Here is a 115343-nt window from a genome sequence, read left to right on the forward strand (position 1 = left end):
CTATATCGAGCTTTCCGTAGCGCATTTTATGATAATCAAGTAAGTCATCAACTAGGTTTGCTAGGCGTTGTCCACTATTGATGATAATGTCTAATTGGTACTTATGATCGGCGGTTACTGGACCGTTTGCACCTGATATCAGTGCTTCAGCAATCCCTACCATGCCGTGAAGCGGGGTTCTCAGCTCATGAGATGTGGTTGCTAGAAACTCATCCTTAAGTCTGTTCGTAATTTGCAGCTCTTCATTTTGTTTCTGGATCAATTGAAGGTTTTTCTCAAGCTCTGTGTTTTGTTTTTCAATTAATAGTATTTTGTCACGAATTGAACGCTGCATGCGTTCGAAGCTAATTGCAAGCCGTCCAATTTCATCTTTTCTCTGAGTATTTACTATGTCTGTATCGAGATTTCCAGCTGATACCTTTTCAGCAGCCCAAGTTAATTTTAACAGGGGGGCCGTAATAAATTGAGAAAGATAATGGGATGCAAGAATCACCAGTACGATGGCAACTAGCATAGCCAAAATAAAGATGGTCTCGAGCTGATGAACGCGCGCGAAGGCTTCCTTTTCTGGAACTTCAACAATAATCGCCCAATTAATGCCGTTAAAAGAAATCGGGCTATAGGCTGCAATAATACTGTCACCTGACTTATTTATATAGGTGCCTACAGCTGTATCACCACTTAGAGCCTTGCCAACGACTTGATAGCTATTATCAATGTCTTGTTGTTGTATCGCTAGGGTCCTAGAAAGATGATCTTGACCCACAAGTAAGGTTCTCATCTCAGTAGTTTCATTGTGGTCGGTGATAAACTTGGTTATTGCGTTATTGGGTAAGCGGAACATAGCGTAGCTATGCAGATAACCCTGCTGAATAATAGGCGCGCCTAGCCAAGCAACTTGTTTGCTGCCCTCGACTTTGAAATCAGAGATGATAACGGGTGTGTACTCTTCATTGCTTTGACGCTCTCTGACTACTTCAGTCATGAGTTTTTGGAATGTGTGAGCAAGATGGGTATCTTTATGGCGTCCTGTGAGCAGGTTTGTACCAAAGTTGTCATATTTGAAAGTAGAATAAGTCACATTACCTTCCAAATCGACCAACAGAATATCATCAAAGTCAGAGCGTTTTAAAAGCTCAATATATGCCCTATGATAACGCTTATGAAGCAAACGATATCTCTCAGTACCGTTATACAAACTAGATTGAGGAAGGATGGACGTTTTTACTTGATCTCCTGAGCCTTTGATATAGCGCTGCTGTGCATATTCCCGAGCTTGCTCTATATCTAATCCTAAACTTCGAAAGGCGTTTACTAAACCATAAAAACGTCCACCACTGGCATAAGCTAATTCTGACCGGACAAAACCCATTACTTCAGATTGTTTAGCTGTCATATAATCTAACAGTTGCTGGTGCTTATTGTCGCGCACCGACACTAAATGCGACGTACTTTGCTCTTCAAGATCCTTACTGTGAGAGTGCAAAAAGAATAGTGCGACAAGAGTAAGAGGCGTAATACTCAGTATCATAAAGGCGAGCATCAGAGTGTGTTTTAGTCGCTTAAATCTTTGTTTTCTATATAACTTAAACATAAGCTTGGCTTAACTTTCCCTAGTGTAGGCTGGCATTTAAATGCTCAAGCAAAAACGTAAACTGCTTAGAATGACAAAATTAACGAGTTTTTTTACTTTGACAAGTAAGTTAGATGCAAAGCGTGGAATCAACCTGAATTTTTTGTCACAAGGCGGGTTTAAGCTCAATAGTCGAGTGGTATTGAGCTTATTATTTATTTTTTTGCGTGATAAATTGCAAATTTGTTGGTCTTATTTATCTTCTCACAATTACCAAATGCATCACTAATAATTGGTGGGTATTTGAGAAAACTATTCGCTACGATAAATAACTGGCCCTCTGCTGTTTGGTATTTTGGAGCTTGGGCAAGAAGAGATTCTGTCGCATTATAACTCGTCTCTAATCCAGAGTGAAAAGGTGGATTACTGATGATAAATTGGTAATCCTGGCTGGTATTAGAGTAAACATCAGAAGCAAAAACTCTTCCATTTAGGCCGTTGGCAGCTAATGTTGCTATGCTTGACTCTACTGCTAGTGCATTGATATCACACATTTCTAACTCTATGTCAGGATTCATACTTGCCATGACACAGCCAATCACACCGGCTCCGCAGCCAAAATCAAGTACCTTACCATTGAGGGTAGGTAGGCTGTCTAATAACAACTGGCTCCCTACATCAAATTGTCCATGACTAAATACACCGGGCAAACTTTTAATTACAAGCTGCTGATTTTTGTAGTTAACCGTATATTCTTTAAACCAGTCATTGAGAGAAAAGTGTGTTGGTGGTTGGGTACACTTTCCCCAATAAAAAGAACAGCGTCTTGCTGAATCAAACTTGCCAATGGAGCCAAAAGGCTTAAACATCTTTTCGGCACTTTTAATGCCAGAGCGATTTTCTCCAACGATAACAACTTCAGTATCAACGCCTAGTTTGCAAAGTAGCATAGTCAATAAAAACTCTGCTTCCTCTTTGGCTTTTGGCCAGTAAAGCAAAATCATATCGGCTTTGGTTTCTTTATCGAACTCTGAGCCAAATACAGTAGATAGCTGCTCATAAGGCTCAAGCTGGCGGTAATAACTGTAGTTAGTAGTAAAAACAGTGACGGACTCACAGTATTTCGTAAGTTCTATCGGAAACAAATCTTCTAGCTCACCAGCAACAATAAGGTTTTTACCTGCGAAATAGTCGAGTTGTCTCTGTGCAATTTGGCTCGGGGCGATATAGGCAGACATAATAGGCTCTGGAAAAAAAAGATGGGGGATTTTCTCACAATCCCCCTCATTCTTGAAGCCTACTCTTTACTGAACTTAGTTCTGATCTTGTTCGTCGAGGAACTCTTTGAACTCTTCTTCATAAATATTAAACAGCACCATTGTGATAGCAAAGATTAGCGGTCCGTATATAAGTCCTATTAATCCAAACAAATGAAGCCCTCCGAGCAAGGAGAAAAAAATCATTAATGTGTTCATTCCTGCGCTGCCTTGCATCAAAAATGGTCTGAGTAAGTTATCGATAGAACCAACCACAGCAATACTCCATATTGTCAGGAATATTCCCCATGTTGTATCACCGGTTAAAAATAGGTAAATAGCCGCAGGTATCCAAATTAATGCGGTACCTACCACAGGGATAAATGAAGCGAATCCCATCATGGTTCCCCAGAAAAGACCTTGAAAGCCAGCTAGCCACATACCTATGCCTCCGGCAAAGCCTTGTGCAATCGCAGTTAGAAAAGATCCCATCACGGCTGACTTTGATACTTTTTCTACTTCTTCAAGTAGTTTGTCTTCTTGGCTTCTAGACAGTGGGAGGATATGACGTATCGCTGCAATAATTGTGTCGTGGTCACGAAGCAAGAAAAATAACACAAATAGCATTAAAAAGAAGTTGAGCAGAAAACTGGTGGCATCACCAAGGATCTTGGCGCTAATTCCTACTAAATTGGTGCCAAATGATGTTGCAAACTGAGCGATTTTTTGACCAACTTCTTGTGGTTTAATTTCGTCAAATGGGAGGTAAGTATTGATTATAGATAGAACTTTTACTATCCATGGGTGCTCAAATAAGGCCTGAATACCACCTTGTGTAACCCACTGATACACATTCTGTGAAAAAGTAGAACCTTGTTGAACAATTGCGGCAAAAACAAACAGAAGTGGTAAGACAATGATAACAGAGAGTAGCGTGCAAGAAAGCAATGAGGCTAAGTTTCTATGACTGCCCAAGCGTGTTTCGATCTTATCATGAATGGGAAACATCAAAAGCGATATGATGAAGGCCATGACAATTGAGTTTATATAGGGTTCCACCAACAAGAAGCAGGCGAAACCTGCAGCGAGAAGAGCAACCACGATCACCCAATGGCTGGATGTGATTTTTAATTTTCCTGACACGTTTGCGATCCAATTATTCACTTAGATGTAGGTATAATGGCCATAATCTGCTGAATCTTCAACGTAAAACCAAAGTGTTATATCTAGAGGGGAGTTTAATGGGGTGTTGTAATGAGGAAAAATCTTGCTGTAATAATGTTCAAGCCAAGCGAAAAATACCTTGGTTTTGGTTAATGGTTAGCTTGCTGAGTGTACTGGTTATTCTCTATTGGAACTAATATCAATTAGGAACCACCTAAAACTTTGGTGATCCCTAATTGGTGGAAGGTTATCAGACTTGGTTCGCTAAAAGGGCAAAACAGCGGTCGGCAGCTTCTAGTGTTGCGTCAATTTCTTTGCTTCCATGAGCTAGCGAAGTAAAGCTGGCTTCAAATGCTGAAGGAGCAAGGTAGACACCGTGCTCAAGCATTAAATGGAAGAAGCGTTTAAATCGCTCGATGTCACATTTAGCAACGTCTTCATAGCATGTGACTTGTGTTTGCTCTGTGAAGAAAAAGCCAAACATTCCGCCCACTTGATTGACTACAAGAGGAATTCCATGCTGTTCTGCCAGTGACTTAAAGCCCATGGCGAGCTGTTGTGTTCTAGTTGCTAAAGTTTGCTCGTTACCGTCTTCTTTGAGTAGATTCAGGCATGCATACCCGGCGGCCATTGCAATTGGATTTCCTGATAGAGTGCCAGCCTGATAAACAGGGCCTGTTGGTGCGATATGCTGCATTATTTCTTTTTTACCACCAAAGGCACCCACAGGCATGCCGCCACCAATGACTTTTCCTAATGTTGTTATATCAGGGGTTATCTTGTAGTAACCCTGAGCTCCGCCTAAAGCAACCCGAAAGCCTGTCATAACTTCATCAAAGATAAGTAGAGCACCTTCTTGATCACAGATTTCACGCAGTCCCTCATGGAACCCTTTAACAGGTGGAATACAGTTCATGTTTCCAGCCACTGGCTCGACAATAATACAGGCTATATCGCCTTTGTTTGCTGCAAAAAGCTCACGTACAGAATCTAAATCGTTGAAGGTTGCAGTTAGGGTATGCTTAGCGAAATCTGCGGGTACACCTGGTGAACTTGGCTGACCAAGAGTAAGCGCGCCAGATCCTGCTTTTACTAGTAAGCTATCAGCGTGGCCATGGTAACAGCCTTCAAACTTAACAATTTTATCTCGTCCGGTGTAACCACGGGCTAGGCGAATTGCACTCATCGTTGCTTCAGTGCCTGAGCTTACCATACGAACTTGTTCCATAGATGGAACTAACTCGGATACTAGCTCTGCCATTTTTATTTCCATTTCCGTTGGAGCACCAAAGCTAAGGCCTCTTTGAGCAGCGTCAATCACAGCTTCACGCACGACGGCATGATTATGCCCAAGGATCATAGGTCCCCAAGAACCTACGTAATCGATATACGCTTTTCCATCAGCATCAAAAATTAACGGACCGTCAGCTCGCTCGACAAAAATAGGTGCTCCACCTACACCATTAAAAGCACGCACAGGAGAATTAACCCCTCCGGGAATCGTTTGTTGGGCTTTCTCGTAAAGCTCTGCTGATTTGGTCATGGATATACCCTCATTTTGATTACTTCGGACCAATTTAGGCGCACATTGTACATGGTCACCTTTATACATGAAACATTTTGCAGTCTGATGTGTGTGTTTTTTCGGCATTAAGGCAGTGACTTAACGAAAAAAAATCGACATGGATGGTGAATACTTGAACGGATAACTCAGGTATTAGATAATAGGGAGATTAGAATATGAATGATGTATCCGATACTGAGCAGGCTATTGGATCGAAATGTGAGAGAGGTCATCGTGAGTGAAGTCAATATTCCACTAACTTTTTCAGATGCTGCCGCCAAACGGGTGGGAGTGTTAATTGCTGAAGAAGAAAACCCAAATCTCAAGCTGCGTGTCTATATTACCGGTGGTGGTTGTAGTGGCTTTCAATACGGCTTTACATTCGATGAGAATGTAAACGAGGGTGACACGACGATAGTGAATAGTGGTGTCACTTTAGTTGTTGACCCCATGAGTTTACAATACTTAGTTGGCGGTGAAGTTGATTATACAGAAGGGCTTGAAGGCTCACGCTTTTTTGTGAGTAACCCCAATGCAACAACGACGTGTGGTTGCGGCGCTTCGTTTAGCGTGTGAAAACTTAACAAGCCGCGCATTGTCGCGGCTGTTATTAATCTGCATTCCCGCTCATTCACCTTTTAAACCTTAGATACCCGCCTTATTTAATTTTAGAATGTCACAAACTCTCACTGCCTAAAGTTAATAACTGAGACCTTGACTAAATTACTGGTTACGCGTGTTTTATTTTTGATTGGTTCATTTATATCCTGAGTTGATAAAACTTGATGTGTATACTCGGCAAAGGATTGTTATGAGCAGACTGTCATTCTTCCAACTTCTTTCTACAAGACCCTATATTTTGTCACTGGCTATTATTTTTGCTCTATCGGTTTGGTTGGGGCTAGGGACTCTTATTGCTGAAGAAAATACTATGCCGAATACTGTAAGTGATATGCCTAAAGCAAAGGTTAGCTTTCAGACATACACGGCTCAAAAAATTCAAAAGTCGATAGATTTATATGGAAGAACTGCACCTGATAAGCAAGCCAAATTGGGCGCGGAAATAGCGGGTAAGATTGTAGAACTGGCGGTGAGTAAAGGAGATGCTGTCAATAAAGGGCAAGTGATTGCCCACATCGATAAAGGTGATTTGGACATTCAGGTAGAACGAGCCAGTGCATTACTTATCGTCAGGGAAAAGGAGTACAAGGCAGTTCAATCATTAAAAAACAAAGGATTACAAGGAGAAGTTGCTTTTAGTAAGGCTCAAGCAGATCTAATCGAAGCAAAAGCAGGTCTGCGTAATGCAAAAATTGCACTCGCAAATACAGCGGTTAAAGCGCCATTTAGCGGCGTTATTGAGCGCTTATACATAGAGCTTGGTGATTTTGTTGGTGTTGGCGATCCAGTTGCGACCTTAATTGACCTTCGCCAAATAGTCATAGAAGCCGATGTGAGTGAGCGACATATTCAAGATCTGACGCTCCAGCAACCCGCCTGGATAACCTTTATTGATGGCCACAAAATTGAAGGTAAAGTCAGCTATATTTCCAGAGTTTCATCCCCTGAGACTAATACTTTTCCAATCGAAATTCTTTTGCCCAATCCTCAACAAAAAATCCCTGCCGGAGTGAGTGCTGAAGTTGAATTAAATCTTCGCGAGCAGTTGGCGATTAAAGTGACACCAGCAATGCTTGCACTGGATGAATCTGGCAATCTAGGGGTAAAAGCTTTGAATCGTGATCAGGTTAATTTTATCCCGATTAAACTAGTCAAAGCTGAACAAGACGGTGTTTGGCTTACGGGGTTGGGGGAGCAAGTAAGTATCATTACTACTGGCCAAGGTTTTGTGCGGCATGGCGATACGGTTATTGCTGTTGAGCAAAACAAGTGAGGATAAGTTATGTATGCCTTAATTGATGCTGCACTATCTAGAGTCAGAACAATGCTAGTTTTACTGGCTTTTATTTTGGTTGCTGGGGTGTCGACTTATTTTACTGTGCCTAAAGAATCTAGCCCAGATATCACAATCCCTATCATTTATGTTTCGGTTGGCCACCAAGGTATTTCTCCAACTGATTCAGAGCGACTGCTCGTTCGGCCAATTGAGCAGGAACTTCGCTCCATAGAAGGGGTGAAAGAAATGACGTCTACAGCCTCTGAAGGGCACGCTTCAGTGATGCTTGAATTTAGTGTTGGGATTGATTTGAATAAAGCCATGGCTGATGTTCGTGAAGCTGTCGATTTAGCCAAGCCGAGACTACCTGAAGATAGTGATGAACCGACAGTAAATGAAGTCACTTTTGCGTCTCAAGAGCCAGCACTGACGGTTGTGCTTTATGGTGGGGTCCCAGAGAGAACCGTAGTAAAAATTGCTCGCCAGTTGAGGGACAAGCTCGAAAGTTTTCGTCAAGTTCTTGAAGTAGATATCGCTGGAGACAGAGAGGATATCGTTGAAATCATCGTTGATCCGTTATTGATGGAAAGTTATGGCCTCGATCAAGCCGATATCTATAATTTGATCGCTTTAAATAATCGTGTCGTCGCGGCAGGCTTTGTTGATACAGGCTATGGTCGATTCTCGGTCAAAGTGCCTTCGGTATTCGATTCGATCAAAGATGTATTAGAGTTGCCAGTTAAAGTTGATGGCAAGCAGGTGATTACGTTTGGAGATGTTGCAAAGGTTAGGCGGGCTTTTCGAGACCCTGAAAGTTATGCGCGTTTAGATGGACAATCAGCAATCGTTCTGGATGTAAAGAAACGTGCGGGTGAAAACATCATTGAAACCGTCGCTCTCATCAAGCAAGTACTTATGGAAGCGCAGAAGTATCAAGAGTGGCCAAATAACCTGCAGGTCAAATATACTTGGGATCAGTCTAAAGATGTCAAAATGATGCTTAATGATCTGCAGAATAATATTTTGTCTGCCATTATTCTTGTCGTCGTTGTGATCATAGCAATTCTTGGCGTCCGCACTGCATTTCTTGTCGGTGTATCAATTCCTGGTTCTTTTTTAACTGGTTTGCTGGTTCTGGCTGTGTTCGGTTTAACAATTAATATTGTTGTATTGTTCTCATTGATCATGGCGGTCGGCATGCTTGTTGATGGTGCAATTGTAGTGACTGAATATGCAGATAGGAGAATGCAAGAAGGACTAGGCCGAAGAGAAGCATATCGAGAAGCGGCCAAACGTATGGCATGGCCTATTACTGCTTCAACTTCGACTACTTTGGCAGCTTTTGCACCATTACTTTTCTGGCCTAATATCACAGGCGAATTTATGCAGTATCTTCCCCTTACTTTGATTGCTACCTTGTCGGCATCATTGGCGATGGCGCTCTTGTTTGTGCCTGTTATGGGGAGTTTATTTGGTAAACCTCAACAGGCCACGGAGCGTCAAGGTGAAATAATGCTTGCGCTTGATCATGGGGACTTTTCCAAAGCCAAAGGGTTAACCAAACACTATTACCAAATTTTAAATGTTGCACTTAACTACCCACTTAGAATTCTAATCAGCGCTATTTTACTAGCAATTCTTGTTGGCTGGGCGTATGCAAAATCAGGCCTAGGCGCAGAGTTTTTTCCAGAGGTGGATCCGCCGTTTTTTACTGTCAAAGTGCGCTCTCATGGTGACTTATCACTGGATGAAAAAGATGTGATCATGCGAGATATTGAATCAGTGATGCTTGGCCATCAAGAGTTTGAAAGTGTGTATACCAAAACAGGAGGGGATGACGAGCTAGGTCAGATTCAAATTACTCCTGTTGATTGGCAATATAGACGCAAAATAAAAACAATTATCGAAGAGTTGAAACGCTCAACAGACCAATATGCTGGTGTTGAGATTGAATACAAATTTCCTGATGCAGGTCCACCAGTAGAGCATGATTTAGTTATTGAACTTTCTTCTCGAATACACGATCAACTTGATGTTGGAGCCAACTTAGTTCGTCATTGGGCTGATGGATATCCAGGCTTTACTAATATCAGTGATACTTCGAGTAAAGGGGGAATTGATTGGCAGATAGACATACGCCGAGATGATGCATCTCGTTTTCTTGCCGATGCGACTTTGGTCGGAAATACTGTCCAGTTTGTAACGAATGGACTTAAATTAGGTGACTACTTACCAGATGATGCGACTGAGGAAGTCGATATCCTTGTCCGCTACCCAGAAGAGAAGAGAGATATTGGTCGTTTTGATCAGTTGAGAGTTAAGACAGCAGCGGGCATGGTACCAATTACTAACTTTGCCAATATCATTCCTAGTCCAAAGCAAGATACAATTCGCCGCATTGATGGCAGCCGAGTGATTAACGTTTTCGCAGATATGAAAGAGGGGTATAACCTCACACTTGAACTGCCAAAGATTGAGCATGCATTAGCCCAGTTGTCACTGCCCGATGGCGTCGAGTTTAAAATACGTGGTCAGAATGAAGAGCAGGAGAACTCGTCAGCATTTCTACAGAAAGCTTTTATGATAGCTTTGGTTGCAATGGCACTTATTCTGTTAACTCAGTTCAACAGTTTTTATCAAGCATTTTTAATTCTCAGTGCGGTATTGTTCTCAACGGTTGGTGTATTGGTTGGTCTGTTAATTTTCCAAAAGCCTTTTGGTGTCATTATGTCTGGGATAGGTGTTATTGCGCTGGCTGGTATTGTCGTTAATAACAACATTGTTTTGATTGATACTTACAATCAGCTAATTCAACGTGGTGTTGAAAAGCGTGATGCTATTTTACGCACTGGTGTGCAACGTTTGAGGCCTGTTTTGTTGACCACGGTAACTACTATTCTTGGTCTACTGCCTATGGTCTTGGAAATGAATATTGATCTGATTAATCAAAAAATAGAGTTTGGTGCTCCTAGTACTCAGTGGTGGTCACAGCTTGCGACAGCAGTGGCTGGGGGACTAGCATTTGCAACATTACTAACATTGATTCTTACTCCCTGCCTTTTGATGTTGAGCCGAGAAAGCAAAATAAACACTTATGTTCAAGAGAGTGCTCTAACTTCCCCGAAGTTAGACGATTAACTTCGAGGAAGAGAAGTTAGTCTATTGAGTGGCGAGCAACTGACCATAGCGGTTGAGTTTATCTAATCTCAGCTTAGCATTAGCGATAAAAGTCGTTTTATCTTTTCCTCTGAGGGATTTAGCTTGTGGTAATTTTACGGTTCTCGGGTTTTTGTGAACACCATGTACCAAAAATTCATAATGAAGGTGTGGGCCCGTTACTCGGCCTGTACCTCCAAGTGTCCCTATTGTTTGGCCTTGCTTAACTCTTTGTCCTGTTTTTACTTTACGTTTAGTTAGGTGAAGATATTTGGTAACGTAAGTATTGCTATGTCTGATGAAAACGTAGTTGCCGTTAAATTTGTTGTAGCTGGATTTTTGTACAACGCCATCTCCAGCGGCCCAGATAGGAGTGCCCACTGGTGCCACATAATCTGTTCCTCTATGTGCTTTAACTCTGCCAGTTACAGGGTGAAGTCGGCGAGGATTAAAATTTGAAGAAACGCGACGAAAATCTACCGGTGAGCGCAAAAATGCTTTTCGCATTGCTCGACCATTTTCATCATAGTAGTTGCCATCTTTATCGTTCAAAATAGCTTTAAAGGTATCCCCTTGATTGGTAAAAATGGCGGCAATGATTTTGCCTTGGCCAACAACTTCACCCTCAACAATTTTGTCTTGGTAGAGAATTTCAAAATGGTCGCCTTTTCGAATATCGAGCGCAAAGTCTATATCCCAGCCAAATATACCTGCTAATTCCATAATTTGGTTGGCAGTTAGCCCAGCACCAACTCCCGCGTTCCAGAAGTTTGAGGCAATGTCAGCTTCAGCATAATTATATTGATAGTGAACTTCTTTTTTCTCTAGCTTGGAGGTAAATCCTGTTGTGGAGCGTGTGATCAAAAAAGTTTCATAGGCACTGATTTTACGAGAGATTTGTACAAGTTGGCTGTCGACGTCAAAGCCAAATAAGAAGGTATCCCCAGGGCGTATGCGAGTCAGCTGCCTTTTTATGTCTTTATTGGTTGTTGTGAGCTCATGTAGCAGCCGAGCAGATAATCCAGCTCTTTGGAAAAGGAGAGCCATGGTATCACCAGAACCTACGGTGTGTTTTTCCCAGCGTAATGCTGCACTTTTATTGTCTGAGTCAAAAACCGTTAATGATCGATTATCTATATCAATTGGATAGTATTCTCCGAGCTGATAGAGCTTTTTCTCAGAGCTTAAATCTCGGGGTGAAGGGAGCAGTAGCGCAATGATAATTAATGCACCAAATAAAACAATAAACGCTCTGTGTATAGCTGGGAGCTGGTTGAAAATAGACAGCATCTTAGTGTTCGTTCTAAAAAATCAGTAAATATAGTTACCTGTTTAGTCTAACTGGTTTCAAAAATCCTCGCTATTCAAGTAATATGGTAAATTACTAAATTTTTGCCAAATCTGTGGGAGTGAACAAGAATGGCGAGTATTGAAGCTGCACTGGCCGAGATTAAGCGCGGTGTTGAAGAGCTGATTCCTGAAGAAGAGCTGATAGCAAAGCTAAAAGAGAAGCGTCCTCTACGTATCAAGTTAGGCGCTGATCCTACGGCTCCGGATATTCACCTTGGTCATACGGTTATTTTCAATAAGCTGCGTTTGTTCCAAGAGCTAGGTCATGATGTTACGTTCCTTATTGGAGACTTCACGGCCATGGTAGGTGACCCTACAGGTAAGAACACCACACGACCACCTTTGAGTCGTGAAGATGTTGTTCGTAATGCTGAGACGTACAAGGAGCAAGTGTTTAAAATCCTTGATCCAGCTAAAACTAAGGTGCAGTTCAACTCTGAATGGTTATCTGAGCTTGGTGCTGAAGGTATGATTCGTTTGGCTGCTAATCAGACTGTTGCACGAATGCTGGAGCGTGATGATTTCAAAAAACGCTATGCAGGTGGTCAACCTATTGCTATCCACGAGTTTATGTATCCTCTTCTTCAAGGATGGGATTCGGTTGCAATGGAAACGGATGTTGAACTAGGGGGAACCGATCAGAAGTTTAACTTGCTGATGGGGCGTGAACTGCAAAAAGCAAATGGGCAAAAACCACAGGTTGTGTTGATGATGCCGCTTCTTGTCGGCCTTGATGGTGAGAAGAAAATGTCTAAATCTGCCAATAACTATATTGGTATTAGTGAATCACCGAGCGAGATGTTCGGTAAGATCATGTCTATATCGGATGACTTGATGTGGAGCTACTATGATTTACTGTCTTTCCGTCCGCTGGAGCAAATCGCTCAGTTCAAGGCAAGTATTGCTCAAGGTGAGAACCCTCGTAATATAAAAGTGTTACTTGCCAAAGAAATCATTGCGCGTTTCCACAGCGAAGCGGAAGCGGATGCTGCCGAGCAAGAATTTGTTAATCGATTTGCTAAAAATCAAATTCCAGATGAAATGCCAGAATTTACATTTGATGCGGGGCTGCCTGTAAGTAATTTGTTAAAAGAAGCTGGTTTATGTGCCTCTACTTCTGAAGCTATGCGAATGGTTAAACAAGGCGCAGCAAAAATAGACAGTGAAAAAGTCTCAGACGCTAAGCACACTCCTCTTGCTGGAACCTACGTTTTTCAGGTCGGTAAGCGTAAGTTTGCTCGAATCAAGATAAGCTAATCAATGTAATTAAAAAAGCGTCTTAATGGCGCTTTTTTAATAAGCTTTGTTAGCACTGGGGTATTTACGCAGAATTAACTGTAGTAAATCGTATTTTTTGTTATCATCCGATCGCCGTCAGTTTTGATGGTTTATTTGGAGACTTTTATGAACAACATCGACCATCCCCCTAGTATGGAGGGAGAAAAATAAACCTGCATCGGTGTTGACTATTTGCGTCTCTGCCATGTGGTAGAGAACCTCTTTTCCCAAGTACTTCTCAAATTTTTCTCCTTCCTTTCTAGAGTTTAAGTTCCTACTAGCTAATGATATGTAGTGTCATAGCTTGGTGGCTTGATGGTCGTTACCTATTGCCAGTCGGGAGATTCGCCATGAAGGTAATGAACAACATATATATTAAAAACAACGCTTATTTTTCTGAGCAGGAAATTGGTGCGGCTCGTAATGCTTTTTTGCAGTACGAACAAGATCAGCAAGTGGATCTGCTATCTGTTATGCCTATTGAAGAAGCTATAGCCATTTTGCGCTACTGCTCGCTTGGTTATGTACAGCAATTAATTGCCCTGCTAGAGAACAAAGGTGAAGATAAATTGGCACGCCATTATGCTCACCGGTTGGGCTTTATTCATTCCGAGGCAGAAACCACGGGCAGTTATTTGAGAACCTCAGTACTGGGGCATGTGAAACAGCGTATTGGTTGGATTATATCCTTAGCCTTACTTGGTATCGTGTCAGGGCTCATTATTGCTCAATATGAAGACACTTTGAGTCAGCTCGTTTTATTAGCGGTTTATATGCCTGTGATTGCGGCGGCAGGAGGTAATACCGGAACTCAGGCTGCGACCTTAGTAATAAGAGCATTAGCAACAGGGGAGCTTAGAAAGCGCCAATGGCTTGCGGTTTTTTGGAAAGAGAGTCGTGTTGCTGTTTGCTTGGCGATTGCGATTGCTACAGTGATTGTTGCTCGTGTGATGCTATTTAGTGGCCATGCTTCGACAGGAGGCTTTCCGCTCAGTGGTATTGCTACTGCAATAGCCATCGCATTGTTTATTCAAGTGATTTTATCGACGGTTTTGGGGGGGCTGCTACCCATATTAGCGAGAATGTGCAAACTGGACCCAGCCGTTCTTGTCAGCCCAGTATTAGCATCGATTGTTGATATCTCAGGTATGTGGATTTTCTTTAATGTTGTTAATCATTTTTTAGGTCTTACCTGACTAAACTTGACGACATCTTTATAGAAAGCCTCTTCAAATTGGGTAATTGGAGCGACGGTTGGAGGACTGTCGCTTTTCTTCTTTTCAGGAAAGTAGTCGGAGACAAACTGTACAAACAATGTAGAAGGTTTGCCTGAATTGTCTAAGCCAAAACCTGCCATGTTATGACTGCCATATAAGGAGCCACTTTTGGCTATGATTTGCCCTTTTACCGGGTCTTTGCGCATGCTACGTCTATATTTTAGCGTTCCAGACTCTCCAGAACTTGGCATTAATTCGATCATGTTGAGACTTTCATCGTTTAGCCATATATGACGTAGAATTTGAGCCATGGTTTTGCTCGAAAAGCGGTTGTTGCGTGAGAGTCCAGATCCATCAGCCATAGGTACATCGCGTAAATCTATTCCTGTGTGTGCAAAAATGATTTGCTTGATGGCTTTGGTTCCATTATTGAAACTACCCGGTTGAATATAGAATTTAGCACCTAAGGTTTTGGTGAGGTTATCGGCAATCAAATTGTCTGACTCGACGATCATAGTCCCTAAAAAGTGCGAAAGTGGCAATGAGTAGTGAGTTGCAAGTAGAGAGATTGTCTTAGAGCTCTCTTTAGGTACTCCTATCTTTATTGAGCCAGAAAAGGAGATGTTCATTTGACTTAGCAAGTTGTTTAGCATCCGCTGCGCATATAGCCCAGGATCCTGGACTGCAAACTTAAGTGGTAAAGGTTTGTTACGTTTTATCAAGCAGCCTTGTAGCTGGTAATGATTGTTAGGAGATGTGAGTAGTTCGAGATTACACTGAGTGCTTTCTTGATGATCTTTTGAAACACTTAATGCCTGTGTTGTGACATAAACTGGGAAATGCTCAGGCACATAGACTCTAGTTCGTCCATCATCCTGACTGTATATTGATGCTTGGACACAATTTCCATCGAGTGTAATTGCCGTTGCTGGAGCGCTATAGCAAACACCTAGGATATCCCATGGCCAGCCCACAGCGCGATCATAGCCAGTAAATGCACTATCATCCAGCCAGATATTGCCTTCAATATTCGTTAGTCCATTTCTTTTTGCAACGAGCAATAGCTGTTTTAAATCTTCGGTGGTTAAGGTGGGGTCTCCAGAAAAGCGGATAGTGAGATCTTTACCTATTTTTTCAAGTCTTGTTTCGTAGCGAAAATCATCACCAAGCTCCAACTTGGCCGCTAATGCAGTTACTAGTTTTAGAGTGCTGGCTGGTGGAAAGTAGACATCTGTATTTTGTGTATCAAGGATGGTTTTTTGTTGGTTGAGAGACTCAATGAGAAGACTAGCTTGTGTCCCTTTTGGAAGTTGTTCGGTAGTGCTATTAGCGAGAGTAGACGAAGAGATACAACAAATAAATAAAGCCAACAACAAGTTAGAGGTTTGCATAGAATTACGTCACATGACTTAGAAGATGAAAAACCAGTATAACCAGTAAAAAATACGCCCGCTAGAAGCGGGCGTGATTAGACTGTAATATTTAGTCGTAAATTAGAAGTCGTAACGTAGGCCAAGTGCTACTTCGTCTTCTGCATCTGCTTTAGTGATACCTTGTGTTGCATCTTCATCAAGTAGGTTGAAGTTGTATGAGATGTAACCGCGGAAGTTAGGCTTGAAGTAGTATGTTGCATCGACTGCTACGTTGTCAGCTTCGTCTTTTTTCGTACCAGACTTATCGCTTTCTAGGTAGTTGTATGTAGTCGTAAAGACAGTTTTGCCTACAGTATAAGCAGCAGCAAATTCATAGCCAGTCAGATCTGTGGTATCGCTTTCACCAACAATTTGATCTTCGCCATCAACGAAAGTACCCGCGAAATAAAGGTCATTGATAGTGTAAGATGCCGCTAGCATATACTGAGTGCGATCGAGCAGCTTTCCTGTCGGCTTATTGTCGCTGTCCACTTCTACCTCATTACCATCAGCATAGCCAGCACCTAGCTTAAGACCTGTCTCGCCGATTGCATAAGTTGCAGATAGTGAGTAGCCATCAGCATCATTATCAGTGTAGCCATTATTTCCGTCTGCTGAGCTATCAGCAAAACGGTAGCTGCCTTTTAGGCCTAGGTTATTGAATTGACCTTTGTATGAGACCATGTTGTCTGAGCGATCTGCGATAGCAATTTTGTATGCAGCAGAGTTACCGTGATAAGCCATGATATCGGTAAAGTCAGTGATTACGCCAAGTGCACCATCGTTTTTACCATAAGTCACTTCACCAAATGCACCACCAATACCACCGTATAGGTAACGGTTGGTAAGATCTGAGTCTCCACTGTCGGTAGATTGACCATTTTCGTTAGTGGTAAATTCGCCTTCGTAGAAACCAATGCCGTATAGGCCATCTGTAATTTTTGCTTTACCTAGGAAATTCAAACGTACACGAGAGTTATCTTCCGCTTTACCATCTTTTAGAGCTAGACGAGCTTCTGCACGGCCACCTAGTTCGATAGAGTTACCGTCTTGGTTGTATATTTCTGCTGCATTTGCACCAGTAGTAACAGCGGCAGCCGAAACGGCTAGAGCGATCAGAGTTTTGTTCATCTTATTGGTCCTAATTTACTGTCCATACATATTTTTTGAAAGAGTTGACCCTTTCCGTTTTCTTCCGTTCTATGGTTCTGACTGCATAGGTTGGTAAGCAAGCTTAAGCACGCAACTAGAGCCATAGAGGTCTTGCTGGCTTTTGTTTTAACGCCAAAGTTCCACTCTGAGTTAGTAAAAAGATATAAATATGAATTTTGTACGCCGTTTTATTTTTGGTAAAAAATACTCAAGTTCATGTTTTTTAATGGTAAAAATAGTTTTTCAATATGGTTTTTACTTATGAGGTTGTTTAGTTTTTTTTATGCTTGAAGGGTGCATCTAAAGAGCTTTAAACTGCGGATTTAGTTCACAAAATTATTTTATTTATAAGGCTAGGAATCCTAGAGATGAATTCAGGTGATTTAGTCGTGAACTTTGTTTACACTAGAGGAAAAATAGCCAAGTAATTCTCTACCCAGTCTATCCGATTGGGTGGTTTCGTTTTGTCCAAAGATAGCTTTGGCAATGAGGTAAAACATGGAAAAAGTCCCAATGACAGTCCGCGGTGAACAAATGCTGCGTAAAGAATTAGACCGCTTACTCAAGCTTCGCCCTCAAATATCTGAAGCTATTGCAGAAGCACGCGAACTCGGTGATCTTAAGGAAAACGCAGAATATCATGCTGCTCGTGAAGAACAGGGTATCTGTGAAGCTCAGATTAGAGATATCGAGTATAAGTTATCTGTTGCTCAGGTGATTGATGTGTCGAAAATAGATAACACAGGAAAGGTTATCTTTGGTTCGACTGTAACTGTCATCGATTGCGATACCGAGGATGAAAAAACTTATCAGATTGTTGGTGATGATGAGGCTGATATCAAAGCGGGTCGTATCTCTGTAAGCTCCCCCATTGCTCGAGGCCTGATCGGTAAAATGGAAGGCGACGAAGTAGTGATATCCACTCCTGGCGGTGATCGTGACTTTGAAATTGATAGTGTAGAATATCGATAGTTTTTCGGTCGCTTATACTCACTGTGTTCTTTTGAATTTATTCGATATTCAGTAGATATGAAAAAGGTCGCTTAATGCGACCTTTTTGATGTTTTGCATAATATTATGCGTCATTATTTGCGTGGTAATTCAATTTTACGCTCTTCGCTTTGTTTGTAGAGCACAAGAGTTTTACCTATCACCTGTACATTTTCAGCACCTGTTTCACGCACAATAGCTTCAACAATCAGGTTTTTCGTTTCACGATCTTCGCTGGCTATCTTAACTTTTATCAGTTCATGATGATTAAGAGCGATCTCGATTTCCGCCAGAACAGCTTCAGTAAGTCCATTTGCGCCCATAAGCACAACGGGTTTTAAACCATGTGCTAGGCCTTTAAGGTGCTGCTTTTGTTTTGTGCTTAAGTTCATTACGCGGCCAATTTTCTTTACTATAAGGGTTGAAAAATACCATTTTAACGCCATCTATCCCTGAAGACTATAATTTATTGGCTATTGTGGCCCTTTGTTTAATTAGGATTTGGATGAGCAAACAAAAACATTCAGCCAGTTCAGGACGTTGGCTGAAAGAGCATTTTGACGACAAATTCGCCAATGAAGCTCGCAAGAAGGGCTATCGTTCTCGTGCTTACTTTAAGATCGAAGAAATCCAAAATAAGGATAAGCTTCTCAAACCGGGAATGGTCGTCGTTGATTTAGGGGCTGCTCCCGGTGGATGGTCTCAATATGCTGCTAAGCTAGTAGGTGATGAGGGGAAAATTATCGCGTGTGATTTGCTTCCCATGGACCCAATTGCAGGGGTGAGTTTCCTTCAAGGGGACTTTCGAGAAGACACTGTATTGGAAGCTTTGTTAGATAAAATTCAACCATCTATGGTGAATGTTGTTATGTCTGATATGGCTCCTAACATTGCGGGTAATAACTCTGTTGATCAGCCCAGAGCCATGTATTTAGTTGAATTGGCTTTAGATATGTGTCGACAAGTTCTAGCCCCAAATGGTAGTTTTGTTGTGAAAGTATTTCAGGGCGAAGGTTTCGATCAATACGTTAAAGATGTTCGCGAGATGTTTAAAGTCGTGAAAATCCGCAAACCTGATTCTTCTAGGGCTCGTTCCCGAGAAGTGTTTATTGTAGCCACTGGTTACAAAGGTTAACTATTTGCTTTATAAAGCACAGGTTAACACTGTAGCTACAGTTTACAAACTGTAGTACCCTACCTTTAATTACAATTATTTATCGCGAGGCTTACACCTTGAGTGATATGGCAAAAAATTTAATTCTATGGCTTGTAATCGCTGTCGTGTTGATGTCGGTTTTCCAGAGCTTTGGCCCGGGAGATAGCAGTGGCAGAGCAGTTGATTACACCACGTTTGTAAAAGAAGTTGGCCAAGGCCAGATTCAAGATGCGACTTTCAAAGGTGAAGAAATTACGTTCACTCGTCGCGGTGGTGGTTCGCGTTATGTGACCTATATGCCTGTGTATGACCAAAAACTTCTGGATGATATGATTAACCAGAATGTGAAGGTACAAGGGACACCACCAGAAGAGCAAAGCTTGCTAGGGACCATCTTTATTTCTTGGTTCCCGATGATCTTGTTAATTGGTGTGTGGATATTCTTCATGCGCCAAATGCAAGGTGGTGGCGGTAAAGGCGCTATGTCATTTGGTAAGAGTAAAGCTCGAATGATGAGCGAAGAACAGATTAAAACCACATTTGGAGATGTGGCTGGATGTGATGAAGCGAAAGAAGATGTCAAAGAATTAGTTGATTATCTTCGTGATCCAAGTCGATTCCAGAAACTAGGTGGTAAAATCCCTACTGGTGTATTGATGGTTGGTCCTCCAGGTACGGGTAAAACTTTGCTTGCTAAAGCCATCGCGGGCGAAGCTAAAGTACCTTTTTTCACTATTTCTGGTTCTGACTTCGTTGAAATGTTCGTTGGTGTCGGTGCTTCGCGTGTCCGTGACATGTTTGAACAGGCAAAGAAAGCAGCCCCATGTATCATCTTTATCGATGAAATTGATGCAGTTGGCCGCCAACGCGGTGCAGGTGTCGGTGGTGGACATGATGAGCGTGAGCAAACATTGAACCAAATGCTGGTAGAAATGGATGGTTTTGAAGGCAATGAAGGAATTATCGTCATTGCGGCAACAAACAGGCCAGATGTCCTAGATCCAGCTTTACTTCGCCCAGGTCGATTTGATCGACAAGTTGTCGTTGGTTTACCAGATGTACGTGGCCGTGAACAGATTCTTAAAGTTCATATGCGTAAAGTTCCACTGGCAGGAGATGTTGAGCCTTCTCTAATTGCACGTGGTACACCGGGCTTCTCTGGGGCTGATCTTGCTAACTTAGTTAACGAAGCTGCCTTATTCGCCGCTCGCGGTAATAAGCGTAATGTTTCTATGGTTGAGTTTGAGTTGGCTAAAGATAAAATTATGATGGGGGCGGAGCGCCGTTCCATGGTGATGTCTGAGGAGACTAAAGAGTCAACAGCGTATCACGAGGCAGGTCATGCCATTGTTGGCCGACTAGTTCCTGAGCATGATCCTGTATATAAAGTTTCGATTATTCCACGCGGCCGTGCTCTTGGGGTGACTATGTACCTTCCAGAGCAAGATCGAGTGAGTATGTCTCGTCAGCACCTTGAGTCTATGGTCTCAAGTCTATATGGCGGTAGGTTAGCTGAAGAGCTTATTTACGGGGCAGAAAAAGTATCGACTGGTGCTTCAAATGATATTGAACGTGCTACGGATATAGCTCGTAAGATGGTCACTCAGTGGGGATTCTCTGACAAACTCGGTCCTCTTCTTTATGCAGAAGAAGAAGGAGAAGTATTCCTTGGACGCAGTGTTACTCAGACCAAGCATATGTCAGATGATACAGCGAAGCTCATTGATGATGAAATACGTAAAATTATCGACCGAAACTATGCTCGTGCTAAGCAGATCCTCGAAGACAACATGGACATTATGCATTCCATGAAAGATGCGTTGATGAAATATGAAACTATCGATGCAGGTCAGATTGATGATTTGATGGAGCGCAAAGCGGATATTAGAGAACCTGCGGGTTGGGGGGACAACTCCGATAAGCCAGCGGCTAAAGACTCAGTCCAAGATGAGCCTAAACCAGAATCAAATCAAGAAGAAATGACTTCTTCAGCAGAGGCTGTTGAAGAGCAAGTTTCTGAAAAAAAAGACACTGAATAAACAAAAGTAGCTAAATAAACCCCGAGTGACTCGGGGTTTTTGTATTTTTATGATAATTAAATCAAATAATAAATTGTTAGACTTATCGGTACCTCATGTAATGGGTATCCTGAATGTGACGCCTGACTCTTTTTCTGATGGGGGTAAATATAACTCACTTGAGCTTGCTATTCAGCAAGCGAAGAAAATGATAGAAGCGGGTGTTAGTATTATTGACATTGGTGGTGAGTCCACAAGACCTGGCGCTCCAGATGTTGATCTACAAGAAGAACTCGCGCGAGTGATCCCGGTTATTAAGGCTATTCGTTCACAGTTTGATGTGTGGATTTCCATTGATACCAGTAAAGCGGAAGTTATGCGTCAAGCTGTAGAAGCTGGAGCAGATATGATTAATGATGTTCGCGCTTTACAAGAGCCTGGCGCATTAGAAGTTGCAGCGGCATCTGGTGTGGCAATATGTTTAATGCATATGCAAGGTCAGCCACGCACAATGCAGGTTAATCCTCAATATCAAAACTTGCTCCAAGATATAGCTAAGTTTTTGCAGCAACGTGTACAAGCTTGTCAGGAGATGGGAATTAATAGAAACCAGCTAGTACTGGATCCTGGTTTTGGCTTTGGCAAGACTCTTGAACATAACTACCATATATTGGCGAATCTTGAAAACCTTCATCAACTTGGCTTCCCTATTCTTGCAGGTATGTCGCGCAAATCTATGCTGTTTAAACCGCTTGATAGATCTCCTGCAGAATGTGTTGCAGCGAGTATCAGTTGTGCGGCCATCGCCGCGATGAAAGGTGCCCAAATTATTCGAGTTCACGATTTTGAGCAAACGCTTGATGCGATGAAGATTGTCTCAATGGTGAAAGCCAATATTAGTTTAGAGTGTGGAAAGGAATAAATATGTCTGAGAAAAGACGTTATTTTGGTACTGATGGTGTTCGTGGCCATGTTGGACAGTATCCAATTACCCCTGATTTTGTGTTGAAGCTGGGCTGGGCTGCTGGAAGAGTCTTAGCTAAACAAGGAACGAAAAAAGTTATCATCGGCAAAGATACGAGGATATCCGGTTATATGCTTGAATCTGCTCTTGAAGCAGGCCTTGCGGCTGCTGGGTTAAATGCGACTTTAACTGGGCCTATGCCAACGCCTGCTGTTGCCTATTTAACACAGACCTTTCGCGCGGAAGCAGGAATAGTCATTTCAGCATCACATAATCCTTATCATGATAACGGGATTAAGTTTTTTTCTTCCGAAGGGACTAAGCTCCCAGATGATATTGAGCTTGCGATTGAAGCTGAACTGGACAAAGACATTGAGTGCGTAGAGTCAGCTTTACTGGGCAAAGCTGCGCGCCTCAATGATGCTGCGGGCCGCTATATTGAATTTTGTAAGAGTACTTATCCTTCAGATTTAAGTCTTTCAGGATTAAAAATAGTCGTAGATTGCGCACATGGAGCCACTTATCATATTGCTCCTTCTGTTTTTACTGAGCTAGGTGCGGAAGTTGTGGCTATGGGTGTTGAACCCAATGGCACCAATATTAACCATCAAGTCGGAGCAACAGATGTGAATGCTCTTCAAAAAAGAGTTGTCGATGAGCAAGCCGACTTGGGGTTAGCATTTGATGGGGATGGAGACCGACTTATTATGGTCGATCACCTCGGTAATAAAGTCGATGGTGATCAAATCGCTTATATTATTGCTCGAGATGCGATGCGCCGTGGAGAGCTAAAAGGTGGAGTTGTTGGTACTCTGATGACTAACCTAGGGATGGAAAATGGTCTCAAAGAGCTAGGTATTCCTTTTGTGCGTGCAGCTGTTGGTGATAGGTATGTCATGGAGCAGTTGTTGGAAAAAGACTGGAAAATCGGTGCTGAAAATTCCGGTCACATTATATTGCTTGATAAAGTCACAACTGGAGACGCAATTGTCGCTGCATTGCAAGTACTGGCTTCGGTTGTTGGAAATGAAATGTCCCTTGAGCAACTAACCCAAGGAATGACCTTGTACCCCCAAGTATTAGAGAATGTCCGTTTTTCTGGTGACTCTAATCCTATGGAATCGATAGAAGTGAAGTCATCGGTTGAAGAAGTAGAGGCTGAGCTTGGTAGTAAAGGGAGAGTTCTTTTACGTAAATCGGGTACTGAACCTTTGATTCGAGTTATGGTTGAAGGAGAAGATGCTGCTTTAGTTCAAGCCTCCGCACTTAAAATAGCGGAAGCAGTTAAAGCAAGCTTTTAGAACTGTGGCCCTTTAGCTAAGGGCCAATATTTTTCGAATTGCCGCAAATTGTTATAATAAATTGCGGCTCTCTTCTAGTGAGTTTTACATCGAGTCTATGCTGAACAACCAACATATGTATTTGCATGAAATGGGCATTCAAGCTTATGAAATGCAAGATATTGATTTGCTAAAGGGATATAAAGCAAAACCTGTAAGTTTACCAGAAACATGCAAGCTTTTATTTGTGTCAGACAAGTATCCTACAGGGGATGATGTGGAGTTGTTTGAAAAGGTCTTGCGCAGTATGGATCTTACCCTAGCAGAAGCACGACATATTTACCCACAATATATTAGCCTTGTATCAAGTCAAAGTCAGGCTTGGATCTGGTTTGCCGGATGTCAGATAGAGCCAAGAATTCAAGCTAAAGTGTTGAGCTCACCAAGCTTATCTAGTGTTAAGGGCAACTCTCGATATAGGCGGGATTTATGGCAACAAATTTGTGAGAATCGATAATAACTTATGTCTCTAACTGTTTTTCCCCTAAAGCATGCGCACCTCAAAGAAGTTTTTGCTATTGAAACACAAGCTCACAGCCACCCATGGTCTTTTAGTCTGATTGAAGCCATTAATGGGCGAGGTGCTTGCCATCGAGTTTTGATCGGTGAAGATGAAAAGGTCATTGGGTATTTTTATGCTCAGAATATTCTCGGTGAGGTTACTTTACTTAATATTGCAGTAAAGCCAGAACTTCATGGGCAAGGCTATGGCAAATTTCTGATAGAGTCATTTGTAGAGATGTGCGCGAGCGACAAGGCAGAGAGTGCATGGTTAGAAGTCAGGTCGAGTAATCATAAAGCTTATCGCTTATATGAAGCCGCAGGGTTTAATGAGGTGGATAGAAGAAAGGATTACTACCCCAAGAATAACGGCAGAGAAGATGCCATTATCATGAGTTACCTTTTCTTCTAAACTTTATTTGTGCACTACTTTGGCAATTGAAGACCCTTCAATTGGATAGAAGTTGGCTTCGAACCGAGAAGGCAGCTCCGACGCAGGTAAGGGTTTGTCAAAAATATAGCCTTGGAACTGGTCACAGCCTAAATCTCTCAAAATATTGAGTTCTTCTACTTCTTCTACACCTTCAGCAATGACCTCTAAGTTCAATCTTTGAGCTGTCATTATGATGGTATCTACTATCGCCTGATCGCTTTCGTCTAAGTGAACTTGGGTGACAAATGAACGGTCAATTTTGAGTACATCAGCGGCTAAATGTTTTAAGTATCTGAGTGATGAGTATCCAGTACCGAAGTCATCAATGGAAATTTTGAGGTTGAATTCTTTCAACTTACTCATTTTCTCTATCGCGTCTTCTACATTTTCAAGCAGTAGATTCTCCGTAATTTCGAGTTCTATGTGATCACCGTTAACGCCTGCCTGAGCGAGTGCATCATGAATGTATTCTACGAAACTATTCTGTCCAAACTGAAGTGGGCTGATATTGATGGCGAGTCGTTTAAAGGTGTCAGGTAACACCCCTTGTTTGAGCCAGACGGAATATTGGTGTAAAGCTTGTTCAATAATCCAGTTACCAATTTGTAATATTTGCCCTGTCTCCTCCGCAATGGGCATAAATACGCCAGGAGGGAGTAGACCTTTTTCCGGGTGATTCCAGCGGATAAGAGCTTCGACACCTACGATTTGCTGTTTACCACTCACTTGTGGTTGATAATAAAGTTCCAGCTGGCCTTTATTGATCGCTTCATGGAGACCTTTCTCTATCTCTAGGAAGGATTCTACCTGAGCTTGCATTTCAGGCTCGTAGAACATGTACTTATTTCTTCCCGCCACTTTTGCGCGGTATAACGCGGTATCAGCTTGACGCAATACATCGATATTCGTGCTATTCACTGAGGGGAATACAGATATACCCACACTGGTCGTACAATAAAGCAAGTGATCATCTATTGAGTATGGGTTTGAGATTAATGCGAGTAGCTGCTGAGCTGTTTCATGTGCTTTATCTGGATGTATAGAAGGCATAAGAATGGCGAACTCATCACCACCTATCCGCGCGGCTGTATAATCATCTTCAAGCCATGCTTCCATGCGTTTCGCTATTGCTTTTATCAAGTGGTCGCCGATAGTGTGTCCCAACGAATCGTTAATGGTTTTAAATCTGTCCAAATCAAGATAAAAAAGAACCCCAGCAGTATTATCTTTTTGCGCTTTTTCAATTACCTCTTCAAGTGTTTGAAGCAATAAACTTCTGTTCGCTAGGCCAGTCAGTGAATCGTAGTAGGCTAATTGATTAAGCTTAGCTTCTGCCGCTTCTCTATCTTTCCATAAATTGTGGAAAGTGGTTGCCAATTGTCCTAGTTCATCATCTCGATGAAGATTTGGCATTGAGACTTCTGTTTCTTTGTTTTGTAGCGATCTAACCCACTCGATAAGTGTCACCAGTGGCTTTGAGAGTTTTTGATAAAAAAACAGCAGTAGAATCGTTGTAAGTAGAATGTTTCTAAACAGATCGAATAACAGTATTTGACTTGTTTTGGCGATAAAATTCTTGGCGATGTTAGCCCCATTGACGGAAAAGCTTAGCATACCTACTACAACATGAGAGTTGGGTTGGTGAAGTTCTGTTTCATAAATAGGTGTATTTGGAGTGAGGTAATGTGAAAGCGCTTCGGTGAATGAGCTTTCCATCGCAACGTTTCTTTCTTGCTCGGTCAGCACGTCGCCAAAGTCGTCAACGATAGCAACCTGATAGATCGCACTATCCATCAGTAAGCTTGAGGCGACTTGCTCGGCCAGCAACTGATTCAAATGGTAAGCAGCTTGACTGGCATTGCTGTAGTTTTGCAATAGCTTGAATTGGTAGTGCTCTTCTATCCGCTTATGCTCCTGATGGAGGTCGACCAGAATTTGGTACAGGCTAAAAATAATCCCCAGTATCACAGATACTAGGAAAACGGTTTTTGCTTGTCGGAATGCTAATGAATTTATTCTTTTGCTCGCAGGCATAATCGTAACTGGTTCCTTCTACTCCTTTAGTTATAGACCAAATTTATTGATATTTTAATTTGTAGTGCATTTCAAGCAGAATTATTTGTCTTGGTTGCTCCTAAAGCCAATATAAGCGAAAATACCGCGCATACAGAATTAATAAGCTAGTGAAGAAATCATGACGTGCTCTGATGTGTACTAGCGCCAGAAATTTAAGAAGAATCTTTGATGTCAAATTCAGCATTTTTAGGCGAAGTTTCCAAACGTAGGACGTTCGCTATTATTTCCCACCCCGATGCGGGTAAAACTACGATTACGGAGAAGGTACTGCTGTTTGGACGTGCAATTCAAACCGCTGGTACGGTAAAAGGAAGAGGCTCAGCTCAACACGCCAAATCAGATTGGATGGAGATGGAAAAAGAGCGTGGTATTTCGGTGACCACCTCAGTTATGCAGTTTCCTTACAATGATTGTCTTGTTAATTTGTTAGATACGCCGGGGCACGAAGACTTCTCAGAAGATACTTATCGGACTTTGACTGCGGTTGACTCATGCTTAATGGTGATCGATGCAGCCAAAGGTGTCGAAGACCGTACGCGCAAGTTAATGGAAGTCACTCGTCTGCGTGATACGCCGATTGTGACTTTTATGAATAAACTTGACCGCGATATTCGTGATCCTATGGAGCTGCTGGATGAAGTTGAAAGCGAACTGAATATTGCCTGTGCCCCTATTACCTGGCCAATTGGTTGCGGAAAAGAATTTAAAGGTGTTTACCATATACATCGCAATGAAACGATTCTTTATGCGACGGGCCAAGGGCATACGATTCAAGACATGCGCATTGTTAAAGGCTTGGACAACCCAGAACTTGATGAAGCGGTCGGAGGTGAACTTGCAGAGCAATTGCGCGAAGAGCTTGAGCTGGTGATAGGCGCGTGCCCTGAGTTTGATCAAGAGCTTTTCCTTGCCGGAGAACTCACTCCTGTCTATTTTGGTACAGCGTTAGGTAACTTTGGTGTTGACCATATGCTTGATGGTTTGACTAAGTGGGCTCCGGCTCCGATGCCACGTCAGGCGAATGAACGTCAAGTGGAAGCGAGTGAAGATAAGTTCTCAGGTTTTGTATTTAAAATCCAAGCGAACATGGATCCTAAACACAGAGATAGAATTGCTTTCATGCGCATCGTGTCAGGAACTTATAAGCAGGGCATGAAGATGAATCATGTCCGCCTTGGTAAGCAAATCAATATATCTGATGCTGTGACTTTTATGGCGGGAGATCGCTCAAGGGCCGAGGATGCGTGCGCTGGAGATATTATAGGTTTGCACAACCACGGGACCATCCAAATTGGTGATACCTTTACCCAAGGAGAAGCCCTAAAGTTTTCCGGGATCCCTAATTTTGCACCAGAGCTTTTTCGTCGTATTCGTCTCAAAGATCCACTCAAGCAGAAACAGTTATTGAAAGGTTTAGTCCAGCTTTCAGAAGAAGGTGCGGTACAAGTATTTCGTCCACTACAAAATAATGATCTTATTGTAGGTGCGGTAGGTGTGCTCCAGTTTGATGTAGTCGTTGCTCGATTAAAAGCTGAATATAACGTAGAGGCTATTTATGAGAGTGTTAACGTAGCAACGGCGCGCTGGGTAGAGTGTGCAGATGGTAAAAAGCTTGATGAGTTCCAGCGTAAGAACCAAGTCAACTTAGCACTTGATGGCGGCGATAATCTTACTTACATCGCTCCGACTATGGTTAACCTCAACTTAGCAAAAGAGCGTTTCCCTGACGTCGATTTCAGAGCAACTCGTGAGCACTGATCACCTCAATACTTGAACTTAGTTATGATAAAGGGCTAGCACTTAATGACTAGCCCTTTATTATGTCTATGATAATTATTTTTTCTTCTTAGTAGTTTTCTTCTTATTTTTGGACTGCGCGGATTTTTTGTCGTCCTTTTTCTTTTTCTTGAATACAGGTTTTTTATGCTTTGGACGAAGCTCTTTAATAAACCGCTCTTTAATCTCTTCTTTTACGTAACGAGCAACACGCTCCATCATAGGTTGATCATGTGCTTCGATAAGTGAGATAGCATTGCCTTTTTTTCCTGCACGGGCAGTACGGCCAATTCGATGCAGATATACGTCAGCACTGCGAGGCATATCATAGTTGATGACATGGCTTATATCGGGTAAATCAATGCCGCGAGCTGCGACATCTGTTGCAATAAGTATGTTAACAGTCCCATCCCTAAAACGTGAAATCGCATTATTGCGCCTATCTTGTGGCATTTCACCTTGAATCCAAGCGCAAGGGATCTGTTCCCTTTCTAGCTCTGAACGCAGTTCTGCCAACCGATCGCGAGTTTTCACAAAGATAATGGTGCGTTCAGCTTGTTCTGTAAGTATATTTTTGAGTAGGGCAAGCTTATGAGCTAAGTCATCCGCTCTGTGATACCACTGAGAGATTTTTTTTCTCTCTCTGCGTGAAGGCTCTGCATCGATATGAGCGGGCTCTTTTAATAGGTCAGCGGTGAAACCTTCTACCCCTTTTCCTTCCAAGGTTGCTGAGAATAGGAGAGTTTGTTTACGCCAGCGGCATTCTGACGATAGACGATCAACCGTCGGTCCAAAGCCCATATCGAGCATACGATCAGCTTCGTCCAAAATTAGCCATTCTATTGCTCGGCAGTCAAAGCGTTCAGCCTCAATATATTCTATAAGTCTGCCCGGAGTCGCAACCACAATATCTTGTGTTGTTGAGAGAATATCTGCGTGCTCTTGGTACTGGACGCCACCGGTAATGGTAAAAATGTTCAAGTTGGTATGTTTGGCTAAGGCTCTCGCTTGCTCGGCTACCTGCATGGCCAATTCTCGTGTCGGCGTTAGGATTAATATACGAGCAGGGCCTGGCTTTCTGCGCGGAAAGTCTTGCAGATATTGCAGTGCTGGAAGAGCAAAAGCGGCTGTCTTACCAGTACCTGTAGGGGCTGATGCGAGAATATCTTTGCCATCCAAGGCTTGTGGAATAGATTCAGCCTGAATTTGAGTTGGGCGGCTATAGCCCATTTCTTCTATTGCGTTGAGCAGGTTTGGATCGAGCTCTAGATCAGCAAAACTTTTGATCACTCTGGTATCTCCACAAGCAGGTAAGTGAGAACAATAAAATTGAGGACACGTATTATAGAGGCTTCGGTGATAAGGATCACACCTTAATTTTCACATCTTGAGGTAAAAGTCTTTGGTCAAAGCGATAAAGTCTTCTGTATAGGCGTTATTTTTCTGAATAATAATCTGCTGACATGTCAGCTCGACTTCATATGGGGTGAGTTGTATCAACAGCCTATTGGTGGATTTTTTATCCGTAGGTCTAACTTCACACAATTTGGTTAGATACCAACCAAGGTTTTCGGCCTGTTTAATAAATGTTCTTCCTTCTGCTTCTGGAAGAACAAAACATGCTTTACCATCTTCGGTAATCACATTAAGCGTTTTTTTCAAAAGTACTTCATGTTCTAGTGTTAGAGTGTGCCTTGCTATTGCTCGTGCTTTTATCTGAGAGGTTTCTCCGCTATTAAAATAAGGAGGATTACAGATAACAGTGTCATATTTATGTTTAAATGAAAAAGTCGAAACGTCACCAGGCAGCAAGCAAATACGAGTATGCCAAGGAGATACTAAAAAGTTACTTTTGGCGATTAGACAAGCTTGTGCATCAATTTCAATCGCATCAATAAAGCAATTGTGATTCCTTTGGGCACACATTAAAGCGAGCAATCCGGTCCCTGTGCCTATGTCTAAAATTTTTTTTGACTGGCTAATGTCACTCCAAGCGCCCAATAAGACGCCATCTGTACTGACTGGCATACCTGCGTGCCCACCCTTCACTTTAAATTGTTTGAAGGCAAAACTTTTGCTTCCGGTATCACTTTTTTTCATTGTTTACAGCCATAAATAAAGGAGCTTTTGTTTCGGGTTTGTTTAAAATTTGTATTTATTGTGTTAAGTTTGTTTTTGTGTGTGAGTGAAATTATTATCTTATTTTCATTTGAATCCTAGTCAATAATTCTATCAATTGACCTTTTCTATAAATTTATATGGTGTTCTTTAAGCTAGGGTTGCGGATAAGAGAGTGTTTCGTCATTATTCGCCTCCAAATTTATAGACTGAGTCGCCTGTTTGGATAGCTCAGCATACACAACATCAATCTCAGATAGTTAAAGGGTCTCTTGTGAATCAGACTTTAAAATTAACAGATATTATCGCGTTAGGCTTTATGCTTTTCGCTTTCTTCTTAGGCGCTGGCAATATTATTTTCCCTCCACTGGCAGGTCAGTTAGCCGGTGAAAATATGATGCCTGCAATGATAGGTTTTCTCGTAACTGCAGTAGGTCTTCCTCTAATTACAATCGTTGCTATTGCGGTATCTGGTGGCTCATGGGAGCACCTTACTAAAGATTTACCTAAACGTTCTGCAACCTTAATGGCCGTATTAATTTTTATCATTATTGGCCCAGCTTTTGCGGTACCTAGAACTGGGCTGGTTGCTTATGAGATGGCAATTAAGCCACTTTTTGTAGAAACAACAGATGCGCATCTTGCGCTCTTTTCTGTGCTGTTTTTTACCATCGCAATGTTTTTTGCGTGGTCTCAGGGTAAATTAATTGATGTGATAGGTAAGGTTTTAACACCAGCCTTATTTATCGGACTGATTATTCTGGCATTTGCGGTGTTTTATGATCCTCAAGGTTCAATGCTATTTGCTCAAGATGAATACTTAAGCCATCCATTGCAAAAAGGTTTTCTTGATGGTTACAACACCATGGACACCTTTGGCTCGCTGATGTTTGGTGTTTTGATTGTTGATGCGCTTCGTAAAAAAGGCATTACTGAACAAAAAGCAACGGCTCGATATCTCATCAGTGCCGCTTGTATAGCAGCCGTTGGACTGGCTTTTGTTTATATTTCGCTTTTCTATTTGGGAGCAACGAGTTCTGCGGTTGCATCTGGTGCCGACAATGGTGGTGTGATCCTTAGCTTGTATGTTCAGTCTCTGTTCGGTTCATACGGTCAAACTGTGTTGTCAGTTATCGTATTGCTTGCCTGTTTGACAACCGCGATAGGCCTTATTTCTGCCTGTGCAGACTACTTTAGTTCTTTGACTTCGATATCTTACAAAAACTGGGTCATCATAATCGGCGTGGCTTGTGCTGTGGTCGCAAATGTTGGCTTGTCCCAGTTGATTTCATTGTCAGTACCTGTGCTTTTCGCTCTTTATCCGGTGGCGATTGCTCTTGTAGGGCTTACATTTATTCGCAAGTTTTTACCGAACCCTAAGTTAGCTTATAGAGTAGTGCTTAGTGTATCTCTTATTTTTGCATTGATTGATGCAGCAAAAGTGGCTGGTGTTGATGTGTCTGCTCTAAGCATCCTACCTATGTTTGATATCGGTATGGGCTGGTTACTTCCAACTCTTGCTGCCATGGTGTGCATGTCCTTCATTGGTAAATCAGAGCAACCTAGCTTAAACAAAGAAGCAGCATAACCTCGTTATCTATATAGGTTCACATCCCTCTGCTTGGCCTAGTTCATCAGAGGGATTTTTGTATCCAGATTCGTGATTCACTTCTAAAAAAAATCTGTATCTTCATCACACTTTTCAGTACAATCTTTCGGTTAAATTCTACTCATAAATGTTGAGCAAACATGTTTGAAATCAATCCAATTAAAAATCGCCTTAAGGACGTGTCTGAGCGCACGAATGTCCTGAGGGGGTACCTTTGACTATGACGCTAAACAAGAGCGTTTAGAAGAAGTCAACGCAGAACTAGAACAACCGGATGTGTGGAACGAACCTGAACGTGCACAAGCGCTGGGTAAAGAACGTTCTGCTCTAGAAGCAGTTGTGGCAACGATTGACCAACTTGAGCAAGGTGTTGAGGACGTTGATGGTCTTCTTGAGCTAGCGGTTGAGGAAGAAGATCAAGAAACTTTCGATGAGATTGAACCAGAGCTTGCAGAACTTGAAGCTAAGCTCGAAAAGCTGGAATTTCGTCGTATGTTCTCTGGCGATCATGATGAATCAGACTGTTATATTGACTTACAGTCAGGTTCTGGTGGTACAGAAGCGCAAGATTGGACCTCGATGATGCTGCGCATGTACTTGCGTTGGGCTGAAGCTAAAGGCTTTAAGACTGAAGTAATTGAAGTCTCTGAAGGTGAAGTTGCTGGTCTTAAAGGTGCAACGGTCAAAATCTCCGGTGAGTATGCTTACGGTTGGCTACGTACTGAAACAGGTGTTCATCGCTTGGTTCGTAAATCGCCATTTGACTCTAGTGGCCGTCGTCACACATCGTTTGCTTCTGCGTTTATCTACCCAGAGATTGATGACAACATCGACATCGACATTAATCCTTCTGATCTGCGTATTGACGTATATCGTGCGTCAGGTGCGGGTGGTCAGCACGTCAACACGACGGAATCTGCGGTACGTATTACGCACGTTCCAACCAATACAGTGGTTCAGTGTCAGAATGATCGTTCTCAGCACAAGAACAAAGATCAGGCGATGAAACAGCTTCGTGCGAAGTTATTTGAATTAGAGATTCAAAAGCAAAATGCTGAGAAGCAAGCCAATGAAGATGCGAAGTCAGACATAGGTTGGGGTAGTCAGATTCGTTCATACGTACTGGATGACTCACGCATCAAAGATTTGCGTACTAGCGTTGAAAATCGCAACACTCAAGCGGTTCTTGATGGCGACCTAGACAAATTTATCGAAGCTAGCCTGAAATCAGGTCTGTAAGCTTTTCACCGAAAAACTATTTTCATAAAGAAAGACAGGATACATCAAAATGACTGATGCTGTTCAAAACGACAATGTACAAGAAGAGAATAAGCTGATTGCTGAGCGCCGTGCGAAACTGGATCACATCCGTCAGAACTGCAAAGCAAACGGCCACCCAAATGACTTTCGTCGTGAGCACCTAGCTGGCGATCTACAAGCGGAATTCGGTGAAAAGACGAAGGAAGAGCTAGAAGAGCTAAACCATGTTGTGGCGATCGCTGGTCGTGTCATGGCTAAACGTGGTCCATTCTTAGCGATTCAAGAAACCTCTGGTCGTATCCAAGCCTACGCTGCAAAAGATGTTCAAAAAGAGCTGAAAGAGAAGTACCAAGGCTTAGATATCGGTGACATCATAGGTGTGAAAGGTGCGCTTCACAAATCGGGTAAAGGCGACCTATATGTGAACATGGAGTCTTACGAGTTGCTAACGAAAGCACTTCGTCCACTTCCAGAGAAATTCCATGGTTTGACTGACCAAGAGATGCGTTACCGTCAGCGCTACGTGGACTTGATTGTTAATGAAGACTCTCGTCAAGCGTTTATTGTTCGTTCAAAGCTAGTATCATCTATTCGCAACTTCATGAGTGCGAAAGGTTATCTAGAAGTTGAAACGCCTATGATGCACGTTATCCCAGGTGGTGCAACGGCGCGCCCATTTATTACTCACCACAACGCACTTGACATCGACATGTACCTACGTGTTGCTCCAGAACTTTACCTGAAACGTCTAGTAGTCGGTGGTTTTGACCGAGTGTTTGAGATCAACCGTAACTTCCGCAACGAAGGTCTATCGCCACGTCACAATCCAGAATTCACAATGATGGAATTCTACCAAGCATACTCTGACTACAAAGACCTAATGGATCTGACCGAAGAGATGCTAAGTACAGTGGCAATGGACGTTCTGGGTTCAACGTCTATGCCCTACGGCGATGAAACCGTTGAGTTTGGTGGTAAGTACGCTCGTATGAGTATGTTTGAAGCAATCAAACATTACAACCCAGAGCACGCTGAGATCCAAGCGCTAACAGAACAAGATCTTACTGACCGTGACAAGATGGTTGCTATCGCAAAATCGGTACACGTGGAAGTCGAAACATTTTGGACATGCGGTCAGCTTTTAGAAGAGATCTTTGGTGAGACTGCTGAACCTCAGCTAATTCAACCAACCTTCATCACTGGTTACCCAGCGGATATTTCTCCTCTTGCTCGTCGCAGCGATGACAACCCATTCTTCACTGACCGTTTCGAGTTCTTCATCGGTGGGCGTGAAGTCGCGAATGGTTTCTCAGAGCTTAACGACGCTGAAGATCAGGATGCTCGCTTTAAAGCACAGGTTGATGCTAAAGATGCTGGTGATGATGAGGCTATGTACTATGACGCAGATTATATTACCGCTTTAGAACACGGTTTACCACCAACGGCAGGGCAAGGCATAGGTATTGATCGCCTCGCTATGCTGTTTACCAATACACATACAATTCGGGATGTCATTTTGTTCCCTGCTATGCGTCCACAATCGCAGTAAACTTAATCGATAGATCTGAATAATCTAGTTTATAAGGCCGCTATATGTTGGCCTTTTTTATTGTTTGGCGCTTCTGTGCTGAGTAAAAAGTTGTTCTACTTCGTGCTTTGGGTAGGGGTGGAAAAAGTGAAAGCCTTGGATAGAATGGCAATTTAAGTTCGATACTAGTGCTGCTTGTTGCTTTGTTTCAACTCCTTCTGCTACTACATTGAGGTTTAGAGATTGACCGAGGTTGATGATATTTTCTACTACTGTAATTTGCTTTGGTATATTGTTGATATCTTTTATAAAAGCTCGGTCTATCTTTAGCTCATCAACCGGAAAGCGTGCCAGATAGGACAATGAAGAATAACCAGTACCAAAGTCGTCGATAGACAAAGTAAACCCCAATTTTTTGATGGCATTTAGCATTTTCAGTGTGTGTACGCTGTTACTCATGACGGTACTTTCTGTTAGCTCAAAAGTAATACAGCTAGGGTTAATTCCAGTGTGCAGTAGAAGCTTCTCTATATTTGTTATCAGGTTTGGATTACAAAACTGTTCGGCAGAAAGGTTGACAGCAATTTGGCCAGGCAAGATATCTTGCTCCTCCCACTGCTTTACAGCATTGAATACTTCCTGCATTACAATTTGACCTAGATTCTCAATCAACCCTGAGCGTTCCGCTACAGGTATAAAGGAGCTCGGACTTATATAGCCTTCGATGGGGTGTTTCCAGCGCAGTAAAGCCTCTGCACCGTTAATACCATAGCTTTGGGCGTTAACTTTAGGTTGGTACCACACTTCTAGGCCATTTTGTTTTAAAGCCTTTTCTAATTCAATTTCTAACCAAAGCCGCATGCGAGCGTTTTTGTTGATTGTTTTGCTGAACTTAATTAAGCGGTTTCTACCCCGCTCCTTGGCCTCATACATAGCGGTATCGGCATTTTGGATCAAAAGCTGTGCATTAGTACCATCTTTTGGATATCTGGCGCTGCCAATAGAGCAAGATAACCCTTTACTGAAGTGATGCAAATCAAAGGGCTTGTTCATTAGCGAAATAATACGTTTGGCCCAAATATCAGCTGCATGCGGGGTGTTAGGTTTAGTAATTATAATGCCAAACTCATCACTGCCTAAGTACCCGACTTTAGCCTGGCTAGGCAAAAGTTCAATAAGGCGAGATGAAACTTCAGCCAGCACTTTGTCACCAATATTGCGCCCTAAAGAATCATTAATGCTTTTGAAGTTATCAATATCAAGGTAGAGAATTAGCAGTGAAACTTCATCATAAACAAGTTGGTTAAGGTTTTGGATGAATTCGAGCCGAGTTAGAGCATCACTGTGCAGGAAGTTTAAAGTGGCATGCGGAGATGAACGATCCGAAGTTATTCTTTTCAACCAGTATTGTAGTTGTTGCGACAGCATCAAGGATGTTACCGACTCTCCCGAGAGTAATACAGAGTATAGATACTGCTATATAGGTCAGACTATAACTGCGATGTTTATTTGATTAAGAGGATTGAAAATAGAGGTTCATTAGCAAACTGTAGAAATTACACCATGACCATATTTCAAATATATGTCTTTATCTACAAATTAACGGATTGCTACCTCGGTTAACAAGATCTTGCTCCTTGAGATGTCTCTTTATATGTCGATTTTGGGACATTCAATCCAGTTATTTTTGTTTTCTGGCCAAATACTGATCAAATTTTTTTGTAAATAACATCTGGGTATGGGGTGGCTTGTAGGAGAACTGAAGTGAATTATGGCGTAATGAAAAGTGTTTCACTCGTTGCAAACTTTTTTGATTCGTGTGGCGCTTCGTGGTGATTGAGGGGTACAATTAAACACACATAATAGAGAGGTAGTTAATGCTTATTCGAACAGAAGCACCGGCAGATATCCTGACCGTTGATAAATTAATTAAATCAGCTTTTGACACAGAATCTGAAGCTAACCTTGTAATGAAGCTTAGAGAAAATGGTCATAGAACCTTATCACTTGTTGTAAGTAATGATGAGGGTGAAATTATAGGTTATGTGATGTTTAGCCCTGTGACATTAGATGGTGAAGACTTGAATTGGCAAGGGCTTGCTCCATTGGCTATTCAAAAAGAATACCGATGCCAAGGGCTGGCTGCTGAACTTGTTAAAGAGGGCTTAGCTTCTCTCAAAGAGTTTGGCTATCCCGTGTGTGTTGTGCTAGGAGACCCAAACTATTATTCACGTTTCGGGTTTGAAGCAAGTGAGAAATATGGTTTTTCGTGTCAGTGGGATGTTCCTAGTGGTGCATTTCAAGTATTAGAGCTTAGCGACAATGAATTTGCTAATCGCTCAGGAATTATTGAATACAGTTCTGAGTTTTCAGAACTTTAAGTCATATCTAGGTTCGAAGAATAAGAAATGCTCTGTTTGTCCTTTTTTTGAACGCTTAGTGCCTTTAAAGTCATTTTTTTTTAAATTCTTCTTGTCAGCGTAATCACCTTTCGTTAGTATTGCTCGGCCTTCAATAAGGGGGCGCTAGCCTTGTTCAGAAAGTGATTTCGAGCGGCGCTGGCTCAACAATTTGGAACATAGGTGGAAGCAATGTTTACAGTTCTACTTGTGATTTACCTGTTGGCAGCGATTGGTGTAATCGGACTCGTGTTGATTCAACAAGGTAAAGGCGCAGATATGGGAGCCTCATTCGGTGCAGGCGCATCAAACACAGTGTTTGGCGCAAGCGGCTCAGGAAACTTCCTAACCCGAATGACTGCAATTTTTGCAACAGTATTTTTTGCACTCAGCTTAACGCTAGGTAATATGTCAACACACAAAACTGAATCTCAGTGGGTTGACCCGAATCAAGGTCAAGTTATTCAGCAGGCTGATGATGCCGCGAGTGAAGTTCCAGCACCAACAGGTGATGAAATTCCTCAATAAGCTAAAGATTTAGCTGCCGAGATGGTGAAATTGGTAGACACGCTAGCATGAGGTGCTAGTGCCTTAGGTGTGAGGGTTCGAGTCCCTCTCTCGGCACCATTTTTTACAAACTTGTAAAACAACTTAGAGAGCGTATAATGCTCGACAAGTCGGACGCGGGGTGGAGCAGCTTGGTAGCTCGTCGGGCTCATAACCCGAAGGTCGTCGGTTCAAATCCGGCCCCCGCAACCAATCCTTTTGGAGTGGGCAAGTTTGCACAGTAGCGACTAAGTTGCTGTGGTTAGGCAATACTTATTGTCTAGCATATAAGGGTCCAGCATAAAAAACCCCGACTAATCGGGGTTTTTTGTTATCTAAATATCCGAGTTTGGGATAGTTAGAAGTTGCTTGGAATTTAAATTGGGCTATAAGCCCTTTTTTTGTTTCTGGAGTGGTTTAAATGACTGGTTTAGAAAGACAACTTACTGAAATGCTTGAAGCTCCAGTTGTGGCATTAGGCTATGAGTTAGTTGGATTAGAGTTTATTCGCGCAGGCGAACACTCAACGTTACGTATCTTTATTGACCATGAAAATGGCATTACAGTGGATGATTGTGCAGAAGTAAGTCGTCAGGTCAGCGCAGTTATGGACGTCGAAGATCCAATCACAGTGGCTTACAACCTCGAAGTGTCTTCTCCAGGTTTAGAGAGACCACTTTTCAAAGCAGCACATTATGAACAATTTATTGGTCACGAGGTCAGCATTGTTTTGAAAATGGCTGTGGGTAATCGTCGTAAGTGGAAAGGTACTATCCATTCTGTCGATGGTGAAACAGTCGCAGTTAATATTGACGGCAATGAAGAAGAGTTTGCTTTGAGCAATATTTCAAAAGCTAACCTGATCCCTAAATTTTAATCAAGGTCTTAGAGGCTATTTAAAATGAGTAAAGAAATTTTAGCGGTAGCAGAAGCGGTATCGAATGAAAAAGGGGTACCTCGTGAACGTATTTTTGAAGCGCTAGAGATCGCTTTAGCGACATCGACTAAGAAAAAGCACGAAATTGAGATTGATGTACGTGTAGAGATTGACCGTAAAACAGGCGAATTTGATACATTCCGCCGTTGGCTTGTGGTTGAAGAAGTAGAAAATCCAACTAAGGAAATTTCTCTAGAAGCGGCTCAGTATGAAGACGACTCAATTGAACTTGGTGCTTTTGTAGAAGATGAGATCGAGTCAGTTACTTTTGATCGAATCACTACTCAAACCGCAAAGCAAGTTATTGTACAGAAAGTACGTGAAGCAGAGCGTGCACAAATTGTAGAACAGTTCATTGATAATGAGGGTGAGCTGGTAACTGGTGTGGTTAAAAAGGTTAACCGAGACACCATTATTCTTGATTTGGGCAATAATGCTGAAGCGGTAATCCTGCGTGATGACCAACTTCCGCGCGAGAACCATCGTCCAGGTGACCGTGTTCGTGGATTATTGTACCGTGTAGCACCAGATGCCCGTGGCTTTCAGCTATTTATTACTCGCTCAAAGCCAGAAATGCTTGCAGAGCTTTTCCGAGTTGAAGTACCGGAAATTGCTGAAGAGATTATCGAGCTTAAAGGTGCTGCTCGCGATCCTGGCTCTCGTGCAAAGATTGCGGTTAAGACCAATGATAAACGCATCGACCCAGTGGGAGCCTGTGTAGGTATGCGTGGTGCTCGTGTTCAAGCCGTATCAGGCGAGCTTGGTGGAGAGCGCATCGATATCGTGCTTTGGGACGATAATCCAGCACAATTCGTTATCAATGCAATGGCACCTGCAGATGTTGCTTCGATCATTGTTGATGAAGACGCTCATGCTATGGACATTGCCGTTGAAGCCGATAACTTGGCACAAGCGATTGGTCGTAACGGTCAGAATGTACGTTTGGCATCTCAGCTTACTGGTTGGGAACTGAATGTGATGACAGTTGAAGACCTGCATAAGAAACACACAGAAGAGTCTCAGGCAGCGATTGAGAACTTCATGAAGTACCTCGATATTGAAGAAGACTTTGCTCAATTACTGGTTGAAGAGGGTTTCTCTTCACTGGAAGAAGTAGCTTATGTTCCAGTCAACGAGTTGTTGGAAGTTGATGGTTTGGATGAGGACTTGGTTGAAGAACTGCGTAATCGAGCTAAAGATGCTCTGACTACCTTGGCTCTTGCCCAAGAGGAATCTTTTGATGGTTTAGAGCCAGCTGAAGACTTGCTAGCGTTAGAAGGTTTAGAGCGTGAGCTTGCTTTCAAACTTGCAGCAAAAGGAGTGGTGACACTTGAAGATCTTGCTGACCAAGGTATTGACGATCTCGAAGGTGTAGAAGGTCTTACCGAAGAACGTGCTGGTGAGCTTATCATGGCAGCACGTAATATTTGTTGGTTCGGTGAAGAAGAATAATTTCAGCAAGGAGGAAGCGCATGACACAAATTACTGTTAAAGCTCTGAGTGAAGAGATCGGCACACCAGTTGATCGCTTATTGGAGCAACTTGCTGATGCTGGTATGGCAAAGGCAAGCGCAGACCAGGTGAGTGAAGAAGAAAAACAAAAGCTTCTTACCCACCTTAAAAAAGAGCATGGTGACACTTCTGGCGAAGCCGAACCGACTCGTTTGACTCTACAAAGAAAAACTCGCAGCACCCTTAGTGTGAATGCAGGTGGAGGCAAGAGTAAAGATGTTCAAATCGAAGTTCGCAAGAAACGAACTTATGTGAAGCGCAGCATTATCGAAGACGACGCAAATCGCGAAGCTGAGGAAGCAGCAAAGCGTGAAGCCGAAGAGCTTGCGAAGCGTGAGGCTGAAGAAGCAGCAAAACGTGAAGCTGCAGAGAAAGCAAAGCGCGAGGCTGAAGAAAAAGCGAAACGAGAAGCGGATGCAAAACGTGAAGCTGAAGAAAAAGCCAAACGCGTACAAGCTGATAAGGCTAAAAAAGACATGAATGCAAAAAGTGCCGAATTGACCGCGCAAGCGAAAAAAGAAGCAGACGATCTAAAACGTCGTCAAGAAGAAGAAGCTCAGCGTAAAGCAGAGCAAGAAGCGGCAAAATTAGTCGAAGAAGCTCGTAAACTTGCTGAAGAAAATGAAGCACGTTGGAGCGAAGAAGAACAAAAGAAAAAAGAACTGGAAAATTCTGATTACCATGTGACAACCTCGTCTTACGCACGTGAAGCTGAAGATGCTGCTGACCGTCGTGAAGAGGGTGGCCGTCGTAAGAAGAAGAAAAAAGCTTCTGGTTCTAGTAATGAAGAACAAAGCCGTAATAGTCGCAGCCCACGTGGCGGCAAAGGTCGTAATAAAGGTAAACTGGCTAAACCTGCTTCAATGCAGCAGGGCTTTGATAAAACAGCGACTGTTGCCAAAGCGGATGTTGTTATCGGTGAGACGATTGTTGTTTCTGAGCTGGCAAGCAAGATGTCAGTGAAAGGCACTGAAGTCATCAAAGTGATGATGAAAATGGGTGCGATGGCAACGATTAACCAAGTGATTGACCAAGAAACTGCACAGCTTGTTGCAGAAGAAATGGGCCATAAAGTTATTCTTCGCAAAGAGAATGAACTGGAAGAAGCCGTTCTATCTGATCGTGATAGCAACGCAGAAGCGGTTCCTCGTGCTCCTGTTGTCACTATTATGGGTCACGTAGACCATGGTAAAACGTCAACACTTGACTATATCCGTAAGGCTCACGTTGCTTCAGGTGAAGCTGGTGGTATTACACAGCATATTGGTGCGTACCACGTTGAAACTGACAACGGTATGATTACTTTCCTTGATACTCCTGGACACGCAGCGTTTACTGCAATGCGTGCTCGTGGTGCTCAAGCGACTGATATCGTTGTACTTGTTGTGGCAGCAGATGATGGCGTGATGCCGCAAACTATCGAAGCGATTCAGCACGCTAAAGCTGCTGGTGTACCTTTGATTGTTGCTGTTAACAAGATTGATAAAGAAGACGCTAACCCAGACAATGTTAAGAATGAGCTTTCTCAGTATGACGTGATCCCTGAAGAGTGGGGTGGTGAGAACATGTTTGTTCACATCTCGGCTAAACAGGGCACTAATATTGAAGGCTTGCTTGAAACTATCTTGCTTCAGTCAGAAGTTCTTGAACTGACAGCTGTAGAAGAAGGCATGGCTTCTGGTGTTGTTGTTGAATCTCGCTTGGATAAAGGACGTGGCCCAGTTGCAACGGTTCTTGTACAGTCTGGTACTTTGAACAAAGGTGATATCCTTCTTTGTGGTCAAGAATATGGCCGTGTTCGTGCAATGCGCGATGAAAATGGTCAAGAGATCTTTACAGCTGGTCCTTCTATTCCAGTCGAGATCATCGGCTTGTCTGGTGTTCCTGCATCAGGTGATGAAGCAACGGTTGTACGTGATGAACGTAAAGCTCGTGAAGTTGCAAACTACCGTCAAGGTAAATTCCGTGATGTTAAACTCGCTCGCCAGCAGAAAGCTAAGCTTGAGAATATGTTCTCTAATATGGCGGCAGGTGAAGTTGCTGAACTTAATGTTGTGCTTAAAGCGGACGTTCAAGGCTCTGTCGAAGCTATTGCTGACTCACTGCTGAAACTTTCTACTGATGAAGTGAAGGTCAACATCGTTGGTTCTGGTGTTGGTGGAATCACTGAAACTGACGCAGTGTTAGCGGCTGCTTCTAACGCAATTATTCTTGGCTTTAACGTGCGTGCCGATGCAACAGCACGTCGCGCAGTGGAAACTGAAAACCTAGACTTGCGTTACTACTCAATCATTTATCAATTGATTGATGAAGTGAAACAGGCTATGGGTGGTATGTTAGCGCCTGAATTTAAGCAAGAAATCATTGGTCTTGCTGAAGTACGTGATGTGTTTAAGTCGCCTAAGCTTGGTGCGATTGCTGGCTGTATGGTGACTGAGGGGCTTATCAAGCGTAACAACCCAATCCGTGTTCTACGTGATAATGTTGTTATTTACGAAGGCGAACTTGAATCACTTCGTCGCTTTAAAGATGATGTTCAAGAAGTTAAGAGCGGCTACGAATGTGGTATCGGCGTTAAGAACTATAATGATGTTCGCGTTGGTGACCAAATTGAAGTATTCGAAATCGTTGAAGTAAAACGTACTCTTGATTAATTGACTAAAAAGCTTTGAAAAATAAGCGGTAATTGGTTGTTGAATACGCCATGGGGGGCTGGTTATAACCATCCCCCCATTCTTTCTAATAAGAGAAAAGATATGTCAAAAGAATTTAGCCGTACGCAGCGTGTTGCACAGCAGCTGCAAAAAGAATTGGCGATGATCTTACAAAGAGAAATCCGTGATTCACGTTTAGGCATGGTTACGATTTCTGATGTTGAAGTATCACGAGATCTTGCCTACGCAAAAGTATTTGTCACCTTCTTGTGTGTTGGTGAGCAAACACCTGAAACGTGCTTGACAGCATTGCGTGAGCATGAGGTTCATATTCGTATGATGCTGGGTAAACGTATTCGCTTACGTTTAACACCAGAAATTCGTTTCCACTATGATAATACGCTTGTCGAGGGTATGCGTATGTCAAACTTGGTCAGCGAAGTCATTAGTGAAGACAAACGCAAGCAGAAAGATGCAGGTCGTGAAGATAGTAATCCAGAAGAGGGGACGGCTTAATGGGTCGTTGTCGTAAAGGCCGGCCAATCAATGGTGTCGTCCTTTTGGATAAACCTACTGGCATTTCATCTAATGACGCACTGCAGAAAGTAAAGCGTATCTATTTTGCAGAAAAAGCCGGTCATACGGGAGCTCTGGATCCTCTGGCAACGGGTATGTTACCTATTTGCTTGGGCGAGGCGACTAAGTTTTCTCAGTTTTTGCTCGATTCTGATAAACGTTATCGAGTGATTGCCAAGCTTGGTCAACGGACAGATACTTCAGATTCAGACGGTGAGGTTGTCGAAACTCGCCCTGTTAATGTTTCTCATGAGACATTAGAAGCCTGCATTGATAAGTTTCGTGGTGAATCCGATCAAATTCCTTCGATGTTTTCAGCATTAAAATATCAAGGTAAGCCACTATACGAATATGCACGACAAGGTATAGAAGTACCGCGTGAAGCTCGTAAAATAAAGGTATACGAAATTCTTCTTCATCGCTTTGAAGGTAGTGAAGTTGAAATGGAAGTGCACTGTTCGAAAGGCACTTATATTCGCACTATAGTTGATGATCTTGGTGAGATGCTTGGCTGTGGCGCGCACGTTACTATGCTTCGTCGAACGGGTGTTGCTAATTATCCATACGACAAAATGGTGACACTAGAGCAGCTTAATGAGCTGCTGGATCAAGCGCATCGTGACGAAGTGGCTCCCAAAGAGCTTCTCGATCCTTTGCTTTTGCCTATGGATACGGCAGTGGAAGATTTGCCTGAGGTGAATCTGAACGCTGAATTGACCGACTTAGTCCAGCACGGTATGCCTGTTCAGGTTTTTGGTGTACCTGACGCTCCAGCTCTGCGAATGACATCGGGTGAAGAACGCACTTTTATCGGTGTTGCTGAGCTTAATGATGATGGCAAGGTTGCGCCCAAAAGATTGGTCGTATTTCGTGATGAAGTGAACTAGTTCATAGTAGAATATCTAGGCCGAAGCTAGAATGCTTCGGCTTTTTTATGTCTAATTTATTGAATGAGTTTCTCTGCTTGAAGCTGTTTTCTTAGCTGCTCTGCTCGCTTTCTGTTTACGCCAAAGTCTGAATAACCTATTCGTGACTCTGAGCGCACGAGTAAAGCATTACCGTCTATTCGTAACTCCAAGTCATCGACAAAACGCATGATCTTTGACGTGCACTCGATACGTAAATAATCGTCTCTCTTTTCAGCAAGTTTTGCTCCGGGCAATTCTAGGGCGGCTTGCTCAATCGCATTGATATTGGCTTGCTCTGTCAAAATGAAGGGTTCTATATTGTGCTCATTTCTGGAGTCTTGCGTAGATACACAATTAGGTTTATCACCGCAAGGTAGTAAGGTTCTGTCAGTCATTGTTTGAACTCCTTGGCTACAAGCCGAAATCATCAGTAGTGATAAAGTCAAAAAGACGGCTCTTATCATTCGAATTATCCTAGCTAGATAAGGTTTTAGTCATGACTATAAAAAAGGGTTGACGCAAATTGGTCAACCCTTTTTATACGTTTATGCCAAGTTATACATCGAGGTAATCAAGGATGCCTTGCGCAGCTTTTCGGCCTTCATCTATAGCAGTGACTACAAGATCAGAGCCTCGCACAACATCACCGCCTGCAAAAATCTTTTCATTTGTGGTTTGATATTGAAACTCTTGGTCTTTAGAGGCTTTGATACGCCCCCATTGATCAAGCTCGACCTCAAAGGGGGTTAACCAATCCATCTTATGTGGCTGAAAACCAAAAGCCATGATAACGGCGTCTGCAGGCAATATATGCTCAGAGCCTTCAATAGGTTCTGGTCTGCGTCGCCCTGCATCATCTGCGATGCCCAGCTGCGTTTTTACCACTCTAACCCCAGAAACTTTACCAGAAGCATCAACCTCTATACCAAGAGGCTGAAGATTAAATTGGAATTTAACGCCTTCTTCTTTGGCATTTTTAACTTCGCGTCTTGAGCCTGGCATGTTTTGTTCATCTCGCCGATAGGCACAAGTGACATTCGATGCTCCTTGTCTGATGGATGTACGGACGCAATCCATCGCAGTATCACCACCTCCGAGCACGACTACTTTCTTTCCTGCCATATCGATAAAAGATGGGCTGCTCTCAAACTCCATCACTTTGTAAGTGTTAGAAATTAGGAAAGGCAGCGCGTCGTATACCCCTTGAGCTTCTTCATTATCAAGACTGGCTCGCATACTTTTATAGGTACCAACACCGAGAAAAACGGCATCATAATCAGCCAGTAATTGCTCCATTTTGATGTCTTGCCCAACCTCTAAATTAAGGTGAAACTCAACACCCATGTCAGAAAAAATTTGGCGGCGATTTTCCATCACGCCTTTTTCCAGCTTAAAAGAAGGTATACCAAAGGTGAGTAAGCCCCCTATCTCTGGATAGCGGTCAAATACCACAGGCTTTACACCATTACGAACCAGGATGTCGGCAGCGGCAAGTCCCGCAGGTCCAGCGCCAATGATAGCCACTTTTTTATCTGTCCATTCGACTTGTGACATATCAGGCTTCCAACCCATTTCAAATGCCTTGTCGGTAATATACTTTTCGATATTTCCTATTGTGACCGCGCCAAAATCATCATTTAGGGTGCAAGAACCTTCGCACAGGCGGTCTTGTGGGCATACTCGGCCACAAACTTCTGGTAAACTATTGGTTTGATGTGATAGCTCCGCGGCTTCAATAATTCGCCCTTCATTGGCAAGTTTTAACCACTGCGGTATGTAATTGTGTACTGGACACTTCCATTCGCAATAAGGGTTACCGCAATCTAAGCATCGATCTGCTTGTGCTGTTGCTTGCTGTTTTGTGAAAGGTTCATAGATTTCTACGAACTCTATTTTTCTCACTTTCAGCGATTTTTTTGCAGGATCTACACGGTTTACGTCAATAAATTGGTATACGTTCTGGCTCATGATTCAGACATCCTCCTTGATTACTGTGCTTGAACGCGCAGCTCTGCTGCACTGCGACTTTGATGACCGAGCAAGGTGCGAAGATCCGCTGCTTTAGGTTTAACTAAATAAAATTTAGGGATCCATTCATCAAAGTTGGCCAGAATATCTTCAGCGTGTGTAGAGGCTGTTTCTTCTAAGTGCTCTGCGATAAGGCCACGCAGATGTTCTTGGTGTATGTAGAGGTCTGATAGAGACAATGCTTCAACCGACTCATTATTGACTCGACCGGTAAAATCTTGGTTTTGGTCTAAAACGTACGCGAATCCACCAGTCATCCCTGCACCAAAGTTGACGCCTGTGGCACCTAATATGGCAACTATACCGCCCGTCATATACTCACAGGCGTTGTCACCGGCACCTTCAACCACAGTTATGGTTCCTGAATTACGCACACCGAATCGCTCTCCAGCTTTGCCAGCAGCGAACAGTTTACCTCCTGTTGCCCCATACAGGCAGGTATTGCCAATAATGGTTGCTTCGTTAGAGCGAAATGCACTACCAAGGTGCGGTTTGATAACTAATTTACCTCCAGCCATCCCTTTTCCAACATAGTCATTAGCATCCCCGGTGAGATACTGCTCGACGCCTCCAGCATTCCAAACACCAAAAGATTGCCCAGCGGTACCTTCTAGGTGAAGCTTAATAGGAGAGGCGGCCATTCCTTGGTTACCATAGCGTTTTGCGATTTCACCAGAAATACGAGCGCCAATTGAGCGGTCAGTATTAATGACGTTATAGAAAAAACTTGCCGATTGACGCTTTTCAATCGAGGTGGCTGCATCATCTAGAATTTTCTGATTGAGATCGCCTTTATCAAACGGTGTATTGGGCTCTGTCCAAAATAGTGGATGTTTATCAGGTGAAACTGGCGCCTCTAAAATATGAGTTAAATCTAGCTTAGACTGCTTGGCTGATAAGCCTTCCACCGCTTGCAAGAGGTCGGTTCGGCCAATAAGGTCAGTTAGTTTCTCTACGCCTAATTCAGCCAGTAGTGTGCGCACTTCATCAGCAAGGCCGACGAAGTAATTCATTACTTGTTCTGGCAATCCTTTAAAGAACTCTTTACGTAGGGTCTCATCTTGAGTAGCAACGCCTGTCGCGCAATTGTTTAAGTGGCATATCCGCAGGAATTTACAACCCATAGCGACCATTGGAGCAGTACCAAAACCAAAACTTTCGGCACCTAATATGGCTGCTTTTACCACATCCAGACCTGTTTTCAAGCCACCATCGACCTGAAGACGAATTTTATGCCTTAGTCCATTTGCCACTAGTGCTTGCTGAGTTTCTGCCAGTCCCAGCTCCCAGGGGCAGCCAGCATACTTTACTGAAGTCAAAGGACTAGCCGCTGTTCCCCCATCGTATCCTGAGATGGTGATAAGGTCGGCATAAGCCTTTGCCACTCCAGTCGCTATAGTGCCTACACCAGGTTCACTGACCAATTTGACAGAAACCAGTGCTTTAGGGTTAACCTGTTTCAAATCAAAGATTAATTGAGCAAGATCCTCAATCGAATAAATATCATGATGTGGAGGAGGAGATATCAGCGTCACGCCTTGTACTGAGTACCGAAGTTTCGCTATCTCTGCGGTCACTTTATGCCCAGGAAGTTGTCCCCCTTCCCCAGGCTTTGCTCCTTGAGCTACCTTTATTTGCAGTACATCAGCATTAGTTAGGTAATGTGGCGTTACTCCAAATCGCCCTGAGGCAATTTGTTTAATACGAGAGTTACGCTCAGTGCCAAAACGACGCGGATCCTCACCACCTTCGCCTGAATTTGAGTATCCGCCTAGGCGATTCATTGCTGCGGCTAAAGCTTCATGAGCTTCAGGGCTTAGAGCACCAATTGACATAGCGGCCGAATCAAAGCGCTTAAAAAGCTCGTTACTTGGCTCTATCCGATCAAGTGGTAGTGGTGCATCGGACTTTCTGAGCGTCATCAAGTCTCTTAGAGTGGCCACGGGTCTAAGATTGACTTGTTGGGAGAAACTTTCATAATCTCCAGTGCTTCCTGAACGTACTGCTTGCTGCAGAGTACTAACTACATCGGGGTTATAAGCGTGGTATTCACCACCGTGAACGTATTTAAGTAAGCCACCATGGTCAATCTCTTTTCGCTTTGCCCATGCTCTTTTTGACAAGTTGAATAAATCTTGTTGGAAGTCTGCAAAGCTTGCACCTTGGATGCGAGTCGTGACGCCCTCAAAACACAGGTCTACGATATCAGAGCTGATGCCAACCGCTTCGAATAATTGAGAACAGCGATACGAAGCAACCGTCGAAATTCCCATTTTCGACATGATTTTATATAGCCCTTTATTGATCCCGTATTGGTAGTTTTGCATCACATCGCGATAATTTTTCTGCAATACACCATCATCAATTAGCTTGCCTAAGGATTCATAGGCTAGATATGGGTATATAGCGGTCGCGCCAAAGCCGAGCAGAACTGCGAACTGGTGCGGGTCTCTCGCTGTTGCGGTTTCAACAAGTATATTGGCATCGCAGCGAAGGCTTTCTGCTATCAATCTACGCTGAACGGCTCCTACAGCCATGGCAGCTGGAATAGGAATCTTTCCTTTTGTTATCGCTCTGTCTGATAGTACAACTAATACAGTACCAGCTTTTACACACTTAACGGCTTGTTCGCACAAGTCTTCAATTGCTTGTTTGAGGTCTTTGCTATCAGGGTCGTAATTAATATCGATCACTGTATTGCGGTAATGCTCATCGGAAAGCTTAAGTAGTTGCTGCATATCTGAGTGAAGCAATACAGGGGACTCAAAAGTGACTCTGTGAGCATGCCCGTCGGTTTCGCAAAACACATTCATCTCTTGGCCTACACTGGTTGCCAAAGACATAACATGCTTTTCACGCAATGGATCGATCGGTGGATTAGTGACCTGAGCAAATTTCTGTCTAAAATAGTCAGTGACCAAGCGCTCTTTTGAAGACAGTACTGCCATTGGGGTGTCATCCCCCATGGATCCTACTGCTTCTTGGCCCATATCACCAAGAATTCTCAGTACTTGATCGACTTCCTCATTGCTCATAGCAAATTGTTTTTGGTAAGTCTTGAGAAGAAGATTATCGAATTGACGTTGACCAACTTGGTTATCAGGTAGCTTAGAAAATGGAGTGAGTTTATGGACGTTATTATCCATCCATTCTTTATAAGGGTGACGGCTTTTTAAATCATTGTCGATATCACTAGATTGCCAGAGCTTTCCATGACGGGTATCGACGACAAATAACTCGCCGGGACCGACTCGACCTTTTTCAGCAACTTCATCAGGTGCGTAATCCCAAATTCCTACTTCTGATGCCAAAGTAATAAGTTGGTCTTTGGTTATCACATAGCGTGCAGGACGTAAGCCATTACGATCAAGGTTGCAAGCTGCATAGCGGCCATCGGATAGAACTATGCCAGCTGGCCCATCCCAAGGCTCCATATGCTTGGAGTTAAAGTCGTAAAATGCACGTAAATCAGGGTCCATATCAGGATGATTTTGCCAAGCAGGTGGAACCAGCATTCGCATGGCACGAAACACATCCATACCTCCCGCCAAAAATAGGTCGAGCATATTATCTAAACTGGATGAGTCCGATCCTGTTTCATTAACAAATGGCGCAGCAGTTTGTAAGTCAGGCAGTAAAGGGGAGGCGAATTTATATGCACGAGCTCGAGCCCATTGTCGGTTGCCTTCAATGGTATTTATTTCACCATTATGGGCAAGATAACGGAATGGTTGAGCAAGGGGCCACCTTGGTTGGGTATTGGTTGAAAAACGCTGATGGAATAAACAAATAGCTGATTCCATACGTAAATCAGCAAGATCGAGATAAAATCGTGGCAAATCAGCCGGCATGCACAGCCCTTTGTAGACCAATACCTGGGTAGATAAGCTGCATATATAAAAATCTTTATCGTTAGTTATTTGCTTTTCTATACGTCTGCGGGCGATATAAAGGCGACGCTCGATGTCGCGTTCACGCCAGCCTGCGGGAGCTGATATAAAGACTTGTTGAATGTTAGGCAAGGATTCATGAGCAATTGGCCCAAGAACATCAGGGTTGGTTGGAACTTCTCTCCAGCCTGCGATAGATAAGGTTTCTTGGGTTAGCTCTTTATTGATAATGTCCTTCGATGACTGAGCTTTTATAGGGTCTTGACTGAAGAACACCATGCCGATGGCGTATTGTTTACCAAGCTTAAAACTATTTTCTTCGGCAATAAGGCGCAGATAAGAATCAGGCTTTTGCAGCAGTAAGCCGCATCCATCACCCGTTTTACCATCTGCTGCAATACCGCCGCGGTGGGTCATACGATCAAGCGCTGAAATGGCAGTACGAACCAGTTTGTGGCTTGGGTTCCCCTCCATATGTGCGATTAAACCAAATCCACAGTTGTCTTTTTCAAGGCTTGGGTCATATAAAGCCATTGCAATTCTCCCTTTGCTTCTCTGTCTTCCAGACAGTGTTGCCCACATAATGAAATTTAATGCTGGCGATTTTTTATGCATCTATAGGGTATTAACCTACATAAAAATGTATATTAAACCTCTTATTATTTTTTTCATTATGATGAAATCATTTTCATCTATTCCAACAACCTAAATCTTATGATGTGAAAGGTCAAGCTTTTGATTAAATGTAGCTCTAAAGGCTTATTTCGTGGAGACTTACCTTTAAATTTCTTTATTTTCAGCATCTTACGTTTTTAATTGTTACATTTTCGCAACAATTTAATTTAAAAGGAATTAAAAAACATTAGAACAATATACTGACTTAAAGATAAATTTTGGAAGGATTGAGTAGTTATTCGTCTTATTGCTAGAACCATTCATTATTATTTAACCAAATGCCCCCTTGCTAGGTAAAAAAGGGGAGTGAAGTAGAGAAAAATCAGCAGTCAACTGATATTTTTTGTAGTCTTATATAAGTGGTAGTTGAAGGTAGAGAAATACGAATGGAGCAGGTGTTTTACTGGTTGTGGGATACGTCTCATGGGCATGGTCTTGACCTCGTAGTGATTCTATTCTTTATTCTATTGTCGGTTGCGCTTTATTCCCGCGTTCAAAAACACATTGAACTTTTAGTCCAAGACGCCCCATCGGCTCTTATTCTAGTTGAAGCAAAGTCAGGTAAGCTTTTGCTTTCCAATAAGAATGCGATGCAGTTACTGGGTATTCGTCGCGTTGGTAAATCATTTTTATTTCCCGATTCTGTTTCTCGAGATTTCTTAATGTCAACCGTGGGGCTTTTTGCTGGAGAAGGCTTTAAGTGTTTTCCTATTGAGTGGAAGGTTTCCAAAAACAATCGAATTAAAGTTGAGATTAGTGGGCGAAGAACCATATACCGAGGTCGTATTGCTTGGCTACTCTATCTCTCATCTCATCAGGCCTCACATGCAGAGATGGTGCGTGAAATAGAGTCACTATCAGTAGTACGCAGTGCTTTAGATAACCTGTCTGAGCTCGTGTTTATCAAAAATAATGAAGGTGAGCTTATATCGACGAACAAAGCCTTTGAGCGTTTTTGGGGAGAGCGCCAGCTCGAGGGGTGTGCTGATATCAAAGGGGTCGTTAAAGGTCGAGCCAATAAACGTCGGTGGACGACAGATGAAGAGGGACGCAGTTGTTTATTGGAAACCTATCAAAATATTTTGATTTCTTCGTCTGGTGAAAAAATAGGCACCATTGGAATTAGTCACGACGTTACGGATTGGCATAATGTGCAGAAGAGTCTGCGTGATGAAATGGATAGACGTCGAGATACTGAGGTCGCGCTCGCACAGCGTGACACCATTTTGCAAAACATACTTGAATCTAGCCCAGATGCCATAGGTATTTTTAATGAAAACATGGTATATCAAGCTTGTAACAAGCCCTTTATTAGAGCGTTAGGAATTTCAGATGTTAATGAATTAATCGGCAAGCGTCTTCAAGATATTATACCTAATGAGGTATATAGCCGTTTATCAGAAACGGATCAGAAAGTGCTGTATGAAGGAAAATCACTGCGTTACATTGATCAGTTGGTTGACAGTAAAGGGAACTTCACTTGGTATGATGTAGTGAAATCTCCTTTTCGTGATCCTGCCTCAGGTACGAACGGTGTATTAATCATGGCTAGAGATGTTTCTGAACGTTATCTAGCGGCGCAAAAACTTGAAGAGGCTAATCAAGAGTTGGAGCGCCTTAGTCTAGTCGATAGCTTAACTCAAATAGGTAATCGACGCTTCTTTGATGAGCAACTGACGACTTTGTGGTCCTTGCATACTCGAGAGCAAAAACCTTTAGCTGTTATGTTATGTGATATTGATTATTTTAAGGGATTTAATGATCATTATGGCCACCAAGCTGGAGATGATGCGCTAGTTAAGGTTGCTGAAGCTTTTAACTCAGTGTTGCACCGTGGTAGTGATTGTGTTGCTCGTTACGGTGGTGAAGAGTTCGCATTTATCTTGCCCAACTCTACTTCTGAAGGTGCTTATCAAGTCGCAGAAACCATTCATTTGCAAGTGAGGCAGTTGAAGCTCGAACATAGCGCTTCAAAAGTTTGCCCAATTCTTACCGTCAGTATAGGTATTGCAAGCATAGTTCCTGAACCATCTGACAAAAGTGAAGACATAGTAGCACTTGCTGATAGCGCTTTGTATCAGGCCAAAGCTAACGGCCGAAATCAAACTTGTGTTCATCACACATCCGAAAACTAGAGTAACTTAAGTATCATAATTCTTAGCCGTGTGAGGTCAAAAAAGGTAAAATTTCACTATCTTTTTGCACGGAGCGCCCAATGAAGCCTATAAAAAACCTCGCTCAGTATTATGTCGATCTTCTAGTAAAGCTCGGTATTTTGCGTTTTTCTATTCTTCTCGCATTAGCGATCGTGGCTTTGGCCGTGGTTGTTCAAGTTGGTATCACATTGGTTCTTAGTGGGCGTGTCGATGATATTGATATTGTCCGATCAGTGTTTTTTGGGCTCTTAATTACTCCTTGGGCTGTCTACTTTTTGTCTGTTGTGGTTGATCAGCTTGAGGAGTCGAGACAAAGACTGTCTAAGCTGGTTTCTAAACTGCGAGATATGCGTTCACGGGATCAAGACTTAAACCATAAGCTTCATCAAAATATCTCTAAATTGAATCTTGAAATAGAAGAAAGAATTAAGGCTGAAGAAGCGAGAGAAGAAGCGATGAAAGATCTCGAAAATGAGGTCTACCAAAGAGAGCGTACTCAGTTAGAGCTGGCTGAAAGAACGGCACTTTTGCGCTCTTTTATTGACGCTTCACCTGATCTTATTTACTACCGTAATGCTGATGGCGTATTTTCTGGGTGCAACCGTGCCATGGAAGAGCTTACTGGCAAAAAAGAGAACCAGTTGGTCGGCCTGACTCCATGGGATGTATATCGCAAAGAAGTCGCTCAACAGATTGTTGATACGGACCAAAAAGTTTTTTCTGATAATAAGGCTTTAACTTACGAGCAATGGCTGGAGTACCCTGATGGCCGTAAGAGTTTTTTTGAACTGCGCAAGGTCCCTTTTTATAGCAAAGATGGACGCCATTTAGGTTTAGTTGGGTTTGGGCGTGATATTACAGAACGTAAACGGCATCAAGAGTCACTAGAAAAAGCGAGCCGAGATAAGACAACTTTTATTTCAACGATTAGTCATGAATTGCGTACACCACTCAACGGAATAGTTGGGCTAAGTCGTATGTTGCTTGATACCAAACTTAATGATGAGCAGCGTCATCAAATGCAAACCATTAATGTCAGCGCAATAACTTTGGGGAACATATTTAACGATATCATTGATATGGATAAATTCGATCGCCGTAAGCTTGAACTGTTTCCTGCCAGCTTAAATTTTGAAGAATTTGTCGCAGAAATGGAAAGTATCTCAGCTTTAATGGCTTCACAGAAAAATCTGCGCTTTGACTTAGAGCGTCTAACTGAATTGCCTACTGCTATTGAAGTTGATGCCACTCGACTTAGACAAGTCCTATGGAATTTGATTAGTAACGCAATGAAGTTCACCAAAGAAGGTGGCGTTGTCATGACGGTAGAAGCTGAAATTAGAGACGCTCTAGCGAATATAACGATTGAAGTGGAAGATAGCGGAGTTGGCATTCCAGAATCTGAAGTAGATAAAATTTTTGCTATGTATTACCAAGTAAAGTCGGGTAAAGATAACCTTCATGCTGTGGGCACAGGTATTGGTTTGGCTGTTTCTAAGCAGCTAATCAAGATGATGGGAGGAGATATTAGTGTTAGTAGTGAAGAAGGGTTTGGTAGCACCTTCACTGTCACACTTAGTGCCCCGCTATCCGTTACTAGCGAAATTTCAGAATATTCTGAAATTGTCCAAACAGACTTAAATATCTTCATGGTAGAGGATATTGAACTTAATGTTACCGTCGCTCGCTCATTGTTTGAAAGTATGGGGCATGAGGTTACAGTTGCAATGACAGGCCAAGATGCCATTGATATGTTTGATCCCGAGCTTTATGACCTTGTTTTTCTGGATATTCAACTTCCTGATATGACAGGGTTTGATGTGGCCAGTTTTTATCGCCAAACTTATAAAGACTTACCGCCTCTAATAGCTTTAACGGCTAATGTACTCAAGAATAAAGATGAATACTTACAAAACGGCATGGATGAAGCGATAAGTAAACCTTTGTCGGTTAAAGCAGTACAGGAAGTCATCGCCCAATTTACTTCTAATGATATACAAGAGCCTTTGCAGTCTATCAAGTCTCAAAATCTAGGCGAGAAGAGTGAGCTGTACCATAAAGTTTTAGACCTAGATATGCTTGAGTCTTATGTCGATATTGTTGGTACAAAGCCCGTTATCGAGAGCATTACTATGTTTGAAAACATGATGCCTGATTATATAAAAGTGCTTGATTCTAATATGACAGCAAAAGATCAGCAGGGTATTGTTGAGGAAGCTCATAAGATTAAAGGAGCTGCAGGTTCTATAGGTTTAAAACATATTCAGCTCGTGGCTCAAAAAGCACAATCGCCAGAACGACCTGCATGGTGGAAAAATATTGATGATTGGGTCGAAGAGATAAAAAATGAATATCAGAGTGATATTGCGACGTTAAGAGAATGGCTTGATCAACGAGATTGAGTAGAGAAGGATGAAACGTATTTCATCCTTCTATTTTGATTACTATTAACTTTTGGCTTTTTTGCTCGCCACTTTTAGCCCTGCATTGATATCAAGAATATCCTGTTCATTCAGTGTTCCTACCGCTTCACGCAGTTGAAGAACACTTAATATGTAGTCGTAGCGGGCATTTGAGAGGTTTTTATTCGCATCGTACAAATTTCTTGTTGAGTCTAAAACATCAACAATGGTACGAGTTCCCACGTCAAACCCTGCTTCAGTTGCTTCTAAGGCTGATTTAGCCGAAACCACGGTCTGCTCATAGGCGCGCAGTGCACCGATAGAGGCATTAATGTTGTTATTAAAAGCTCGTACATCTTTGACGACACTTCGATAAGACGCTTCAAGATCTTGGCTTGCGGCTACAAAATCAAACTCAGCTTGTTTGGTTAACGATGACGTTGCGCCGCCACTATAGATTGGCACAGAGAGATTGAGTCCGATGTTAAAATTGTCGGATTCAAAATCTTGGCCTGCAATATCACTGTTCTTTTGTTCTGCAAGCGTATAGCCGCCATCTAACGTAAGTGAAGGAAGGTGGCCAGAGCTTTGCAATGAAATATTGTCTTTGGCAATATCTTTAGTAATACGAGATGAGAGTAGAGTTAAATTCTTTTGCTCTGCCTCTTTTAGTAGGCTGTCGACAGGTGTTTTGGTTTTGGTTGCTGAAAAACGCTCAATATCTAGGATATTGAGGTTTGAATGTTCAACGCCAGTTATCTCACGTAGGCCTTCATAGCTGTTGATTAGCGAATTTTCAGCTAAGACTTCATCTGCGAGAACAGAATCATATTGAGCTTGGGCGTCATGAACATCAGTGATTGCTGATAAACCAACTTCAAAACGCTGTTTTGTTTGCTCTAGTTGGCGGCCAACGGCAGCTTTTTCTGCTTGGACAAACTCTAAGTTATCTTGAGCTCTTAGCACGTCAAAATAGGCGGTAGAGACTCTAAGAATGAGTGATTGCTGTGCAGCGGCATAGGCGGCATCCGCTTTACGAGCGGATTTTTCTGCTGTATCTAAAGTTATCCAGCTTGAGCGCTTATAAAGCTCCTGTGAGAAGCCTAGAGTCGCGTTCCACACATCGGAATCGTTGCCATTATCATTTTGACCTGAAAAAGGTGGATTTTTCTCACCACGATTAATGTCATAAGATGCGGTTAGATTGATTTGAGGAAGTAAGGTTGCACGGCTCGAATTAATTGCTTCAAAAGCCGAATCTTTTGAGGCTTTTGCACTTAGTAGAGTAGGATCGTTTGTGGTTGCTTGATTATAAATTTCCGTTAGTGTGTCTGCGAAAGCATTCGCGCTTAGGCTGCCTAGTGCTGCACTTATCACCAGTGGAAGCAGTTTTCTCATCGGTTTTATCCCTGCCAAAATATGAAAAAGGTAACTCGTCGAGAGTTTACCTCAACTTTGATGCAAATTTACGCAAATTTTTGTAAATTTTTACACTTAGTTATCTAAAAAACCTCATTGGAAAGCTGTCGAATTTAACTCAGAATATAAAATTTGCATAAAAAGTTTATCTAGACCCTTGGAAGTTAAGCTTTTGTCTGAGTAAACTATAAAATTAACTTATGAGGTAGCTAATGTCACACAGTGAAGAGCAACAGCACGAATTTACTTCCCAAGATGTAGAGATACTCTCAAAAGAAACTGTGTTCTCGGGTTTCTTTAATATGGTGAAATATCGTTTTAGACACAAGTTGTTTAATGGTGGCTGGAGTGAAGTCATTGAGCGAGAAATGTTTGAAAGAGGTAATGCCGCTGCTGTACTTCCATATGATCCTATTACGGATAGAGTGGTTTTGGTTGAACAAATTCGAGTTGGAGCCTTGACTCATGCTAACCCATGGCAGTTTGAAATTGTGGCTGGTATTATTGATAAAGATGAAAGTTCTGAAAGTGTTGCTCGCCGTGAAGCAATCGAGGAAGCTAATGTTTCTATTGATGATCTTATGAAAGTAACTTCATATTACCCATCTTCAGGAGGGTGCTCTGAGAGGTTAGATGTGTACATTGGCAAGGTTGATGCATCAAACGCAAGTGGCATTCATGGTTTAGACTATGAAGGAGAGGACATTAAAGTTCATGTCGTAAACCGAGAGGCTGCTTATCAATGGGTAGTCGAAGGTAAGTTTGAAAATGGTGCTTCTATCATTGCGTTGCAATGGTTGCAGTTGAATTACCAGTCCGTAAGAGAGCAATGGCAAATTTAGCAGTAAAAAAAACGTATCATGTAGATTTGGCAGATCTGATGCGAACATATGAAACCAATTATGCCAAGTTAAATGCTTTGTTGCCAAACAAGGCTAAGGTGGGTGATGTGCGTTGTTACCAAGCTGCCCATATGACTTACCAAATTCAAGTGGCAGAAATCACAAAGTACACAACTTTGGTTGATATTTGTCAAAGCGATGATATTCCAGTGTTTCCTTTGCCAAAAATGTCTGTCAGGCTTTACCATGATGCTCGAGTAGCAGAGGTTTGCGAGTGTGCACATCTGAAACGAGTGAGAGCACGTTACGATTACCCCAATGATAAAATGGTTCAACAAGACGAAAAATTACAGCGCAACCGCTTTTTAGGGGATTGGTTATCTTTTTGTTTAAGGCATGGTATTAGTCGAACGCCACTCAATATTTAGGTTCTTATTTTGAAAGTAACATCTAGTTCTGTGGATGGAAGCATCAGGCTGCTTCAAATTACAGATACTCATCTGTTTGAAGCCGATGATGGTAGTCTTCTTAGTGTTAACACGAGTGATAGCTTTGACGCTGTCGTTAATGCGATCGCTGAACAAAATATCAATTATGAAGCCATTGTCGCTACTGGAGATATTTCACAAGATCATAGTGCAGTATCTTACCAGCGTTTTGAAGCAGGCATTTCCAAACTCAACAAGATTTGCTTTTGGTTACCCGGCAACCACGACTTTAGGCCCAGTATGGATTCTGTCCTTCCATCGCCACAGATCCAATACCTCGAACACCTCCTACTTGGTGATCACTGGCAAATGATAGTATTAGATTCTCAAGTGGTCGGTGTACCACATGGGCGTCTTAGCGAAGAGCAATTATCAATGCTTGAAGATAAGTTAAACCTATACTCTGATCGTTATACCTTGGTTTTATTGCACCATCACCCTGTCCCCATCGGCAGTGCTTGGCTGGATCAGCATTCGCTCAAAGAGTCAGAAACTTTTTGGAAAGTGATAGAAAACCATTCCAACGTAAAGGCGGTATTGTGTGGCCATGTACATCAAGATATGGATAGATATCGAGATGATGTCAGAGTAATGGCGACGCCATCGACATGTGTGCAATTTAAACCGCTCAGTGATGATTTTGCTGTTGATAATCAATCTCCTGGTTGGCGTGAACTTGTGTTAAATCCAAATGGAAATTTGACTACAGAAGTTAAGCGTTTGTCTGTGGGTAGCTTCTTGCCTGATTTTAACTCTTCTGGCTATTAATTTTCACTGCGTTATTATTTTCACAGGATACATGATGAAACCTTCTTTACTCTTATATATCCATGGTTTTAACAGCTCTCCTTTATCACAAAAAGCGACCTTGATGAGAGAATACTGTGCATTACACAGGCCTGATATTAAAGTTGTGGTTCCTCAGCTTCCATGTTTTCCTCAACAAGCAGCGGATTGCCTACTGACAATCGTTGAACAATATAAAGATGATTATCGTATTGGACTTGTCGGTAGCTCTCTTGGTGGATATCTCTCAGTGTGGCTGAATGCTCGTTTTGGTTATAGAGCTGTGGTTGTAAACCCTGCGGTAAGGCCCTATGAATTGCTAAAAGATTATCTGGGGGAGCAAGAAAATCCATATACAGGTCAGCACTATGTTCTATCTGACATTCATATTGATGAACTAAAATCTTTAGATATAGCGAGCATCGATAACCCTGAGCAATTCTGGCTTTTGCAACAAACTCATGACGAGGTACTTGACTTTCGTCAAGCTGTTGAGAGGTTTTCAATGGCTAAGCAGACTGTAGAAGAGGGGGGAAATCACAGTTTTGTCAGTTTTGAACGCCATCTAGAACCAATCATCGAATTCCTTCAGCTATAGTTTTCATTGAGGGAAAAGTCATAAATTTAGTGGTTAGTTAATTATCTCACTTGACATAGGTCCTTCTCTTCCAGACTATGTTTCTCCTGTACTGAGCTGGATACAAAACAATGAGAGTTTGATCGTTTTTATAGTCTATATGCAACTTAATTGACCATAAAAGCTGATTAGCTCAGTTATTCATTATTTTCTACAAACGATATTCCGTATTATGACTGAACAATATAATGCTGGAGCCATTGAGGTTCTTAATGGCTTGGAGCCGGTAAAACGCCGACCCGGGATGTATACGGATACTGCGCGGCCTAATCATTTAGGGCAAGAAGTCATCGATAACAGTGTCGATGAAGCGCTAGCCGGACACGCTTCCAAGGTTCAAGTAATTTTGCATGCCGACCAATCTCTCGAAGTGATCGATGATGGACGGGGTATGCCTGTTGATATTCATCCAGAAGAAAAAGTATCTGGGGTCGAACTTATATTATGTAAGCTTCATGCTGGTGGTAAGTTCTCAAACAAAAACTACCAATTCTCCGGAGGCTTACACGGAGTCGGTATTTCAGTAGTCAATGCTTTATCAAAGCGTGTCGAAGTCACTGTGAGAAGAGATGGGCAAGTGTATGAAATTGCATTTGAACACGGTGATAAAGTTTCCGATCTGACAGTAACAGGGACATGTGGTCGACGCAATAAGGGTACGAGTGTTCACTTCTGGCCTGATGCAAAGTATTTCGACTCAGCCAATTTTTCCGTTGCTCGTTTGGTGAATAACCTTCGAGCTAAAGCGGTATTATGCCCTGGACTTGAAATTACCTTCACAGATAAGGTAAATGGCAATGAACACAAATGGTTATATGAAGATGGTTTAAAAGATTATCTTGCTGAGGGTGTCAAAGGTTATACCGTATTGCCTGAAGCGCCTTTTACTGGCGAATTCTCAGCTGAAACTGAAGCGGCTACTTGGGCTGTTATTTGGCAGCCAGAAGGCGGCGAAATGATCACCGAAAGCTACGTTAACTTGATTCCAACTGCGCAGGGAGGTACTCATGTTAATGGTTTACGTCAAGGTTTACTTGATGCAATGCGAGAGTTTTGTGAGTTTCGAAACCTTTTACCACGAGGCGTTAAATTAACAGGGGATGATGTATTTGACCGCTGTTCTTATGTGTTATCGGTTAAGATGCAAGACCCGCAGTTTGCTGGTCAAACTAAAGAGCGTCTTTCATCCCGCCAGACCGCTGCTTTTGTATCGGGTGTTGTAAAAGATGCGTTCAGTTTATGGCTAAACGAAAAGCCTCAATTAGCTGAACAGCTAGCAGAAGTATGTATTGCTAATGCTCACCGTCGTATGCGCGCGAGTAAAAAAGTCGTACGTAAGAAAGTTGCATCGGGGCCTGCATTACCGGGTAAATTGACTGACTGCTCATTGCAAGATTTAAGTCGTACTGAAATTTTCTTTGTCGAAGGAGACTCGGCTGGTGGTTCGGCTAAGCAGGCCCGGGATAGAGAGTTCCAAGCGGTTATGCCACTTAGAGGGAAGATCCTTAATACTTGGGAAGTTTCTGCTGACCAAGTGCTTGCCTCTCAGGAGGTACATGATATATCCGTTGCGCTAGGAATTGACCCTGATAGTGAGAATCTTGAAGGTTTGCGGTATGGCAAAATTTGTATTTTAGCGGATGCCGATTCTGATGGTTTACATATCGCGACCTTACTCTGTGCCTTATTTACCCGTCACTTTAGATCCTTAGTCGAGGCTGGACATATTTATGTCGCTATGCCGCCACTTTATCGTATTGATTGCGGTAAGGAGGTTTTCTACGCCTTGGATGATGACGAAAAAGAGGGGGTTTTAGAACGCCTATCGAAAAAGAAAGCCAAGATTAACGTGCAGCGATTTAAGGGGCTTGGCGAAATGAATCCATTGCAATTACGTGAAACGACAATGGATCCAAATACCCGACGTCTTGTTCAATTAACGATTGACGATTCAGAAGCGACGATAGAAATGATGGATATGTTGCTTGGTAAGAAACGGGCAGATGATCGCCGTTCTTGGTTGCAAAATAACGGTGATTTGGCAGAGGTTTAACGAATGTCGACAGAAATTACATATGATGGCGTTGAACAGCTGCCAATGCGCAAGTTCACTGAAGACGCTTACTTAAATTATTCTATGTACGTCATCATGGACAGAGCCTTGCCTTATATTGGTGACGGTTTAAAGCCTGTTCAGAGACGTATCATTTATGCTATGTCTGAACTTGGGCTTTCTGCTGCCGCAAAGTATAAGAAATCTGCTCGCACTGTTGGTGATGTGTTAGGTAAATATCACCCTCATGGTGATTCAGCATGTTATGAAGCCATGGTCTTAATGGCTCAGCCATTCTCTTATCGTTATCCATTGGTCGATGGGCAAGGGAACTGGGGTGCACCAGATGACCCTAAATCATTTGCAGCTATGCGTTATACCGAAGCAAAACTGTCTAAGTTTGCTGAAGTTTTGCTAGGTGAGTTAGGACAAGGAACGGTTGAGTGGCAACCAAACTTTGATGGCACAATGAAAGAGCCACAAATGTTGCCAGCACGCTTGCCACATATCTTGCTTAATGGGGTAACGGGTATCGCAGTTGGTATGGCGACCGATATTCCTCCTCACAACGTAAGAGAGGTAGCAGATGCAGCAATTCATTTGATCGACAGCCCTAAATCAGAGCTGTCTGACATAATGAATTTTGTTCAAGGCCCAGACTATCCTACTGAAGCTGAAATCATTTCCCCTAGAGCTGATTTAGAGAAGATCTATCGTACAGGGCGCGGTAGTATTAAAATGCGCGCAGTTTGGCATAAAGATGGTGGAGAGATAGTCATTACTTCTTTGCCTCATCAAGTCTCAGGTGCAAAGTTACTTGAACAGATCGCCAATCAAATGAGGGCAAAGAAATTGCCCATGGTTGATGATTTGCGAGACGAGTCCGATCATGAAAACCCCACTCGTATTGTGATAGTTCCTCGCTCTAATCGAATTGATTGTGAACAGTTAATGGATCACTTGTTTGCTTCAACGGATCTAGAGAAAAACTTCCGTGTGAACCTTAACATGATTGGTCTTGATAACCGTCCTCAAGTCAAAGGGTTAGTACAGATTCTTACCGAGTGGATTGAGTATCGCCGCACGACAGTTCGTCGTCGTTTGCAATATCGTCTCGATAAAGTTCTTGCTCGATTGCATATCTTAGAAGGTTTGTTGGTTGCTTACCTTAACTTGGACGAAGTGATAGAGATCATTCGTACTGAAGACGATCCTAAAGCTGTATTGATGGCAAGGTTTGGCATCACTGACATTCAAGCTGATGCGATTTTGGATACCAAACTTCGTCACCTTGCCAAATTGGAAGAAATGAAAATTCGTGGTGAGCAAGAAGAGCTTGAGAAAGAAAGGGAAAAACTTGAGCTACTGCTGGGTTCAGAGCGTCGTCTAAACACATTGATCAAAAAAGAAATTAAAGCCGATGCGGAAAAGTATGGTGATGATCGCCGCTCGCCACTTGTTGAACGTTCTGAAGCGAAAGCATTGACAGAGCGTGATCTTGTGCCAAGTGAGCCAATCACAGTTGTCCTCTCGGACAAGGGATGGATCCGTCATGCTAAAGGCCACGATGTTGACCCAGAGGGGCTGAACTATAAGTCGGGTGATAAATATCTTGCTCATGCAAGGGGCAAAAGTAGCCAGCAGTCTGTGTTCCTTGGTAGTGATGGCCGAAGCTACTCGCTTGAGTCGCACTCTCTTCCATCTGCACGTAGCCAAGGAGAGCCAATTACAGGCCGACTGAATATTAATGCCGGGACAAGTATTCGTCATGTCGTCATGGGCGAAGAAGAACAGCTATGGCTAGTTGGCTCAGATGCTGGTTATGGCTTTGTTTGTAAGGGAACTGATTTACTGTCTAAAAATCGCAGCGGTAAAGCCTTGGTGACCTTGCCACAAAACTCTGAAGTTATGGTGCCACACAGCATAAGTAATTTAGATCACGATGAAATTCTTGCGATCACAAATCAGGGACGGATGTTGTTATTCCCAATAAAAGATTTACCCCAATTGGGTAAAGGCAAGGGTAATAAGATCATTAATATTCCTGCTGCAAAAGCAAAAGAGCGGGAGGAGTTAGTGTCTCATTTGATTGCATTACCTCAAGGAGCTTCGATAACCCTGTATGCAGGTAAACGCAAACTCGGCTTGAAACCCTCTGATCTGGATAACTTCCGAGGGGAACGTGGTCGACGAGGAAGTTTATTACCAAGAGGTTTGCAGAGAGTCACGCGAATCGAGGTTGAAACCTCCGAGCCACAAGAAAGCGAATAGAATGAAAACCCCCATGGAGTCATGGGGGGTTTTTAATAGATTAGATTTCTCTCGTGTCTTCGGCAATGGTTACTTTTATTGTTTGTTCCTCACCTTTTCTTAGGATGAGCACATCTACAACGGTCCCAGGCCTGAGTTCAGTTACAATGTCCATGACACTTTGTCGACCATTAATTTTGTTGCCGTCAATTTTAAGAATAATGTCTTGTGGTTCAAACCCAGCCTCTTCCCCTGGGCCGTTGGGATCGACACCAAGTACGACAATTCCTCCCATATGCTCATTGCCTAAAAGGCGAGAAGTAACAGAAGTAATATCTTGTCCATCAATTCCAATGTAACCTCGAATTACTCGGCCATCAGCAATGATCTTTTGCATAATTTTGTTGGCTAATGCGTAGGGGATAGCAAAGGAAATACCGTAGGTTTCAAGTTCGGTAGCCTGTTGAAAAGAAGCAGTATTGATACCGACTAACTCTCCTCTGGTATTAACTAAAGCTCCTCCAGAGTTACCATCGTTGATTGCCGCATCGGTTTGGATAAATGCCTGGCGTCCTCCGGTACTGATTGATGATCGCCCGGTAGCGGAAATGATACCAAAGGTTGTTGTTTGACCTAAGTTATATGGGTTGCCAATTGCCAATACCACATCCCCAACGGTCGGTGAGTATTCAAGGTTTAATGGAATAACAGGCAAGTTGTTACCTTCTACACGTAGTATGGCAATATCTGTATGTTTGTCGGTACCCACTAGCTGGGCGAATGCGACTCGACCGTCTTGTAATGCAACAACCACTTGATCAGCCTGTGCCACTACATGGTAGTTAGTAATTATGTAGCCTTTATGGCTGACAATCACACCAGAACCTAGGCTCTGAGTTTGCAACTTTGAACGGTTACCTTCAGAATATTTCCTACTATAGATGTTCACCACCGCCGGAGCTGCTTTTCGAACAGCACTATTAAAAGAAATTTCTTGAGCCGATGTAATGCTATCTTTACCACTGAAATCATCATGAAGAATATTGCTTCTGAGGGATGGAATCGCTAACAGCAGTAAAAGTGCTGTTGCCAAGCCTAGCCCAATTGAACGCAACAGGAAATGCAGCATAGCCTCGCCACCACCCTATAATTGAGACAAGTGGCGAAAGAATAGCATTAGATGAGAGAATAATAAAAGGATGGCAGAAGATACTACCATCCTTTGACACAAAGAATAGCTATCTCTAGCGCACAACAAGGTAAATTGTACGTTCTCCTCGTTGAATATTGAGAGCTAGTACACCTGGTTGTTTATCAAGTACTTTTCTAAATTCAGCTATGTTCTTAACGCGTTTACGATTAACACCAATTATGATGTCGCCCTTCTGAAGTTGATAAGTTGCAGCTTGTGAGCCTTTTTCTACAGAAGCAACTTTAACTCCTTGAACAGAATCACTTGAGGTTGTGTTGGTCAACTCTGCGCCAGATAATCCTTCGTGAAGTTTATCTGCTGATGCTTTCATGTTTTGCTGTTCACCTAAGGTGACGTCATAATCCTCTTTCTTTCCATCACGAATTATACCAAGTGAGACTTTTTTACCTGCACCCAAAGTCGCCACTTTCGCTCGTAATTCGCTGAATGAGTTAATGTCTTTGCCGTTTACAGATACAATAACATCGCCAGCTTTTAGTCCAGCTTTATCGGCAGCACTGTCTGGTACCACCTGACTAACAAAAGCCCCTTTGCTTGATTCATAGCCTAAAGCATCCGCGAGTTCAGATGTAATTTCTCCTCCTTGAACACCCAACATGCCCCGTTTAACTTCGCCAAATTCTAGAATTTGATCGGTTAGGTTGGTCATCATATTAGAGGGGATCGCAAAACCAATACCGACGTTACCACCGCTAGGGCCCAAAATAGCCGTATTGATACCAATCAGCTCACCTTGCAAGTTAACCAAGGCTCCACCTGAGTTTCCGCTATTAATGGCAGCGTCTGTTTGAATAAAGTTTTCGAAGTTTTCGATATTAAGTCCACTACGTCCAAGAGCAGAAACAATCCCTGAGGTAACGGTCTGACCCAAACCGAAAGGGTTACCTATAGCAACAGCAAAATCACCGACTCGTAAAGAGTCTGAATCTGCAATCTTAATTTCCGTTAAGTTTTGCGCTTTTTCAAGTTTTAGAAGCGCAACATCAGACATTTTATCGCCGCCGACGAGTTCTGCGTCGTATTCTCTGCCATCATGGAGTTTGACGCGAATTTTTTCCGCTCCATTGATGACGTGATAGTTAGTGACAACATAAGCCTTATCTGCATTAATGATCACACCAGAACCTAACCCTCTAAATGGGCGTTCTTGCAGTTGTTCTGTTGGGAATTCTGGCCCAAAAAAGAAACGGAATTGCTCGGGAATACGCTGCTTAGCAACTTGAGTGCCTTCAACAGCAATGCTGACGACAGCTGGTGTTACTTCTTCCAGCATAGGGGCAAGACTGGGTAACTGCTGACCAGAAACGACAAGAGGAAGAGCTGCTGTTGCTGGTGTTGGGGTGATGAGTGAACTTAAGCTTAAGGAAAGAACGGATAAAGCAAGCAAAGGTTTTTTCATCTGATAACTCCTAGTTTTAGTTAAGGCCTGTGACTTAATATTTGTGTAAAAAATAAGAAATCAAACGACACTTACGGGAATTATGACTAAAAAACCTTTACAAAGTTCACTGTGGGTAGCTTGAACTTATGATGCTTCAGCCGCTATGGCCTGATCTGCGCTGAGTTGCTGTTTTTTTTCTTCCTTGAGTAGGCCCGTTGAACCTGAGGCATAATCTTTAGGTGCCTCACTTATGATGGAAGCTGTTTTTTCATTGGGTGCTTTTGTTGAAGCATCCGATTGCTCAGCTACCTTCTTACTAAACGGATTATCCTGTTCTGGAAGGCTAGGCAGTAACTCAGAAGATGTCTTAGCCATATGCTGGTATAGTTTGGTGTATTCTTTGCCTAAAGAATCCAACATATCAGCTGTTTGAGCAAAGTGGTCTGTGAGATCTTGTTTTTGTTGCTCAAGTTCGAACTTTGCACTTTCTAAATCTTTTTGGATGGTTTTTTGTTTTTTGTATCCCGGAGTAGTAATGCGCGAGATGATGATGCCTAAAACCGTACCAATAAGCAAACCTACGAGGGCGTAAATCCAAAGCATATTCGCTCCTTATCATTGTTATTTAACATGTTTTTCACCGAACGGTTACACATGCTCAGTGACATGTTACTATGAGAGGCCAAGACGATAAAGAAAAATGCGTGTGCACTGCCTAGCAGTTTGTCTTCTTTTAAAGCATTTGAGTAAAGTAATGACACCATTAGATATCTATACCCAAGACATTAAAAAACATGGGTTCCAGCAAGATGAAGCGCAGCTCAAGGCTGTTCAATCCTTAGACAAGCTTTTTCATGATTTTGTTCGCTATGTGGACAGCTCAGTAGTGAAAGAGACCGGATGGAAACGTTGGTTTAGTAAAGCTAACCCCCAGCCAGTAGTCCCTAAGGGACTGTATTTTTGGGGAGGTGTAGGACGTGGGAAAACGTATTTAATGGACACATTTTACGAAGCTTTACCCTGCGAAAAAAAGATGCGTGTCCATTTCCATCGCTTCATGTACCGAGTTCATGATGAGTTGAATTCTCTGGGGGATGTCAATGATCCGTTGGAACTTGTTGCAGATAAATTTAAATCTGAAGCGGATATTATTTGTTTTGATGAGTTTTTTGTATCGGACATCACAGATGCCATGATACTTGGTACTTTATTTCAGGCATTATTCCGACGTGGAGTTGTATTGGTAGCAACCTCTAATATTCCTCCTCAAGATCTTTATCGAAATGGTTTGCAACGAGCTCGCTTTTTACCCGCTATTGAACTCATTCAAAAAAATTGTCAGATACTCAATGTAGATAGTGGAATTGACTATCGTCTTAGAACCTTGGAGCAAGCTGAGATTTATCACTTCCCTCTTGATGAACAAGCAGGTATTAATCTTTGCCGCTACTTCGAGCAATTAGTCGGAGAGAATAAACAAGGAGAGACATGCATAGAAGTCAACCATCGTCAGATAGACATAATTAATTCTTATGAGGGTGTACTTCATGCAACCTTTGAGCAACTTTGCCAATCTGCGAGAAGCCAAAACGATTACATCGAGCTTTCACGACTCTACAATACAGTGCTGCTCGCAGATGTGAAGCAAATGGGACGGTTGAGTGATGATGCTGCACGACGCTTTATTGCATTAGTCGATGAATTTTACGAACGTAATGTTAAATTAATCATCTCAGCTGAAGTTGCTATGGAAGATTTATATACCCAAGGTCAATTGGAATTTGAATTTCAACGCTGTCAGTCACGTTTGATAGAAATGCAAAGCCATGATTACCTAGCGAAAGAGCATTTAGCATAAAGGAGTGAAGGTATTTGCTCTGGCAAGAAAAAAAATCGACTTTTTTGCTGAAAAGAGGTGATTTTTTCAACTGACTTCTCTATAATCCTGCGACCCACCGTTACTGCAGACCAAGTCCTAACGGATTTAGGGTCGAGAGTGCCAACCACTCGAAGGGGTGATGACTGGGCTCTTAGTCAGTGGGAGCAATGCTCCTTAAGTGTAAATTTTAATTAACGGGTTATTATTAGCATGAAAACTTTCGTTGCTAAACCAGAAACTGTAAAACGCGACTGGTACGTTGTAGACGCTGAAGGTAAAACTCTTGGTCGTCTAGCAAGTGAAATTGCATCTCGCCTACGTGGCAAACATAAAGCTGAATACACTCCACACGTTGACACTGGTGATTACATCATCGTTGTAAATGCGGAGAAAGTTACTGTAACAGGTAACAAGGCTAAAGGTAAGATCTACCACCGTCACACTGAGTTCCCTGGCGGCCTAAAATCAATCAGCTTCGAGAAGCTTATTGATCGCAAGCCAGAGATGGCGCTTGATCTAGCAGTTAAAGGTATGCTACCACGTGGTCCTCTAGGCCGTGCTATGTACCGTAAGCTGAAAGTTTACGCTGGTGCTGAGCACAACCATGTTGCTCAACAACCACAAGTACTAGACATCTAATCGGGGATTTCGAAAATGGCAGAGAATCAATACTACGGCACTGGCCGTCGCAAAAGCTCAGCTGCACGTGTTTTCATTAAACCAGGCAGCGGCAACATCGTAATCAACAAGCGTGGTCTTGATGAGTACTTCGGTCGTCCAACTTCTCGTATGGTTGTTAAGCAGCCTCTAGAGCTAGTTGAACTAACTGAAAAACTAGATCTATATGTTACTGTTAAAGGTGGCGGTATTTCTGGTCAAGCTGGTGCTATCCGTCACGGTATCACTCGCGCTCTAATGGAATACGATGAGTCTCTACGTCCAACTCTACGTGCAGCGGGTTACGTAACTCGTGATGCTCGTTGTGTTGAGCGTAAGAAAGTTGGTCTACGTAAAGCACGTCGTCGTCCACAGTTCTCCAAGCGTTAATCTTTCGTCAAAGATTATTCCCGGTGTATTCATCGGAACTTGGTACCCAAAGCCTGGCATTTTGTCAGGCTTTTTGTTTTCTAGTCATAAATACCTCTCTTTATATCCACCTCGATAACTTATTTTCTGCTAATCTTTCTTTTGTGAGCGAACGGGCTATTTACTTGACGCTTGTTGCAAAAAGGTACCTTTATCTTGTCAAAAAGTAGGGTTTTAATTATCATTTGCCGTCAAATACATACAACTAGATTCGTATTTTTTAGCCATGCTCTGTAATAGGAATAATAATAATCCAAAAGGAGCAACTGGGAGAATGTTTGGATGAGCAATGCGCCTTTAAATAACGGTCGCAGACGTTTCTTGACCGCTACAACTGCCGTTGTAGGGGGTCTCGGAGCTGCTGCTGTCGCCGTTCCTTTTATTAAATCTTGGAACCCAAGTGAGAAAGCAAAAGCTGCGGGTGCCCCTGTCGAAGTTGAAATCGGTAAGCTTGAAGAAGGGCAAATGGTTCGTGTCGAGTGGCGTGGTAAGCCCGTTTGGGTTGTTCGCCGAGCGCAGTCTATTGTTGACGGGCTAAAGAGTATCGATGGTCAACTTCGTGACCCATCATCGGGAGAAGAGCAGCAACCTAGTTATGCACAGAATGCTTATCGCTCCATCAAACCTGAGTACTTTGTTGCAGTGGGCATATGCACGCATTTAGGCTGTTCACCAACTTATTTACCGGACACTTTTAGTGAACAAGTCCAAGGTGTGAAGTCAGGATTCTTTTGCCCATGTCACGGCTCTAAATTTGATATGGCGGGGCGTGTTTTCCAAGGAGTGCCAGCTCCTTTGAATCTTGTTGTTCCGAAACATATGTATCTCACGGATACCAGAATTATTATCGGTGTTGATGAAGAAGGAGAAGCATGATGCAAGCTCTACTTGATTGGGTGGAAAAACGCATACCAGCGATGAATGCGTATAAAAAGCACCTCTCTGAATACCCGATGCCAAAAAACTTTAACTTCTGGTATCTATTTGGTTCATTGGCAATGTTGGTTCTGGTCAACCAACTTTTGACAGGTATCTGGCTAACGATGAACTATGAGCCATCTGGCGATGGTGCATTCGCTTCTATTGAATACATCATGCGTGATGTTGATTATGGCTGGTTGCTACGCTACATGCATTCAACGGGTGCCTCTGCGTTCTTTGTGGTTGTTTATCTGCATATGTTCCGTGGTTTGATCTATGGTTCCTACCAAAAGCCACGTGAACTGCTGTGGATCTTTGGTATGTTGATCTTCCTTGTATTGATGGCAGAAGCCTTTATGGGATACCTATTGCCTTGGGGGCAGATGTCGTATTGGGGAGCTCAGGTAATCATCTCTTTGTTTGGCGCGATTCCTGTGATTGGCGACGATCTGACGCTTTGGATTCGTGGTGACTATGTTATTTCGGGTGCAACGCTAAACCGTTTCTTCGCACTGCATGTGATTGCTCTGCCGATTGTGTTGTTGCTTCTTATTGTTTTACATGTTCTAGCTTTACACGAAGTAGGTTCGAATAACCCTGATGGTATTGAAACCAAATTGCCGAAAGGCACCATGGGTGATGATTATAAAACTCAGTTTAAATTCCACAATGATTACACGAAGAAATATGACATCATTGATAGCATCCCATTCCACCCATATGGAACGGTGAAAGACTTAATTGGGGTTGCCGGGTTCTTGTTTTTGTTCTGTTATGTGCTGTTCTTCAACCCTGAAATGGGAGGCTACTTTCTAGAGCCACCTAACTTTGAAGCTGCAAACCCTCTCAAAACACCAGAGCATATTGCCCCTGTTTGGTACTTTACACCTTTTTATGCCATCTTACGTGCTGTGCCAGACAAACTTATCGGTGTTATTGCCATGGGAGCATCCATTGCAGTGCTATTCGTTTTGCCTTGGTTAGACCGCTGTAGAGTTCGTTCTTATCGCTATCGTAGTAAGTTCCATTTATTCAATATCATCCAGTTTACAATCAGCTTTATTGCCTTGGGTATACTCGGTGCGCTTCCTGCGACCCCGACATACACTTTGCTAGCGCAGATTTTCAGCGTAGCTTACTTCATGTTCTTCGTATTGCTGTACTTCTACAGTAAGAATGAAGCGACTAAGCCACTACCAGAAAGGGTGAACTTCAAATGAAAAAATGGATTGTAACTTTATTTGCAATGCTGCCCTCTCTCGCGATAGCAGCAGGGGCTAATGTGCCTTTGGACAAGGCGAATAATGATTTGAGTGATCAAGCCTCGTTACAAAATGGTGCTAAGTTGTTTATGAACTACTGTTTTGGTTGCCACTCATCTCAGTATCAACGTTACGAGCGTGTAGCAAGAGATATAGGTATCCCAGTTGAACTACTTAAAGAAAACCTGATCTTTGATCCTAATGCTAAAGTTGGCGATCTTATGGAAAATGCTATTCCAGATAAGGCTGCGGCAAAATGGTTTGGAGCAACCCCTCCTGATCTAACCTTAGTCGCTCGTGTTCGTGGTGTTGACTGGTTATACACTTACCTTCGTTCATTTTATGAAGACCCTTCTAGGCCGTTTGGTGTCAATAATATAGTCTTCCCGAGTGTAGGTATGCCTCATGTATTAGAAGAGCTGCAAGGAATTCCTCGCCCTATTTATGAAACTAAAGTTGTTGATGGCCAAGAGCACAAAGTGGTTGTGGGCACTGAAAGTAATGGCAAAGGAGAACTTAATCAGGAAGAATATGATGACGCAGTTCGTGATCTGGTTAACTTCCTTGAATACTCTGGAGATCCGGTTAAATTAGAGCGTCATGCATTAGGGTGGTGGGTGATGGCCTTCTTGGTCATTTTCACCATTGTTGTCGTCTTGCTGAAGAAAGAATATTGGCGCGATGTCCATTAATTGTGCTAATATGCGGTGCTAATTCCAAATTTTATTGTTGATAATGGAGGCTTAGCCTCCATTATTTTTTATATCTGTATGTGTGCTGGAGGGCTCCATGGCTGTAGCTGCCAATAAACGTTCTGTGATGACTCTATTTTCAAGTGCATCTGATATGTATAGCCATCAGGTCCGTATCGTCCTGGCTGAAAAAGGTGTAAGTGTTGAAGTTGAATTAGTCGATGAAGCAAACCTTCCTGCTGAATTGATTGAACTAAACCCTTATAAATCAGTACCCACTCTAGTTGATCGAGAGCTAGCGCTATACGACTCAAAAATCATCATGGAATACTTAGATGAGCGATTTCCTCATCCACCATTGATGCCTGTTTATCCTGTTGCGAGAGGAAACAGTCGTTTGATGATTTACCGTATTGAGAAAAACTGGTATTCACTGGCAGATAAAATTGCTAGTGGTAATGCTGACGAAGCCGAAAATGCTCGTAATAAGTTGCGTAACGATCTACTGACTCTGGGGCCAGTTTTTGCTGAGTTTGAATATTTTATGAGTGAAGAGTTCAGCTTAATTGATTGTTATCTTGTTCCTCTGTTGTGGCGTTTACCTCAGTTAGGTATTGATCTCATCGGACCAGGCTCAAAAGAACTGAAAGTTTATATGAATCGTGTATTTGAACGTGATTCATTCTTAGCGTCTCTAACTGAAGCTGAGCGTGAAATGCGCCTGAGTCGCTAATTCTAACTAGGAAGCGAAATGGACATAGCAAACATGACGCCACGTCGACCATATATGCTAAGAGCATTTTATGATTGGTTAGTTGATAATGACTTGACCCCTCACCTAGTGGTTGCTGCTACCCTACCCGGAGTTCGTGTACCCACGGAGTTTATTCAAGATGGACAAATTATTTTGAATATCGCTCCTCGAGCAGTTGGTGATCTAGAATTGGGTAACGAGGCTATTACGTTCAATGCTCGCTTCTCTGGTCGCCCACATAGTGTGATTGTTCCTCTGTATGCAGTTCAAGCTATATATGCACGTGAAAACGGTGCTGGGACTATGTTTGAGCCAGAGGATGCTTATGACGATGAGGTAGTGGGACTTGATGAAGATTCGTTGTCAACTGAAGAGCATGATGGTGAAGGTTCAGGTCTTTCATTGGCGACAGAGGTTACTGATGACCCGACTCCTGATGATGAGCCTCCCAGACCTAAAGGGCGTCCAAGCCTTCGAGTAGTAAAATAATAAAAAAGCAGCGTAAGCTGCTTTTTTATTAGTTGTTAGTTTTAAATGCTTTGATTACTTGTTGTACACCGGAAACATTTCTAGCCACATCGACAGCAACGTCTGCTTGTTCTGGTGTGAGATAGCCAAGTAAAAAGACTTCTTTATCTTCAGTAATAACTTTTACTTTGACGCCATTAAGTTTTTCATTGGTAAGCAAGGCTGACTTTACTTTAGTTGTTATCCAACTGTCATGGCTAATCTGGCCAATAGACAGAGGCTCTTTTATCCGAACTTGATTGTGTATTTTCTTTACATCTTTTATCTTTTGAGCTTTAGAAATGAAGCTATTAAGAAGCTCAGAGTTACTTGCTTGGCCTATCAAAACAACGGTACCATCATAAGAACTGGCTGAAATTCTTACTTGATGCTGAAAAGGAGCTTTATTGGCGATGCCAGCAACCTCAAATTCGATATTGTTGTCATCCCAAATTTCTTGTGTAGTGCGAGTGTCTGTGACTATGTTGGCCGTCGTTGCTGCACCAGCGACAAAGAGGCCTGCACAGCCTGTAGTGCCGATTAGGGCGCTTATGAGTAATGCGCTTAAATACTTCATGAGTTATTCATCGTGAGCCGGAAATAGAACTTGATCGATAAGATCGCACAAGCAGTGAAGCGTCACCATATGCACTTCGTGAATTCTGGCTGTTCTGTGAGATGGAATCCTAATTTCGACATCATTATCACCTAATAGTCCGGCCATTTCACCACCATCTTTACCAGTAAAAGCAATGATCGTCATGTCACGGGTCACGGCAGCTTCCATCGCCTTGATGATGTTTTTGCTATTTCCGCTGGTTGATATTGCCAAAAGGATATCACCGGCCTGCCCAAATGCTCGGACTTGTTTTGAGAAGATTTCTTCGTAGTGGTAGTCGTTAGCGACGGCAGTGAGAGTGGTATTATCTGCCGTTAGAGCCATAGCAGGCAAGCTGGGGCGTTCAGTTTCAAATCGGTTGAGCAGGCAAGACACAAATTGCTGGGCATTGGAAGAAGAGCCTCCATTGCCACAACATAATATTTTATTGCCATTGAGTAAGCTAGCAACCATTGCTTGTGCTGCGTGAGTGATAGCATCAGGCAATGCTTCTGCTGCTGCAATTTGAATCTGAATACTTTCTGTAAAGCTATCTTTAATGCTGTCTAGCATTGATTATCCTTGAGTTATTGCGTTTTTTATCCATTCGATTTGCTGGCCGTGTTGGTGAATGGCTATAAGGTCAAATCGAAAGTCAGTAGTATGAACCGATTTACCCTGTTTCATCAACCATACATTGGCCGCTTTGATGAGTTTGAGCACTTTACTCTGGTTTACTGTTTCTGCTGCATGGCCAAAATATTGACTTGAGCGATAGCGCACTTCAACAAACACTATGCTAGGGCCATCTAGCATTATAAGATCGAGTTCACCTCCCTTTACATGGAAGTTCTTTTCGATACTAGTTAGCCCTTTGCCAATCAGAAACCGCTCAGCCAAAGCTTCATAATGTTCACCACTCTGGCGTTTACTCAGCTTGTCCATATTCAGCCCAACTGATTTCACGTTGCACTACACAACCTGAACTGAGGCTCAGTAATCCAGTATTGCCTTGCAGAGTATATCCATCAACCACTTTCATTTGCGGAAGTTGTTCCATTAATAAATATGCGTCCATACCAAGAGCTTGTAATCGCTTTTCTGAGTTTGAATCTTTGGGCCAAAGCTGATCCATTTGTGCTTCAAGTGTCTCATTAGGCTGAACAAGTAGTGGGATATCGCTGTACATTACCCCAGACAAATCTTCATATTGTTGGCGCCCGCTGTTACTGCGTGAATTAGAAAATAGCTTGGGTGGTACAGTGTCAGGGTTAACCGCAACCTCAATAAAAGGTTTGATTAAGGTAAGTTCAGCATTTCCAGCAACAATATAGACAGCGTCTATGTCACGTCTACTGCGAGGCTGGGTTTTGAGAGGGATGTTAAGCAGTGATTCCATTTGTGCGATATGCTGCTGGCTTTCCTGCAAACCAAATACTTTGTTGATGTCTTTTTGAAGCTGACGTTTATCTCCAAACAGATTCACCGCAACGTGATTATTACTGTGTTTTTTCCATTCTTGCTCAAAGGCTTCGACAACGCGCGTACCTAGGCTTCCCTGAGGCGCCAAAATCAGTGGGTAGCGGTAACCTTGTGAATATAAATGTTTTGCTGCCTGTGAAACCTCTTGCTCAGGAGAAAGAGCTAGATAACAAGTGTTATTCCCAGGCTCCAAGTTATCGGGAATGTTGAGTGCAAGTGTAGGTACAGGCTGTGAGAAACTAGATTGGGCTTGGGTGAGCTTGTCTATGTTGCTTTTGATCAATGGCCCCACTACAAAGTCGATACGCTTCTCTACCAGGGTTTGTTCTAGCTGTTCAACCGTAGTGTTATTGGTGTCAATAATGGTCAGGCTGGCATTTTCATCACGCTGGGTATCGTTCATCATCTCTAAAATGAAGCCGTCACGGATCAATTGTGCCTGTTTAGAAAACTTGCCTGATAGTGGTAGCAGTAGAGCAGTGTTTACAGGCTTAGTGACTTCTAGATTGAGAAGATCAATAATTCCTGACGGAGTATATAGCGCGGCAGGGTGGTTAGGGTTCTCTTCGAGCCATTTCTCAAGGGTATTCTTCAACTGAGAAAGGTTAGCAGATAAGGTTTTTGTATAGATACTTAATTGCAACCAACCATCTAAAACTTCTTCATCACGGTTAGCGGTAAACTCTGTGATCTGATATTGATTATATTGACTTAAGTTGTCCCAAATGTTCTGAGATATACCTTTTTGTTGCGCAGGTTGTGCGTATTTAGCCGAGGCAACCAGCTCCCGAGCAGCTTCAAAATACTTGGCCTGCTGGTTGAATAATTGAGCTCTAACTTGGTGATAGGCTTGCCACTGTACATCGGCTAACTTCCACGAAGCATTAAAGTTTAAGTTTTTTAAGGCTTCATCATAGTGAGCTTGTTTAATTAATAATTCTGTACGTGCTAGTTGCCACTCTGCTTGCTGCATGTGAGAAAGGTCTTGCCTAGCTAAGCGGCGGATGAGTAAATCACTTTGAGTGTAATCATTGGATTTTATCGCAGCTTTCAGTGCCATGATTAGCCAGTCATTTTGAATATTGCCTTGACTGCTGTCAGCCCGCATAAGGTAAGTTCGTGTTGATTGATTTGGAGAAAGAGTGATATCAACGTTTGTTTGCTTAGATGGTGCTGTAGAACAAGCTGTCAAAATGACAGCAAGGGCTACAGGAGTCAGTATGCGTGTTACACTGAGTCTCTTGTGGTTGTTCATAGCCATGAGTTATTAACTATTTCCGTACAAAATTTTATCTATATTAATCGTTGAAGTGATGGTAAACAAATGACAGATAAAAAAACCTTACCAACCGAGGTTCCAACTCTTTACATTGTCCCGACGCCAATTGGCAATTTAGGTGATATCACTCAACGGGCTCTTGATACATTAACCAATGTTGATCTTATCGCTGCCGAAGATACTCGCCACACTGGCAAGTTGTTATCGCACTTTGGTATTTCGACAAAAACCTTCGCTTTGCATGATCATAATGAGCAGCAAAAAGCGCAAGTTTTAGTTGAGAAACTGTTAGCTGGATACTCTATTGCACTTGTTTCTGATGCTGGTACCCCATTAATTAGCGATCCAGGATATCATTTAGTGACAAAGTGTCGTCAGGCTGGCGTTAAAGTTGTGCCGCTTCCTGGTGCATGTGCTGTTGTCACCGCCTTAAGTGCATCTGGTTTACCTTCCGATCGTTTTAGCTTTGAAGGCTTTTTGCCAGCCAAAAGCAAAGGACGAAAAGATAAGTTTCTTGAAATTGCTAAAGCTGAGCGTACCTGTATTTTCTATGAATCACCACATAGAATACTTGATTCCCTTCACGATATGTTAGAAATCCTAGGGCCTGAACGTGAAGTGGTTCTGGCTCGTGAGTTGACTAAAACCTTTGAAACGATTCAAGGCTTACCCTTAGCTAAGTTAGTTGATTGGGTTAAGTCAGATGACAATCAGCAAAGAGGGGAAATGGCATTGCTTATTCACGGGTATCGAGCTGTTAGCGATGACTCTTTGCCTGAAGAAGTAACACGAACACTGGCTATATTAAATAAAGAGTTACCTCTTAAAAAAGCTGCAGCTTTGGCAGCTGAGATATACAACTTAAAGAAAAACGCACTTTACAAATGGGGGCTTGAGCACCTTGAATGAAAGAATTAATCGAATGTATTTAGGTAACTTGAGATGATTTTTTCGCCGGTTGTTCGTTTGATTTCATCATATTTGTGATCTCACTAGACACTAGGTGTTAATGTCTATACAATCCGCCTCGGAGTTGACTGGGTAGTCGCTGCTTTATTGATGTCCTTTATCCATGTGGTAGGGGAGACTGATAAAGGGGAGGAAAGTCCGGGCTCCATAGAGCAGGGTGCCAGGTAACGCCTGGGGGGCGCAAGCCTACGACAAGTGCAGCAGAGAGAAGACCGCCGATGGCTCGTTAGAGTACAGGTAAGGGTGAAAGGGTGCGGTAAGAGCGCACCGGACGACTGGCAACAGTTCGTTGCAAGGTAAACTCCACCCGGAGCAAGACCAAATAGGCTTCCATATTGCGTTGCTCGCGTAAGGAGGCGGGTAGGTTGCTTGAGCCAGTGAGCGATTGCTGGCCTAGACGAATGGCTACCGCCGCGTATGCGGAACAGAACCCGGCTTATATGTCGGCTCCACCTATTCGAAACCCATCATAACACTAATGTTATGATGGGTTTTTTGCTTTTTATTGACGAACATACTGCCGTAAGCACTAAACTTAGCGCAATATCACGTGTACGATTTAGCATAGGTGGCGATCCTAGTCCAAATCAGTAAACTGGATAGTCTGAACGCATGGGTGCAAGAACGAGATACAAATACAATGACCGAAGAATTTAAGCACATTTCCGTACTACTGCACGAATCTATCGATGGTTTAGCAATTAAGCCTGATGGTATTTACATTGATGGAACTTTTGGTCGAGGTGGTCATAGTCGTCAGATACTCAGTCAGTTAGGGGAGGCTGGCCGCTTGTTCAGTATTGATCGTGATCCTCAAGCTATTGAGGAAGCTAAGACTATTAATGACGCACGGTTTAACATTATTCATGGCCCTTTCTCCGGTATGGCGGAATATGCAGAGCAGAGAGGTTTGGTTGGCAAAGTGGATGGCGTCTTACTTGACTTAGGTGTTTCTTCTCCTCAACTCGATGATGCTGAACGCGGCTTTAGTTTTATGAAAGATGGTCCTCTCGATATGAGAATGGATCCAACATCTGGTATCCCAGTCTCTCAATGGCTATTGGAGGCTGATCTTGATGACATCACTTGGGTTATTCGAGAATTTGGCGAAGACAAGCATGCTCGTCGTATTGCGAAAGCCATAGTTAACTATCGCGAAAATGAAGACAATGAGCCTTTGACACGAACCAGTCAGTTAGCAAAACTCATCTCAGATGCTGCTCCTAAGAGTTTCAAAGAAAAGAAACACCCAGCCACACGTACTTTTCAAGCATTTAGAATCTACATAAATAGTGAGTTAGAAGAAATTGATACTGCATTAAAATCGGCTGCTAGTATTCTTGCACCTAAAGGGCGTTTATCTGTGATCAGTTTTCACTCGTTGGAAGATAGGATGGTAAAGCGATTTATTCGTAAAGAAAGCAAAGGTCCAGAAGTTCCTCACGGTATTCCATTGACAGAAGAGCAAATCAGCGCACTGGGTAGGGCTAATTTAACACCTATTGGTAAAGCGATTAAACCCTCTAAACAAGAAGTTGATGTTAATACCCGATCTCGCAGCTCTGTGCTTCGAATTGCAGAAAAATTATAGGTAAACATGAACAAACCTGTTCCCAACCTGGCTAAGCTCATCGCATTAGATCTTGTTACTATCGGTCGAATACCTTTATTGGTTCTTGCTTTAATTTTCGCCTCTGCGATGGCTGTTGTGTTTACTACTCATCATACACGTCAAGCGATTACAGAAAAGGACTTGGCTCTGCAGGAACGTGAGCGTCTGGATAATGAATGGCGTAATTTATTGCTTGAAGAGACGGCATTAGCAGAACATAGCCGAGTACAAGAAATTGCAAAGGACGAATTGCAGATGAAGCGTCCAGATGCAGATAAAGAGGTGGTTATCGACCTACCATGAGCAAAAATAGACAGTCTTCTGCAGCAAAGAAAACATCCAATAAAGTATCGAAAAAAAAGCCTGCGCATACTGAGCAGCCAAGTCTAATACGCTGGCGTTTCTATCTAGTTCTAGTGGCTATGTTTGTCGCATTCTCAGCACTGATCGCTAGAATTGCTTATATCCAAATTGTTGAGCCAGACAATCTCATTCAACAAGGTGACTTACGTTCAGTGCGAGCTAAAACGATTCACTCTGCTCGTGGAATTATCTCAGATCGCAATGGTGAGCCACTTGCAGTCAGTGTTCCCGTTGAAGCTGTGTGGGCTGATCCTGTAACCATTTTTAAACGCGATGGTTTTAGCAATATGGATCGTTGGTATGCGCTTGCTGACGTGCTTGGCCTAGATCGTGAGAAAATGATTGAAAAAATTCGTCGTAGTAAGTCTCGCCGCTTTATTTATCTTCAGCGTCAAGTGAGCCCTGCGATGGCCAATTATATTCGAGAGTTAAAACTCGCGGGTGTTGGACTGAAAGCTGAATCGCGTCGCTATTACCCCACAGGCGAAGTGAGTGCCCATATTGTAGGCGTAACAGGTATCGATGGGCATGGTTTGGAGGGTGCTGAGCGCAGTTATGATAAATGGCTAACAGGGGAAGCAGGAAAACGCATTATCCGCAAAGACAGATATGGCCGAGTGGTTGAGAATATTTCCCTTGAAGAGAGGGAGCAAGGTAAGCCTTTAGACCTAACCATAGATCAGAGAATTCAAGCCATCGCTTATCGCTCTATTAAGCAGGCAGTCGCTGATTATAGAGCGACATCGGCAACAGCTGTTATCCTTGATGTTAAAACAGGTGCAGTGTTAGCCATGGTTAATGCGCCTTCATACAACCCCAACAATCGATCCGATCTCCAATCTGCCAAGATGCGCAACCGTGCTATAACCGATGCCTTTGAGCCAGGTTCTACAGTGAAACCCTTTGTCGTTTTGGCTGCTCTCGAAAATGGGGTAGCCGATAAAGATACTATTATTGACACAGGCAATGGCATTATGCCCATCGGTGGTCAGAAGGTGCGTGATGTCTCTAAAGTAGGTAAAGCAGACTTGACTACCATTTTGAAAAAGTCGAGTAATGTTGGTGTTGCTAAGCTTGCGCTAGATATGCCTCTTGAAGCCCTATTGGGTATGTACAGCTCAATAGGTTTTGGTGAGCTGTCAGGGCTAAATCTTGTTGGCGAGACGCAAGGCATTTTTCCTAACCGTCGCCGCTGGTCAAAGTTTGAAATCGCCACTTTGGCATTTGGATATGGATTATCCATAACCCCGTTGCAGTTGGCACATGCCTACGCAACTTTGGGTAATTACGGTAAATACCAACCAATTCATATTATCGAAAGTAATCAACAAGACTTGTCACGTCAGGTGATTAATAAAGAAAACGCTCGAGTCGTACTTGATATGCTCGAGACGGTAACACAACCAGGTGGTACTGCAACGAAAGCAGCGGTTCCTGGCTATCGTGTGGCTGCTAAAACAGGAACATCACGTAAGGCAATTGCGGGCGGTTATGGTGATGAGTATTTTGTCTACACTGCGGGAATTGCGCCAGTGAGTAACCCAAGAATTGCGGTTGTTGTACTTGTTAATGAGCCTCAAGGTGACAACTATTACGGAGGTTCGGTCGCAGGCCCTGTATTTTCTGAAATCACTAAAGGCACGTTACAAATTCTTAATGTTGCCCCTGATGAGAACCGATTTAAAAAAGATGAATAGAGAATCAAAATGGCCCAATCAATGACTCTTATTGAGCTACTTGCACCTTGGCTAGATATTTCGGCTGACAAAAGCCTTGATATTGTTGTTCATAAGCTTGAACTGGATAGTCGCCGGGTTAGCTCTGGATGCACTTTTGTAGCAGTGAAAGGGCACATGGTTGATGGTAGGGACTTTATCAACTCGGCGATCCACCAAGGGGCAAACGCAGTCATTGCTGAAACCGAAGAGCTAGACAGCCATGGTCAAATTGAGTGGCGTGGTAATGTGCCTGTGATTTATGTTGAGGGTTTAAATCAGTATCTTTCACATATCGCAAGCCGGTTGGTGCCGCTAAAGAATAATCGTTTGATTGCAGTGACAGGAACCAATGGTAAAACGACCATCACGCAGTTAATCGCTCAGTGGTTGGATCTTGTGGGGCAAAAGTGCGCGGTTCTTGGTACTACCGGTAATGGGTTTCTTGATGCTTTGCAGCCAGCGGCCAATACAACTGGCCATGCATTAGAAGTTCAGGATATTTTATCCGCACTAGAGCAGCAAGGCGCTCAGTATACCGCAATGGAAGTGTCGTCCCATGGTTTAGTGCAAGGCCGGGTTAAAGCACAGCAGTTCGCGGTAGGTGTCTTCTCCAATCTAAGCCGTGATCACATAGATTATCATGGCAGCATGGAGCAATACGCGTTAGCTAAACGTTCGCTTTTTACAGAGCATAACTGCGAACAGGCTGTCATTAATATCGATGATCCGGTAGGCGCTTCTTGGGTTAAAGGTGTTAAGCCTTATATTCCAGTATCTCTGTCGCCGATCGCATCTGGTCAAGGTATATATGCGACCAGTGTGAGATATGCATCAACGGGGATTGAACTGACCTTCTCTGGTCAATTTGGTGATGGACACATAAGCGTACCTTTAATTGGTGAGTTTAATGCTAGTAATATACTGCTTGCTTTGGCAACCCTGCTCTCGCTCGGAATTGAGAAGAAGAAACTACTAGATACCGTTAGTCAGTTGAAATCAGTTTTGGGTCGTATGGAGTTATTTCAAGTCGAAGGAAAGGCGAAGGTTATCGTTGATTACGCTCATACTCCTGACGCATTGGAAAAAGCATTGTTGGCACTAAAAAAGCACTGTAATGGCAGACTCTGGGTGCTTTTTGGCTGCGGCGGAGATAGAGACAAAGGTAAGCGACCTATGATGGCTTCTATAGGTGAAAAATTGGCAGATGAAGTGATCTTAACTGATGATAATCCTCGTAGCGAATCACCCAAAGAGATTGTGAAAGATATGCTGGCTGGAATGACATTTCCCGCAAAAGTAATTGTGGAACACGATCGCTATCAAGCTTTGGCTTACGCTCTGCGGCACAGTTGCGCAGACGATATTATCTTGTTAGCAGGTAAAGGTCATGAAGATTACCAAATCATAGCTGATAAAACTCTACACTACTCAGATCGTGAATCTGCGTTACAACTTTTGGAGCTAACACAATGATCCCTTTGACTCTGTCACAATTGGTAGAAGTGCTCGATGCTGAGCTTATCGGTGATGATGCCGTGGTGAAGGAGGTCTCGACGGATACTAGAGTCATTGAACCAGATGCACTATTCGTTGCTTTGGTAGGTGAGCGATTTGATGCTCATGACTTTGTTGTTCAAGCTGTCTCCTCAGGTGCGTCAGCTTTGCTCGTTAGTCGCTGCGTCGATGTGAAAGTTCCTCAGCTGTTGGTTAAAGATACTAAAGTAGCCTTGGGGACTTTAGGTCAGTTCGTTCATCAGATCTGCCAGACACCTACGGTGGCAATCACAGGTAGCTGTGGTAAGACAACGGTTAAGGAAATGGTAGCAAGCATTATGGCTCAAAAGGGGCGAGTGCTATACACCTCTGGTAATTTTAATAATGACATTGGCGTGCCACTAACCTTATTACGCTCTCGACTCGAAGATGATTTTGCTGTGATAGAGCTAGGTGCCAATCATATCGGTGAAATTGCTTACACTACCCAGTTAGTCAACCCAGACGTTGCCCTTGTTAATAATGTAGCAGCAGCACACTTGGAAGGGTTTGGTTCAATGGAAGGGGTCAAAAAAGCAAAGGGTGAAATTTTCCAGGGGCTAAAACCTGGTGCTGTTGCCATCGTTAACTTGGATAGTCAAGGTGGGGAGTTATGGGAAGGGGTGTTATCTGACAAAACAGTAAAGACATTCTCACTCTCTGATAACAGAGCGCAATATAAAGCACGTAATCTAACAATGGATGTCAATGGCATGGCTTCCTTTACCATTGATACACCGGATACTAGTTTTGATGTTTCGTTGGGGATTATTGGTCAACATAACGTCGCAAATGCGCTAGCCGCTACTGCCCTCTCTGTTGAGTTAGGTGCTTCATCTGAAATGGTTGCTTCAGGGCTGGAAGCGCTATCCAAGGTCAAAGGTCGAGTTGAAAGTATTGAGCTCAGCGAGAATATTAAACTGATTGACGATAGCTATAACGCTAGTGTACCTGCTATGAAAGCTGCTGCAGATTTGTTGGGCAGCTTTAATGGTGTACGATGGTTTATTTTGGGCAATATGGCTGAGTTAGGTGAGGAAAGCCTTGCACTTCATCGTCAAGTCGGTAAACATGCGGCCCCATTTAAATTTGAATATGTGCTTACTTATGGAGCAGATAGCATAGCAATCAGTGATGCATGCCATGGTAAGCACTTTGATACTCATGACAGCATGATTGAGTTTATTAGGCAGCATATTGCCCAGCATAACGGCTCCCAGACAATACTTGTTAAAGGGGCGAATAGTGCAGGAATGAATCGAATTGTTGCTGCTGTGAAGGAGATGTATACATGATTATTTGGCTTGCAGAGCTTCTACAGCCATACTTTTCATTTTTCCGTTTATTTGAATATTTGTCTTTTCGAGCCATCGTTAGTGTACTAACCGCTCTCGGTTTGTCGTTATGGATGGGGCCTCGCCTTATTAAGCGATTGCAAACATTGCAAATTGGCCAAGTAGTTCGTGATGAAGGCCCAGAATCTCACTTCAGTAAACGTGGTACCCCGACTATGGGGGGACTAATGATCTTAACGGCCATTATTACTACCGTCCTCGTTTGGGCTGATTTATCTAACCCTTACGTTTGGGCTGTACTCGCTGTATTGGCTGGGTATGGTACTGTCGGTTTTGTTGATGATTATCGTAAGGTTGTTAACAAAGACACTGATGGCCTTATTGCCCGTTGGAAATATTTCTGGCAATCAGCTATTGCTTTGGTGGTTTCTTTTGCCTTGTATGCTTACGGAAAAGATACCACAGCTACCCAGCTTGTAGTGCCTTTTTTCAAAGATGTTATGCCCCAGCTTGGGCTCTTCTATATCGTCCTTAGCTATTTTGTCATTGTTGGAACCAGTAACGCGGTTAACTTAACTGATGGTCTTGATGGATTGGCTATTCTGCCAACTGTGCTTGTCTCTGCCGGTTTTGCTGCGATTGCGTGGGCAACAGGTAACGTGAATTTTGCTAATTATCTCCACATTCCTTATGTCCCTCAGGCCTCTGAATTGGTTGTAGTATGTACCGCAATGGTTGGCGCAGGGTTGGGTTTTTTATGGTTCAACACCTACCCAGCACAAGTCTTTATGGGAGATGTCGGCTCACTTGCCTTAGGAGGGGCTTTAGGAACTATTGCGGTGCTCGTGCGCCAAGAGTTTGTCCTAGTTATTATGGGAGGAGTATTTGTTATGGAAACTCTCTCTGTAATACTCCAAGTCGGCTCATATAAAATTAGAGGTCAACGTATTTTTCGCATGGCCCCAATTCACCATCACTATGAGCTAAAAGGCTGGCCAGAGCCTCGTGTGATCGTACGTTTTTGGATCATCTCCATAGTGCTTGTTTTGGTTGGTTTAGCAACACTGAAAGTTCGTTAATGAAGCAGAGTTTGATTTTGGAACCTTGGCAAAATATTAATAGTGTTGTTGTTGTCGGTCTTGGTATGACAGGGGCTTCAGTCGTAAAGCACTTGTCAAACTTACCTAAAAAGTTAACGATTAAGGTGATAGACACGCGAGATCAGCCTCCGGGTATGGAGTCATTGCCCAAAAGTGTTGAGCTGTTTTGTGGTGGTTGGCCCCAAGATTGGATGACTGGTGTGGATCTCATAGTTGTTAACCCAGGTATTGCTTTAGCCACTCCTGAGCTTCAACAAGCTATTAATATTGGAATCCCTGTTATTGGAGATATAGAGCTTTTTGCTTGGCAAGTCGATAAACCTGTGATTGCCATTACAGGATCAAATGGTAAGAGTACGGTTACCGATCTCGCTGGTGTTGTGTCAAATGCATCAGGTATTAAGACGGCGATTGGTGGAAATATAGGGGTTCCGGCACTCGAGTTACTTGAGCAAAATGCTGATCTTTATATTTTAGAATTGTCGAGTTTTCAATTAGAAACGACGTCAAGTCTTTCTTTGGTTGCCGCCGCTTTCTTGAATCTTTCGGAAGATCATATGGACAGATATTCCGATATGGAAGCATATCGCCAAGCCAAGTTGCGTATTTTTACACATGCCCAAGTTGGTGTGGTGAATGCTGATGATTTAGCAACCTATCCAGAACAAAAAGATAGACGATTAATAGAGTTTAGTTTGGAGAAGCAAGCCGAGTATCATGTTGAATCATTAGATGGGCGAGAGTTTTTATGTCATAGAGATTCAGCAATATTAGCTGCCGATGAGCTTAGCTTGGTGGGGCGACACAATATGGCCAACGCTCTCGTTGTTCTGGCGTTGCTAAAGGAAGCAGGTGTAGATGTTGCTGAGGGGTTGGATGCATTAAAAGCTTACACTGGGCTGACTCACAGATGTCAGGTGGTATCTAATAAGCAAGGAGTTAAATGGGTAAATGACTCCAAGGCAACCAATGTTGCAAGCACTTTAGCCGCCTTATCTGGCTTGTCTCTTCCCGGTAAACTGTATTTACTTGTTGGAGGAGATGGTAAAGGCGCTGACTTTTCAGAGCTTGAGTCTGCTCTTAAACCCTTGGATGTTCAGCTATGTTGCTTTGGCCAAGATGGCAGATGCTTCATGCCACTTACAACCGATTCAAAGTATTTCGAAACGCTGGAAGATATTGTCCAGTGGGTGAGTTGTCGAGCCGAAAGTGGGGACATGGTTATGTTATCTCCAGCTTGTGCTAGCTTTGATCAGTTTGAAAATTTTATGGCTCGCGGTGATGCATTTACAGCGTTAGTCAGGCAACTAGTATAACTAAGCTATCGCCCATGCAAATAAGAGATCTATTAGCAAATATTAGACATTGGATGACCACCTCTTCTCCTGAGGTGTTATATGATCGTCAGTTAGTTTGGATTGCTTTAGGTTTAATGCTAGCAGGATTGGTTATGGTAACTTCTGCTTCATTTCCAATTAGCACACGTCTTACAGACCAACCATTTCATTTTATGTTTCGTCACGCAGTATTTCTTTTACTTGCGTTAACAACCGCCAGTATCGTACTTCAAGTCCCCTTGAGTAAATGGTCACAATATGGTTCTTTGTTGCTAGGCTTATCTTTTTTTCTTCTTATCGTTGTCTTAGTGGCGGGCAAATCTGTCAATGGAGCTTCTCGCTGGATACCTTTAGGTCTATTTAATTTACAGCCTGCGGAACTTGCCAAACTATCATTGTTTATCTTCATGTCCGGTTATCTGGTTCGTAAACACCAAGAAGTTCGTTCGAGCTTTTTTGGAGGGTTTATCAAGCCGATTATTGTGTTTGGCACACTGGCCAGTTTGCTCTTACTTCAGCCCGATTTAGGGACAGTAATCGTCATGCTGGTTACATTGTTTGGCATGTTATTTATTGCCGGAGCGAAATTAAGTCAATTTTTGGCACTTATGGCTGTGGGTGTTTTGTCTGTGGTTGCTCTTATATTATTGGAACCTTACCGAGTAAGACGTGTAACGTCTTTTCTTGACCCATGGGAAGATCCGTTTGGTAGTGGTTATCAGCTGACACAGTCTTTAATGGCATTCGGTCGAGGAGAGTGGCTAGGGCAAGGGCTAGGTAACTCAATTCAAAAGCTGGAATATTTGCCAGAAGCCCACACTGATTTTGTTTTTGCTGTACTTGCAGAGGAATTAGGCTTTATCGGCGTTGTCTTAGTTCTCATGCTGATTTTTAGCTTGGTTATTAAAGCGATTTTGATAGGACGTAAAGCGTTTGATAACGACTTGCTTTTTGGTGGCTACTTAGCGTTTGGTATTGGAATTTGGTTTGCTTTTCAAACCTTAGTCAATGTAGGAGCCGCAGCGGGTATGGTGCCCACAAAAGGATTAACCTTACCTTTGATTAGCTACGGGGGATCGAGCTTAATTATCATGACAGTTGCAGTGGCCATATTACTGAGAGTTGATTTTGAGTGCCGTATGAGTTCGTGGACCCCAAGACCTAAAAAGATAATAGATGATGAAAAAAAGTAAACGTTTGATGGTAATGGCTGGAGGTACAGGAGGACATGTATTTCCTGGTTTAGCTGTGGCTAAAAAACTTCAGCAACAAGGTTGGGATATTCGCTGGCTTGGCACTGCCGATAGAATGGAAGCCGAGCTGGTTCCCAAACATGGTATAGACATCGATTTTATTAAGGTTAAAGGCTTGCGTGGCCAAGGTATATTGAAGTTGATTCAAGCTCCTTTCCAGATATTTAATGCCGTTCTTCAAGCAAGAAAACACATTAAAGCTTGGCAGCCGGATGTGGTTCTTGGTATGGGAGGCTACGTTAGTGGTCCAGGGGGAGTAGCTGCAAGACTCCAAGGTGTCCCGGTTGTTTTACATGAACAAAATGCCGTTGCAGGATTAACTAATCAGTGGTTGTCACGAATTGCTTCTAAGGTTTTTCAGGCTTTTCCGGGTGCTTTCCCCGATGCTGAAGTTGTAGGTAACCCCGTTCGGGAAGACGTTGTCGCTATAAGAGAACCAGGTCATCGAATGGGGGAACGCCTCGGTGATATTCGCATCTTAGTCATGGGTGGAAGTCAAGGAGCGCAAATTCTTAATCGCACTATGCCGGAAGTCATGGCAAAATTAGGTTCTGGGTATGAGATACGCCATCAAGCGGGAAAGAGCCGAAAGACTGAGGTGGAATCTTTATACCAGCAGTTTCAGGTTGAGTCTGCGGATACAGTGGAATTCATTGACGATGTTGCAGAAGCATACGCTTGGGCTGATATACTTATTTGTCGATCTGGCGCGTTAACAGTATCTGAAGTCGCAGCAGCAGGTCTGGGCGCTATTTTTATCCCCTTTATGCATAAAGATAGGCAGCAAGCTTTGAATGCTGATCATCTGGTAGCATGTGGGGCAGCAAAAATGATAGAACAACCTGAGCTTACGGTAGATAAACTCGCTCAGCAAATACAACAACTCGATCGCTGTAAACTTGTTGAAATGGCAAACAATGCGCGTTCAGTAGCAAGGTTAGATGCAGATGATAAAGTGGCTAAGGCCATTATTGCTCTAACAAATTAACGAGAAATATCCATGACAATTCAACACACTCAAGATTTAGTTCAAATTCGTTCCATGGTACCAGAAATGCGACGTGTAAAGTGTATTCACTTTATTGGTATCGGTGGTGCTGGAATGAGTGGAATCGCCGAGGTTTTGCTTAACGAGGGTTATCAAATATCAGGTTCGGACCTTGCAGATAACCAAGTTACGGAACGTTTAGCACTGAAAGGGGCAAGAATCTTTATAGGTCACAATGAGTCTAATGTTCAGAAGGCTAGTGTTGTGGTGGTCTCGACTGCTGTAAGTGAAGATAACCCTGAGATTAAAGCGGCTCGAAAAGCTCGAATTCCAGTTGTACGCCGTGCTGAAATGCTTGCAGAACTGATGCGTTTTCGTCATGGCATTGCAGTGGCAGGAACACACGGTAAAACGACAACGACAGCTTTGGTTACTCAGATATATTCTGAGGCTGGTTTGGATCCAACCTTTGTCAATGGTGGTTTGGTTAAAAGTGCGGGCACTAATGCGCGCTTGGGTTCTAGTCGTATATTAATTGCAGAGGCTGATGAAAGTGATGCTTCATTTCTGCACTTGCAACCCATGGTGAGCATAGTTACCAATATAGAGTCTGATCACATGGACACTTATGGTGGTGACTTTGAAACTCTTAAGCAGACTTTTATTGATTTTTTACACAATTTGCCTTTTTATGGGCAGGCAATTGTTTGTATCGATGATCCAGTGGTGTGTGAATTAATTCCGAGAATTAGCCGGCAAGTGATTACCTATGGTTTCGACGAACAAGCCGATGTTCGTATTGAAAATTACTGCCAGCATGGTCAGCAAGGTAAATTCACAGTAGTACGAAATGGTCGTGCAGATTTGGAGATTACTTTAAACATTCCTGGTCGACATAACGCTCTTAATGCAGCGGCGGCAATAGCAGTGGCTACTGAGGATGAGATTGAAGATGATGCTATTTTGCGTGCAATGGCTTCGACTCAAGGAACTGGTCGTCGATTTGAGCATTTAGGCGAATTTGAAACCGGTAATGGTCTTGTGATGTTAGTTGATGACTACGGTCATCATCCAACGGAAGTGGATGTTACAATCCAAGCTGCTCGTAATGGATGGCAGGACAAGCGTTTGGTCATGATATTTCAGCCTCACCGCTATAGTCGAACACGAGACTTGTACGATGACTTTGCTAATGTTCTTGAACAGGTTGATGTATTACTTATGTTGGACGTTTACTCTGCAGGTGAAAAGCCGATAGCGGGGGCCGATGGTCGTTCATTATGTCGCACTATTCGTAGTCGAGGTAAACTTGATCCAATTTTTGTACCGGATATCAGTGCATTACCTTCGGTTTTAGCGAATGTCTTGCAGGATGGTGACTTGGTGTTAACTCAAGGAGCAGGTGATATTGGCAAGGTAGCTAAGCAGCTTGCGGCACTAGAATTACATTTAGAAAAAATGAACGCTGGTGATTGAAAAAAGTGAAAAGTCTATTATTTGAGACAAATGATAGAATTAAAGTGTTATTTCTCAATTTCTATGTTTGATACTTTAGGTGACGCCAGTATAATCCGAAGGTTAAAGCCAGTACTTTACCTTAGTATGACACACAGTTAATTGATAAGGTTAGGATTGAATGACAGGGTCAATAGCCTTGGTTGAAAGTACGAGCACAAAAAAGCGTCATTTAACCAAGCATCCGCTAGTAAAAAGGCATAGCCTAGGTGGGCTATTTTTATTACTTGTGGTGCTGTTGATTAGCTGGATTCTGTACTCTACGGTATCTTGGATGTGGGATGAAAAGCGTCTGCCTTTGTCGAATATCGTATTGGAAGGACAGCTGAAGTATGTATCATCCCTAGATGTTCAGCGTGCATTTGCAACTTTGCCACATGTGGGTACTTTTATGTCACAAGATGTCAAAGTTTTACAAGAAACAGTGGAAGATATTCCGTGGGTTGCGCATGCTTCGATAAGAAAACAGTGGCCAGATACAATTAAAGTGTTTTTAACCGAGTATGCAGCTGTTGCTATTTGGAATGGTACCGAGCTTCTTAATAAGCAGGGTAATGTTTTCAATGGTGATATTGATAAATTATCCGGTGAGCGTGTCAAACTATACGGCCCATTAGGAAGTAGCAAGGAAGTATTAGACGTGTGGCGGGACGTGAGTCCCAAATTCGCCGCTTTAAATCTCAATATTTCGTCTTTGCTACTCAATGATCGCCGTGCTTGGCAGATTATTCTGGATAATGGTATTAGGCTTGAGTTAGGTAAAGAATATTTACAAGAGAGGATTGAACGATTCCTCTCGCTATACAGAAACTTAGGTAGCGATTCGCAGAGAGTCAGCTATATTGACCTCAGGTATGATACGGGAGCTTCCGTAGGTTGGTTTCCCGGACAAGAGTTAGAACAAGAGAGCATAGATGACAAAGACCGCTGATGACAACATTATTGTTGGTCTTGATATAGGCACTGCAACCGTATCTGCTCTGGTTGGAGAAATACTGCCTGATGGTCAGATAAATATCATTGGTGCTGGTAGCAGCCCATCTCGTGGGATGGATAAAGGCGGGGTTAACGACCTAGAGTCTGTTGTGAAATCTGTCCAACGTGCTGTTGACCAAGCCGAGCTCATGGCTGAATGTCAAATCAGTAATGTGTTTATCTCTATATCGGGCCGGCATATTGCCAGTCGAATAGAAAAGGGTATGGGAACCATTTCTGATGAAGAGGTTTCTCAGGAAGATATGGATCGTGCGATTCATACTGCTAAATCTATCAAAATAGGTGACGAGCAACGCATTCTTCATGTAATTCCCCAAGAATTTACCATAGATTATCAAGAAGGGATAAAAAATCCGCTAGGGTTATCAGGAGTGCGGATGGAAGTCAGTGTTCATTTGATCTCATGCCATAATGATATGGCAAGAAATATCATCAAGGCTGTCGAGCGTTGTGGGTTGAGAGTCGAACACTTAGTTTATTCTGGCTTAGCGGCAAGTACTGCTGTAATAACTGAAGATGAGCGCGAGCTAGGTGTTTGTGTCGTCGATATCGGCGCTGGCACCATGGATGTTTCTATTTGGACTGGTGGTGCACTGAGACATACCGAGGTGTTTTCTTATGCCGGGAATGCCGTGACTAGTGATATCGCATTTGCATTTGGTACGCCAGTTAGCGATGCTGAAGAGATAAAAGTAAAATACGGTTGTGCTCTTAGTGAGTTAGTGAGCAAAGACGATACTGTTAATGTTCCTAGCGTCGGAGGAAGACCCTCACGCAGTTTGCAGAGACAGACTTTGTCTGAGGTCGTAGAGCCTAGATATACTGAATTGATGGGTTTGGTTAATCAAACAATAGATACGGTTCAGGAAAAGCTGCGAGAGGATGGAATAAAACATCACCTTGCAGCGGGCGTGGTTCTGACGGGTGGGGCTGCGCAGATTGAAGGATTAGTTGAATGTGCAGAGCGCGTATTCCGCAATCAAGTGAGAGTTGGAAAGCCTCTTCAAGTGAGTGGCTTAACAGATTATGTAAAAGAGCCGTATCATTCAACGGCTGTGGGTTTACTTCATTATGCAAGAGATAGCCAAATCAATGATGATACAGAGTATACTGAGCCTAAACGCCAGTCTGTAACGACGTTATTTGGCCGTTTGCGGAATTGGATACAAAAAGAATTTTAACCTGAGTGCAGGATAAACGGAGATAACACATGTTTGAACCGATGATGGAAATGTCTGACGACGCTGTCATTAAAGTCGTTGGAGTTGGTGGCGGTGGCGGTAATGCCGTTGAGCACATGGTACGTGAGTCCATCGAAGGCGTGGAGTTCATTAGCATTAATACCGATGCGCAGGCGCTTCGTAAAACAAGCGTTAATAGCGTTATCCAAATTGGTGGTGATATTACAAAAGGTCTTGGAGCAGGCGCTAACCCTCAAGTTGGGCGTGATGCAGCTCTCGAAGATCGCGATAGAATTAAAGAAGAGCTCGATGGTGCCGATATGGTATTTATCGCAGCTGGTATGGGTGGTGGAACAGGAACAGGTGCTGCTCCAGTGATTGCAGAAGTTGCAAAAGAGCTGGGGATTTTGACGGTAGCTGTCGTGACTAAGCCATTTAGCTTCGAAGGTAAGAAACGTTTAGCTTTTGCAGAGCAAGGAATTGAAGAGTTATCGAAACAAGTTGATAGCTTGATTACGATCCCAAATGAAAAGCTGTTGAAAGTATTAGGACGTGGAATTACTTTATTGGAAGCTTTTGCCAGTGCGAATGACGTACTTAAGAATGCAGTACAAGGTATCGCAGAGCTTATTACTCGTCCAGGTATGATTAACGTCGACTTTGCGGATGTTCGAACCGTGATGTCGGAAATGGGTCATGCAATGATGGGAAGTGGTGTGGCTAAAGGTGAAGACCGTGCAGAAGAAGCTGCAGAGATGGCAATCTCAAGCCCACTACTAGAAGATATAGATCTCGCTGGTGCTCGTGGTGTTCTAGTGAATATTACAGCTGGTCTTGATATGCGTCTGGATGAGTTTGAAACGGTTGGTAACACAGTTAAGGCATTTGCGTCAGATAATGCTACAGTTGTTATTGGTACTTCGTTAGATCCTGATATGGCTGATGAAATTCGTGTCACTGTTGTTGCTACTGGTATCGGTACAGAAAAGAAGCCTGATATCACTTTAGTTGCAGGTGGGAAGACAAAGGTATCTCCAGTTGCTCAACCACAAACTCAACCAGTTACGCCAGTTCAACAGCCTGCTGTCAATAAAGCAGAAGAAAAAGCGGCATCAAGTTTGCAGGAGAAACCTCAGGTAACTCCTCAGCCGACAAGTTCTGCTCCTTCAAGCTCAGGTGCTGGCCAACAAAGTGCTGCACCAAAAGCCGATAAGGACACTGGATATCTGGACATTCCAGCATTCCTTCGTCGTCAGGCTGACTAAACATAATTTGACACTGTTCAAAATTATAATTTGACACTGTTCAAAATTATGGTACGATTCTCGGTCGATATTGCTTATTGACCGTGTTTTGTAGCAATTTGTACTGAGGCAAGCAGATGATCAGACAACGTACTCTGAAAGAAATAGTGAAAACAACTGGGGTGGGACTTCACTCTGGACGTAAAGTCACATTAACTCTTCGCCCAGCGGCTGCAAATACTGGCGTTATTTATCGTCGAACGGATGTGAATCCACCTGTTGACTTCCCTGTTGATGCTCAGTCTGTTCGTGACACTATGCTTTGTACAGCATTAGTCAATGATGAAGGTGTGCGCATATCAACAGTTGAACACCTGAATGCAGCACTCGCAGGTATGGGGATTGACAATATTATTGTTGAGGTTGACGCTCCTGAAATCCCGATTATGGATGGCAGTGCAAGCCCGTTCGTATTTTTGCTTCAGCAAGCTGGCATTGAAGAGCAAAGCGTTGCTAAACGTTTTATTCGTATTAAAAAACCAGTGCGTTTCGAAGATGGTGATAAGTGGGCAGAATTCGTACCCTACAATGGTTTCCGCATGGATTTCGAGATTGAATTCAACCACCCTGCAATAGAATCAGATGAGCAACATCTACTATTTGATTTTTCATCACAAGGTTTTGTAAAAGATATCTCTAGGGCTCGAACTTTTGGCTTTATGCGTGATATTGAATACTTGCAGTCACAGAATTTATGTCTAGGCGGTAGTTTCGACTGTGCAATCGTACTAGACGAGTATCGCATTCTAAATGAAGAAGGTCTGCGATTTGACAATGAGTTTGTCACCCATAAAGTGCTTGATGCTATTGGTGACTTATATATGTGTGGGCATCCAATCATTGGTGAATTCCGTGCGTTTAAGTCTGGCCATGGATTGAATAACCAACTGTTACGCTCTGTGCTTGCTGATCAAGAAGCATGGGAGTGGGTAACATTTGAAGAGGAAGCAACATCCCCTGTTGCCTTCGCTAACGTTAACGCGTTAATTGTGTAACTATCATTGTTTCCTAAGAGCCAGGCAAAGAGCCTGGCTTTTTTGTTTGTAGCCGCGGCAAAATACTGCCTTGTTTAACAATCAAAGAGCTTAAACTAGTTTATTTAGGGGCTTTAAAAGAGGTTTACTGAATAAGTCGGCTCTTAAAGCGTACAAACATCCGCCATATAACCACTGAAAATAAAGAATGCTTCAAACAAATCACCTTGTTATTGGTCCTTAGTGGTAAAATTCCTTAAACTAAGCGCCACTTACGCCTTGAAATCCCATGTTCTCATCGCAATATCTGAATAACGTGATTTATCTCAGTATTCTTAGTTTAGAACTGTTAGAGACTGAAGGCATAGAATGTAGATCGGGCCCGATCTAAGTAAAGAGAGATGCATAGCAAATGATAACTAAGCTACTGACAAAGGTAATTGGTAGTCGCAACGACCGCACGTTACGTCGCCTTAGAAAGATTGTAAAAGAAATAAATAACTATGAACCGGGCTTAGAAGCACTTTCTGATGAAGAGCTGAAAGCAAAAACCGTTGAATTCCGTCAGCGTCTTGAACAAGGTGAAACCCTAGATGGACTGCTTCCTGAGGCATTTGCGACTGTACGTGAGGCTTCTAAGCGTGTATACGGCATGCGTCACTTTGATGTGCAGCTTATCGGCGGTATGGTGCTTAATGCTGGCCAAATTGCAGAAATGCGCACAGGTGAAGGTAAGACACTGACAGCGACACTGCCAGCATATCTAAATGCCCTTGCAGGTAAAGGCGTTCACGTCGTGACAGTAAATGACTATCTTGCCAAGCGTGATGCTGAAACAAACCGTCCTTTGTTTGAATTTTTGGGCATGACAGTTGGCGTCAATATTCCTAACATGCCGCCGCAAGAGAAAAAACAAGCCTACCTAGCAGACATTCTTTACGGGACTAATAACGAATTTGGTTTCGATTACTTGCGTGACAACATGGCGTTTCGCTCAGAAGATAGAGTTCAACGCGAGCGTTTCTTTGCTGTTGTCGATGAAGTCGATTCTATCTTGATCGATGAAGCCCGAACCCCCTTGATCATCTCAGGCCCAGCAGAAGACAGCTCAGAGCTGTACACTCGTATTAATACCTTAATTCCTCACCTTGAGAAGCAGGATCAAGAAGATTCAGAAGAATATCGTGGTGATGGCCACTACACAGTGGATGAGAAATCAAAACAAGTGCACTTGACCGAAAATGGTCAAGAGTATGTTGAAGAGTTGATGGTCAAAAATGGCTTAATGGAGGAAGGTGATACACTGTATTCTCCAACCAATATTAGTTTGCTACATCATGTCAATGCTGCATTACGAGCCCATGTTCTGTTTGAAAAAAATGTCGACTATATAGTTAACGAAGATGGCGAAGTCGTGATTGTTGACGAACATACTGGCCGTACTATGCCAGGGCGTCGCTGGTCTGAAGGTCTTCACCAAGCCGTGGAAGCGAAAGAAGGCGTTAAAATTCAAAATGAAAACCAGACATTAGCATCTATTACTTTCCAGAATTACTTCCGTCTATACGAAAAGCTTTCTGGTATGACAGGTACGGCAGATACTGAAGCATTTGAATTCCAGTCTATCTATGGGTTGGAAACTGTCGTTATCCCGACGAATAAGCCTATGGTTCGTAACGATATGCCAGATGTGGTGTACCGTACTGAGGCAGAAAAGTTTGCCGCTATTATTGAAGATATCAAGCAGCGAGTTGAAAAAGGCCAGCCTTCTTTGGTGGGTACTGTGTCGATAGAAAAGTCAGAGCTTTTATCTAATGCACTGAAAAAAGCCAAGATCAAACACAATGTCTTGAATGCTAAGTTTCATGAGCGAGAAGCTGAAATTGTTGCAGAAGCAGGTACACCGGGTGCTGTTACAATCGCGACTAACATGGCTGGTCGTGGTACAGATATCGTGCTTGGTGGCAGCTGGCAGGCTAAAATTGATGCTTTGGATAATCCGACTCAAGAACAGATTGAGGTGATCAAAGCAGATTGGAAAGAAGTGCACGATAAAGTGTTAGATGCAGGTGGTCTGCATATTATTGGTACGGAGCGTCATGAGTCTCGTCGTATTGATAATCAGCTGCGTGGTCGTTCTGGCCGTCAAGGTGATGCTGGTTCCTCACGTTTCTACCTTTCTATGGAAGACTCACTACTGCGTATCTTTACTTCTGATCGTATGGCTAGCCTTATTCAAAGTGGTATGGAAGAAGGGGAAGCGATTGAGTCTAAAATGCTATCTCGCTCAATTGAAAAAGCTCAGCGTAAAGTTGAAGGCCGAAACTTCGATATCCGTAAACAGCTTCTAGAATATGATGATGTGGCCAATGATCAGCGTAAAGTTGTTTATGAGCTGCGTGATGAACTGATGAATGTGGAAGACATCAGTGAAATGATTGAGCAAAACCGAGCGGATGTTATTACTGCTGTCATTGATGAATATATTCCACCTCAGTCTTTAGAAGATATGTGGGATGTCGAAGGGCTACAAGAACGTCTGAAAAACGATTTTGATCTCGATGCGCCAGTCAAGCAGTGGCTTGAAGATGACGATAAGCTTTATGAAGAAGCGCTGCGTGAGAAAATCTTAGAAACATCTGTAACAGTCTACAAAGAGAAAGAGACAGTAGTCGGTGAGCAGGTGCTGCGTAACTTTGAAAAATCAGTCATGCTGCAGACTCTTGATACTCTTTGGAAAGAGCACCTTGCAGCAATGGACCACTTGCGTCAGGGTATTCACCTACGTGGCTATGCGCAGAAAAACCCGAAACAGGAATATAAACGTGAGTCGTTTGAGTTGTTTGAAGGCTTGTTGGATGCACTAAAATCAGATGTGATTACCATTTTGTCTAAGGTTCGTGTTCAGCAACAAGAAGAAGTAGAGCGTATGGAAGCTCAGCGCAGAGCACAAGCTGAAGAAGCGGCGAGACGAGCTCAAGCACAGCATGCTTCAGCTGGTAACCAGCTAGCTGGTGAAAACCAAGAAGACCACTCTAACCAGCCTATGGTCCGTGAAGAGCGCAAAGTAGGACGTAATGAGCCTTGTCCTTGTGGTAGTGGCAAAAAGTACAAACAGTGCCATGGTCAGCTGAGTGGCTAAAAATAAATAGATTTTAAAACATCAAGAGTCGCATTAGCGGCTCTTTTTTTGAGGAAACTGATTGTGAAACGTATCCATATTGTCGCGGCTATCATTTTAAATGCTGAAAAAAGTGAAGTCTTTATCACCAAGCGCCCACAAGAAAAACATAAGGGTGGATTTTGGGAGTTTCCAGGAGGAAAAGTTGAAGACAAAGAAACCATAGCGCAAGCCATTAAACGCGAGTTAGATGAAGAGGTTGGTATTCAGGTGACACAACATAGCTTATTCGAGCATTTAGAATATGACTACACGGATAAGTCATTGAAGTTTGATTTTATTCTTGTCACCGATTTTGAAAACCAACCTTTTGGCAGAGAAGGGCAGCAAGGTAAGTGGGTACCGATCACCAAGCTAAGGGACTATGAATTTCCCGAAGCAAATAGAACAATCCTTGATAGAGTAGTTGATGAATACAGTTAGCTGTAAGAGTCATTAGTCAGGCTAAAGAAGATAGTGCTTTTCAGCCAAGTAGGAAAATTTCACTATCGAATGTATAGCCAGTCGTCTTTAATATTGGTAGTTTTAACTCAGTAGCATACAAAACGTGAATAATGGAGAAGTGCATGGTACGTATTGCAATTGCGGGAGCAGCTGGACGCATGGGGCGTAACCTAGTCAAAGCGACTCACCAGAACCCACTTGCCCAAGTTGGTACAGGCTCAGAAAGGCCTGAATCTTCTTTGGTTGGTGTTGATATTGGTGAGCTTTGTGGAGAGGGTAAGTTTGATGTTGTACTGACGGATGATTTGAGTAAACAAATCGACCAGTTTGACGTCATTATAGACTTTACTGCGCCAGCAAGTACCTTAGCAAACCTCGAGCTCTGTCAGAAGCATGGCAAAAGTATTGTCATTGGCACAACAGGCTTTACAGAGACAGAGCGCCAACAAATTGAAGAAATGGCAAGGAAAATGCCTATTGTTATGGCATCAAATTACTCTGTTGGCGTAAACCTTGTTTTCAAGCTACTTGAAAAAGCAGCCAAAGTAATGGGGGATTACTGCGATATCGAAGTAGTTGAAGCTCATCACCGCTATAAAGTAGATGCCCCTTCTGGAACCGCGCTTAGCATGGGTGAAGCAATTGCGGGTGCTATGGGTAACAAGCTGAGTGATGTTGCGGTTTATGCTCGTGAAGGGATTACTGGTGAACGATCCAAAGATGAGATTGGTTTTGCAACGATTCGAGCTGGCGATATTGTCGGCGAGCATACCGCGATGTTTGCTGATATTGGCGAACGAGTAGAAATCACTCATAAAGCCACTGATCGTATGACATTTGCTAATGGTGCGGTTAAAGCTGCGGTATGGTTAAAAGATAAACCCGCAGGTTTTTATAGCATGACAGATGTGCTTGGTTTAAACGATCTATAATTAAATAATTATGCGCCGAGCTTGCTCGGCGTTTTTAATCCCTTCCTCTGTTTTCACTATTTACATAACTTTAATCACTTAGTCATTTCTTGCGATCTTTTCTTTATTTTATAGGTGTGAGGCTGCTTTTTTTATCTGAAGTGTTTAAAAATAGTCTTTAATTAGGCAGTTTAACGTTTGCGTATTTCCATTGTCTTTTGATGGCATCCTCTTTTACTATCTTACCAAGTAAATTTATACGTTTTGTATTCAATGGCTAAAATTACCGGAGTAAACCTGATGTTTTAGCTGCTACAAGCGCTTATTTGCTTTAACTGTCCTAAAGTCTGAATTAATTTTTATGCTCCTGTTGACACATTTAATCTTCATCATTAGAATGCTGCCAATTTGTCTAAATAACCTGAAATCACTTATTCAAGGTGTAAAGGAAGGCAGATTTGCAGTTTAATTTATAATTTATGCATTTTTATTCTGGAGGTTGTCTTGAGTAAATCAGCACTGTTAGTCCTAGAAGATGGGACAGTGTTCCACGGAGTTTCCATTGGAGCAGATGGTTCATCCGTTGGTGAAGTCGTTTTTAATACCTCGATGACGGGGTACCAAGAAATCCTCACTGATCCTTCCTATTCTCAACAAATCGTCACTCTCACTTACCCACATATAGGCAATACCGGAACCAACTCCGAAGATGAAGAATCCTCTTCTATCCATGCACAAGGCCTTGTGATTCGCGACCTTCCCCTTATCGCTTCTAACTTCCGTAATGAACAAACCCTTTCTGATTACCTTAAGTCACAAAATATCGTAGGTATCGCTGATATCGATACGCGTAAGTTGACTCGTATTCTGCGTGAAAAAGGTGCACAAAACGGTTGTATTGTTGCTGGCAACAATCTAGACGAAGCTTTAGCCTTGGCCAAAGCAAAAGAATTCCCTGGCTTAAAAGGTATGGACCTTGCGAAAGAAGTTACAACGAAAGAAGCGTATCAATGGAAACAAGGTTCGTGGACGCTCGAGGGTGGTCTTCCAGATGCGCAAGACAGCAGCGAGCTCCCATATCACGTTGTTGCCTATGACTTTGGAGCAAAGCGAAACATCTTGCGTATGCTCGTTGACAGAGGCTGCCGCTTAACAGTTGTGCCTGCTGAGACAACAGCAGAAGAAGTGTTGGTACTTAATCCTGACGGTGTATTCCTTTCAAATGGTCCTGGCGACCCTGAGCCATGTACTTATGCGATTGAAGCAACAAAAGCATTTTTAGACAAAGGATTACCAATCTTTGGTATCTGTTTAGGACATCAAATCTTGGCACTTGCATCGGGTGCTAAGACGGTGAAGATGAAATTTGGTCATCATGGCGCAAACCACCCAGTAAAGGATCTTGACCGCAATGTCGTTATGATTACTTCACAAAACCATGGGTTTGCGGCCGATGAAGACAGTTTGCCAGAGAATCTACGTGCTACTCACGTATCCTTGTTTGATGGGGCTCTTCAGGGTATTCATCGCACAGATAAACCAGCATTTAGTTTTCAAGGCCATCCAGAAGCGAGCCCAGGTCCTCACGACGCTGCGCCGTTATTTGATCACTTCATTGAACTTATTAAACAACACAGCGCTTAATTTGGAGTAGTAGAGAATGCCAAAACGTACTGACCTAAAAAGTATTCTAATTCTGGGTGCTGGTCCGATTGTTATCGGGCAAGCATGTGAGTTTGACTACTCTGGTGCTCAAGCGTGTAAAGCGCTTCGCGAAGAGGGATATCGAGTTATTCTGGTTAACTCTAACCCTGCGACGATTATGACTGACCCTGAGATGGCAGACGCTACCTACATTGAACCTATACAGTGGGAAGTGGTGCGTAAGATCATCGAAAAAGAGCGTCCCGATGCGGTTCTTCCTACCATGGGAGGCCAAACGGCTCTTAACTGCGCACTTGATTTAGAAAAACATGGCGTGCTTGAAGAGTTCGGTGTTGAGATGATAGGTGCAACTGCCGATGCGATTGATAAAGCGGAAGACCGTTCTCGTTTTGATAAAGCGATGAAGTCAATCGGCCTTGAATGTCCACGTGCTGATACTGCTAAGACTATGGAAGAAGCTTATCGCGTTCTTGATATGGTCGGTTTCCCATGTATTATTCGCCCTTCATTCACTATGGGTGGTACTGGTGGTGGTATTGCGTACAATAAAGAAGAATTTGAAGAAATTTGTCGCCGCGGTTTAGATCTTTCTCCCACTAATGAATTGCTTATCGATGAGTCTTTAATTGGCTGGAAAGAGTACGAAATGGAAGTGGTTCGCGATAAAGCGGACAACTGTATCATCGTTTGTTCGATTGAAAACTTCGATCCAATGGGTATTCACACTGGCGACTCGATCACAGTGGCTCCAGCACAAACATTGACGGATAAAGAATACCAATTGATGCGTAACGCCTCGCTTGCGGTACTGCGTGAAATTGGTGTTGAAACGGGTGGCTCAAACGTTCAGTTTGGTATTAACCCGAAAGATGGCCGCATGGTTATCATTGAGATGAACCCTCGCGTGTCACGTTCGTCAGCTCTAGCATCAAAAGCAACCGGTTTCCCTATTGCTAAAATCGCGGCCAAACTGGCGGTCGGTTTTACTCTTGATGAGCTACAAAATGATATAACAGGTGGTGCAACACCAGCATCATTTGAACCTACCATCGACTACGTTGTGACTAAGATCCCGCGCTTTAACTTTGAAAAATTTGCCGGTGCGAATGATCGCCTTACGACTCAGATGAAATCAGTGGGTGAGGTTATGGCGATTGGCCGTAATCAGCAAGAATCGTTGCAAAAAGCATTACGTGGCCTTGAAGTTGGTGCAAACGGCTTTGATGAAATGGTTGATCTCGATGCGCCAGACGCGCTAACAAAGATTCGCCATGAACTAAAAGAAGCAGGTGCTGAACGTATTTGGTATATTGCTGATGCGTTCCGTGCAGGCATGTCAGTCGACGGTGTGTTTAACCTTACTCAGATTGATCGCTGGTTCTTGGTGCAAATCGAGGAACTCATCAAGCTTGAAAATGAGGTTAAAGCAGGTGGCTTCGCCGGCCTGACTCAAGATGTGTTGCGCAAGATGAAGCGTAAAGGTTTCTCTGATGCTCGCCTGTCTTCAATCCTTGGCGTATCTGAGAATGAAATTCGTCGTCTACGTGACCAGTATGACATTCACCCAGTCTACAAACGTGTTGATACTTGTGCGGCTGAGTTCTCATCTGATACTGCTTACATGTACTCATCTTACGATGAAGAGTGTGAAGCGCAGCCAACCGACAGAGACAAAATCATGGTTCTGGGCGGCGGTCCAAACCGTATTGGTCAAGGTATCGAATTTGATTACTGTTGTGTACACGCTTCACTTGCACTGCGTGAAGATGGTTACGAAACTATCATGGTTAACTGTAACCCTGAGACGGTTTCTACCGACTATGATACGTCGGATCGTCTTTACTTTGAGCCTGTAACGTTAGAAGACGTACTTTCTATCGTGCGCGTTGAAAAGCCAAAAGGTGTGATTGTTCAATACGGTGGTCAAACACCACTGAAACTGGCTCGTGCGCTAGAAGCTGCTGGTGTACCTATTATTGGTACTAGCCCAGATGCGATTGACCGAGCAGAAGACCGAGAGCGCTTCCAAGCCGCTGTTGACCGTCTTGGCCTTCTACAGCCTGAGAACGCGACAGTAACAACTATCGAGCAAGCAGTTGATAAGTCAAAAGAGATTGGTTTCCCACTGGTTGTACGTCCATCATACGTACTTGGTGGTCGTGCGATGGAAATCGTATACGATGAGCAAGACCTGCGTCGCTACTTCAACGAAGCAGTTAGCGTATCAAACGAGTCGCCAGTACTTCTTGACCGTTTCCTAGATGACGCAACTGAAGTGGATATCGATGCTATCTGTGACGGTGAGAGAGTGGTGATCGGCGGTATCATGGAGCACATCGAGCAAGCAGGTGTTCACTCGGGTGACTCTGCATGTTCACTTCCTGCTTACACGCTAAGTCAAGAAATCCAAGACAAGATGCGCGAGCAAGTTGAGAAACTCGCATTTGAACTTGGTGTACGTGGTCTGATGAACACTCAGTTTGCGGTGAAAGACAACGAAGTTTACTTAATCGAAGTGAACCCTCGTGCCGCACGTACCGTACCGTTTGTTTCTAAAGCAACAGGTGCGCCGCTAGCGAAAATCGCTGCACGTGTAATGGCAGGTCAATCTCTAGATTCTCAGGGCTTTACCAAAGAGATCATCCCACCTTACTACTCAGTGAAAGAGGTTGTATTACCGTTCAACAAGTTCCCTGGTGTTGACCCACTATTAGGCCCAGAAATGCGCTCTACTGGTGAAGTTATGGGTGTGGGTGCAACCTTCGCAGAAGCTTACGCGAAAGCGGAACTAGGTTGTGGCAATGTTTACCCAGAAGGCGGCCGCGCACTACTGTCTGTTCGAGAAGGAGACAAGCAACGTGTTGTTGATCTCGCCTCTAAACTGACCAAATTGGGCTACCAGTTAGATGCGACTCATGGCACAGCGATCATCCTAGGTGAAGCAGGGATCAATCCTCGTCTTGTTAATAAGGTACATGAAGGTCGTCCACACATCCTAGACCGTATCAAGAACAACGAGTATACCTATATCGTGAATACGACGGCAGGTCGTCAGTCGATTGAAGATTCAAAAGTTCTTCGTCGCGGTGCCCTAGCAGAAAAAGTGAATTACACGACAACCCTCAATGCGGCATTTGCCACTTGTATGTCACATATGGCAGATGCCTGCGCGTCAGTGACTTCTGTACAAGAGTTACATGCAAAAGTAGCGAAAAGCCAAGCTTAAGTAGATAAGCTTTAAGCTGCATAGTGACTAAAAAGCCTGCTTATTTAAGCAGGCTTTTTAGTTGAGAAAACAGCTTATCTACTAGGTAGCGTCAAGCTTTTGAAGTTTCACTGTTCCATTACACATTATTGGTTGGGAGAATAGCCCAAAGGTTGAGTACCTTTTAGTCCGTTGAGTGCTACTGAATAGTGAGCACTGGATGATATGGTGATGAATAAAATCTTTTCTTTACTAATACTGGCTTGTATATAAAACCCAAGCGGCACGAAAACCAGTACATCATCTTCCTGAATCGCGAGCAGCATAGTGTAGTAGTAAGAGGACTTATTGGCAGATTCGCTGGACCAAAATATCCAAGCGCTGCTTTCGTGTCGGTAAAGGTTTACAAACCCATCAGACACGATATCCATAATTTTCGCTTTTAGATTAGCTGGAAAGGTGCCGCCGACCACTTCATCAAGCTGTACTTCAAGTTTTGAAATTGCACCTTGAGGAGAATCACTCGATATTACAGGCTGGATCGTCCTTTCGATATGGATGTTATTCTCTTGTGCTAATTGTTCAGCTTTAGAAACATTAAACTCCAATGATGAATTGAGCGCCTGTTGAAATACTCGAGTTGCCGCTATTGCTTGGCTGATGTATTCAGGCTCCAAAGAAAATAGCGTTTTGAATTTCAGATCTTGTTGATCGTCTGTTGCCAAAACCCTTGAATTTGGAGCTAAAGCATCGTTTTTTAAAATTGAGTCACCCAGTACAACGGGGCTATTTACTGGAGTAACCTTGACATCTCTGGTGATGTACATATTGGCTTACCTCTATGAAATTAGCTAAGTTGTCTGACTGCCTGCAGTCCTTTCAGTTTGATGTCTATCTTATCACTGTCTATCGTCAGCGCGTCCGGTTTATCTGGCTGACTAAAAATGCTGTGGCTGTTATTTTCTATCTCAACTTCTATTGAAAGTAGGCTGAGAGCCATAAGAGGGCCTGTGCGATCGCTTTGAGAAATAACGAGGAAATTGTACTGATAGTGGGCATGATTACCCTGATTTGTTTCAGTTTCTGAATAGCCAAACCAAGGTTGATCCTTTTGTTTATCGAGATCGCAAAATGCATGGGCTACTATGGTTTGGAGTCTCTGCTTATCGAAAATACCGAATGAATCTTGTGCAGTCAGTTGGCCTGCTATGTCTGAAGTAAGCATAGATAGGGCTTGATATTGTTTGTTTAGTTCTACGTTTAATGTTGCAATTATTGCCAACCCAGGCTCTGCTTTGATTTGTGCTTTGGCCAGTTCAAAGTCAATAATGCGGTTTTCATTTGAACAGTCAGTAAAGAGTTTGGATAGCTCATATGCTTGAGTCAGATATCGCTCATCCTCTACTTCTAAAAATACCTGATAAGGTAACTCTTTTTGTTTACAGGGCACGATTTCAATATTCATAAGTAACCTCTTAGAAGATGTAAGGTTTATATCAGCGTTCTAATGCTTCGGCTATGACCATACTTTTAAAGTTCATGGTTTGTGTGACTTTTGAACCTGCCACCAAAGACAATACGTTACTATCAGAGGACTTTAAGTGAATGTCGACGGATGTAAGTTGGCCAACCATAGTGGCACCTGTCGACTGATTTTGCACAATGTTAAACATATTGTACTGGTAGGACACTTCTTTTTCACTTTGACCAAATATCACAAAGTAACCGCCATTTTTCTGAGCATTGAGATCTAAAAAAGCTCGCGCAGCCATACCAAATGCAGCCCAATTTTCAGTCACCGCTCCTTGAACCATACCGATCAAATTTTGTAATTGATCTATCGCGACCCATGCTTGCATTGTTTGGGCGGTTTCGGCAACCGTCTTTGTGCCAACAACTGCCATGGTTTTATGGCTTTTAGCAATAGTAAGAGCTTGGTCAAAATCTATACCTTGTGTTGCGGTGTGCAGATTGTCAAAGGCACTTAACATATTTACCGCTTGGTCTAGATGTTCGAGATTGATGTTTAAGATGGGGCTAAAAATATCAGTTTTAATATCCGGTGCTATGGTTACCGATTCCATGACCTTTCCTTAGTTGATTATATTGCGAAGTAGGAGGTGGTAAATGGCCACCTCCGAGGTTTTTATGCCTGTAGCGCTTCAACGACAGTGATTGACTTAACGTTCACAGAGTAGTTGTGCTTATCTTTGGTTGTAATCCAAAGTACTTTCTCTTTGTCGACATCAACAGTGATGGTTAAGCCAATTGGAGCGGCTGCCATAACCGAGCCTGTATCTTTATTGGCCACAGCGAATAAGATGTTGTAGGTGTAGGTGGTCTTGTGCTCGCTTTCCTTACTCCAGAAAATCCAAGAACTTTCTTTTTGCTCATTGAGGTTCGTAAAGCCTTGCTCAATCGTATTTTTGAATTTTTCATAGGTTGGCGTTTCTTTGTCTAGGTAAACACCCACAACAGTATCAAGCAGGTTCATGACATCATCGACCATGGCCGATACTTGATTATCTTGCTTTACGATTGACTGGTTTATTGTGCCAGTGACCGCCATTTCTTTGTGCTCTTTGACAAGCTGTAGTGCTTGGTCAAAGTTAAACTCTAACGTGTCACCATTGATAGCGTCTTGAAAAACTTGTGCCATTTCAATTGCCTGATGAACATTCTCTGCTGGAACTTGAAACAGAGTATTGAAGTTAAGCTTGCTTTCACCTGCCTTTTTGATTACATCGTTACTGTCTAGAACGACAACGCTATCAAAAGTCATAATCTGATCTCCATGCTGTATTGGTTGGGAGTAAAGTTCATCCCAAGGTCTATATGCAGATAGTCTCATATGCAGGTTTGGTGTTTCATAATTGCGACACCATTCACACAGTAAATGGCTTGTTATGCGAATATGTTTTTTAAATTATTGATTAGTATTAATTTTACGATTGTTGAATCAATAGTGACCTGTACTGCGGATTTAGAGGGTTTGATTGATAGTATTCATTTATCTAAGACGATTAACAAATAATTATGTTGTTAATAAAAGGTCTGTTTTAAGTTCGGTTTTTTATTTTGCAGATAAACACCTAAGGCATAGAGTGGGGCAAGCGAAATAAATGGGAAATAGATATAGATATCAGGTTCATTAAAATGAGCCGTAAAGCTATCAGTAGATACATATAACATATAGGTTGAAAATATATTGATTAGGCAGAATAAATAGAGAAAGTTATGGTTTACTGTAAATTTTTCCAACAGGTAACAGCTTATTACACCAGACAATATGTAGAATATAGCGGTAACAATACAATCGATCGTCCAAAAGTAGCGATCTCCAATACCTATATACTGACACATAAAGAAAATTGTCAAGGTCATTCCTAAAGGCATAACTATTGTAGTAAAAAGGTTGGCTATCGAGATGAGAAAAATTTTAAAAGACATTGTTTTTATAGGTTTTATTTTTAGTCTTTATTATTGTTATCTATTTTATGTTGTCAATAGGGAAAGCAATATAGCCGACTACAAGTTTATTTTTTATAAAGAAGCGTTAAATTAATAACGCTCCTTTAATTATTTATTATTTAAAAATACAAGTGGTTCTAGTAAAAGCATCATCAAATGTTTGGTAAACCAATCCATTATCTAAATGATCGGATATATGTCCGTCATAGCCCATACTTGACCACTCATCTTGGTTTCTAAATAGCTTGTATGACATATCTTGATCTGATGTATACCAACCAGATTGATTTAAAGAAAAGCTTCCCCACTCTGAAAATAAATAACCAAACATTCTTGCGGTTGGGAAGAGTGCAATATCCTCAATCTTGGGTAAGCTGCCACCTAGTTTACTACAGTATTGCTCAGACTGAGAAAAGGTTCGGATCACATTGTCGGGTGTAGAGAAAAAACTTGGATTAAAAGAATAAGTGAAGCTTGAGCCTACAGAGTCAGAGATGAGCAATTTGATTTTTCCTTTCTCTCTAATGGTTAGGACATCTTCTTTAATATCTACATTACCTTCTGTTACTTCGACAGAGTAAGGTGCTACGCCGCCTATCATATTAAGCTTCATGGTTGCACCACTATAAGCGGTTTTAGGCAAGCCCGAAGTCGCGCCATTCAGAGCAAGTTCTTTTCTCATTGGAGTACCATAGCTCATCGTAATGGATTCAATGGATGGGGTGTTTTCATCTTTTGGTTGATAAAGCGCATTATCAGCGAAACACAGTTGGCTTGAAGCCAGTAAAGAGAAAACTAACGCTGTTTTTTTCATCGCAGGATTATCCTTTATGTTATTGGGTTATCAAGGCTTTTACATTTCGGATAATAGTGATTTAGTTCCCACTTGCTAGAAGAAGCAGCGAAAGCTTTGGCTCCATTCCATGCAATCAGTTTTGTATCTAGATGCTAGTCACTCAATATATTCTCTTTTGTTCAGTTTATCTAAACGATAATTAAGAATATCTAGATATTCTTAACTTTAATTATTAGATATCTTAGTTGAGTACTTTGACGGACATCAAAAACAGCTCGTTTTTCCTGCCCTTGTTGCTTCTTTGGCTGCTTACCCAAAGAAGAGAAATGATAAATGTCACTCATAGGTATCTGATATGAAAAAGCCTTTAAAAGCCTTGATACTGGCTATGGGGTTATCTCTTGGTTCAGTGAATAGTTACGCTCTTTCTCTAGAACCGCTCGATAAAAATTTTACTCTTCAACTGCTTGGATCTGGGGGACCTATTTCCGACGACCTTCGCGCTTCTTCCGGTGAACTTATCTGGTGGAAGGGAAAGTCACAAGTGATGATAGATGCTGGTGGCGGAGTTTACCTAAGGTTTGGTCAAGCTGGCGGTAAGCTTGAGGATCTCGATTTTCTCGGTCTAACTCATTTTCACACCGATCACGTTGCTGATGTACCAGCACTGCTTAAAGGTGGTTACTTTTTTGATCGCCAAGATCCTTTAGATATTGCTGGGCCTGAAGCCGGTTCTGCTTTTCCTAGTATGACTGGTTATATGAAAGCATTGTTCGATGGTGATAAAGGTGCTTACGCCTATCTCAATGGTTTGTTTGATGGTAGTGATGGCTTATTTCCTGTCACTATCACAGACGTACCCTACAAATCTTCACACGGAACCAAAGTTTACCAGCAAGATGGACTGACTATCTATGCGCTCGGCATTCCCCATGGTGATGTTCCTTGCCTAGCTTACCGTATTGAAAGCGAAGAGGGCGTGATGGTGATTTCCGCCGATCAAAATGGCAGTAATTCAGGTTTTGTCGAGTTTGCTAAAGGGGCTGATATTCTTTTGATGCCTTTAGCTATTCACGAACAAGCCGATGAAGTGTCGTCATTTTTGCATGCTAAGCCCTCAATCGTTGGCAAAATCGCCGCACAAGTTAACCCCAAACTTTTGGTCCTCAATCATTGGATGGGGCTAGGTCTTAAGCTCAAACCTGAATCGATCGAGATAGTGAAACAGTATTACAAAGGTCAGGTGATTGCTGGGCACGATTTATCTAGTTATCCCATGAGCGCTGCTAAGGAGTTATCCAATGAACAATAAACTCGTTCTATCTATTGCAATGACATCGGTTATTACTCTCAACTCAGGTATGGCTTTTGCTGATACTTCGCCGGAAGCTCCGGTTGAAGCCCAATCTAAATCAGAGCATGGCGGGAAATGTGCAGCGGGTAAATGTGGCACCGAAAAACGCTTTGAAAAGCAAGAATTAACAAGTAACCCACAAGGCCGCTTAGTGCGAGCCCGTGACGGTAAATGTGGTGTGACGGGAGAGGGGATTGATCCTTCTTCTGAAACCATCAAGTTAACTCAAAGCAAAATCACAGGTGGGATATGCGGACAATAACCAATACGTCAAAAGGATTAGGGCTGCGCAGTGAACATATTGATTTGCTGTGTCAGCTACCTGAACATCCTGATATTGATTTCCTTGAATTGGCGCCAGAGAATTGGATGAATATCGGCGGTTTGAAGCGCGAACAGTTGCAAGATATTGCGAAAAAATACCCTTTGGTTGCTCATGGGCTCAGCTTATCTATTGGCGATTGCCAGACTTTAAATGAACCTTTTATAAGAGATGTCGCGAATTTTCTCGATGAGTTTAATATCGAAATATACAGCGAGCATTTGAGTTTTTCTAGAGACAGTCAAGGCTATTTGTATGAGTTGCTGCCTATACCGAGACAAAAAGATAATATTGCCTATTTAGTTGAACGTATTCAGCGGGTCCAAGATTTAGTTCAGCGGCCGATTGCGCTGGAAAATATCTCTTATTACCACAGTTATAGTAACGAAATGCCCGAAGGAGAGTTTATCGCTGAGATCTGCGATAAAAGTGGCTGTGAGCTGTTGCTGGATATCAACAATGTGTTTGTAAACAGTCACAATCATGGTTATTGCCCTTACAACATGCTCAATAGCTTACCAAGTGAGGCAATACGTTATTGCCATATTGCTGGTCATCTTAAAGAAAAAGATGGTTTTTTGCTCGATACGCATGGAGCGCCAGTTCCTGATCAAGTATTGGATTTAGCTCGCTACACCTATGTTGTTCACGGTAGTAAACCTTTGCTTTTAGAGCGGGATCAAAATATGCCATCCCTGCTGGTACTCGCTGAGGAATTGCGCAGTATTCATGGCGAAATACAGGAATTTGGTCAAACGCTCGAAGGGCTGTGTAAGGGGGTAGTTAATGCTTAATCCTCCTAGCCAAATGCTGGCTCAAACCGAACGTTTATCGGCAATGATACGTTTGCCAAACGAGCAAAGAGACGACTGTCGATACAGCGAATTCATTCGCGATAATGTTTTTGGTGTGGTGACTAACACCTTCCCACTTTTTTCAGCGCAATTTTCTCATCTACAACTTGAGCAAATGATTAATAGCTTTGTGGCTAAACATGCTGCCTTTGAGGCCGAGTTTCACCAAATAGCAAGCGAATTTGTACAGTTTGTGCAGAAAAATGAAGGTGCCAGTTCGGGAGCTGTATCATTGCAACATTTAGCCTTGCTTGAATATGAATGGGTTTCTTTTTGTGTAGAGATCGACACTGTAAGCGACAATTTTGCTGAGTTTTCTCGAAAAGAAGTAACAGAAAGCGACAGCTTACAAATCAATCCAACCTTAAAACTCACTCAAGTCCCTTTCTTACTTCATCAAGACTCAGTGACATTTTTAACCACTGACCGTCATAGTGTGTTTTACGGCATATTTCGTAACCAAGAGCAGTATGTTGCTTCTCAAAGGTTAAGGGATATAGATATCGCTCTGATTCAAATGCTGATAGAGCTACCTGATTTAACATCAGGTCAACTACAGCAAAGGGTTAATCAGAGCAACATCAGCTTTAACCTGATGGAGTGGGTGCAACATTTTAGTGAATTAGGACTTATTAAGGTCCAATTTTCAGGAGAATAATTATGATTAAGTCAGCTCTTAATTGGTTCGATGGCTTAGTGGAAAAGTGTCAAAGGTATGATTATCTGGCCTTACTTGCTATTCGTCTTTATCTTATCCCGGTTATCTTTGTTGGCGCTCGCTCTAAAGTTCTGGGATTCTCGGGCACAGTTGCTTGGTTTGGTGCTTCTGCGGCTGATGGTGGTTTAAACCTTCCTTTTCCTGAGTTTCTGGCATTTCTTGCTGCCGCGACTGAAGTGGTCGGGTGTATTTGTATTGCTTTGGGCCTTTTTACCAGAGTGATGGCCATTCCTATGATCTTTTTGATGAGTGTTGCCAGCGCCATGGTGCATTGGAAACATGGTTGGGACGCCATTGCTACTAGCAGTATGGAAGCAAGTGTACGGCTGAACGGGTTTATTGAATGGCTAGCTGCTAACTTTCCCGGTCGATACAACTATATTACAGAACTTGGCGATCCTGTGATGCTCAATAATGGGATGGAGTTTGCCGCAATCTATTTTGTTATGTTGATGGTGCTGTTTTTCTACGGTGGCGGCCGATATGTGAGCCTAGATTACTGGTTACGCAAACCATTTAACACTAATCCAGTTAAAGTTTCCTAATTGGCTCTCTGGTTTAAGAGCACACCCGCTGTCTTAAACTGGAAGGTTAATATTTTAAAATCATGAAAAAAAGGAATAGGTTAATATCTAAGCTTTCCTTAAGTGAGTCTAAAATAGAGTGGTATGTTTATTGTCAATTATTGATTAACAAGCTCTCGATATGGACATCTCATTTGAAATATTAGCCTTACTTTTCTTTGTCGCCACTGCGGCTGGTTTTATTGATGCTATGGCTGGCGGGGGAGGACTACTCACCTTGCCGGCTTTGCTTGCAGTCGGCGTTCCACCGACTCAGGCACTGGCGACCAATAAACTGCAAAGCTCATTTGGCAGTTTCTCAGCGAGTTGGTACTTTGTTCGCAACGGTATTGTGAGCCTCAAAGAAATGCGCCTTGCTATTGGCTGTACCTTTATAGGCGCTGCAATTGGCGCTGAAGCTGTACAGTATGTTGATGCAGGTATTCTGACCAGTTTAATTCCCATTTTACTCTTGGCTATTTCCTTGTACTTCCTGTTCATGCCTAAAGCTAAAGCACACTCGGGTGAAGCAAAGATATCAGAGGCGATGTTTGCCTTATGTGTGGGTGGCGGAGTGGGTTTTTATGATGGATTTTTTGGCCCCGGGACGGGTTCCATCTTTACCGTATGTTTCGTGGTGATTGGGCAATTTTCTTTGGTGGCGGCGACTGCTCGAACTAAGGTTCTTAACTTTACCTCTAATATTGCTGCGCTGCTGTTTTTCATTATTGCTGGCCTGCCTATTTGGCAACTTGGTTTAGTCATGGCCGTTGGCGGTTTTATCGGGGCGCGTCTTGGTGCGAAAGTGGTGGTAACAAAAGGGCAAAAATGGATTCGACCTTTGGTGATCACTATGTCCATGGTGATGGCACTTAAACTGCTTTGGCAACAGCATCACCAATGGTTGCTATCAATGTTTTAACTCTGGGTGATTGATACACGTTTTGTCTGACACAAATATGGATAGGACGAATAAGATGCGCCAGTTCAGTAAAACGAAAACAGTACTTTTCTGAGATGCTTAAGGTTTTGATAATGGAGTTAGATATAAGCGCGGGCGCGGTTCCACCCAGAGCAAGCTGAGCAGCGGCCGTATAAGCGTCCATTTCCATAATTGGTGTGATATTGAACTTATCGAGGGTTTGTCGCTGATAACTATTGGATGGATTGGTTAAGTCATTGGTAATGATACTGTCGGGCAGTTTATTTAGCGGTTTATTATACACTATCGCAAAAGGCTCATCAGCTAAGTGGAATGTGAGTAGGCCATGATGGGTGGGCATTAATCCAGCGCATAGGCCTAATGTGGCTTTACCCGATTTGACATGTTCCACAATTCGCGGTGTGTGATTGGTAGTGATGGTCAAAAAGGCATCGTGTTTTAAGTAATCCGCGATGGTTTTACCAAGATATCCTGCAATCAGAGACTTGGAACTATCTAGAGTTATCCATGAAGTATCTTGCAGCGTTTGCTGTTCATAAATAAGGCCGCGCAGCTCGTTAAATGAAGGGCCAATGCTGTCGATCAAAGCTTGTCCATCTGCGGTGAGCTTTATTGAACGGCCGTCAGGCTCAATCAGCTTTTTATCCAGCTTCTTTTCTAAATTGGCAATCCGCTTACTAACTGCTGATTGGCTGATATACAGCAAACTTCCCGTACGACTCATGGTTTTGGCTTTGCTCAAAACCAGCAAAGTTTCAATACCTTCAAGTAACATAACTAATGTTGAAAAATAGGAATGAATAACTCAATGTAGCCCAATTAGACTGAGATTGATAGTAAAGCCTTAAACCGTCTGTTCTGAATAAAGTAACTTTTGTAGCACTTTGGTCTTTAAATAGATTCTATGAATTATTCCATTGTTATTCTTAATAATTATTTATTGTGATTTTTATCACAATAAATAAAGGTTTTTTGACTGCTCATTTAGGTAAAAACACTAGTTAGATCGGCGTTATTTTTATCTTGTTGTATTTTTATCTGTAATTTTTTATTTGTGGCTAGTTAATGCGTCGGAAATGTTTGCTTTAAGCTTGGTGTGCTGTTCTTTTGACCGCTGGTATATTGGCCAAATGATTCAAGTTTGATATGGAACGTTAGCAATGGCATCACAAGCATCATCGAGTAAACGAATTATCGCTCGTTTTGGGCACATCAAAAGCATCCACTCTGATAACAATCATCTAATCATCGATTTTGAAGGCAACCCGAGTCAAGAGCCTGTGCTTGCCCCCATAGGTAGGCCTTTTACTCGTGCTCAAATCAATATGGCAATAGATAACCAACTCGATTGCCGAATTGAATTTATGGAAGGCGATCTATCGGCCCCTATTGTCAGGGATATCTATTTCTCATTGATGGCAAAAGATGAGTTAATTATCAGTGCTGAACGCGTAATACTCGAAGGCAAAGAAGAAGTCGTCATAGGCTCTGGTTCAGCCAAAACTAAACTCAGTGGAAACGATGGTCGCATTACCACTGAAGCCGACTATATAACCAGCAATGCCCAGAAATCGAACAAGATCCAAGGCGAAAAAGTCACCTTAAATTAGGTCGGTTTAAGCTAATCAAGGAGTAATCATGTCTGTTACTATCAATGCAAACGGACTAAGTATTGTTCATAAGGGCTCTGGGGGGGAGGCAAATGCAACCTTACCTGATGTCTGTTTGACGACCATAGGGCCTGCTGTTGTACCTATCCCATATGGCAACAATGCCAA

General features: G+C 42.8%; 95 protein-coding genes, 2 tRNA genes, 1 other RNA gene and 1 pseudogene (2 of these 99 cut by a window edge). 70 read left to right on the plus strand and 29 right to left on the minus strand.

The features are described 5' to 3' along the window. From AAFM34_RS01080 to hemL, 4 genes are all read right to left on the minus strand, one after another. On the minus strand, window positions 1-1594 hold the 5' portion of the coding sequence (locus AAFM34_RS01080; protein WP_341659081.1) for a response regulator. It extends 1793 nt beyond the left edge of the window; 1594 of the gene's 3387 nt are visible here — the first part of the coding sequence; it begins with the start codon at window positions 1592-1594; the stop codon falls past the left edge of the window. 194 nt (window positions 1595-1788) lie between these two features. Continuing rightward, the gene (gene rsmC, locus AAFM34_RS01085; protein WP_341659083.1) at window positions 1789-2811 is read right to left on the minus strand and encodes a 16S rRNA (guanine(1207)-N(2))-methyltransferase RsmC; all 1023 of its coding nucleotides are present in this window, start codon (window positions 2809-2811) and stop codon (window positions 1789-1791) included. A 75-nt stretch (window positions 2812-2886) separates the two neighbouring features. Beyond that, window positions 2887-3972 (minus strand): AI-2E family transporter, encoded by a 1086-nt coding sequence (locus AAFM34_RS01090; protein WP_341659085.1) that lies wholly within the window; start codon window positions 3970-3972, stop codon window positions 2887-2889. A gap of 271 nt (window positions 3973-4243) precedes the next feature. Then, a complete protein-coding gene (hemL, locus tag AAFM34_RS01095) occupies window positions 4244-5536 on the minus strand; it encodes a glutamate-1-semialdehyde 2,1-aminomutase (RefSeq protein ID WP_341659087.1) in 1293 nt (430 codons plus the stop codon). 255 nt (window positions 5537-5791) lie between these two features. Between hemL and erpA the strand changes: the two genes are divergently transcribed. The 3 genes from erpA (at window position 5792) to AAFM34_RS01110 (ending at window position 10592) form a co-directional block, all read left to right on the plus strand. Further along, on the plus strand, window positions 5792-6133 hold the full coding sequence (gene erpA, locus AAFM34_RS01100; protein WP_371833241.1) for an iron-sulfur cluster insertion protein ErpA: 342 nt from the start codon (window positions 5792-5794) through the stop codon (window positions 6131-6133). A 235-nt stretch (window positions 6134-6368) separates the two neighbouring features. Then, complete coding sequence (locus AAFM34_RS01105; RefSeq protein ID WP_341659089.1) at window positions 6369-7451, plus strand: efflux RND transporter periplasmic adaptor subunit; 1083 nt, start codon at window positions 6369-6371, stop codon at window positions 7449-7451. Window positions 7452-7460: 9 nt separating this feature from the next. Further along, entirely contained in the window at window positions 7461-10592 is a 3132-nt protein-coding gene (locus tag AAFM34_RS01110; protein ID WP_341659091.1) for an efflux RND transporter permease subunit, read from the plus strand. Window positions 10593-10613: 21 nt separating this feature from the next. On the opposite strand, the gene AAFM34_RS01115 is transcribed toward AAFM34_RS01110, so the two are convergent. Further along, window positions 10614-11900, minus strand: coding sequence for a peptidoglycan DD-metalloendopeptidase family protein (locus tag AAFM34_RS01115; protein ID WP_341659093.1), 1287 nt, complete (start codon window positions 11898-11900; stop codon window positions 10614-10616). 129 nt (window positions 11901-12029) lie between these two features. On the opposite strand from AAFM34_RS01115, the gene tyrS reads away from it, so the two are divergent. Then, window positions 12030-13217, plus strand: coding sequence for a tyrosine--tRNA ligase (tyrS, locus tag AAFM34_RS01120; protein ID WP_341659095.1), 1188 nt, complete (start codon window positions 12030-12032; stop codon window positions 13215-13217). 371 nt (window positions 13218-13588) lie between these two features. Further along, window positions 13589-14434 carry a magnesium transporter gene (locus tag AAFM34_RS01125; RefSeq protein ID WP_341659097.1) on the plus strand — a complete coding sequence of 282 codons (846 nt, stop codon included), beginning with the start codon at window positions 13589-13591 and terminating at the stop codon, window positions 14432-14434. Here the strand turns inward: AAFM34_RS01125 and dacB are convergent. Next, the gene (gene dacB / locus AAFM34_RS01130; protein ID WP_341659099.1) at window positions 14413-15846 is read right to left on the minus strand and encodes a serine-type D-Ala-D-Ala carboxypeptidase; all 1434 of its coding nucleotides are present in this window, start codon (window positions 15844-15846) and stop codon (window positions 14413-14415) included. The two genes, AAFM34_RS01125 and dacB, sit on opposite strands and share 22 nt — an antisense overlap. A gap of 102 nt (window positions 15847-15948) precedes the next feature. Next, window positions 15949-16998, minus strand: coding sequence for a porin (locus AAFM34_RS01135; protein ID WP_341659101.1), 1050 nt, complete (start codon window positions 16996-16998; stop codon window positions 15949-15951). Between the two features lie 519 nt (window positions 16999-17517). On the opposite strand from AAFM34_RS01135, the gene greA reads away from it, so the two are divergent. Next, complete coding sequence (gene greA / locus AAFM34_RS01140; protein WP_341659102.1) at window positions 17518-17991, plus strand: transcription elongation factor GreA; 474 nt, start codon at window positions 17518-17520, stop codon at window positions 17989-17991. 113 nt (window positions 17992-18104) lie between these two features. On the opposite strand, the gene yhbY is transcribed toward greA, so the two are convergent. Next, on the minus strand, window positions 18105-18401 hold the full coding sequence (gene yhbY / locus AAFM34_RS01145; protein ID WP_341659104.1) for a ribosome assembly RNA-binding protein YhbY: 297 nt from the start codon (window positions 18399-18401) through the stop codon (window positions 18105-18107). A gap of 113 nt (window positions 18402-18514) precedes the next feature. Between yhbY and rlmE the strand changes: the two genes are divergently transcribed. From rlmE to rimI, 6 genes are all read left to right on the plus strand, one after another. Further along, the gene (gene rlmE, locus AAFM34_RS01150; protein ID WP_341659106.1) at window positions 18515-19144 is read left to right on the plus strand and encodes a 23S rRNA (uridine(2552)-2'-O)-methyltransferase RlmE; all 630 of its coding nucleotides are present in this window, start codon (window positions 18515-18517) and stop codon (window positions 19142-19144) included. Window positions 19145-19251: 107 nt separating this feature from the next. Then, window positions 19252-21204: an ATP-dependent zinc metalloprotease FtsH gene (gene ftsH / locus AAFM34_RS01155; protein ID WP_341659109.1), complete on the plus strand. Its 1953-nt coding sequence runs from the start codon at window positions 19252-19254 to the stop codon at window positions 21202-21204. 49 nt (window positions 21205-21253) lie between these two features. Further along, window positions 21254-22105, plus strand: a complete 852-nt coding sequence (folP, locus tag AAFM34_RS01160) for a dihydropteroate synthase (protein WP_341659111.1) — start codon at window positions 21254-21256, stop codon at window positions 22103-22105. A gap of 2 nt (window positions 22106-22107) precedes the next feature. Then, on the plus strand, window positions 22108-23448 hold the full coding sequence (gene glmM, locus AAFM34_RS01165) for a phosphoglucosamine mutase (protein WP_341659113.1): 1341 nt from the start codon (window positions 22108-22110) through the stop codon (window positions 23446-23448). Window positions 23449-23545: 97 nt separating this feature from the next. Further along, the gene (locus tag AAFM34_RS01170; protein WP_341659115.1) at window positions 23546-23944 is read left to right on the plus strand and encodes a DNA polymerase III subunit psi; all 399 of its coding nucleotides are present in this window, start codon (window positions 23546-23548) and stop codon (window positions 23942-23944) included. 6 nt (window positions 23945-23950) lie between these two features. Next, window positions 23951-24400 carry a ribosomal protein S18-alanine N-acetyltransferase gene (gene rimI, locus AAFM34_RS01175; protein ID WP_341659117.1) on the plus strand — a complete coding sequence of 150 codons (450 nt, stop codon included), beginning with the start codon at window positions 23951-23953 and terminating at the stop codon, window positions 24398-24400. Window positions 24401-24403: 3 nt separating this feature from the next. On the opposite strand, the gene AAFM34_RS01180 is transcribed toward rimI, so the two are convergent. After that, on the minus strand, window positions 24404-26455 hold the full coding sequence (locus AAFM34_RS01180; RefSeq protein ID WP_341659119.1) for an EAL domain-containing protein: 2052 nt from the start codon (window positions 26453-26455) through the stop codon (window positions 24404-24406). 210 nt (window positions 26456-26665) lie between these two features. Here AAFM34_RS01180 and prfC point away from each other — a divergent pair, with 210 nt between their 5' ends. Next, window positions 26666-28255 carry a peptide chain release factor 3 gene (gene prfC / locus AAFM34_RS01185; RefSeq protein WP_341659121.1) on the plus strand — a complete coding sequence of 530 codons (1590 nt, stop codon included), beginning with the start codon at window positions 26666-26668 and terminating at the stop codon, window positions 28253-28255. Window positions 28256-28330: 75 nt separating this feature from the next. On the opposite strand, the gene srmB is transcribed toward prfC, so the two are convergent. Both srmB and AAFM34_RS01195 read right to left on the minus strand, forming a co-directional pair. Further along, a complete protein-coding gene (srmB, locus tag AAFM34_RS01190; protein WP_341659123.1) occupies window positions 28331-29563 on the minus strand; it encodes an ATP-dependent RNA helicase SrmB in 1233 nt (410 codons plus the stop codon). 90 nt (window positions 29564-29653) lie between these two features. Then, the gene (locus tag AAFM34_RS01195) at window positions 29654-30373 is read right to left on the minus strand and encodes a methyltransferase (RefSeq protein WP_341659125.1); all 720 of its coding nucleotides are present in this window, start codon (window positions 30371-30373) and stop codon (window positions 29654-29656) included. 292 nt (window positions 30374-30665) lie between these two features. Here AAFM34_RS01195 and brnQ point away from each other — a divergent pair, with 292 nt between their 5' ends. The 3 genes from brnQ to lysS all read left to right on the plus strand — a co-directional run bounded on the left by brnQ (window position 30666) and on the right by lysS (window position 34809). After that, window positions 30666-31979: a branched-chain amino acid transport system II carrier protein gene (gene brnQ, locus AAFM34_RS01200; protein ID WP_341659127.1), complete on the plus strand. Its 1314-nt coding sequence runs from the start codon at window positions 30666-30668 to the stop codon at window positions 31977-31979. A 161-nt stretch (window positions 31980-32140) separates the two neighbouring features. Beyond that, window positions 32141-33239, plus strand: a protein-coding gene (prfB, locus tag AAFM34_RS01205; protein WP_341659129.1) for a peptide chain release factor 2 whose coding sequence is annotated in 2 segments (ribosomal slippage) — window positions 32141-32215 and window positions 32217-33239 — 1098 coding nt in all. Because the reading frame shifts where the segments join, the coding sequence is not laid out codon by codon here. 49 nt (window positions 33240-33288) lie between these two features. After that, window positions 33289-34809, plus strand: a complete 1521-nt coding sequence (gene lysS / locus AAFM34_RS01210) for a lysine--tRNA ligase (RefSeq protein ID WP_341659131.1) — start codon at window positions 33289-33291, stop codon at window positions 34807-34809. 57 nt (window positions 34810-34866) lie between these two features. Here lysS and AAFM34_RS01215 read toward each other — a convergent pair. Then, window positions 34867-36231: pseudogene (locus AAFM34_RS01215) on the minus strand (putative bifunctional diguanylate cyclase/phosphodiesterase); the annotation flags it as partial. A 434-nt stretch (window positions 36232-36665) separates the two neighbouring features. Between AAFM34_RS01215 and AAFM34_RS01220 the strand changes: the two are divergent. The 9 genes from AAFM34_RS01220 to truB all read left to right on the plus strand — a co-directional run bounded on the left by AAFM34_RS01220 (window position 36666) and on the right by truB (window position 44299). Further along, window positions 36666-37169, plus strand: a complete 504-nt coding sequence (locus AAFM34_RS01220) for an N-acetyltransferase (protein ID WP_341659133.1) — start codon at window positions 36666-36668, stop codon at window positions 37167-37169. Window positions 37170-37379: 210 nt separating this feature from the next. Beyond that, window positions 37380-37715, plus strand: a complete 336-nt coding sequence (secG, locus tag AAFM34_RS01225; protein WP_341659135.1) for a preprotein translocase subunit SecG — start codon at window positions 37380-37382, stop codon at window positions 37713-37715. A 15-nt stretch (window positions 37716-37730) separates the two neighbouring features. Beyond that, window positions 37731-37814: transfer RNA gene (locus tag AAFM34_RS01230), tRNA-Leu, on the plus strand. Between the two features lie 55 nt (window positions 37815-37869). Then, window positions 37870-37946, plus strand: a tRNA-Met gene (locus AAFM34_RS01235). Between the two features lie 208 nt (window positions 37947-38154). Then, window positions 38155-38610 (plus strand): ribosome maturation factor RimP, encoded by a 456-nt coding sequence (gene rimP, locus AAFM34_RS01240; protein WP_152431188.1) that lies wholly within the window; start codon window positions 38155-38157, stop codon window positions 38608-38610. 24 nt (window positions 38611-38634) lie between these two features. Next, window positions 38635-40122, plus strand: coding sequence for a transcription termination factor NusA (gene nusA / locus AAFM34_RS01245; protein WP_239171911.1), 1488 nt, complete (start codon window positions 38635-38637; stop codon window positions 40120-40122). A gap of 20 nt (window positions 40123-40142) precedes the next feature. Beyond that, window positions 40143-42836 carry a translation initiation factor IF-2 gene (gene infB, locus AAFM34_RS01250; RefSeq protein WP_341659141.1) on the plus strand — a complete coding sequence of 898 codons (2694 nt, stop codon included), beginning with the start codon at window positions 40143-40145 and terminating at the stop codon, window positions 42834-42836. Window positions 42837-42938: 102 nt separating this feature from the next. After that, window positions 42939-43352 carry a 30S ribosome-binding factor RbfA gene (gene rbfA / locus AAFM34_RS01255; RefSeq protein WP_341659143.1) on the plus strand — a complete coding sequence of 138 codons (414 nt, stop codon included), beginning with the start codon at window positions 42939-42941 and terminating at the stop codon, window positions 43350-43352. After that, window positions 43352-44299 (plus strand): tRNA pseudouridine(55) synthase TruB, encoded by a 948-nt coding sequence (gene truB / locus AAFM34_RS01260; protein WP_341659145.1) that lies wholly within the window; start codon window positions 43352-43354, stop codon window positions 44297-44299. The genes rbfA and truB overlap by 1 nt, the downstream gene beginning before the upstream one ends. 56 nt (window positions 44300-44355) lie before the next feature. On the opposite strand, the gene AAFM34_RS01265 is transcribed toward truB, so the two are convergent. The 3 genes from AAFM34_RS01265 to gltB form a co-directional block, all read right to left on the minus strand. After that, the gene (locus AAFM34_RS01265) at window positions 44356-44784 is read right to left on the minus strand and encodes a DUF1499 domain-containing protein (protein WP_341659147.1); all 429 of its coding nucleotides are present in this window, start codon (window positions 44782-44784) and stop codon (window positions 44356-44358) included. A 91-nt stretch (window positions 44785-44875) separates the two neighbouring features. Further along, complete coding sequence (locus tag AAFM34_RS01270; protein WP_341659149.1) at window positions 44876-46288, minus strand: FAD-dependent oxidoreductase; 1413 nt, start codon at window positions 46286-46288, stop codon at window positions 44876-44878. 20 nt (window positions 46289-46308) lie between these two features. Then, on the minus strand, window positions 46309-50772 hold the full coding sequence (gene gltB / locus AAFM34_RS01275; protein ID WP_341659151.1) for a glutamate synthase large subunit: 4464 nt from the start codon (window positions 50770-50772) through the stop codon (window positions 46309-46311). A 527-nt stretch (window positions 50773-51299) separates the two neighbouring features. Between gltB and AAFM34_RS01280 the strand changes: the two genes are divergently transcribed. Both AAFM34_RS01280 and arcB read left to right on the plus strand, forming a co-directional pair. After that, window positions 51300-53048, plus strand: coding sequence for a diguanylate cyclase domain-containing protein (locus AAFM34_RS01280; RefSeq protein WP_341659153.1), 1749 nt, complete (start codon window positions 51300-51302; stop codon window positions 53046-53048). An 80-nt stretch (window positions 53049-53128) separates the two neighbouring features. Next, window positions 53129-55471, plus strand: a complete 2343-nt coding sequence (gene arcB / locus AAFM34_RS01285) for an aerobic respiration two-component sensor histidine kinase ArcB (RefSeq protein ID WP_341659155.1) — start codon at window positions 53129-53131, stop codon at window positions 55469-55471. Window positions 55472-55516: 45 nt separating this feature from the next. Here the strand turns inward: arcB and tolC are convergent, their stop codons facing one another. Beyond that, window positions 55517-56869, minus strand: a complete 1353-nt coding sequence (gene tolC, locus AAFM34_RS01290) for an outer membrane channel protein TolC (RefSeq protein WP_341659157.1) — start codon at window positions 56867-56869, stop codon at window positions 55517-55519. 233 nt (window positions 56870-57102) lie between these two features. Between tolC and nudF the strand changes: the two genes are divergently transcribed. From nudF to parC, 6 genes are all read left to right on the plus strand, one after another. Then, a complete protein-coding gene (gene nudF, locus AAFM34_RS01295) occupies window positions 57103-57732 on the plus strand; it encodes an ADP-ribose diphosphatase (protein WP_341659159.1) in 630 nt (209 codons plus the stop codon). Continuing rightward, window positions 57720-58160 (plus strand): DUF1249 family protein, encoded by a 441-nt coding sequence (locus tag AAFM34_RS01300; RefSeq protein ID WP_341659161.1) that lies wholly within the window; start codon window positions 57720-57722, stop codon window positions 58158-58160. Before nudF ends, AAFM34_RS01300 begins: the two co-directional genes overlap by 13 nt. 9 nt (window positions 58161-58169) lie before the next feature. After that, entirely contained in the window at window positions 58170-58988 is an 819-nt protein-coding gene (gene cpdA / locus AAFM34_RS01305) for a 3',5'-cyclic-AMP phosphodiesterase (protein WP_341659163.1), read from the plus strand. 31 nt (window positions 58989-59019) lie between these two features. Next, window positions 59020-59604, plus strand: a complete 585-nt coding sequence (yqiA, locus tag AAFM34_RS01310; protein ID WP_341659165.1) for an esterase YqiA — start codon at window positions 59020-59022, stop codon at window positions 59602-59604. A 211-nt stretch (window positions 59605-59815) separates the two neighbouring features. Then, window positions 59816-61696 carry a DNA topoisomerase IV subunit B gene (gene parE / locus AAFM34_RS01315; RefSeq protein ID WP_152431173.1) on the plus strand — a complete coding sequence of 627 codons (1881 nt, stop codon included), beginning with the start codon at window positions 59816-59818 and terminating at the stop codon, window positions 61694-61696. 3 nt (window positions 61697-61699) lie between these two features. After that, window positions 61700-63967, plus strand: coding sequence for a DNA topoisomerase IV subunit A (gene parC, locus AAFM34_RS01320; protein WP_341659167.1), 2268 nt, complete (start codon window positions 61700-61702; stop codon window positions 63965-63967). 40 nt (window positions 63968-64007) lie between these two features. Here the strand turns inward: parC and degS are convergent, their stop codons facing one another. From degS to zapG, 3 genes are all read right to left on the minus strand, one after another. Further along, window positions 64008-65075 (minus strand): outer membrane-stress sensor serine endopeptidase DegS, encoded by a 1068-nt coding sequence (degS, locus tag AAFM34_RS01325; RefSeq protein ID WP_341659169.1) that lies wholly within the window; start codon window positions 65073-65075, stop codon window positions 64008-64010. A 115-nt stretch (window positions 65076-65190) separates the two neighbouring features. After that, window positions 65191-66558 carry a DegQ family serine endoprotease gene (locus tag AAFM34_RS01330; protein WP_341659170.1) on the minus strand — a complete coding sequence of 456 codons (1368 nt, stop codon included), beginning with the start codon at window positions 66556-66558 and terminating at the stop codon, window positions 65191-65193. A 126-nt stretch (window positions 66559-66684) separates the two neighbouring features. Continuing rightward, window positions 66685-67143 carry a Z-ring associated protein ZapG gene (gene zapG, locus AAFM34_RS01335; RefSeq protein ID WP_341659173.1) on the minus strand — a complete coding sequence of 153 codons (459 nt, stop codon included), beginning with the start codon at window positions 67141-67143 and terminating at the stop codon, window positions 66685-66687. Between the two features lie 151 nt (window positions 67144-67294). On the opposite strand from zapG, the gene zapE reads away from it, so the two are divergent. The 8 genes from zapE to sspB all read left to right on the plus strand — a co-directional run bounded on the left by zapE (window position 67295) and on the right by sspB (window position 73623). Beyond that, window positions 67295-68398, plus strand: a complete 1104-nt coding sequence (gene zapE, locus AAFM34_RS01340) for a cell division protein ZapE (RefSeq protein ID WP_341659175.1) — start codon at window positions 67295-67297, stop codon at window positions 68396-68398. A 231-nt stretch (window positions 68399-68629) separates the two neighbouring features. Next, window positions 68630-69058, plus strand: coding sequence for a 50S ribosomal protein L13 (gene rplM, locus AAFM34_RS01345; RefSeq protein WP_341659177.1), 429 nt, complete (start codon window positions 68630-68632; stop codon window positions 69056-69058). A gap of 15 nt (window positions 69059-69073) precedes the next feature. Next, window positions 69074-69466 carry a 30S ribosomal protein S9 gene (gene rpsI, locus AAFM34_RS01350; protein ID WP_114785086.1) on the plus strand — a complete coding sequence of 131 codons (393 nt, stop codon included), beginning with the start codon at window positions 69074-69076 and terminating at the stop codon, window positions 69464-69466. A gap of 321 nt (window positions 69467-69787) precedes the next feature. Further along, window positions 69788-70381 (plus strand): ubiquinol-cytochrome c reductase iron-sulfur subunit, encoded by a 594-nt coding sequence (petA, locus tag AAFM34_RS01355; protein WP_341659181.1) that lies wholly within the window; start codon window positions 69788-69790, stop codon window positions 70379-70381. Then, the gene (locus AAFM34_RS01360; protein WP_341659267.1) at window positions 70381-71646 is read left to right on the plus strand and encodes a cytochrome bc complex cytochrome b subunit; all 1266 of its coding nucleotides are present in this window, start codon (window positions 70381-70383) and stop codon (window positions 71644-71646) included. The genes petA and AAFM34_RS01360 overlap by 1 nt, the downstream gene beginning before the upstream one ends. Continuing rightward, window positions 71643-72380, plus strand: coding sequence for a cytochrome c1 (locus AAFM34_RS01365; protein ID WP_341659182.1), 738 nt, complete (start codon window positions 71643-71645; stop codon window positions 72378-72380). Before AAFM34_RS01360 ends, AAFM34_RS01365 begins: the two co-directional genes overlap by 4 nt. A 97-nt stretch (window positions 72381-72477) precedes the next feature. Next, on the plus strand, window positions 72478-73113 hold the full coding sequence (sspA, locus tag AAFM34_RS01370; protein WP_341659184.1) for a stringent starvation protein SspA: 636 nt from the start codon (window positions 72478-72480) through the stop codon (window positions 73111-73113). Between the two features lie 18 nt (window positions 73114-73131). Continuing rightward, on the plus strand, window positions 73132-73623 hold the full coding sequence (gene sspB, locus AAFM34_RS01375; RefSeq protein ID WP_341659186.1) for a ClpXP protease specificity-enhancing factor: 492 nt from the start codon (window positions 73132-73134) through the stop codon (window positions 73621-73623). A gap of 28 nt (window positions 73624-73651) precedes the next feature. Here the strand turns inward: sspB and AAFM34_RS01380 are convergent, their stop codons facing one another. The 4 genes from AAFM34_RS01380 to AAFM34_RS01395 are packed head-to-tail and all read right to left on the minus strand — an operon-like array spanning window position 73652 to window position 76982. Next, window positions 73652-74218 (minus strand): BON domain-containing protein, encoded by a 567-nt coding sequence (locus tag AAFM34_RS01380; RefSeq protein WP_341659188.1) that lies wholly within the window; start codon window positions 74216-74218, stop codon window positions 73652-73654. Between the two features lie 3 nt (window positions 74219-74221). Then, window positions 74222-74812: a phosphoheptose isomerase gene (locus AAFM34_RS01385; RefSeq protein ID WP_284192399.1), complete on the minus strand. Its 591-nt coding sequence runs from the start codon at window positions 74810-74812 to the stop codon at window positions 74222-74224. Window positions 74813-74815: 3 nt separating this feature from the next. Next, on the minus strand, window positions 74816-75184 hold the full coding sequence (locus AAFM34_RS01390) for a YraN family protein (RefSeq protein ID WP_341659192.1): 369 nt from the start codon (window positions 75182-75184) through the stop codon (window positions 74816-74818). After that, on the minus strand, window positions 75168-76982 hold the full coding sequence (locus AAFM34_RS01395) for a penicillin-binding protein activator (RefSeq protein WP_341659194.1): 1815 nt from the start codon (window positions 76980-76982) through the stop codon (window positions 75168-75170). Before AAFM34_RS01395 ends, AAFM34_RS01390 begins: the two co-directional genes overlap by 17 nt. 63 nt (window positions 76983-77045) lie before the next feature. On the opposite strand from AAFM34_RS01395, the gene rsmI reads away from it, so the two are divergent. The 21 genes from rsmI (at window position 77046) to carB (ending at window position 104565) form a co-directional block, all read left to right on the plus strand. Next, entirely contained in the window at window positions 77046-77909 is an 864-nt protein-coding gene (gene rsmI / locus AAFM34_RS01400; RefSeq protein ID WP_341659196.1) for a 16S rRNA (cytidine(1402)-2'-O)-methyltransferase, read from the plus strand. Window positions 77910-78029: 120 nt separating this feature from the next. Next, window positions 78030-78424: RNase P RNA component class A (gene rnpB, locus AAFM34_RS01405), an RNA gene on the plus strand. 185 nt (window positions 78425-78609) lie between these two features. Next, window positions 78610-79560: a 16S rRNA (cytosine(1402)-N(4))-methyltransferase RsmH gene (rsmH, locus tag AAFM34_RS01410; protein WP_341659198.1), complete on the plus strand. Its 951-nt coding sequence runs from the start codon at window positions 78610-78612 to the stop codon at window positions 79558-79560. Window positions 79561-79566: 6 nt separating this feature from the next. After that, a complete protein-coding gene (gene ftsL, locus AAFM34_RS01415) occupies window positions 79567-79884 on the plus strand; it encodes a cell division protein FtsL (protein WP_341659200.1) in 318 nt (105 codons plus the stop codon). A gap of 119 nt (window positions 79885-80003) precedes the next feature. Next, window positions 80004-81641, plus strand: a complete 1638-nt coding sequence (locus tag AAFM34_RS01420; RefSeq protein ID WP_341659269.1) for a penicillin-binding transpeptidase domain-containing protein — start codon at window positions 80004-80006, stop codon at window positions 81639-81641. A gap of 9 nt (window positions 81642-81650) precedes the next feature. After that, window positions 81651-83135: a UDP-N-acetylmuramoyl-L-alanyl-D-glutamate--2,6-diaminopimelate ligase gene (gene murE / locus AAFM34_RS01425; protein WP_341659202.1), complete on the plus strand. Its 1485-nt coding sequence runs from the start codon at window positions 81651-81653 to the stop codon at window positions 83133-83135. Further along, entirely contained in the window at window positions 83132-84490 is a 1359-nt protein-coding gene (murF, locus tag AAFM34_RS01430; RefSeq protein ID WP_341659204.1) for a UDP-N-acetylmuramoyl-tripeptide--D-alanyl-D-alanine ligase, read from the plus strand. Before murE ends, murF begins: the two co-directional genes overlap by 4 nt. Then, on the plus strand, window positions 84487-85569 hold the full coding sequence (gene mraY / locus AAFM34_RS01435; RefSeq protein ID WP_341659206.1) for a phospho-N-acetylmuramoyl-pentapeptide-transferase: 1083 nt from the start codon (window positions 84487-84489) through the stop codon (window positions 85567-85569). Before murF ends, mraY begins: the two co-directional genes overlap by 4 nt. Continuing rightward, window positions 85569-86906 carry a UDP-N-acetylmuramoyl-L-alanine--D-glutamate ligase gene (gene murD, locus AAFM34_RS01440; RefSeq protein ID WP_341659208.1) on the plus strand — a complete coding sequence of 446 codons (1338 nt, stop codon included), beginning with the start codon at window positions 85569-85571 and terminating at the stop codon, window positions 86904-86906. Before mraY ends, murD begins: the two co-directional genes overlap by 1 nt. A 14-nt stretch (window positions 86907-86920) precedes the next feature. Then, on the plus strand, window positions 86921-88120 hold the full coding sequence (gene ftsW / locus AAFM34_RS01445; RefSeq protein WP_341659210.1) for a cell division protein FtsW: 1200 nt from the start codon (window positions 86921-86923) through the stop codon (window positions 88118-88120). Beyond that, on the plus strand, window positions 88107-89168 hold the full coding sequence (gene murG, locus AAFM34_RS01450) for an undecaprenyldiphospho-muramoylpentapeptide beta-N-acetylglucosaminyltransferase (RefSeq protein ID WP_341659271.1): 1062 nt from the start codon (window positions 88107-88109) through the stop codon (window positions 89166-89168). The genes ftsW and murG overlap by 14 nt, the downstream gene beginning before the upstream one ends. Before the next feature lie 12 nt (window positions 89169-89180). Continuing rightward, the gene (gene murC / locus AAFM34_RS01455; RefSeq protein ID WP_341659212.1) at window positions 89181-90644 is read left to right on the plus strand and encodes a UDP-N-acetylmuramate--L-alanine ligase; all 1464 of its coding nucleotides are present in this window, start codon (window positions 89181-89183) and stop codon (window positions 90642-90644) included. Window positions 90645-90822: 178 nt separating this feature from the next. Next, complete coding sequence (locus AAFM34_RS01460) at window positions 90823-91614, plus strand: cell division protein FtsQ/DivIB (RefSeq protein WP_371833243.1); 792 nt, start codon at window positions 90823-90825, stop codon at window positions 91612-91614. After that, window positions 91598-92860 (plus strand): cell division protein FtsA, encoded by a 1263-nt coding sequence (gene ftsA, locus AAFM34_RS01465; protein ID WP_341659215.1) that lies wholly within the window; start codon window positions 91598-91600, stop codon window positions 92858-92860. Before AAFM34_RS01460 ends, ftsA begins: the two co-directional genes overlap by 17 nt. Before the next feature lie 29 nt (window positions 92861-92889). Continuing rightward, window positions 92890-94125, plus strand: coding sequence for a cell division protein FtsZ (ftsZ, locus tag AAFM34_RS01470; RefSeq protein ID WP_341659217.1), 1236 nt, complete (start codon window positions 92890-92892; stop codon window positions 94123-94125). Window positions 94126-94241: 116 nt separating this feature from the next. Further along, window positions 94242-95159, plus strand: coding sequence for a UDP-3-O-acyl-N-acetylglucosamine deacetylase (gene lpxC / locus AAFM34_RS01475; protein WP_341659219.1), 918 nt, complete (start codon window positions 94242-94244; stop codon window positions 95157-95159). Window positions 95160-95550: 391 nt separating this feature from the next. Then, window positions 95551-98280 carry a preprotein translocase subunit SecA gene (gene secA / locus AAFM34_RS01480; protein ID WP_341659221.1) on the plus strand — a complete coding sequence of 910 codons (2730 nt, stop codon included), beginning with the start codon at window positions 95551-95553 and terminating at the stop codon, window positions 98278-98280. Window positions 98281-98343: 63 nt separating this feature from the next. Next, complete coding sequence (gene mutT / locus AAFM34_RS01485) at window positions 98344-98742, plus strand: 8-oxo-dGTP diphosphatase MutT (protein ID WP_114785133.1); 399 nt, start codon at window positions 98344-98346, stop codon at window positions 98740-98742. Between the two features lie 143 nt (window positions 98743-98885). Next, window positions 98886-99695 (plus strand): 4-hydroxy-tetrahydrodipicolinate reductase, encoded by an 810-nt coding sequence (dapB, locus tag AAFM34_RS01490; protein WP_341659224.1) that lies wholly within the window; start codon window positions 98886-98888, stop codon window positions 99693-99695. Window positions 99696-100178: 483 nt separating this feature from the next. Beyond that, window positions 100179-101318 (plus strand): glutamine-hydrolyzing carbamoyl-phosphate synthase small subunit, encoded by a 1140-nt coding sequence (carA, locus tag AAFM34_RS01495; RefSeq protein ID WP_341659226.1) that lies wholly within the window; start codon window positions 100179-100181, stop codon window positions 101316-101318. A 16-nt stretch (window positions 101319-101334) separates the two neighbouring features. Then, window positions 101335-104565 carry a carbamoyl-phosphate synthase large subunit gene (gene carB, locus AAFM34_RS01500; RefSeq protein WP_341659228.1) on the plus strand — a complete coding sequence of 1077 codons (3231 nt, stop codon included), beginning with the start codon at window positions 101335-101337 and terminating at the stop codon, window positions 104563-104565. A gap of 125 nt (window positions 104566-104690) precedes the next feature. Here carB and AAFM34_RS01505 read toward each other — a convergent pair whose 3' ends face one another. The 5 genes from AAFM34_RS01505 to AAFM34_RS01525 all read right to left on the minus strand — a co-directional run bounded on the left by AAFM34_RS01505 (window position 104691) and on the right by AAFM34_RS01525 (window position 108829). Next, on the minus strand, window positions 104691-105371 hold the full coding sequence (locus tag AAFM34_RS01505) for a hypothetical protein (protein ID WP_341659230.1): 681 nt from the start codon (window positions 105369-105371) through the stop codon (window positions 104691-104693). A 20-nt stretch (window positions 105372-105391) separates the two neighbouring features. Continuing rightward, on the minus strand, window positions 105392-106009 hold the full coding sequence (locus tag AAFM34_RS01510) for a hypothetical protein (RefSeq protein WP_341659232.1): 618 nt from the start codon (window positions 106007-106009) through the stop codon (window positions 105392-105394). Between the two features lie 31 nt (window positions 106010-106040). Beyond that, on the minus strand, window positions 106041-106628 hold the full coding sequence (locus AAFM34_RS01515; RefSeq protein WP_114785145.1) for a type-2Aa cytolytic delta-endotoxin: 588 nt from the start codon (window positions 106626-106628) through the stop codon (window positions 106041-106043). 62 nt (window positions 106629-106690) lie between these two features. Then, entirely contained in the window at window positions 106691-107326 is a 636-nt protein-coding gene (locus AAFM34_RS01520) for a delta-endotoxin CytB (RefSeq protein WP_114785146.1), read from the minus strand. A gap of 804 nt (window positions 107327-108130) precedes the next feature. Next, window positions 108131-108829, minus strand: coding sequence for a hypothetical protein (locus tag AAFM34_RS01525; protein ID WP_341659235.1), 699 nt, complete (start codon window positions 108827-108829; stop codon window positions 108131-108133). A 337-nt stretch (window positions 108830-109166) separates the two neighbouring features. On the opposite strand from AAFM34_RS01525, the gene AAFM34_RS01530 reads away from it, so the two are divergent. The 6 genes from AAFM34_RS01530 (at window position 109167) to AAFM34_RS01555 (ending at window position 113544) form a co-directional block, all read left to right on the plus strand. Further along, on the plus strand, window positions 109167-110123 hold the full coding sequence (locus tag AAFM34_RS01530) for an MBL fold metallo-hydrolase (RefSeq protein WP_341659237.1): 957 nt from the start codon (window positions 109167-109169) through the stop codon (window positions 110121-110123). Continuing rightward, on the plus strand, window positions 110113-110427 hold the full coding sequence (locus AAFM34_RS01535; RefSeq protein WP_341659239.1) for a hypothetical protein: 315 nt from the start codon (window positions 110113-110115) through the stop codon (window positions 110425-110427). The genes AAFM34_RS01530 and AAFM34_RS01535 overlap by 11 nt, the downstream gene beginning before the upstream one ends. Continuing rightward, entirely contained in the window at window positions 110415-111281 is an 867-nt protein-coding gene (locus tag AAFM34_RS01540; protein WP_341659241.1) for a DUF692 domain-containing protein, read from the plus strand. The genes AAFM34_RS01535 and AAFM34_RS01540 overlap by 13 nt, the downstream gene beginning before the upstream one ends. Continuing rightward, window positions 111274-111999 (plus strand): DUF2063 domain-containing protein, encoded by a 726-nt coding sequence (locus AAFM34_RS01545; protein ID WP_341659243.1) that lies wholly within the window; start codon window positions 111274-111276, stop codon window positions 111997-111999. The genes AAFM34_RS01540 and AAFM34_RS01545 overlap by 8 nt, the downstream gene beginning before the upstream one ends. 2 nt (window positions 112000-112001) lie before the next feature. Beyond that, entirely contained in the window at window positions 112002-112604 is a 603-nt protein-coding gene (locus AAFM34_RS01550) for a DoxX family protein (protein ID WP_341659245.1), read from the plus strand. A gap of 160 nt (window positions 112605-112764) precedes the next feature. After that, entirely contained in the window at window positions 112765-113544 is a 780-nt protein-coding gene (locus AAFM34_RS01555; RefSeq protein WP_341659247.1) for a TSUP family transporter, read from the plus strand. On the opposite strand, the gene AAFM34_RS01560 is transcribed toward AAFM34_RS01555, so the two are convergent. Next, window positions 113495-114340 carry a LysR family transcriptional regulator gene (locus AAFM34_RS01560; RefSeq protein WP_341659249.1) on the minus strand — a complete coding sequence of 282 codons (846 nt, stop codon included), beginning with the start codon at window positions 114338-114340 and terminating at the stop codon, window positions 113495-113497. The two genes, AAFM34_RS01555 and AAFM34_RS01560, sit on opposite strands and share 50 nt — an antisense overlap. A gap of 385 nt (window positions 114341-114725) precedes the next feature. On the opposite strand from AAFM34_RS01560, the gene AAFM34_RS01565 reads away from it, so the two are divergent. Together AAFM34_RS01565 and AAFM34_RS01570 are read left to right on the plus strand one after the other, a co-directional pair. After that, window positions 114726-115175, plus strand: coding sequence for a hypothetical protein (locus AAFM34_RS01565; RefSeq protein WP_341659251.1), 450 nt, complete (start codon window positions 114726-114728; stop codon window positions 115173-115175). Between the two features lie 28 nt (window positions 115176-115203). Next, window positions 115204-115343 carry part of the coding region annotated (locus AAFM34_RS01570) for a DUF4150 domain-containing protein (protein ID WP_341659253.1) on the plus strand (this coding region is incomplete at its 3' end). The annotated region continues 2305 nt past the right edge of the window, so 140 of the 2445 annotated nt are shown.

It is taken from the genome of Vibrio sp. (assembly GCF_038138445.1).
In the GTDB taxonomy this organism is placed as follows: Bacteria; Pseudomonadota; Gammaproteobacteria; order Enterobacterales; family Vibrionaceae; genus Vibrio.

Bases quoted from the DNA above. Each gene is read 5' to 3' on its own strand.
- rsmC (WP_341659083.1), bottom strand. From the start codon at position 2,811: ATGTCTGCCTATATCGCCCCGAGCCAAATTGCACAGAGACAACTCGAC.
- hemL (WP_341659087.1), bottom strand. From the start codon at position 5,536: ATGACCAAATCAGCAGAGCTTTACGAGAAAGCCCAACAAACGATTCCC.
- AAFM34_RS01105 (WP_341659089.1), top strand. From the start codon at position 6,369: ATGAGCAGACTGTCATTCTTCCAACTTCTTTCTACAAGACCCTATATT.
- AAFM34_RS01110 (WP_341659091.1), top strand. From the start codon at position 7,461: ATGTATGCCTTAATTGATGCTGCACTATCTAGAGTCAGAACAATGCTA.
- AAFM34_RS01115 (WP_341659093.1), bottom strand. From the start codon at position 11,900: ATGCTGTCTATTTTCAACCAGCTCCCAGCTATACACAGAGCGTTTATT.
- tyrS (WP_341659095.1), top strand. From the start codon at position 12,030: ATGGCGAGTATTGAAGCTGCACTGGCCGAGATTAAGCGCGGTGTTGAA.
- AAFM34_RS01125 (WP_341659097.1), top strand. From the start codon at position 13,589: ATGAAGGTAATGAACAACATATATATTAAAAACAACGCTTATTTTTCT.
- dacB (WP_341659099.1), bottom strand. From the start codon at position 15,846: ATGCAAACCTCTAACTTGTTGTTGGCTTTATTTATTTGTTGTATCTCT.
- AAFM34_RS01135 (WP_341659101.1), bottom strand. From the start codon at position 16,998: ATGAACAAAACTCTGATCGCTCTAGCCGTTTCGGCTGCCGCTGTTACT.
- greA (WP_341659102.1), top strand. From the start codon at position 17,518: ATGGAAAAAGTCCCAATGACAGTCCGCGGTGAACAAATGCTGCGTAAA.
- yhbY (WP_341659104.1), bottom strand. From the start codon at position 18,401: ATGAACTTAAGCACAAAACAAAAGCAGCACCTTAAAGGCCTAGCACAT.
- rlmE (WP_341659106.1), top strand. From the start codon at position 18,515: ATGAGCAAACAAAAACATTCAGCCAGTTCAGGACGTTGGCTGAAAGAG.
- ftsH (WP_341659109.1), top strand. From the start codon at position 19,252: ATGGCAAAAAATTTAATTCTATGGCTTGTAATCGCTGTCGTGTTGATG.
- folP (WP_341659111.1), top strand. From the start codon at position 21,254: ATGATAATTAAATCAAATAATAAATTGTTAGACTTATCGGTACCTCAT.
- glmM (WP_341659113.1), top strand. From the start codon at position 22,108: ATGTCTGAGAAAAGACGTTATTTTGGTACTGATGGTGTTCGTGGCCAT.
- AAFM34_RS01170 (WP_341659115.1), top strand. From the start codon at position 23,546: ATGCTGAACAACCAACATATGTATTTGCATGAAATGGGCATTCAAGCT.
- rimI (WP_341659117.1), top strand. From the start codon at position 23,951: ATGTCTCTAACTGTTTTTCCCCTAAAGCATGCGCACCTCAAAGAAGTT.
- AAFM34_RS01180 (WP_341659119.1), bottom strand. From the start codon at position 26,455: ATGCCTGCGAGCAAAAGAATAAATTCATTAGCATTCCGACAAGCAAAA.
- prfC (WP_341659121.1), top strand. From the start codon at position 26,666: ATGTCAAATTCAGCATTTTTAGGCGAAGTTTCCAAACGTAGGACGTTC.
- AAFM34_RS01195 (WP_341659125.1), bottom strand. From the start codon at position 30,373: ATGAAAAAAAGTGATACCGGAAGCAAAAGTTTTGCCTTCAAACAATTT.
- lysS (WP_341659131.1), top strand. From the start codon at position 33,289: ATGACTGATGCTGTTCAAAACGACAATGTACAAGAAGAGAATAAGCTG.
- AAFM34_RS01220 (WP_341659133.1), top strand. From the start codon at position 36,666: ATGCTTATTCGAACAGAAGCACCGGCAGATATCCTGACCGTTGATAAA.
- secG (WP_341659135.1), top strand. From the start codon at position 37,380: ATGTTTACAGTTCTACTTGTGATTTACCTGTTGGCAGCGATTGGTGTA.
- rimP (WP_152431188.1), top strand. From the start codon at position 38,155: ATGACTGGTTTAGAAAGACAACTTACTGAAATGCTTGAAGCTCCAGTT.
- nusA (WP_239171911.1), top strand. From the start codon at position 38,635: ATGAGTAAAGAAATTTTAGCGGTAGCAGAAGCGGTATCGAATGAAAAA.
- infB (WP_341659141.1), top strand. From the start codon at position 40,143: ATGACACAAATTACTGTTAAAGCTCTGAGTGAAGAGATCGGCACACCA.
- rbfA (WP_341659143.1), top strand. From the start codon at position 42,939: ATGTCAAAAGAATTTAGCCGTACGCAGCGTGTTGCACAGCAGCTGCAA.
- truB (WP_341659145.1), top strand. From the start codon at position 43,352: ATGGGTCGTTGTCGTAAAGGCCGGCCAATCAATGGTGTCGTCCTTTTG.
- AAFM34_RS01265 (WP_341659147.1), bottom strand. From the start codon at position 44,784: ATGATAAGAGCCGTCTTTTTGACTTTATCACTACTGATGATTTCGGCT.
- AAFM34_RS01270 (WP_341659149.1), bottom strand. From the start codon at position 46,288: ATGAGCCAGAACGTATACCAATTTATTGACGTAAACCGTGTAGATCCT.
- gltB (WP_341659151.1), bottom strand. From the start codon at position 50,772: ATGGCTTTATATGACCCAAGCCTTGAAAAAGACAACTGTGGATTTGGT.
- AAFM34_RS01280 (WP_341659153.1), top strand. From the start codon at position 51,300: ATGGAGCAGGTGTTTTACTGGTTGTGGGATACGTCTCATGGGCATGGT.
- arcB (WP_341659155.1), top strand. From the start codon at position 53,129: ATGAAGCCTATAAAAAACCTCGCTCAGTATTATGTCGATCTTCTAGTA.
- tolC (WP_341659157.1), bottom strand. From the start codon at position 56,869: ATGAGAAAACTGCTTCCACTGGTGATAAGTGCAGCACTAGGCAGCCTA.
- nudF (WP_341659159.1), top strand. From the start codon at position 57,103: ATGTCACACAGTGAAGAGCAACAGCACGAATTTACTTCCCAAGATGTA.
- AAFM34_RS01300 (WP_341659161.1), top strand. From the start codon at position 57,720: ATGGCAAATTTAGCAGTAAAAAAAACGTATCATGTAGATTTGGCAGAT.
- yqiA (WP_341659165.1), top strand. From the start codon at position 59,020: ATGATGAAACCTTCTTTACTCTTATATATCCATGGTTTTAACAGCTCT.
- parE (WP_152431173.1), top strand. From the start codon at position 59,816: ATGACTGAACAATATAATGCTGGAGCCATTGAGGTTCTTAATGGCTTG.
- parC (WP_341659167.1), top strand. From the start codon at position 61,700: ATGTCGACAGAAATTACATATGATGGCGTTGAACAGCTGCCAATGCGC.
- degS (WP_341659169.1), bottom strand. From the start codon at position 65,075: ATGCTGCATTTCCTGTTGCGTTCAATTGGGCTAGGCTTGGCAACAGCA.
- AAFM34_RS01330 (WP_341659170.1), bottom strand. From the start codon at position 66,558: ATGAAAAAACCTTTGCTTGCTTTATCCGTTCTTTCCTTAAGCTTAAGT.
- zapG (WP_341659173.1), bottom strand. From the start codon at position 67,143: ATGCTTTGGATTTACGCCCTCGTAGGTTTGCTTATTGGTACGGTTTTA.
- zapE (WP_341659175.1), top strand. From the start codon at position 67,295: ATGACACCATTAGATATCTATACCCAAGACATTAAAAAACATGGGTTC.
- rplM (WP_341659177.1), top strand. From the start codon at position 68,630: ATGAAAACTTTCGTTGCTAAACCAGAAACTGTAAAACGCGACTGGTAC.
- rpsI (WP_114785086.1), top strand. From the start codon at position 69,074: ATGGCAGAGAATCAATACTACGGCACTGGCCGTCGCAAAAGCTCAGCT.
- petA (WP_341659181.1), top strand. From the start codon at position 69,788: ATGAGCAATGCGCCTTTAAATAACGGTCGCAGACGTTTCTTGACCGCT.
- AAFM34_RS01360 (WP_341659267.1), top strand. From the start codon at position 70,381: ATGCAAGCTCTACTTGATTGGGTGGAAAAACGCATACCAGCGATGAAT.
- AAFM34_RS01365 (WP_341659182.1), top strand. From the start codon at position 71,643: ATGAAAAAATGGATTGTAACTTTATTTGCAATGCTGCCCTCTCTCGCG.
- sspA (WP_341659184.1), top strand. From the start codon at position 72,478: ATGGCTGTAGCTGCCAATAAACGTTCTGTGATGACTCTATTTTCAAGT.
- sspB (WP_341659186.1), top strand. From the start codon at position 73,132: ATGGACATAGCAAACATGACGCCACGTCGACCATATATGCTAAGAGCA.
- AAFM34_RS01380 (WP_341659188.1), bottom strand. From the start codon at position 74,218: ATGAAGTATTTAAGCGCATTACTCATAAGCGCCCTAATCGGCACTACA.
- AAFM34_RS01385 (WP_284192399.1), bottom strand. From the start codon at position 74,812: ATGCTAGACAGCATTAAAGATAGCTTTACAGAAAGTATTCAGATTCAA.
- AAFM34_RS01390 (WP_341659192.1), bottom strand. From the start codon at position 75,184: ATGGACAAGCTGAGTAAACGCCAGAGTGGTGAACATTATGAAGCTTTG.
- AAFM34_RS01395 (WP_341659194.1), bottom strand. From the start codon at position 76,982: ATGGCTATGAACAACCACAAGAGACTCAGTGTAACACGCATACTGACT.
- rsmI (WP_341659196.1), top strand. From the start codon at position 77,046: ATGACAGATAAAAAAACCTTACCAACCGAGGTTCCAACTCTTTACATT.
- rsmH (WP_341659198.1), top strand. From the start codon at position 78,610: ATGACCGAAGAATTTAAGCACATTTCCGTACTACTGCACGAATCTATC.
- ftsL (WP_341659200.1), top strand. From the start codon at position 79,567: ATGAACAAACCTGTTCCCAACCTGGCTAAGCTCATCGCATTAGATCTT.
- AAFM34_RS01420 (WP_341659269.1), top strand. From the start codon at position 80,004: ATGTTTGTCGCATTCTCAGCACTGATCGCTAGAATTGCTTATATCCAA.
- murE (WP_341659202.1), top strand. From the start codon at position 81,651: ATGGCCCAATCAATGACTCTTATTGAGCTACTTGCACCTTGGCTAGAT.
- murF (WP_341659204.1), top strand. From the start codon at position 83,132: ATGATCCCTTTGACTCTGTCACAATTGGTAGAAGTGCTCGATGCTGAG.
- mraY (WP_341659206.1), top strand. From the start codon at position 84,487: ATGATTATTTGGCTTGCAGAGCTTCTACAGCCATACTTTTCATTTTTC.
- murD (WP_341659208.1), top strand. From the start codon at position 85,569: ATGAAGCAGAGTTTGATTTTGGAACCTTGGCAAAATATTAATAGTGTT.
- ftsW (WP_341659210.1), top strand. From the start codon at position 86,921: ATGCAAATAAGAGATCTATTAGCAAATATTAGACATTGGATGACCACC.
- murG (WP_341659271.1), top strand. From the start codon at position 88,107: ATGAAAAAAAGTAAACGTTTGATGGTAATGGCTGGAGGTACAGGAGGA.
- murC (WP_341659212.1), top strand. From the start codon at position 89,181: ATGACAATTCAACACACTCAAGATTTAGTTCAAATTCGTTCCATGGTA.
- ftsA (WP_341659215.1), top strand. From the start codon at position 91,598: ATGACAAAGACCGCTGATGACAACATTATTGTTGGTCTTGATATAGGC.
- ftsZ (WP_341659217.1), top strand. From the start codon at position 92,890: ATGTTTGAACCGATGATGGAAATGTCTGACGACGCTGTCATTAAAGTC.
- lpxC (WP_341659219.1), top strand. From the start codon at position 94,242: ATGATCAGACAACGTACTCTGAAAGAAATAGTGAAAACAACTGGGGTG.
- secA (WP_341659221.1), top strand. From the start codon at position 95,551: ATGATAACTAAGCTACTGACAAAGGTAATTGGTAGTCGCAACGACCGC.
- dapB (WP_341659224.1), top strand. From the start codon at position 98,886: ATGGTACGTATTGCAATTGCGGGAGCAGCTGGACGCATGGGGCGTAAC.
- carB (WP_341659228.1), top strand. From the start codon at position 101,335: ATGCCAAAACGTACTGACCTAAAAAGTATTCTAATTCTGGGTGCTGGT.
- AAFM34_RS01505 (WP_341659230.1), bottom strand. From the start codon at position 105,371: ATGTACATCACCAGAGATGTCAAGGTTACTCCAGTAAATAGCCCCGTT.
- AAFM34_RS01510 (WP_341659232.1), bottom strand. From the start codon at position 106,009: ATGAATATTGAAATCGTGCCCTGTAAACAAAAAGAGTTACCTTATCAG.
- AAFM34_RS01515 (WP_114785145.1), bottom strand. From the start codon at position 106,628: ATGGAATCGGTAACCATAGCACCGGATATTAAAACTGATATTTTTAGC.
- AAFM34_RS01520 (WP_114785146.1), bottom strand. From the start codon at position 107,326: ATGACTTTTGATAGCGTTGTCGTTCTAGACAGTAACGATGTAATCAAA.
- AAFM34_RS01525 (WP_341659235.1), bottom strand. From the start codon at position 108,829: ATGAAAAAAACAGCGTTAGTTTTCTCTTTACTGGCTTCAAGCCAACTG.
- AAFM34_RS01530 (WP_341659237.1), top strand. From the start codon at position 109,167: ATGAAAAAGCCTTTAAAAGCCTTGATACTGGCTATGGGGTTATCTCTT.
- AAFM34_RS01535 (WP_341659239.1), top strand. From the start codon at position 110,113: ATGAACAATAAACTCGTTCTATCTATTGCAATGACATCGGTTATTACT.
- AAFM34_RS01540 (WP_341659241.1), top strand. From the start codon at position 110,415: ATGCGGACAATAACCAATACGTCAAAAGGATTAGGGCTGCGCAGTGAA.
- AAFM34_RS01545 (WP_341659243.1), top strand. From the start codon at position 111,274: ATGCTTAATCCTCCTAGCCAAATGCTGGCTCAAACCGAACGTTTATCG.
- AAFM34_RS01550 (WP_341659245.1), top strand. From the start codon at position 112,002: ATGATTAAGTCAGCTCTTAATTGGTTCGATGGCTTAGTGGAAAAGTGT.
- AAFM34_RS01555 (WP_341659247.1), top strand. From the start codon at position 112,765: ATGGACATCTCATTTGAAATATTAGCCTTACTTTTCTTTGTCGCCACT.
- AAFM34_RS01560 (WP_341659249.1), bottom strand. From the start codon at position 114,340: ATGTTACTTGAAGGTATTGAAACTTTGCTGGTTTTGAGCAAAGCCAAA.
- AAFM34_RS01565 (WP_341659251.1), top strand. From the start codon at position 114,726: ATGGCATCACAAGCATCATCGAGTAAACGAATTATCGCTCGTTTTGGG.